This is a genomic window from Labrys sp. 22185, from assembly GCF_052045555.1.
GTDB lineage: Bacteria > Pseudomonadota > Alphaproteobacteria > Rhizobiales > Labraceae > Labrys > Labrys neptuniae.
In genome coordinates this window covers 1-115,343 of the sequence record NZ_JBQEPH010000012.1, presented here as the reverse complement: position 1 = coordinate 115,343, position 115,343 = coordinate 1, and the positions used below count along the sequence as shown (strand labels likewise).

General features: G+C 63.9%; 88 protein-coding genes and 1 pseudogene. 57 read left to right on the top strand and 32 right to left on the bottom strand.

Features of this window, described 5'->3' with window-relative positions; genetic code table 11:
• Positions 1-126: 126 nt before the first annotated feature.
• Positions 127-1,494, bottom strand: a complete 1,368-nt coding sequence (locus tag ACTJKX_RS22290; protein WP_394312841.1) for a sensor histidine kinase — start codon at positions 1,492-1,494, stop codon at positions 127-129.
• 308 nt (positions 1,495-1,802) lie between these two features.
• Between ACTJKX_RS22290 and ACTJKX_RS22285 the strand changes: the two genes are divergently transcribed.
• From ACTJKX_RS22285 to tagH, 3 genes are all read left to right on the top strand, one after another.
• Entirely contained in the window at positions 1,803-3,560 is a 1,758-nt protein-coding gene (locus ACTJKX_RS22285; protein ID WP_440726549.1) for a type VI secretion system Vgr family protein, read from the top strand.
• Positions 3,561-4,037: 477 nt separating this feature from the next.
• Positions 4,038-4,592, top strand: coding sequence for a DUF6931 family protein (locus ACTJKX_RS22280; RefSeq protein WP_440726548.1), 555 nt, complete (start codon positions 4,038-4,040; stop codon positions 4,590-4,592).
• 146 nt (positions 4,593-4,738) lie between these two features.
• Complete coding sequence (gene tagH / locus ACTJKX_RS22275; protein WP_440726547.1) at positions 4,739-6,067, top strand: type VI secretion system-associated FHA domain protein TagH; 1,329 nt, start codon at positions 4,739-4,741, stop codon at positions 6,065-6,067.
• 117 nt (positions 6,068-6,184) lie between these two features.
• Here the strand turns inward: tagH and ACTJKX_RS22270 are convergent, their stop codons facing one another.
• Positions 6,185-8,647 carry a M23 family metallopeptidase gene (locus tag ACTJKX_RS22270; protein ID WP_311943579.1) on the bottom strand — a complete coding sequence of 821 codons (2,463 nt, stop codon included), beginning with the start codon at positions 8,645-8,647 and terminating at the stop codon, positions 6,185-6,187.
• 17 nt (positions 8,648-8,664) lie between these two features.
• The gene (locus tag ACTJKX_RS22265) at positions 8,665-9,213 is read right to left on the bottom strand and encodes a DUF1036 domain-containing protein (protein WP_311943577.1); all 549 of its coding nucleotides are present in this window, start codon (positions 9,211-9,213) and stop codon (positions 8,665-8,667) included.
• Positions 9,214-9,514: 301 nt separating this feature from the next.
• On the opposite strand from ACTJKX_RS22265, the gene tssK reads away from it, so the two are divergent.
• The 7 genes from tssK to ACTJKX_RS22230 all read left to right on the top strand — a co-directional run bounded on the left by tssK (position 9,515) and on the right by ACTJKX_RS22230 (position 21,881).
• Positions 9,515-10,849, top strand: a complete 1,335-nt coding sequence (tssK, locus tag ACTJKX_RS22260; protein WP_367624583.1) for a type VI secretion system baseplate subunit TssK — start codon at positions 9,515-9,517, stop codon at positions 10,847-10,849.
• An 11-nt stretch (positions 10,850-10,860) separates the two neighbouring features.
• Positions 10,861-12,336 (top strand): type IVB secretion system protein IcmH/DotU, encoded by a 1,476-nt coding sequence (icmH, locus tag ACTJKX_RS22255; protein ID WP_394312830.1) that lies wholly within the window; start codon positions 10,861-10,863, stop codon positions 12,334-12,336.
• Positions 12,336-15,902 carry a type VI secretion system membrane subunit TssM gene (gene tssM / locus ACTJKX_RS22250; protein WP_440726546.1) on the top strand — a complete coding sequence of 1,189 codons (3,567 nt, stop codon included), beginning with the start codon at positions 12,336-12,338 and terminating at the stop codon, positions 15,900-15,902. The genes icmH and tssM overlap by 1 nt, the downstream gene beginning before the upstream one ends.
• Positions 15,903-15,912: 10 nt before the next feature.
• On the top strand, positions 15,913-16,596 hold the full coding sequence (gene tagF, locus ACTJKX_RS22245) for a type VI secretion system-associated protein TagF (RefSeq protein ID WP_440726545.1): 684 nt from the start codon (positions 15,913-15,915) through the stop codon (positions 16,594-16,596).
• A complete protein-coding gene (locus tag ACTJKX_RS22240; protein ID WP_440726544.1) occupies positions 16,596-17,363 on the top strand; it encodes a PP2C family protein-serine/threonine phosphatase in 768 nt (255 codons plus the stop codon). Before tagF ends, ACTJKX_RS22240 begins: the two co-directional genes overlap by 1 nt.
• Positions 17,363-19,945, top strand: coding sequence for a protein kinase domain-containing protein (locus ACTJKX_RS22235; RefSeq protein WP_440726543.1), 2,583 nt, complete (start codon positions 17,363-17,365; stop codon positions 19,943-19,945). The genes ACTJKX_RS22240 and ACTJKX_RS22235 overlap by 1 nt, the downstream gene beginning before the upstream one ends.
• Positions 19,946-20,405: 460 nt before the next feature.
• Positions 20,406-21,881: a PIN domain-containing protein gene (locus ACTJKX_RS22230; protein WP_440726542.1), complete on the top strand. Its 1,476-nt coding sequence runs from the start codon at positions 20,406-20,408 to the stop codon at positions 21,879-21,881.
• Between the two features lie 155 nt (positions 21,882-22,036).
• On the opposite strand, the gene ACTJKX_RS22225 is transcribed toward ACTJKX_RS22230, so the two are convergent.
• Entirely contained in the window at positions 22,037-23,269 is a 1,233-nt protein-coding gene (locus ACTJKX_RS22225; RefSeq protein WP_440726541.1) for a hypothetical protein, read from the bottom strand.
• Between the two features lie 196 nt (positions 23,270-23,465).
• Positions 23,466-23,756 (bottom strand): PAAR domain-containing protein, encoded by a 291-nt coding sequence (locus tag ACTJKX_RS22220; RefSeq protein WP_311943561.1) that lies wholly within the window; start codon positions 23,754-23,756, stop codon positions 23,466-23,468.
• A gap of 430 nt (positions 23,757-24,186) precedes the next feature.
• Between ACTJKX_RS22220 and ACTJKX_RS22215 the strand changes: the two genes are divergently transcribed.
• The 10 genes from ACTJKX_RS22215 to ACTJKX_RS22170 all read left to right on the top strand — a co-directional run bounded on the left by ACTJKX_RS22215 (position 24,187) and on the right by ACTJKX_RS22170 (position 37,245).
• Entirely contained in the window at positions 24,187-24,873 is a 687-nt protein-coding gene (locus ACTJKX_RS22215) for a response regulator (RefSeq protein WP_440726540.1), read from the top strand.
• A 746-nt stretch (positions 24,874-25,619) separates the two neighbouring features.
• Positions 25,620-26,138, top strand: coding sequence for a type VI secretion system contractile sheath small subunit (gene tssB, locus ACTJKX_RS22210; protein WP_394312821.1), 519 nt, complete (start codon positions 25,620-25,622; stop codon positions 26,136-26,138).
• 54 nt (positions 26,139-26,192) lie between these two features.
• Entirely contained in the window at positions 26,193-27,686 is a 1,494-nt protein-coding gene (tssC, locus tag ACTJKX_RS22205) for a type VI secretion system contractile sheath large subunit (protein WP_440726539.1), read from the top strand.
• 120 nt (positions 27,687-27,806) lie between these two features.
• Complete coding sequence (locus ACTJKX_RS22200) at positions 27,807-28,295, top strand: Hcp family type VI secretion system effector (RefSeq protein WP_394312818.1); 489 nt, start codon at positions 27,807-27,809, stop codon at positions 28,293-28,295.
• 235 nt (positions 28,296-28,530) lie between these two features.
• Positions 28,531-29,085, top strand: a complete 555-nt coding sequence (locus ACTJKX_RS22195) for a type VI secretion system baseplate subunit TssE (RefSeq protein WP_394312817.1) — start codon at positions 28,531-28,533, stop codon at positions 29,083-29,085.
• A 4-nt stretch (positions 29,086-29,089) separates the two neighbouring features.
• A complete protein-coding gene (gene tssF / locus ACTJKX_RS22190) occupies positions 29,090-31,054 on the top strand; it encodes a type VI secretion system baseplate subunit TssF (RefSeq protein ID WP_440726538.1) in 1,965 nt (654 codons plus the stop codon).
• Entirely contained in the window at positions 31,051-32,184 is a 1,134-nt protein-coding gene (gene tssG / locus ACTJKX_RS22185) for a type VI secretion system baseplate subunit TssG (protein ID WP_440726537.1), read from the top strand. Before tssF ends, tssG begins: the two co-directional genes overlap by 4 nt.
• 2 nt (positions 32,185-32,186) lie before the next feature.
• On the top strand, positions 32,187-34,820 hold the full coding sequence (gene tssH / locus ACTJKX_RS22180; protein WP_440726536.1) for a type VI secretion system ATPase TssH: 2,634 nt from the start codon (positions 32,187-32,189) through the stop codon (positions 34,818-34,820).
• A 40-nt stretch (positions 34,821-34,860) separates the two neighbouring features.
• Positions 34,861-36,285: a peptidoglycan-binding domain-containing protein gene (locus ACTJKX_RS22175; RefSeq protein WP_440726535.1), complete on the top strand. Its 1,425-nt coding sequence runs from the start codon at positions 34,861-34,863 to the stop codon at positions 36,283-36,285.
• A 123-nt stretch (positions 36,286-36,408) separates the two neighbouring features.
• On the top strand, positions 36,409-37,245 hold the full coding sequence (locus ACTJKX_RS22170; protein WP_440726534.1) for a peptidoglycan-binding domain-containing protein: 837 nt from the start codon (positions 36,409-36,411) through the stop codon (positions 37,243-37,245).
• Positions 37,246-37,300: 55 nt separating this feature from the next.
• On the opposite strand, the gene ACTJKX_RS22165 is transcribed toward ACTJKX_RS22170, so the two are convergent.
• The gene (locus ACTJKX_RS22165; protein WP_440726533.1) at positions 37,301-40,537 is read right to left on the bottom strand and encodes a cyclic nucleotide-binding domain-containing protein; all 3,237 of its coding nucleotides are present in this window, start codon (positions 40,535-40,537) and stop codon (positions 37,301-37,303) included.
• Positions 40,538-40,947: 410 nt separating this feature from the next.
• On the opposite strand from ACTJKX_RS22165, the gene ACTJKX_RS22160 reads away from it, so the two are divergent.
• Positions 40,948-44,262, top strand: coding sequence for an AAA family ATPase (locus tag ACTJKX_RS22160; RefSeq protein WP_440726606.1), 3,315 nt, complete (start codon positions 40,948-40,950; stop codon positions 44,260-44,262).
• Positions 44,263-44,450: 188 nt separating this feature from the next.
• A complete protein-coding gene (locus ACTJKX_RS22155; protein WP_367624571.1) occupies positions 44,451-45,125 on the top strand; it encodes a redoxin domain-containing protein in 675 nt (224 codons plus the stop codon).
• 46 nt (positions 45,126-45,171) lie between these two features.
• Here the strand turns inward: ACTJKX_RS22155 and ACTJKX_RS22150 are convergent, their stop codons facing one another.
• The 5 genes from ACTJKX_RS22150 to ACTJKX_RS22130 all read right to left on the bottom strand — a co-directional run bounded on the left by ACTJKX_RS22150 (position 45,172) and on the right by ACTJKX_RS22130 (position 54,760).
• The gene (locus ACTJKX_RS22150) at positions 45,172-46,677 is read right to left on the bottom strand and encodes an efflux transporter outer membrane subunit (protein ID WP_440726532.1); all 1,506 of its coding nucleotides are present in this window, start codon (positions 46,675-46,677) and stop codon (positions 45,172-45,174) included.
• Positions 46,678-46,731: 54 nt separating this feature from the next.
• The gene (locus ACTJKX_RS22145) at positions 46,732-49,878 is read right to left on the bottom strand and encodes an efflux RND transporter permease subunit (RefSeq protein WP_440726531.1); all 3,147 of its coding nucleotides are present in this window, start codon (positions 49,876-49,878) and stop codon (positions 46,732-46,734) included.
• A 12-nt stretch (positions 49,879-49,890) separates the two neighbouring features.
• Positions 49,891-51,111 carry an efflux RND transporter periplasmic adaptor subunit gene (locus ACTJKX_RS22140; RefSeq protein WP_440726530.1) on the bottom strand — a complete coding sequence of 407 codons (1,221 nt, stop codon included), beginning with the start codon at positions 51,109-51,111 and terminating at the stop codon, positions 49,891-49,893.
• Positions 51,112-51,437: 326 nt separating this feature from the next.
• Complete coding sequence (locus ACTJKX_RS22135; RefSeq protein WP_440726529.1) at positions 51,438-53,408, bottom strand: MacB family efflux pump subunit; 1,971 nt, start codon at positions 53,406-53,408, stop codon at positions 51,438-51,440.
• Between the two features lie 2 nt (positions 53,409-53,410).
• Complete coding sequence (locus tag ACTJKX_RS22130; protein ID WP_440726528.1) at positions 53,411-54,760, bottom strand: efflux RND transporter periplasmic adaptor subunit; 1,350 nt, start codon at positions 54,758-54,760, stop codon at positions 53,411-53,413.
• A 305-nt stretch (positions 54,761-55,065) separates the two neighbouring features.
• On the opposite strand from ACTJKX_RS22130, the gene ACTJKX_RS22125 reads away from it, so the two are divergent.
• From ACTJKX_RS22125 to ACTJKX_RS22060, 14 genes and pseudogenes are all read left to right on the top strand, one after another.
• Entirely contained in the window at positions 55,066-55,827 is a 762-nt protein-coding gene (locus ACTJKX_RS22125; protein WP_440726527.1) for a response regulator, read from the top strand.
• A 20-nt stretch (positions 55,828-55,847) separates the two neighbouring features.
• Positions 55,848-57,173, top strand: a complete 1,326-nt coding sequence (locus ACTJKX_RS22120; RefSeq protein WP_394312799.1) for an ATP-binding protein — start codon at positions 55,848-55,850, stop codon at positions 57,171-57,173.
• A gap of 58 nt (positions 57,174-57,231) precedes the next feature.
• The gene (locus tag ACTJKX_RS22115; protein ID WP_440726526.1) at positions 57,232-58,140 is read left to right on the top strand and encodes a hypothetical protein; all 909 of its coding nucleotides are present in this window, start codon (positions 57,232-57,234) and stop codon (positions 58,138-58,140) included.
• A 352-nt stretch (positions 58,141-58,492) separates the two neighbouring features.
• Positions 58,493-58,709 (top strand): annotated as a pseudogene (locus ACTJKX_RS22110) (transposase); the annotation flags it as partial.
• A 273-nt stretch (positions 58,710-58,982) separates the two neighbouring features.
• Positions 58,983-60,062 (top strand): YkvA family protein, encoded by a 1,080-nt coding sequence (locus tag ACTJKX_RS22105; RefSeq protein WP_440726525.1) that lies wholly within the window; start codon positions 58,983-58,985, stop codon positions 60,060-60,062.
• A gap of 279 nt (positions 60,063-60,341) precedes the next feature.
• Positions 60,342-61,223: a glycosyltransferase family 2 protein gene (locus tag ACTJKX_RS22100; protein WP_440726524.1), complete on the top strand. Its 882-nt coding sequence runs from the start codon at positions 60,342-60,344 to the stop codon at positions 61,221-61,223.
• Between the two features lie 22 nt (positions 61,224-61,245).
• The gene (locus tag ACTJKX_RS22095) at positions 61,246-62,148 is read left to right on the top strand and encodes an NAD-dependent epimerase/dehydratase family protein (protein WP_440726523.1); all 903 of its coding nucleotides are present in this window, start codon (positions 61,246-61,248) and stop codon (positions 62,146-62,148) included.
• 343 nt (positions 62,149-62,491) lie between these two features.
• Positions 62,492-63,319, top strand: coding sequence for a phosphogluconate dehydrogenase C-terminal domain-containing protein (locus ACTJKX_RS22090; protein WP_367624560.1), 828 nt, complete (start codon positions 62,492-62,494; stop codon positions 63,317-63,319).
• A gap of 144 nt (positions 63,320-63,463) precedes the next feature.
• The gene (locus tag ACTJKX_RS22085) at positions 63,464-64,813 is read left to right on the top strand and encodes an MFS transporter (protein WP_440726522.1); all 1,350 of its coding nucleotides are present in this window, start codon (positions 63,464-63,466) and stop codon (positions 64,811-64,813) included.
• A 90-nt stretch (positions 64,814-64,903) separates the two neighbouring features.
• The gene (locus ACTJKX_RS22080; RefSeq protein WP_440726521.1) at positions 64,904-65,845 is read left to right on the top strand and encodes a D-ribose ABC transporter substrate-binding protein; all 942 of its coding nucleotides are present in this window, start codon (positions 64,904-64,906) and stop codon (positions 65,843-65,845) included.
• A gap of 343 nt (positions 65,846-66,188) precedes the next feature.
• A complete protein-coding gene (locus tag ACTJKX_RS22075) occupies positions 66,189-66,848 on the top strand; it encodes a DUF2291 family protein (RefSeq protein WP_440726520.1) in 660 nt (219 codons plus the stop codon).
• A 20-nt stretch (positions 66,849-66,868) separates the two neighbouring features.
• Positions 66,869-68,425, top strand: a complete 1,557-nt coding sequence (locus tag ACTJKX_RS22070; protein ID WP_440726519.1) for a sugar ABC transporter ATP-binding protein — start codon at positions 66,869-66,871, stop codon at positions 68,423-68,425.
• Positions 68,422-69,486 carry an ABC transporter permease gene (locus tag ACTJKX_RS22065; RefSeq protein ID WP_440726518.1) on the top strand — a complete coding sequence of 355 codons (1,065 nt, stop codon included), beginning with the start codon at positions 68,422-68,424 and terminating at the stop codon, positions 69,484-69,486. The genes ACTJKX_RS22070 and ACTJKX_RS22065 overlap by 4 nt, the downstream gene beginning before the upstream one ends.
• The gene (locus ACTJKX_RS22060) at positions 69,486-70,514 is read left to right on the top strand and encodes a Gfo/Idh/MocA family protein (protein WP_394312789.1); all 1,029 of its coding nucleotides are present in this window, start codon (positions 69,486-69,488) and stop codon (positions 70,512-70,514) included. Before ACTJKX_RS22065 ends, ACTJKX_RS22060 begins: the two co-directional genes overlap by 1 nt.
• 236 nt (positions 70,515-70,750) lie before the next feature.
• Here ACTJKX_RS22060 and ACTJKX_RS22055 read toward each other — a convergent pair whose 3' ends face one another.
• Complete coding sequence (locus tag ACTJKX_RS22055; RefSeq protein WP_311943496.1) at positions 70,751-71,473, bottom strand: transcriptional regulator NanR; 723 nt, start codon at positions 71,471-71,473, stop codon at positions 70,751-70,753.
• Positions 71,474-71,669: 196 nt separating this feature from the next.
• Between ACTJKX_RS22055 and oiaX the strand changes: the two genes are divergently transcribed.
• Both oiaX and ACTJKX_RS22045 read left to right on the top strand, forming a co-directional pair.
• Entirely contained in the window at positions 71,670-72,947 is a 1,278-nt protein-coding gene (oiaX, locus tag ACTJKX_RS22050; protein WP_394312785.1) for a 3-oxo-isoapionate-4-phosphate decarboxylase OiaX, read from the top strand.
• A 19-nt stretch (positions 72,948-72,966) separates the two neighbouring features.
• Entirely contained in the window at positions 72,967-74,298 is a 1,332-nt protein-coding gene (locus ACTJKX_RS22045) for a four-carbon acid sugar kinase family protein (protein ID WP_440726517.1), read from the top strand.
• Positions 74,299-74,348: 50 nt separating this feature from the next.
• Here ACTJKX_RS22045 and ACTJKX_RS22040 read toward each other — a convergent pair whose 3' ends face one another.
• The 6 genes from ACTJKX_RS22040 to fixL all read right to left on the bottom strand — a co-directional run bounded on the left by ACTJKX_RS22040 (position 74,349) and on the right by fixL (position 81,142).
• Positions 74,349-75,077, bottom strand: a complete 729-nt coding sequence (locus ACTJKX_RS22040; RefSeq protein ID WP_440726516.1) for a CBS domain-containing protein — start codon at positions 75,075-75,077, stop codon at positions 74,349-74,351.
• A gap of 131 nt (positions 75,078-75,208) precedes the next feature.
• A complete protein-coding gene (locus ACTJKX_RS22035) occupies positions 75,209-77,575 on the bottom strand; it encodes a phosphoketolase family protein (RefSeq protein WP_440726515.1) in 2,367 nt (788 codons plus the stop codon).
• 60 nt (positions 77,576-77,635) lie between these two features.
• The gene (locus tag ACTJKX_RS22030; protein ID WP_311943485.1) at positions 77,636-78,331 is read right to left on the bottom strand and encodes a helix-turn-helix domain-containing protein; all 696 of its coding nucleotides are present in this window, start codon (positions 78,329-78,331) and stop codon (positions 77,636-77,638) included.
• A 99-nt stretch (positions 78,332-78,430) separates the two neighbouring features.
• Positions 78,431-78,832: a response regulator gene (locus ACTJKX_RS22025; RefSeq protein ID WP_440726514.1), complete on the bottom strand. Its 402-nt coding sequence runs from the start codon at positions 78,830-78,832 to the stop codon at positions 78,431-78,433.
• Positions 78,833-78,978: 146 nt separating this feature from the next.
• The gene (gene fixJ, locus ACTJKX_RS22020; RefSeq protein WP_440726513.1) at positions 78,979-79,596 is read right to left on the bottom strand and encodes a response regulator FixJ; all 618 of its coding nucleotides are present in this window, start codon (positions 79,594-79,596) and stop codon (positions 78,979-78,981) included.
• Positions 79,589-81,142, bottom strand: coding sequence for a sensor protein FixL (gene fixL / locus ACTJKX_RS22015; protein WP_440726512.1), 1,554 nt, complete (start codon positions 81,140-81,142; stop codon positions 79,589-79,591). Before fixL ends, fixJ begins: the two co-directional genes overlap by 8 nt.
• Before the next feature lie 270 nt (positions 81,143-81,412).
• Here fixL and ACTJKX_RS22010 point away from each other — a divergent pair, with 270 nt between their 5' ends.
• Together ACTJKX_RS22010 and ACTJKX_RS22005 are read left to right on the top strand one after the other, a co-directional pair.
• Positions 81,413-83,020: an AAA family ATPase gene (locus tag ACTJKX_RS22010; RefSeq protein WP_440726511.1), complete on the top strand. Its 1,608-nt coding sequence runs from the start codon at positions 81,413-81,415 to the stop codon at positions 83,018-83,020.
• A 36-nt stretch (positions 83,021-83,056) separates the two neighbouring features.
• The gene (locus ACTJKX_RS22005; protein ID WP_394312771.1) at positions 83,057-84,316 is read left to right on the top strand and encodes an MgtC/SapB family protein; all 1,260 of its coding nucleotides are present in this window, start codon (positions 83,057-83,059) and stop codon (positions 84,314-84,316) included.
• 9 nt (positions 84,317-84,325) lie between these two features.
• On the opposite strand, the gene ACTJKX_RS22000 is transcribed toward ACTJKX_RS22005, so the two are convergent.
• On the bottom strand, positions 84,326-85,513 hold the full coding sequence (locus ACTJKX_RS22000) for an acetate/propionate family kinase (RefSeq protein WP_440726510.1): 1,188 nt from the start codon (positions 85,511-85,513) through the stop codon (positions 84,326-84,328).
• Between the two features lie 317 nt (positions 85,514-85,830).
• On the opposite strand from ACTJKX_RS22000, the gene ACTJKX_RS21995 reads away from it, so the two are divergent.
• From ACTJKX_RS21995 to ACTJKX_RS21985, 3 genes are all read left to right on the top strand, one after another.
• Positions 85,831-86,688, top strand: coding sequence for a universal stress protein (locus tag ACTJKX_RS21995; RefSeq protein ID WP_440726509.1), 858 nt, complete (start codon positions 85,831-85,833; stop codon positions 86,686-86,688).
• Positions 86,689-86,784: 96 nt separating this feature from the next.
• A complete protein-coding gene (locus tag ACTJKX_RS21990) occupies positions 86,785-87,243 on the top strand; it encodes a YeeE/YedE family protein (protein WP_394312766.1) in 459 nt (152 codons plus the stop codon).
• Positions 87,240-87,680, top strand: a complete 441-nt coding sequence (locus tag ACTJKX_RS21985) for a DUF6691 family protein (RefSeq protein WP_440726508.1) — start codon at positions 87,240-87,242, stop codon at positions 87,678-87,680. Before ACTJKX_RS21990 ends, ACTJKX_RS21985 begins: the two co-directional genes overlap by 4 nt.
• A gap of 25 nt (positions 87,681-87,705) precedes the next feature.
• Here ACTJKX_RS21985 and ACTJKX_RS21980 read toward each other — a convergent pair whose 3' ends face one another.
• The 4 genes from ACTJKX_RS21980 to ACTJKX_RS21965 form a co-directional block, all read right to left on the bottom strand.
• Positions 87,706-88,815, bottom strand: a complete 1,110-nt coding sequence (locus tag ACTJKX_RS21980; protein WP_440726507.1) for a calcium:proton antiporter — start codon at positions 88,813-88,815, stop codon at positions 87,706-87,708.
• Positions 88,816-88,988: 173 nt separating this feature from the next.
• Positions 88,989-90,095, bottom strand: coding sequence for an ABC transporter substrate-binding protein (locus tag ACTJKX_RS21975; protein ID WP_440726506.1), 1,107 nt, complete (start codon positions 90,093-90,095; stop codon positions 88,989-88,991).
• Positions 90,096-90,383: 288 nt separating this feature from the next.
• Positions 90,384-90,671 carry a hypothetical protein gene (locus tag ACTJKX_RS21970; RefSeq protein WP_068284402.1) on the bottom strand — a complete coding sequence of 96 codons (288 nt, stop codon included), beginning with the start codon at positions 90,669-90,671 and terminating at the stop codon, positions 90,384-90,386.
• A 174-nt stretch (positions 90,672-90,845) separates the two neighbouring features.
• Positions 90,846-91,739: a LysR family transcriptional regulator gene (locus tag ACTJKX_RS21965; RefSeq protein ID WP_440726505.1), complete on the bottom strand. Its 894-nt coding sequence runs from the start codon at positions 91,737-91,739 to the stop codon at positions 90,846-90,848.
• A gap of 162 nt (positions 91,740-91,901) precedes the next feature.
• Between ACTJKX_RS21965 and ACTJKX_RS21960 the strand changes: the two genes are divergently transcribed.
• Together ACTJKX_RS21960 and ACTJKX_RS21955 are read left to right on the top strand one after the other, a co-directional pair.
• Positions 91,902-92,678 (top strand): class I SAM-dependent methyltransferase, encoded by a 777-nt coding sequence (locus ACTJKX_RS21960; protein ID WP_440726504.1) that lies wholly within the window; start codon positions 91,902-91,904, stop codon positions 92,676-92,678.
• Positions 92,679-92,684: 6 nt separating this feature from the next.
• Positions 92,685-93,332 (top strand): pyridoxine/pyridoxamine 5'-phosphate oxidase, encoded by a 648-nt coding sequence (locus tag ACTJKX_RS21955; protein ID WP_440726503.1) that lies wholly within the window; start codon positions 92,685-92,687, stop codon positions 93,330-93,332.
• Positions 93,333-93,384: 52 nt separating this feature from the next.
• Here the strand turns inward: ACTJKX_RS21955 and tsaA are convergent, their stop codons facing one another.
• Positions 93,385-93,879: a tRNA (N6-threonylcarbamoyladenosine(37)-N6)-methyltransferase TrmO gene (gene tsaA, locus ACTJKX_RS21950; RefSeq protein WP_311943453.1), complete on the bottom strand. Its 495-nt coding sequence runs from the start codon at positions 93,877-93,879 to the stop codon at positions 93,385-93,387.
• 388 nt (positions 93,880-94,267) lie between these two features.
• Between tsaA and ACTJKX_RS21945 the strand changes: the two genes are divergently transcribed.
• A complete protein-coding gene (locus tag ACTJKX_RS21945) occupies positions 94,268-95,029 on the top strand; it encodes an FkbM family methyltransferase (RefSeq protein WP_367624541.1) in 762 nt (253 codons plus the stop codon).
• 241 nt (positions 95,030-95,270) lie between these two features.
• On the opposite strand, the gene ACTJKX_RS21940 is transcribed toward ACTJKX_RS21945, so the two are convergent.
• Genes ACTJKX_RS21940 through ACTJKX_RS21925 form a run of 4 tightly spaced genes read right to left on the bottom strand, consistent with a single transcriptional unit; the run spans position 95,271 to position 98,266 of the window.
• Complete coding sequence (locus ACTJKX_RS21940; RefSeq protein WP_440726502.1) at positions 95,271-96,056, bottom strand: alpha/beta fold hydrolase; 786 nt, start codon at positions 96,054-96,056, stop codon at positions 95,271-95,273.
• 60 nt (positions 96,057-96,116) lie between these two features.
• Positions 96,117-96,644, bottom strand: coding sequence for an isoprenylcysteine carboxylmethyltransferase family protein (locus ACTJKX_RS21935; RefSeq protein ID WP_440726501.1), 528 nt, complete (start codon positions 96,642-96,644; stop codon positions 96,117-96,119).
• A 32-nt stretch (positions 96,645-96,676) separates the two neighbouring features.
• Positions 96,677-97,186 (bottom strand): cytochrome P460 family protein, encoded by a 510-nt coding sequence (locus ACTJKX_RS21930; RefSeq protein ID WP_440726605.1) that lies wholly within the window; start codon positions 97,184-97,186, stop codon positions 96,677-96,679.
• Positions 97,187-97,225: 39 nt separating this feature from the next.
• A complete protein-coding gene (locus ACTJKX_RS21925; RefSeq protein WP_440726500.1) occupies positions 97,226-98,266 on the bottom strand; it encodes an alpha/beta fold hydrolase in 1,041 nt (346 codons plus the stop codon).
• A gap of 327 nt (positions 98,267-98,593) precedes the next feature.
• On the opposite strand from ACTJKX_RS21925, the gene ACTJKX_RS21920 reads away from it, so the two are divergent.
• The 6 genes from ACTJKX_RS21920 (at position 98,594) to ACTJKX_RS21895 (ending at position 104,913) form a co-directional block, all read left to right on the top strand.
• Positions 98,594-99,898 (top strand): epoxide hydrolase family protein, encoded by a 1,305-nt coding sequence (locus ACTJKX_RS21920; protein ID WP_440726604.1) that lies wholly within the window; start codon positions 98,594-98,596, stop codon positions 99,896-99,898.
• A gap of 343 nt (positions 99,899-100,241) precedes the next feature.
• Positions 100,242-101,456 (top strand): ABC transporter substrate-binding protein, encoded by a 1,215-nt coding sequence (locus tag ACTJKX_RS21915; protein WP_149249900.1) that lies wholly within the window; start codon positions 100,242-100,244, stop codon positions 101,454-101,456.
• A 69-nt stretch (positions 101,457-101,525) separates the two neighbouring features.
• Positions 101,526-102,425: a branched-chain amino acid ABC transporter permease gene (locus ACTJKX_RS21910; protein ID WP_149249899.1), complete on the top strand. Its 900-nt coding sequence runs from the start codon at positions 101,526-101,528 to the stop codon at positions 102,423-102,425.
• An 11-nt stretch (positions 102,426-102,436) separates the two neighbouring features.
• Entirely contained in the window at positions 102,437-103,402 is a 966-nt protein-coding gene (locus ACTJKX_RS21905) for a branched-chain amino acid ABC transporter permease (protein WP_440726499.1), read from the top strand.
• Positions 103,392-104,135: an ABC transporter ATP-binding protein gene (locus ACTJKX_RS21900; protein WP_394312749.1), complete on the top strand. Its 744-nt coding sequence runs from the start codon at positions 103,392-103,394 to the stop codon at positions 104,133-104,135. Before ACTJKX_RS21905 ends, ACTJKX_RS21900 begins: the two co-directional genes overlap by 11 nt.
• 1 nt (position 104,136) lies before the next feature.
• Positions 104,137-104,913 (top strand): branched-chain amino acid ABC transporter ATP-binding protein, encoded by a 777-nt coding sequence (locus tag ACTJKX_RS21895; protein ID WP_367624534.1) that lies wholly within the window; start codon positions 104,137-104,139, stop codon positions 104,911-104,913.
• A 32-nt stretch (positions 104,914-104,945) separates the two neighbouring features.
• Here the strand turns inward: ACTJKX_RS21895 and ACTJKX_RS21890 are convergent, their stop codons facing one another.
• From ACTJKX_RS21890 to ACTJKX_RS21875, 4 genes are all read right to left on the bottom strand, one after another.
• Positions 104,946-106,358 (bottom strand): amidase, encoded by a 1,413-nt coding sequence (locus tag ACTJKX_RS21890; RefSeq protein ID WP_394312747.1) that lies wholly within the window; start codon positions 106,356-106,358, stop codon positions 104,946-104,948.
• Between the two features lie 138 nt (positions 106,359-106,496).
• Positions 106,497-107,465, bottom strand: a complete 969-nt coding sequence (locus tag ACTJKX_RS21885; RefSeq protein ID WP_394312745.1) for a quinone oxidoreductase family protein — start codon at positions 107,463-107,465, stop codon at positions 106,497-106,499.
• Positions 107,466-107,513: 48 nt separating this feature from the next.
• Positions 107,514-108,080, bottom strand: a complete 567-nt coding sequence (locus tag ACTJKX_RS21880) for a TetR/AcrR family transcriptional regulator (RefSeq protein ID WP_311943616.1) — start codon at positions 108,078-108,080, stop codon at positions 107,514-107,516.
• Positions 108,081-108,204: 124 nt separating this feature from the next.
• The gene (locus ACTJKX_RS21875) at positions 108,205-109,977 is read right to left on the bottom strand and encodes a cytochrome c biogenesis protein DipZ (RefSeq protein WP_440726603.1); all 1,773 of its coding nucleotides are present in this window, start codon (positions 109,975-109,977) and stop codon (positions 108,205-108,207) included.
• A 419-nt stretch (positions 109,978-110,396) separates the two neighbouring features.
• Here ACTJKX_RS21875 and ACTJKX_RS21870 point away from each other — a divergent pair, with 419 nt between their 5' ends.
• The 5 genes from ACTJKX_RS21870 (at position 110,397) to ACTJKX_RS21850 (ending at position 115,343) form a co-directional block, all read left to right on the top strand.
• Positions 110,397-111,137: a response regulator gene (locus ACTJKX_RS21870; protein ID WP_068287811.1), complete on the top strand. Its 741-nt coding sequence runs from the start codon at positions 110,397-110,399 to the stop codon at positions 111,135-111,137.
• Entirely contained in the window at positions 111,134-112,453 is a 1,320-nt protein-coding gene (locus ACTJKX_RS21865) for a sensor histidine kinase (protein ID WP_394312743.1), read from the top strand. Before ACTJKX_RS21870 ends, ACTJKX_RS21865 begins: the two co-directional genes overlap by 4 nt.
• 189 nt (positions 112,454-112,642) lie before the next feature.
• The gene (locus ACTJKX_RS21860) at positions 112,643-113,059 is read left to right on the top strand and encodes an organic hydroperoxide resistance protein (protein ID WP_394312742.1); all 417 of its coding nucleotides are present in this window, start codon (positions 112,643-112,645) and stop codon (positions 113,057-113,059) included.
• 417 nt (positions 113,060-113,476) lie between these two features.
• Positions 113,477-114,544, top strand: coding sequence for a Dyp-type peroxidase (locus ACTJKX_RS21855; RefSeq protein WP_440726498.1), 1,068 nt, complete (start codon positions 113,477-113,479; stop codon positions 114,542-114,544).
• Positions 114,537-115,343, top strand: coding sequence for a family 1 encapsulin nanocompartment shell protein (locus ACTJKX_RS21850; protein WP_440726497.1), 807 nt, complete (start codon positions 114,537-114,539; stop codon positions 115,341-115,343). Before ACTJKX_RS21855 ends, ACTJKX_RS21850 begins: the two co-directional genes overlap by 8 nt.

Below are 115,343 nucleotides of genomic sequence, written 5' to 3'. Positions count from 1 at the left end.
ACCCGCAACCCCCCATATAGGGGAGGCTGCGGAAATGCTGCGCCGATCGTTGCCGATGACCATGGCCGCCGGCGATAGTATTTTTTGATCGATCGATCCTTTACTTTCGGCGTATGAGCGTCTGGTCTACCGCTCTGCCGCCTGACCCTCCTCCAGATTCAATCCCTGCCTGCGGACCAGCGGCAGCCAAAGGATGGTGGCGGTGCCTTCGCCCCGTTTGCTGAGCACCTCCAGCGTGGCACCGAGGGCTTCCGCGCGTTGAAGCATGTTCCGGCGGCCGCGGCCTGTGGCCGGAGCCTCCATATTGAAGCCGCTGCCATTATCGGCAATCTCGACGCGGAGGCCGGGCCGTCCCTGCAGCAGCGCCATCTTGCATTTGAAGGTAAGCTGAGTGGCCTTGCTGTGGCCCATGGTGTTGCTGACCGATTCCTGCAGGATCCTGAGCACATGCAGGGCGCTCGGCGCGTCGAGCCAGTCGAGTTCGGGCACATCCTCGACCATCCATTTGACGCCGATGCCCGATTTTCGCAGTTCGGGCTCGTAGCGATAGCGCAGGCTGGCGAGGAGGGTGGCGACATTGCCTTCCACCGGCTCGAGCGAGTCGACCGCGACGCGAAGATCGGTCAGGGCACCCTTGAGGGCAACCACGGCCGTCGTACTCTCCTTGCCCTGGCGTTCGGCCGAAGCCAGGGCCGCCACGAGGCTCGAGCCGATGCCGTCATGGATTTCCCGCATCAGGCGTTCCCGCTCCAGCTTCACCGCATGGGCGATTTCGAGGGCGTGCCTCGCGCTTTCGCTTGCCAGCAGATTGGCCTTGGTGGTCTCGATACGTTGGCCGAGCGCCTGGTTGAGCCTCTCGCGTGCCTCGGCATTGGCCAGGATGTGCCGCAGGATGACGAAGCCACTGAAGCCGAGCAGGATCACGCCGGCATAGGGTGCGAACGGCACGCCTTTGCCGGGCCAGACCGTTCCGGCATAAAGATCGATGCCAACCGCCGCGAGACCGAGCGCGTAGAGGATCACCAGCGCCAGTTTTTCAGGCGTAGCGATCTGCGTTTCCGCCCTCGTTGCAAAAAAAACCAGCAGGAGCAGCGCTGCGCCGAGGCTTGCAAGACCGGCGATCCGCGTGGCTGCCAGGTCGTGAAACGGGATCGCCGCGACGCCGAGGCCGAAACAGGCCAGCGCCATCGCGACCACGAGGCCGCGAGGAAGCCTCGCACCGACCAGGCTTGCTGCCAGGCCGAGCGTGGTGAAGAGCAGGGGGTAGAGCAAGGCGATCCGGCCGACCGAAAAGCCGAAGGGCCGGGTTTCGATCTGGGGCAGGCCCGCAAGGTTGAACGCGCACCAGGCGGCACCCGCGCAGCAGAGCCAGGCCAGGACGCCTTCCCGCCGGCGCAGCAGCCAGCTCATCAGGGCAATTGCCGCGATGACGGCCAAAGTGTCGGTGGCGAGCAGATGCCCCAACTGCCTCAAATCTTGCGCAACCGGGCTCATCGCACCGTCCTCAAACCATAACCGACGATACGCCCAAAGCGTTTGCTCCAGGGTCGGCCGGCTGAACCGCTCGTCACCTGCGCGAGAGGCGTCTCATTCAGGAAAGCGACCGACCCTCGAACAAGAATAGCAAGAATGTCGAAACCCGCCAGTCCCAGATGAGTGGACTATGACTGGGACCCCCTAAATGTGGGAGGCGACAAAGCGCCTATGGCATGGACGTTGAACTTGAACAGAGCTAGCCTTGATTGGCCGACGTGGTAAAGCGAGGGCAGACTGTGGCACAAATATTCGGTCAAGACACACGAATGGGTTCTTTCACGAGCAGCCTTGGCAAGGACAAGCTCGTCGTCACCCGTTTTGAAGGATCGGAAGGCCTCAGCGAGCTTTTCGAATATCGCCTCGAAGTGGTCAGCGACGACAGCGAGGTCGATTTCGACAAGATCCTCGGCACCAAATGCCGTCTGGAGATCCAGTCCCATCACGAGGGTGTCAAGCGCAGCTTCAACGGCGTGCTGGTGGAGACGCAATGGATCGGCAGGGACCAGGATCTGCGCTATTACCGCCTGGTGCTCCGCCCCTGGCTGTGGCTGCTGACCAGGACCACCAATTGCAAGATCTACAGCCACATGACCGTGCCCGAGATCATCAGCCAGGTCCTGAACAATCGCGGCTTCATCCAGTTCGAGCAACGTTTGTCGGAAAGCTATCCGCAGCTCGAATATTGCGTGCAATATCGCGAAAGCGACTTTGCCTTCATCTCAAGGCTGATGGAAGAATACGGAATTTACTATTATTTCGAACACAGCGAGTCCGACCACAAGCTCGTCATGGCGGATGCGAGTGCGGCGCATCAGCCCAAGCTCGGCGGTGCGGCACTCGAATTTGCAGCTGTCGGTCTCGACAACATCATGACCAAGGACAGGCTGAACGAATGGGCCGAGGGCCGGCGCCTGCGCTCCGGCAAGGTCACGCTGGACGATTACGACTACCACAAGCCCAGCACCGACCTGATGGCGGAAAAGGCGGCCAGCGCCCGGTACCAGCATGGCGACCTCGAACTCTACGACTACCCTGGCCGCTATACGGAAAAGGGCGATGGCACCACGCTGGCCAATGTGAGGCTCGAGGCCGAGCAGGCCATCGACAAGCGCGTGCTGGCCGGCGGCGATGCCGTCACCTGTTGCCCGGGCTTCACCATGACGCTCGATGGCAATCCCCCGGCCAGCAAGGGCACCAAATATCTGATCGTTCGGGCCCATCATCTCTTCCGCGCCCAGGCCTATCGCTCGACGGGCGCGTCCGGCGAGGAAGGCTATTCCGGCAGCTACGAGTTCCAGCCGCTCGACATTGCGTTCCGGGCGCCCGCCGTGACGGCCAAGCCTGTCATTCACGGCCCGCAGACCGCCTTGGTGGTCAGCGACGTGGACGACCAGTGCCGCATCGAGGTGCAGTTCTTCTGGGACCGCGACAAGAGCCAGTCCCGCTATGTACGGATCGCCCAGAACTGGGCCGGAAACGGCTGGGGCGACGTCAAGATCCCGCGCATCGGCATGGAGGTCGTGGTCAATTACATCGAGGGTGACCCGGACCAGCCCTTGGTGACGGGCAGCGTCTACAATGCCGAGAATGTCGCCCCTTATGTCAAGGACAAGCTCAACGCCGTCTCGGGCACCAAATCGCAGACGCTCAACGGATCGGGCTATAACGAGCTGATCATGGACGATACGGCCGGTAACGAGCTGATCCGCTTTCACGCCCAGCACGACCTCGAAGGCAAGGTCGAGAACGACGAGCGGCGCGAGATCGGCCAGAATGTCGAAGTGAAGATCGGCAACAGCCGGGACGAGACCATCATGTCGACCTGGACGGTGAAGGCCAATCAGAAGATCGAGTTCACCGTGGGGAACAGCACCCTCACCATGACCCCGGTCGGCATCAAGCTCAAATCGACCATGATCACCCTGGAGGCCGACGCCTTGATGAATCTGAAGTCGAACGCAATCGGCCAGGTTTCGGCTGCAGCCCCCTTAATGGTCCAGGGGGCGCTGGTTCTGATCAATTAGAGCAAAACGCGTTCGAGTTTAAACGCTTCTTTGCTCCAACTCCCTGTTTCCAAGCCAATCCAAAGAATTGGCTGAAGCGTCTGTAACTGCTCACCGGGGTTACGCGACCTTGGTGGTGGAGGGAGTAACTGCAAGTCTTTGCGCTTCTTATCGACTCCGGAAAAACGCGATAGGGCGTATCGCCGCCGTCCAACCGGCACGCGACGCCAGAGATCCGCAGGATCGCGATGGATTTTCAGAATCGATTGCGACCCGGCGGAGCATTTTTGGTTGGACGAAAGCGCTGGAAATTGCAAAAATACGTTTAAACAATGAGTTAGCGCTGAGAATGGTGCCGTCTTGTTGGCTCACTCGTGTCATCCCGGCCACAACTTGTTCGCAAGGTGCGGCTGAGCACGCATCGCAGCACGAAGTGATGCGATACCGAGGCGTGACCGCAAGCCAAGAGTCTGTATTCGAACGGTCGCAGGAGACGAGATGAAGCATCTTCGGTTCTCGACGGCCAGGCAGGTGATCGACGCCTTCCCGAACCTCGATGGCGAGTTTTCCGGATATAATCTCGACCTTGAGCCTTTCGCGTTCATCGACGCCTTGCTGGCGCAGGGCGGCGCGCGCAAGGCCATGATGTTCTGTGCCTTCGTGCTGCCGCGCCGCGAAGCCGTGCAATGGCTCAGCCTGGCGTTGCGCCAGCGGCCGCAGCCGCCGAGCGGCGCGGAGGCCAACCTGCTCGGCCTGGTCGATGACTGGCTGAAGAAACCCATTGAGTTTACCCGCCGTGCGGCCCTCGATGCAGGCATGGACGATCCCGATAAGGGCGCCTTCGCCTGGGCCGCCCTGGCGGCGGGCTGGAGCGGGGGGAGTCTCTCGCCCAATCCCGAACATCCGGTCCCGCCGCCCCCGCATCTGACCGGCCACGCCGTGAATGTCGGCTTGACGTTGCTGGTCGCCGGCCTGCCCATGGCCAGGCAGGTCGGTGGCATGGAAGACCTGGTCGGCGATGCCGTGGCGCTGCTGCGACGCGGCGGTTCCTGACCGTGGCAAGGCGCGATTTCCCGGAAACCTATTGAGCTCTAAGCCTCTGATTTGGCGCGTTTTCTTGATCGAAGGGCCTATCAATTCTTCCACAAAACGCTCTATTTATCGTTTGCCTCATGACGTGACAGGACTTTGCAACCGCCATGCTGACACTCAGGATCGAGAACTTTGATCGCCTGCCCGATGGCGGGCCGTTGGAGTTTGCGATCGACAAGCGCGGTTTCGATTTCGGGCGCGACCAGCATCTCGACTGGACCTTGCCCGATCGCAACCGGGTGATCTCCGGCAAGCATTGCGAAGTGCGCTTCTACGACGGCGCCTATTGGCTGACCGATACCTCGACCAACGGTACCTTTCTCAACGGCGCCAGCAAGCGCCTGCAAAGCCCCTACCGTCTCGCTGATGGCGACAGGCTGGCTGTGGGCGACTATGTGCTGGCGGTATCGATCAAGCTGCCACAGGCACCGGTGCAGCCGGCTCCGCCACCTCCGAGTTCGAGCCCGGGCCCGTCCCTGGCAAGCGCGGATATCTGGGACAGCCCGCACGAGGCACCACCGCCCATCGATGCGAGCCAATTATTGCCGCCGCTGAGCGAGGCTGATCGTGGGCCGGATTTCCTGCACCAGGCCGCCTATGTGCCGCCGCCCCTCGAGGAGTCGGAGCCGATCCGCAAGCCCAGACCTTCCCTTCCGATGCCGGCCATTCCGACGCCGGCGCCGGCCGCCGCGTTGTGGGAAAGCGAGGATCCCGGCCCGGTCGAGCCCGCCAAGGCCGAACCGGCTACGGAAGAGGCGGCGCCGGTTGTGGTCAAGCCCAGGGATGCCGTGGAGGCCCCGAAGCCTGTTGCAGAGCGGAACGTTCCGGCGCCATCTTCGGGCAATGTCGGTGCGGCCGAATTCATTCGCCGCTTTGCGGCCGGTGCGGGCATTCCCGAGAACATCTTCGGCGGGGTCGATGCCGGCGATCTGGCAGAGGATGCCGGGCGGCTCCTCAATATCGCCTGCCTGCATGTGATGGCCTTGCTGCGGGCACGGGCCGAGGCCAAGGCGCTGTCGCGCGCCGGCAACCGCACGATGATCAGCGCCGAGGACAACAACCCGCTGAAGTTCATGCCCACCCCGGAGGAGGCCCTGCGGGTCATGCTCGGGCCGCGGACGCGGGGCTATCTCGACGGCAAGGCCGCACTGGAGAACGCCTTCGGCGACCTCAAGATGCATCAGGTCGCGTTCCTGGCCTCGATGCAGGCGGCCCTGACCGAACTCTTCGACGAATTGTCCCCTGAGGCCATCAAGACCGCAGCAGATGCCAAGAAATCCCTATTTTCTGGCAAGGGCAACTATTGGGAACTCTATGCCGAGCGCTGGGCGGCCAGGGTCGGCCGCCGCGAACATGGCATGCTTGGCGCCTTCCTGGAGCTCTATGCCGAGCAATACGACAAGCTGAGCGCCTCGAACCGCAACCGGCATTCGTGAGGCAGGCCAGCATCGGGATCGACGTTCCAGGGGTCGCAGGCGTCTCGCCTGCTTCTGGAAGCGCTCCCGCAGGCTGATGGCGAGAGCTGCGAGCCTGGGGCGAGTCGGCACCTCGCATCATTGCAGCAGCGCCAGCACGGATGTCTTGAGCGCGGCGAAGGCGGGATCGCTGGCGAATTTCGCCAAAGGCTCGTTACTGACCGTCGTGGTGCCCGTATCCTGCGAGGGCGTCGAAGTGCCCGAGATCGCCGCACCCATCTTCTTGGCGGCCCAAGCGATCAGGAAGCTCAGCGTCTTGCCCTGCTCGAAGGGGTTGGCCCGCACATGGGCGGCGCCGAACACGTCGGAGATCAGGCTGTTCTGCGGGCCTCGGAGTGCCTTCACCGCTCCGCCCGATCCGAGGAAATGCGCCAGATAGAGATTGCCGGGCGTGACGGCATGGCCGGCCTGCCGGATCACCGCGGCATTGTCGCGGGTGTGAGCCGTCGTCATCGCCCGCGCGAGGTCGCAATTGGTGCGCATCGCCAGCACTTCCTGGCGGCTGCGGCCGACCAGAAGATCGGGTCGATGCAGGCGGATGGTGGTCATCCAGGTCGATTCGATGAATTGGCCGAGCCCGACAGCGGTGGAGAGCGGATTGGCGGCATTGCACTTGTTGCCGCTTTCAATGGTGATGATACGGCCGACGAACTGGTCGACGGCACCGTTGGCGCCACCGGCGGTGCTGGTGGCAGTGGCGGCGCTAGCACTGGCGGTGGTGGCGCTCACCTGGCTGTCGGCGACCGGATCGACCGGCACGCCATTGTTGCGAACCTCGAAATGCAGGCGCGGTTCGCGGCTGGAGGCCGGCGTGCCGACATAGCCGATGGCCTCGCCGGCCTGGACGCTGCTGCCGACGGCAAGCCCGGTCGCCGCCCGCGCGAGATAGCCATACATCGAGGTCTTGCCGTCGTCATGGGAGAGCCGCACCACCGTGCCGAAATTGCTTTCCTCGCCGATGGCGGTGACCTTGCCCGGATAGGCGGCAACCACGGGCGAACCCACCGGGGCCGTCCAGTCGATGCCGTAATTCATGGACGCGGCCGAAGTGTCCGAGCCCTGCGGGCCGAACCTGGCGACGATCACGCCGTTGACGGGCGTGACCATGCCGCCGCCATCGGGCAGGCTGCCCTGGCCCGCCGACGACACGCATTCGAAGGGGGCGCCGGCCTGGGGCTGCATCACATAGCAATCGAGATTGCCGGTGGTGCGCCCGATGCTGACGAAGACGATGCGGCCAAGACCCTGCTTCGAATCGCGCGGGGCCGGCGAGTAGATCAGCGAAATCGTGTCGCCCGGCTGCACTTTCTGCTCCAGGTCCTGGGCCCGCGACAGCAGCATGATCGCCTCGCCGATCACCGGGGCCGGCAGCCGGTTGCGCAGCGCCGTGACATAGATTGCATCGAGCAGGCGCGGCTGGTTCTCCGGATCGACCTGCACCGGCGCCAGCGGCGCCGCGAAGGGATCACGCCGATACCAGGGATCTTCGGAACGCACATAGGTGCCGACATCGTTGAGGGCGATGGAGCCGACGAGCTCGGTCTTGGCATAGACCGACACCTGCACCGGCTGCATGTGGTTGGGATCGCCGTTCAAGGCGACCGCGCGCACCACATAGCGATCATCGGCCTCGAGCATCGGGCGGTTGTAGAAGGCATTGAAGGCATCGCCGGCCGCACCGGCCTGCTGGGTATCCAGGCCGAGATTGTTGAGCGCGTCGGCGAGGCGGATCCGAGCCTTGGCCTTTTGAGCAAAATCCGCGACGCGGTCGCCCGTGCTCGTGCTCGAAGCCGCGATCGAGGAGGAACCGGTGCTGGCATCGGCACCGCCTTCGCCGTCTGTCGTGCCACCGGCAGCGGGCGCCTCCTGGGCGATGGCGATATCCTCCTGCGAACCCAGCACCGCGACCTGCGATTGCGGCGTGGGCAGGTCCAGCACGTCCTTCAGGCGGAACACCTCGTTCTTGATGCCAAGGCTGCCCGCCGCCTTGCGCTGCGTATCGCTCGCCAGCTTGATCAACTGGCGCGGAGCGTCGGCGAGCTGCGGCACGATCACCGGGTCGCCGCTGAGATCGATGATGCGGGGCTTGATCGCCGCCCGGATCAGGGCTTCGTCTTCGGCTTCATTGTCCTCGCCCTGCACCGGAACCAGGCTGGCCTGAAGGTCGCTGTCCGTCACCGTGACCTGCTGGCGGGTCCGATCGGGAGCAAGCAGATAGATGGTGGTCACGGCCGAGCCAAGGCCGAGAAAAAGGAGGGCCGCGGCCATGGTGAGATAGACCAGCGCACCCGCGGGGCGGGCGCCCGATGGCCCAGGCCTGGCGGTATCCGCGCCCTTTGGCGCGCTCCCGGCAGGGCCGGCTTTGTCGGCTACTGGCTTGGCAGCCTTCTTCGCGCTCCGCGCGGGAGGCTTGGCCGGCACGATGATGGTGGCATTGGTGTCTTCCCCGGCCGGTCCGGTCTGCGGCTCAGTCGCGGTCGGCCGGGACGGGTCCGCGGGATCGGAGGATTTTTGCCCGGCTATGACTGTCTTGTCGTCCATGGCGGGGGCGTGCCAGGTCAGGGTTTGTCGTCAGGGCGGATGAAGACCGTCCACGAGCCGGTATCGCCGGTATCGACCTCCTTGAACTTGGCCTGGACGAAACCGCGCACCCAGCAGTCCCAGGGCTGGTCCTGCACCTTTTCGATCTTGAAGCGTTTGGTGTCGACGCACATGTCCCAGTTTCCCTCGAATGCGCTGTCGCCTGTCGCGGTCGTCGCGTAGATATAGACATATCTCAGCTTGAGATCGGCCAGATCTTCCTTGATCGGCGTGACACAAGTATTGCCCGGCAATGTCCACCAGCCTTCGGTGGCGAATTTCTTGTCGATTTCGGCGCCGATGGCGACATTGTATAGAGTGACCGACTGGTTGCACACTCGAAAGGCTGCTTCGGCACGATCGACATGGCCCCAAACCAAGCCGAACGGCACCATGGCAAAGCCTAAGGCAAGGCGCGTTCTGGCCAAAACGCCCTTTTTCTCTGATTTCTTGTTTCGACGCGTCTTTGCGATGCTTGGCATGTCCAATACATCGCAAAACGCCACAGCCTTCGCATCCGCAGACATTGAGGGAACAGCTTCGAGAGCACTGAACGATTGTAGCACGCGAATACAAATTTCGTATCTGCCGCACCACTTTCTGTCTACCTCACAATGGGGGAGGCGAGAGCCGGGCGCTTGTTCTAAGCTACAGTGGTAGGGTCGATGTAAGCCGGTGGATCGCTTGACTTCCTCAGGTCATATGGCACAGTTCGCAAGAAGCCGAGAGAATTTGCTCGCGCAACGGCCGAACGTTTTTTGGCGAGGCCTTGCGACAGCATTGCCGAGCCTGACAATCACACAACCAAATCCTTCGGGCGGCTGATCGATGTCCTGGTATAGCAAAGTCGCTTGGTCGGAAGGTCTGTTCCTCCGGCCACATCATTTGCAGCAGGGCGATCGCTATCTCGAACATCTGCTCGAGGGCCGTACCAGCCAGATCACGCCCTATCCCTGGGGCTTCAACGAGATCGAGATCGATCGCGACCTGGCGCAGCAAAGCAAGTTCGGCCTGCGCCGCGCCGCGGGTATCCTGTCGGACGGCACGCCGTTTCGCTTCCCCGGCGATTGCCCGCCGCCGCCGCCCGCAATGGTGCCCGAAAATGCCGCCGGGCTGTTCGTCTGGCTGTGCATGCCCATGGCCCAGCCCAACAGCCGCGAGATCGACGAGCCGGAGAGCGAAAGCGGCAGCCGCTATGTGGTGCAATCGGAGACGCTGATCGATGCATCCTCCGCCCTGCAGATCGAGGAAGAGATCGACGTTGCGGTGCCGCGCTTCAGCTACGAGATCCGCCGGACGCCGAAGCCGGGCTTCGTCTGCATGCTTTGTGCCCGGATTATCGAGGTCAACGACAAGACCATCGTCTTCGACGAGCGCTTTGCCCCGCCCGTGCTGGTGGTCGCCGCCCATGCTGCCGTTACCGGCTGGCTCGACCGTGTGATCGGCTGGGTGGAGACCAAGCTCGATGAACTGGCGCGCTTCGCCTCGGACCCGCGCTCCAGCGGCGGCATGCAGAGCGTCGACTATTTTGTGCTGCAGATGCTCAACCGCGAAATTCCGGCGCTTCGGCACATGCGCCGTTCGAAATACACCCATCCTGAGCGGCTCTATGTGGAGTTGCTGCGTCTGGCCGGGGAGCTGGCGACCTATTCCACGCGGGAGCGGCGCGCCAACGACTATCCGGCCTATGACCATGACAATCCCGGCACCACCTTCGCCCCGGTGCTGGCCGACATTCAGCGCTTCCTCAGCGTCGACATCAGCCGCGCCATCCGGCTGGAGATCGTGGAGAAGGCCACCAACGCCTTCCTGGCGACCGTGACCGACCGCAATCTGTTCCGGGCGTCGACCTTCGTGCTCGAAGTGGCGGCGCAGCGTTCGCTCACCGAGTTGCAGACGCAGTTCCCGGCTCTGTTTAAGGTCGGCCCCAATACGCGGATGAACGAGATCGTGCATGCCCACCTTCCCGGCATCGGGCTGATTCATCTGCCGACGCCACCGGCGCAGATCCGGGCGATCACCAGCCACGTCTATTTCGCGCTCGACCGCATGTCGCCGCTCTGGCCCGAATTCAGTACCGCGAGCGGTATCGGCATGCATTTTTCCGGCGACTGGCCCGGGCTTGAGCTCAATCTGTGGGTCGTCAAGGAAGACGTGAAATAGGATGTGGGCACATGACGAACGGCAAGGGCCCGTTCGGGTCTAACCCCGACTCCGAAAAGACGGTGATCAAGCCCAATCCGGGCGGCCGGCGTGACGGCCAGGGTGTGCCTTATCCCGGCGCAACCCCCGCGCCTGCCCAGGACATCTGGGGCGGCCCCCGCGTGGCGGCAGGTGCTGCAGCGCCGCAGCCTCCTCAGGGCCACCCCTATCAATCCCTGGCCGAGACGCCGCGCGCCCAGCCTCCCCTGCCGATCGGGCCCGCCACGGTGGATCTCGAAGCGCTCGGCGTCAGCGACAAGACCGGCGGGCCCAATCCCATCCTCGAAGCGGCGATGCCCCTGCTGCTGGTGCTGGCCAATATCCGGATCGCCAGGCAGGTTCCCCAGGTTGCGCCGATGATGAGCACGGTGGCGCAGGGCATCGAGACCTTCGAGGCCGAACTCAATGCGCGTGGCATTCCCGAACCCCAGGTGCGCACCGCCAAATATGCTGTCTGCGCCACCGCCGACGACATCGTGCAGAACCTGCCGAGCTCGGACCGCAATCTGTGGACGCAATACAGCATGCTGAGCCGCTATTTCCAGGTGCGCGACAGCGGTGTCGGCTTTTTCGACGAGTTGGCCAAGCTGCGGCAGCACCCGCAGATCAACCACAATCTGCTCGGCCTGATGCATGCCTGCATGTCGCTCGGCTTCGAAGGCAAATACCGGGTGGCCGGCGGCGACGTCCCGCATCAGCAGATCCGCCGCGATCTCTACGAAACCCTGCGCGCACGGGAGGCGCGGGTGACGGATCATATCTCGCCGCATTGGCGCGGGCAGGACATCGCTGCGGCCTATGTGCGCCGGACCGTGCCTTTGTGGGCGATCACCTCCGTCGCCGCCGGCCTGCTCCTCCTCAGCTTCCTGGTGTTCCGCTGGCTGCTCGGTGGCATGTCCGATACGGCGAGCGCCGGCCTGCTGGCGCTGCATCCGAATGGCGACATCCATATCTATCGCACCGTGCCGGCGCCTCCGCCGCCACCCCCGCCGATCAAGGTCACCACCCAGCTCGAGCGCATCCGCGAGCGCCTGAAGGACGACATCGCCGCCAAGAAGGCTTCGGCCGACTATTCCGGCAAGGACATCGTGGTGCGCCTCCTCAACGATTCCCTGTTCGACAAGGGCAGCACCACCCTGCGCCCGGATGCCGTGCCCGTCATTGGCCATATCGCAGCGGCGCTCGACAAGGAGCCCGGCCAGATCCGCATCGTCGGGCATACGGATAACACGCCGGTGCGCGCCACCCTGCGCTACAAGGACAACCAGCAGCTTTCCGAGCAGCGGGCGCAGGCGGTCGAGAAGATCCTGGTCGGCGGCATTGCCGATCCCAAGCGCCTGACGACGTCGGGGCAAGCTGATACAGCGCCGATCGATCTCAGCAACACGGCCGAGGGCCGGGCCAAGAACCGGCGCGTCGAAGTGTTCATCCCGCGCGAGGATATGTGATGAAGCGCTGGATCATCTTCATCGTCAGCTTTTTGGCCGTGGTGGCGCTGTGCGCAGTGATCTGGCTGGTGCTGCCGCTTGTCACCGTCGCCGGCATCGAGCCCTTCGACAGTCCCTGGCTGCGGCTGGCGCTGATCGGCCTGCTGCTGGCGATCTATTTCTGCTGGCTGGCCTATCGCATCTACAAGCATGGGCAATCGGCCAGGGCGCTCGCCGAGAACATCGCGGTGCAGGAGCCCGAGGATGACGGCTCGGATGCCTCCGTGCTGGCCGAGAAGATGCGCGACGCCCTGCTCACGCTCAAAGGCTCGCGCCGCACCAAGGGCGACTTCCTCTACGAACTGCCTTGGTATCTCATCGTCGGGCCGCCCGGTGCCGGCAAGACCACGGCCCTGATGAATTGCGGCCTGAAATTCCCGCTGGCTGCCCATACCGGCCCGATCGCGGGCAGCGGCGGCACGCGTTACTGCGATTGGTGGTTCACCGAGGACGCCGTCTTCATCGACACCGCCGGCCGCTATACCACGCAGGATTCCGACACCGAATCCGACCGCAAGAGCTGGCTTTCCTTCCTCGACCTCCTCAAGCGCCACCGTGAGCGCCAGCCCATCAATGGCGTGCTGGTGGCCATCTCGATCGGCGACCTGCTGTCGATGAAGGAGGCCGAACTCGGCGCTCACGCCGTCGCCATCCGCAAGCGCCTGGCCGAGCTCAACAATCGCCTGCAGGTCGATTTCCCGGTCTATGTCATCTTCACCAAGGCCGACCTCATTGCCGGCTTCATGGAGTATTTCGGCAATCTCGACCCGGAGGAGCGCAAGGCGGTCTGGGGGGCGACCTTCCAGACCAGGAACAAGAAGGAAAACCGGGTCAGCGACGTCGGACCGGAGATCGACCTTCTGGTCTCGCGGCTGAGCGCCGAATTGTCCGATCGCCTGCAGGAGGAGCCTGATCCGATTTCGCGCGTGAGGCTCACCGGCCTGCCGTCCCAGCTTGCGGCGCTGAAGCCCACCATAACCCGCTTCCTCAACCAGATCTTCGAGCCGACGCGCTATCAGACCAGCGCCGCCTTGCGCGGCTTCTACTTCACCTCCGGCACCCAGGAAGGCACGCCGATCGATCAGTTGCTGGGTTCGCTGTCGCGCGATCTCGGTCTGCAGGCGGGCGCCAGCCTTGCTTATTCAGGAAAAGCCAAGAGCTTCTTTCTGGAGCACCTGCTCACCAAGGTCGTGTTCGGCGAGGCGGGCTGGGTCTCCACCAATGCCGCCGCAGTGCGTCGCAAGATCCTCTTGCAGACCTCGGGCTATGTGCTCGTCGCCGGTGTGACGCTGGCTGCGCTTGGCGGCTGGTTGACCAGCTATTACGGTAACAAGACACTGATCGACCGCACCGATGCCGCCACCGCCGCCTATGCCAACGACACGGCGGGCCTGCTCAAGGAGGATCCGGTCAACGATGCCGATTTCCTCAAGATCGTCGGGCCGCTCGACAAGCTGCGCGACTTTCCCTGGGGCTATGACCGGCTCGACAGCGAACCGCAGATCAAGGACACACTGGGGCTGGGCCAGCACAAGCGCATCGGCACGGCAAGCGTGGCCGCCTATCGTGATGGACTGGACCGGCTGTTGCGGCCCCGCATCCTCTTCCATCTCGAAAAACGGCTCGCCGACCTGCAGGATCAGCCGGAGCAGCTCTACGAGCCGCTCAAGGTCTATATGATGCTGGGCGGCGATCCCGTCATTCCGGTGGACACCGCGCTGATCGAGGGCTGGATGCGGGGAGATTGGGAAAGCCTCTATCCGGGCGAGCCCAACAAGGCGACACGCGACAGCCTGGACCGGCATCTCGACGCCATGCTCGGTATCGAGGGCACGCCGCGCCCGATCGCCCTCAATGGCGATCTCGTCAAGGCGAGCCAGGTGGCCTTGACGCGGCTGTCGCTGGCCGAACGCGCCTTTGCCATCATCAAGTCGACCGCCCACGACCAGAGCGTCAGGGACTGGACCGTGGCGGGCAATGCCGGCCCCGATGCCGCCGTCGTCTTCGGCACCAATGACGGTTCACCCATCGAGAGCGTCGGCGTCCAGTCGCTGTTCACTTATGACGGCTTCTACGCCCTGTTCCTCGACAAGATGAAGTCGGTCATCACGCTTTTGCAGAATGAGCGCTGGGTCCTGGGCGAATCCGGCAGCACGCAGGCCATCGACGAGCAATATGCCAATCTCGGCCCCGATCTCTACCGCATCTACGACCAGGAATTCATCAAGGCGTGGACGGCGGCGCTGGCGAAGTTGAAACTCAACAGCTTCGCTGCCGACAAGCCCGGCTATGCCACGCTGCGGGCTGCCACCGGCGCCGCTTCGCCGATCAAGCTCTTGTTTGAGTCCATCTCGGCGCAAACCAGGCTGACGGAAGCACGGCAGGGCGCCGATAGCGACGTCGGCGGCAAGCTCAAGGATGCGGCGGTTAAGGCCGCCACCAAGGCTGTCACCAGAGCGGCCGGCAGCAAGCTCGATGACATGGCAGCGATCGGCCTCGACGCCGCCAAGAAAGCCGCCGGCCGTGGCGGCAATGTCGAGGCGCCTTTCGTGCCCGGTGCTATCATCCAGGAACATTTCCGGCGCTATCACGACCTCGTTCGCAAGAACGGCGACAAGAGCCAGATCGACCTCCTGGTCGAGCAGCTGAAGGGTCTCTACCAGAGCCTGATCGACGAGCAGGATTTCGAGCGCGCCGTGCAGGCCCGGCAGAACATGCAGACTTTCCTCGGCTCCATCGCCACCAGCTCGTCGCGCCTGGAAGCTCCCTTCGACGTCGTGTTCCGCGATGCCATGGCGGAGTTCGAGCAGAAAATCGTCGGCGACAAGGTCGATGACCTCAAGGGCGCGCTGAAAGGTTCCGTGACGCGCGAATGCCTCAACATCGTCGGCAACAAATATCCCTTCTCGCCCGGCAGCAAGCAGGAGGTGCCGATCGGCGAGTTCGGCCGCCTGTTCGGGCCGAACGGCATCTTCGATACCTTCTTCCGCGAAAAGCTGGCGGGCCTGGTGGATACCTCCGGCGCGGCCTGGGGCTGGAAGCAGAATTCGAAGTTCAGCCAGGCGCTGTCGCCCGAGACGCTGCGCCAGTTCCAGAACGCGGCGCGCATCAAGGAGGCGTTCTTCAGCGGACGCGGCACCTCGCCCAATGTGAAATTCGCACTGGTGACGCAGTCGATGAGCCAGAAGACGGCCTCGGTGAGCTTCGAGGTCAACGGCACCAAGCTCGACAGCCCGTTCGGCGTGAGCTCGCGCGGTGATTTCGAATGGCCGGGCCGTTCTCCCGACGGCACCGCCTCGATCACCATGCCCGAAAGCGACGGCACATCACCCAGCTTGCGCTTCACCGGCGGCTGGGCGCTCTATCGCCTGCTGCAGAAGGGCGACATGCGCCAATCCGGCAACAAGGCGACGGCCCGTTTCGTCGTCGGCGGCCGGGAAGTCACTTATCAATTGACCTTCGATACACTCGACAATCCCTTCACCATCCTGTCGCAACTCAAATTCGCCTGTCCGTCGGATCTCTAGAGCGGCCCTCATGATGACAATGTGCGGCATGTTCGGAAAGCTGCCCTCCAAGCGCGACTTCGTGTCCTACAACATGCCGCGGCCCTTCCTCGACCAATGGGAGGAGTGGCTCCAGAGTGCCGTCGCCGCCAGCCGGCACGCGCTCGCCGAGCGCTGGCAGGAGATCTATCTGAGCTTTCCGATCTGGCGCTTCTGGTGCGGCAGGCGGGTCTTCGGCACGCCGGTGACCGGTGCACTGATGGCCTCGGTCGACGGGGTCGGGCGTTATTTTCCGCTGACGATATGCGCCTGCGAGCCGCCCGATGCCTATCTGGAGCCGCCGCCTTCGCGGGGGCTCGACCAGTGGCACGAAGGGTGCGAGCAGTTCCTGCTCCATATGCTCGATGACCAGTTCGAGCGCGAGCCGTCGCATCTGCTGGCGCAGATCCCGTTCCCGCCCCTGGCATCGCGCCTGCCGCCGCCGCAGCGCGATGGTGGTCTGCTGCTCTGGCCTGGCGAAGACCTGCCGATTGCCGATGCTTTCCGCTCGCTCGACATGGCGGATGGGGATGCGCGCAACGGCGCCCGCAGCTATTGGTGGACGCATGGCGGCCAAGGGGCGCATCCTGGCGGGCACACCGCCAGGCTCGTGGTGACTGAGGGCAAGCCCGGCGCCCAGTTCTTTTCGTTCCTGATGACAGGGGAGGCTGTTTGATGGACCCTTGGGCATCCAGCGAGCATCTGAAATTCGAAACCGCGGCGCTGACCCATCCGGGCCATGTGCGTCGCTTCAACGAGGATTGCATCTTTACCGATGGCGCGCGTGGCATCTGGATGGTGGCAGACGGGATGGGCGGCCACCGCGACGGCAATCTCGCCAGCGCGATGATCGGCGATGCCGCGCGAGGCCTCGGCAAGACCGCATCCTTGATGGAATTCGCGGAGGCGTTCCGGCGCGAGATCGCCACCGTCAACACCGAACTGCTGGCCCGCTCCCAGGGCCGGCCCGAGCTCATCGTCGGCTCGACGGTCGTGGCGCTGCTGACCGTTGATGGCAATTATTGCTGCTTGTGGGCCGGCGATTCCCGCTGTTACCTGATGCGTGGGGAGCGTATCGAGCAGCTCTCGCATGACCATACCGAAGTGCAGGAACTGGTGGATCGCGGCATCATCAGCCAGGAAGAGGCGGTAAGCTGGCCACGCCGCAACGTGGTGACCCGCGCCGTCGGCGCCATCGATGATTTCGAGCTCGAACAGGCCACCGGTGTGATAAAGTCGGGGGATCGTTTCGTCCTGTGCAGCGATGGCCTGACCGGGCATGTCAAGGATGAGGAAATCCTCGCCGTGAGCACCGGGCTGAGCGCCAACCAGGCGAGCCACGAACTTCTCGAACTTGCCTTGGCGCGCGGTGGCAAGGACAATATCTCCGTTGTCGTCGTCAATGTCGTCGACAGGGGCGCGACAACGCTTGTGATGCGATAATGGCGCCGATGGAACCGTCCTCGAACGATGAGCGAACGCGGATCGCGATCCGCGGTTCGGCTGTGAGCATCGGCGCCGAACTCAATCAGACCTATCGCATCGACGCACTTCTCGGCGTCGGCGGCATGGGAGAAGTCTATAAGGGCCACAACATCCAGACCGGCGACCCGGTGGCGATCAAGATCGTTCTGCCGGAATTTGCCGAGGACGAGACCATTCTCGGCCTGTTCCGCAAGGAAGCGCGGATCCTCAACCATCTCTATCACGAGGCGATCGTCCGCTATTACGTATTTTCGATCGATCCGGCGCTGTCGCGACCCTATCTGGCGATGGAGTATGTGGACGGCCCGTCGCTCGCGGCCCATGTGAAGAATGCACCCCTCACTGCCGCCGAATTCATGCCCTTGCTGCGCCGGCTGGCCGACGGCCTGCATCGGGCGCATCTTGCCGGCGTCATTCACCGCGACATGTCGCCCGACAATGTCATCCTGCCGGGCGGCCTGGTCCAGAATGCCAAGATCATCGATTTCGGCATTGCGCGTTCAGCCAATGTCGGTGGCGAAACGTTGCTGGGCGGCAGTTTTGCCGGAAAATATAATTTCGTCTCGCCCGAGCAGCTCGGCCTCTTCGGCGGCGAAGTCACGCCCAAATCAGACATTTACAGCCTCGCTTTGGTGATGGCGGCCGCGATGCGCGGCCGCGCGCTGGACATGACCGGCTCGCAACTCGACATCATCGAAAAACGCCGCAACGTGCCCGATCTCGATGGCGTTCCCAGGCAGTTCCATGCCGTGCTGGCGGCGATGCTGGCGCCCGATCCGGCGGGGCGGCCGGAGGACATGGCCGCCATCCGCGACTGGCCGGACGGGCCGGCGACACCCAAGGCGAAGGCCGAGAAGCCGAAAGCCGAAAAGCCCAAGACTGTTGCGGCCAGATCGTCGGAAGCTTCCTCGACAAGGCCTTCGCACGTCCTGCGCAACACGGCTTTTGCCGTCACTGCCGTCGCAGTCATCGGCCTTGGTGTGGCGGGAGGCTGGATCTACACGGAGGGGGGGCTGTTCTCTGGCAACACCCCGCCCATTGGCGGTCAACCCGACAACAAGCAGCCGGATGGCAACAGCCAGGAAACCCTGGCCAGACAGGAGTCTGAGCGCCGTGAGCGCTTGGGTAAGCAACTTGCGAGCGCCGGCCAGGACGTGGCGGCGCTGAAGAGCTTCCTCGATCAGTGCGGCGCGGACTGCCCCGACGATCTCGCCCGCCAGGCGAGAGACAGCATCAGCACCCAGGAGGCGCAGGCCAAGCGCCGTGCGGACCTGGCAAACCGGCTTGCGAGCGCCGGCCAGGACGTGGCGGCGCTGAAGAGCTTCCTCGATCAGTGCGGCGCGGATTGCCCCGACGATCTCGCCCGCCAGGCGAGAGAGAGCATCAACACCCAGGAGGCGCAGGCCAAGCGCCGTGCGGACCTGGCAAACCGGCTTGCGAGCGCCGGCCAGGACGTGGCGGCGCTGAAGAGCTTCCTCGATCAGTGCGGCGCGGATTGCCCCGACGATCTCGCCCGCCAGGCGAGAGACAGCATCAACACCCAGGAGGCGCAGGCCAAGCGCCGTGCGGACCTGGCAAACCAGCTTGCGAGCGCTGGTCAGGACGTGGCGGCGCTGAAGAGCTTCCTCGAGCAGTGCGGCGCGGACTGCCCCGGCGATCTCGCCCAGCAAGCCCGGACCCGTATCGATGCCGCAAAAGAACTGGCCGTGCAGCATGATCGCCTCGCGGCCCAGCTCACGGCTGCCGGCAAGAATGCCGCAGCACTCAGGCGGTTCCTTGATCAATGCGGTGCCGATTGTCCCGATGATCTGGCTGCAAAGGCGAAAGCCGCGCTGGAAGGCACCAAATTGGCGGCGGTTACATCACCGACGCCGGCCGCGCTCAGGGATTTCGTCGCCGGTTTTGGAGCGGATAGCTGCTTTTCTGCGACGGCGGACGATGTAACGGCGAGTTCTGCAAGCGTCACCGCGCTCGGCACGGCGGCGACGGACCAGAGCTTCGCCGATGCCTTCAAGCTGAAGGCGGGTTTTGCGCCGACGGTGAAACTCGATGCGGTCTCCGACCAGCAGTGCGGCTTCGTCGGGGCGTTGCGCCGGATGTCGGTTGTTGGCGCGCCGCCGTTGAAGATGGTGTTGAGCAAAGCGGAAATTCGAGGCGGCGACGCGGACAAGGGGACGCCGGGCGACCCGCTTACTGTTTCCGTGACCGGGGCGGGCGAACGTAACATCTATCTGTTCGTGATGGACCATAAGGGCGGAATCCAGAACATCAATCGGCTCTGTGCCTCCTGCATCACCATGAAGACGGGAGAAATCGAGGCCGGACTCAGCCTGTCGGCGCCGGCCAAGATCGAGGGCGAAGCTCGGCCAGCCTTTTTCCCCATGCTGGTGTTCGCGGTGGCCTCGTCGCGGCCGCTGATCAGCATCAATGCGCAGGATGCCTTCGAGGCGGATGATTTCATCGCGCCTTTCCTCAAGGAGATCGCCAATGCCCGCGACGTTACCACGGCGGTGGGCTATCTCAAGCTGCGCGACCAGTGACGGCGCACAGAAAGACAGACTGAGGGGCATGTCCTGGGGGAGGGACGCAACCCTTCTTCCTCCAAGAGGTTACAGGCGCTGAGAATCTCTACAGCATCTCCTGAGAATGCCGTGCTGTTTCTTCATGTAAAAGACCGGCATGATTTGCTTTGCTAAAGAGAATACTGATCTTTTTTCAGCATCGTGTTTGCTCACTGTATCGAGCGTGACATTGTAAAATATTGTTGCTGCGTCGTTTTTTCAGAAATCCGACGTCCGATTTTCAGCACTGTTTTCTGGAGTGTGCTTTTGAGCACTTACCAATTCTCCTTGAATCGATAAAGCTCGATAAGAGAATTACCGATAGCATTTGTTCATAATGTTTTTCTCAGTAAATATTTAAGTCAATTACGTTATGGTACTGAAGTATTAATAATAAAAAAAACACAAAAACTTCCGGTTAAAATCAATTGGAGTCCCTATGGCTGACCCCATCATGCTGGATAAGAACGTAATTACATCGATCGCGAGAAATAATCAGCCGGCTGCTGAGAGTTTGAAGAAATACTTAAACGCCGGTACGCCAGTTTATATTTCACGCGCTGCTTACGACGAGTTGGTGACGCGGGCGCAAACGCAAAAACAAGGCGGCGAGTATGATTGGCTGCTCAAGGATGCGCGGATCACGATCGCCCCGGCAGGCAGCATCAAGGACCGGGGCGACGTCTATGCCGACAACATCCAATATGCTCCTGCTCCCAATCGGCCGCAGTTGAAGGATTTCTCGCGCAAGGACGATACCACGAAGCCCGGCGACGTGTTTGTCGTGGCACAGGCCAAGGCCATCAACGCGCGTTTGTGGACCTTCGACAGGAAGGTGCAGAATGCGGCACCCGCGCTCGGTGTCAGACTGGCGCCGGAATGCAGCATTGGCGACCGCAGCGGCGTCGAGGACGTGGCGGTAGGCCGGAAATTACTCGGACTGAATCCACGCACCATCGGCGCCGACGGCAAGCCGGTGCCGCCATCGGGAGGATCGGGGGGCGGCTCCGGCGGCAGCTATTCGATCGGGATAGCGGACAACAGCGTGCCGGAATTCGTGGGACCGTCCCCGAAGGGCATGGCGACGATAGCCGGGATCCAGCTGGCCTTCGAAGGGGTCAATTTCGTCCTCAACCTGGTCAACGACTACATCCAGAAGGAAAAGGTCACGCAGGCACTGGACCAGGTCAGGCAAACCATAGCCGGCGAACGCGCCTCCAATCCGCGAATGGGTATCCTGCTGTTGTTTTACTATAGCCAGTATCTGGCGGCCGATGAGAGCCTCATCAAGCCGGGCGCTGTGTTCGATCACCTGGCCTGGGGAAAAGGAACCACCCGAGACGAGGCGCTGCGCGATGCCTTGAGCGTGCCGACACTATCGCGGGGCGTCGGGCCAAATGAAAGGGCCTTTTCGCAGGAAGTCTGGATCACGCCGCTTCAGAAATCCGCCATCACGACCGCCAAATGTCCCTTTAAACCTGTTGCGGTAGGGCGATTCTTCCTTGGCGACTCCAACAGGGCGAAATTTCAACAGGTGGATTTCAGTATTCTTGGTGGCTTTGACGATGTGGTCGAGACGAGCGTCGAATTACCGGCCAATACCAATGTCGATTTTGTCGTCCTTGATCCACCAAGCCAAGTCTACTGGTACAATATGAATGGCCGGCAAGCCGTCCACGTGCCGCTTCTGGAGGATAAAACGGCGAACGAGAACACCATCAAGGTGGTAGATCTCGATCCATGGAGTCCCTTCCATGCGAAAGCGGCCATGGTTTTTCCCGTGGACGACTGGACGGAAAAAATATTTGGGCAAGTTTCACCCACGGGCAATTATTTCAGTCTCGGGACCTATGTGAATTTCAGCATGATCCGTTGGGTGCGCACCAAAAATATTCATCTGCTGCGCTTCTTGTAACCATCCATGACGGGTGATCGGGGCCGGGGCGGCCTTCGTACGGGCCGGTGTCGGTAATTCATCCCGTCCGACGGCCGACCCGTGCCGCAGGGCGTTGCAACCATTGCGCGGATCCGGCCCGCAAGCCTTCCAGGCAATCTATTTGGGACCCTTGGCTATTTGGGACCTTTGGCGGCGCTACGCGGTTTGAGTGGCTCCCAGACATAGTCCCAATTGACGATGTTGCCGGTCAGCCCCGGCGTGCATTGGCATTTCGGGCGATTGCCGGGCAGGCCGGGCGTCGCCGTCGGGCCGCCTTCGAATGTGGCCTTGGTCCACGCAACCGGGACGATCGCGCCTTCGGGGTTGTTGCCGAACCTTTTATAGGCCTTGATCAAGGTGGTTGCCCAGAGCAGCGAATAGATGGCCCGGATGACCGGATTGAGCTTGAGCGGCTGGTCGAAAGGATCCTTGCTCAGGGGATTGGGCATGACCAGGTCCGAGGCGGCAAACTCGCTGCACAGCTTGACCATGATGCCGTAGGTTCCATAGTTGACGCTGCCGTTCAGCCAGCATTTGCCAGCCACCTGGACGGTGTTGGAACAGGTGGCTTCGTCCTCGTGCCCGGCCGCGAAAGGGTCCGTGTTGGCATAGTCGGAGGATGACGGCGTGGCCATCGGACCGTTGAGGGCCGGATCGAAAACCGGAGGTGTTCGTAGCCATTCGGACGCGCCCTGATAGAGCGGGAGCACGTCCCACCCATCGATGTCGGCATGCGCACGCACCTTCTTGAGCAACTCACCGAGGTCTGGTGGGGCACCGCTCAGCAGTGAACCTGCCACTTCCCTTACCAGGCCGGCGGGATCATTCACGGGGAGCAGGATCTTGTTGCAAAGCGTGATCTTGTCGCGGCGCGGCCGGGCCCTGAACTCGATTTGGATCCGGCTCCAGATCTCCCGGAGCTGGGTCGTCACGTTCGGGCCGCAAACGAAGTTGGGCGCGGGTGGCGGCGTCGGAGCAGGCGCTGGCGGACGGCCTGTTGCATAAACGTAAAGCTCCACGGCTCGCCAATAGCCGTCATTGTCATTGTCGCGGCCGCCGCTCTGGCTTTCGCCATAGCCGAATTGCTGCGGGAACGAGACGCCCGGTACGGCAGCCTTGATGTGATCGACGACGGCCTGGCAGCGTTGATCCGAAAGCCGCTTGTTGAATTGAGCATCGCCGCTCCGGCTGGCATATCCGAACACGTCGACCCAGGGATTGGGTGCGTTGCGCAGAAGCGGGATCACCGTCGCATCGAGCCAGGCGATGTGGCTCGATAGCAGCCTGGATTGCCCGGTGGTAAAATTGCAAAGGCGCCCCGCAGCGGATGCCTGTCCTGGATTGATCGGTTCGACGTCGCTTGCCATGTCAACCTCAAGCAAATTTCAGAGTTGAATTGGTAAGATGAGAAGGTGTCGGTAATGGTATTGCCGCCGTGAACGAGGTATTTGGCGCGAGTTCTCTGTTGTTTATTGTCTTCGTGTCCGTCTCATTTGCGGGCGGACCAATTGTCCTGGCAAACAGCCGGGAAGTGGATGCGGGGAACGGCCGGCGTCGAGATGACTACCCGCCAATAAGTACGGTCGGCCACATGCCCACGATCGTGCCGCCATGGGCGGTGAGGTCGCCGATGCGCGCCGCCAACTGGCCATTGACCAGGACGGTGGTCGAGCCCAGCGCGATCACGTCGGGCGGCCCGACGCAGATGCAGAGATCCCCGACCCGCGCTTGCGGCTGACCGCCGGTGAAGACATTCACCGACGCCATCACGATCGGGCCACCGACATGGGGCACCAGCACATTCACCAGCGGGCAGACATGCATGTCGCCTAGACGTGAAGCCGGTTGTCCCATCAGCCACTTCCTGTTCTGCGTCTGTGAGGAGCGAACGCGCGAGCTGGTTGCATACTCTGTCCGACTGCAGCGGTTTTGTCATGCCACGGCAATCGTGCAGGCCGATGATAGGCCAAGGCGACCCATGATGCATATCCTTCAGATAGGGGGAAGCTAGCGAAAACCCGCCGCGCTTCCAGGTGCGTTCGGGACTATCGCTCGGCGAGCTCGGGTCCTGCCTGGGGCCTGCCAGATCGGTTCGTGTCCCCGGAATTTGCCGGCTATGCGGCCCCATATCGAGATTGACGCCACACATAGGGCTTGGCAATCTGGCACAAACAGCGCACGTAGATAGATGCTGGCCATGCCGGGCGATCAGCCAGGACCCCGCCCTTGCGCGGTCGATCGCCGTTCGCCGTGAAAACAACGCTGAACAGGACGATCTCCCACCATGACAGAAGCCACCTCCACGCAAGCACCCCAACCTCTCATTCGCGTCGCGGTCGTCGAGGACGATCCAGCGGCCCTCGAACGCATCACCGTGGCGCTGGAAGCGGCGCCGGATATCTCGGTCACGGCGAGTGCGCCGAACACCGCCACCGGAAAAACCCTGATCGACAAGGGCGGGTTCGACGTGCTGCTGTGCGACCTTGGGCTGCCGGATGGTTCCGGAATCGGCCTCATCCGCTATGCGGCCCAGAAATATGTCGATGTCGACATCATGGTCATCACGATCTTTGCCGACCAGGACAAGGTATTGGAGAGTATCAAAGCCGGCGCTCGGGGTTATCTTTTGAAGGATGAGCGCTTCGACAGCTTTGCCGAGAGTATCCGCGAGGTACGGCGCGGTGGTTCGCCGATCAGTCCGGTCATCGCCCGCCAATTGCTCAAGGAGTTCCAGCCGCGCGAGCAGGAAGCGGACAAGAAGGGCCTCGAATTGCTATCGAAGCGCGAGCTCGAAGTGCTCAAGCTCTTGGCGCGCGGTTTCACCTTCGTGGAGATCGGCGACATACTCAAGATCGGCCGAAGCACCGTGGCAACCTATGTCAAGAACATCTACCAGAAGCTCGAAGTGAATTCGCGTGCCGAGGCCGTCTTTGAAGCCTCGAGCATGGGCGTCATCAACATGCCGCGCTAAGAGGCTGTCATGGCCTGCGACAGCCTCCAAGGCGCACCGGTAATCCGACGGAACGGACCGAAGCTCGAAAATATCCGAGCCCTCCTCGCGCGGCGGGGTGAACGCCTGGCGCAGTTCGAGCCTTTGCCTGGGTCGACCCGCTTTTGTCGGACTTTCTCTCCATATACCGGCTCGATTGCCTACTCCTTTTTAGGCCTCATCTTGGGCTTGGAATCAATCTTGCGTTCTATACTGAGTTAAGAGAAGATACTCCCCCAACAGGCTCAGTCATCGCCGCACGCTTCTCTGATCGTCGTAACATTCACAAGGAGGCGAGCAGGGGGAAGTCTTCGTCACAAGAATGCCGGCTCGTAATTGCATCGGGCCGGTGCCGGGTCGACCGAGGCCTCTTGCAGGTGCGCTCCCTGCACGGTGTCACGCCGGAATCACTTGGCCTGTCTAGACTGACAATTGGGCCAGTCTCGTTTCCCGAAATTCCCTTAGTACGGCCGGTTTCACCTTGAGAGAGCCGGTATGTGCCATCTGCCACAATACGCGACAAAGGGGGCTCGGAGCCGGCCCCCCAAATAGGGGATTACGGGGGAGGGGGTTTGGCGCAAGATTGGTTTCGCAAGGGGGATGACACCGCCCGCTGGGCCGGCGCTCACCAACCTCAATGAATTCAAGTGCGAGGGTGGGATCTTTTCCGCCGGTCTCCTTCGGTGGGCAGGAACTCCCGTCGCAGTGTCGAGGAAAGAGGCAAAGTCATGGCTGACAGCGGACAGAAGTTCATCAAGCGCAACCGCCCGCCGCGCGTCCAGATTCAGTATGAAGATCCCTACAATGCGGAAAAGCTCGTCGAGATTCCCTTTGTGATGGCGGTGATGTCGGACCTATCCGGCAATGCGTCCGAGGTCGAGAAGCCGCCGATCGCCGAGCGCAAATATCTCGACATTGACATGGACAATTTCGACGACCGCATGAAGGCCATCAAGCCCGGCACCAGCTTCAAGGTGACCAATCGGCTCGGTGACGCCAAGGGCGATGAGAAGATGTCGGTCAAGCTCAGTTTCGAAAAGATGAGCGACTTCAACCCCGCTCAGGTCGTCCGCAACATACCGGCGCTGGCCAAGCTGCTGAAGGCGCGCGAGCAGCTCGCCAATCTGCAGCGCTACATGGACGGCAAGGTCGCGGCCGAAGATCAGATCAAGGCCCTGTTGAAGGACCCCGAACTCATGCGGCTGCTCAAGGACAACAGCGAGCAGGCCAAGCCTGAAGAGAACTGACGACGGCTCCCGCCAGTAGATCAAGCCAGAAGATCAAGTCAGGAGTTCAGCCAGATGGCCGAAACAGCCGCTACCCCCCAGACCGTTCCCGCGACCGAAACCCGTGACCTGGAGAGTTTTTCCAGCCTGCTGCGCAAGAGCTTCAAGCCGCGCAACGACAGTGCTGCTAGCGAGGTCGAGAATGCCGTCAACACCCTGGTCCGCCAGGCGCTCGAAGATACCTCACTTGTCAAGGAAGATGTTCTCGATACCATCGACTCGATGATCGCCAAGCTCGACGAGCAGCTGTCGATCCAGCTCAACGAAGTCATCCACGCGCCCGAATTCCAGAAATTGGAGAGTGCGTGGCGCGGTCTCAATTATCTCGTCTTCAACTCCGAAACCGACACCACGCTGAAGATCCGCTTCATGAATGTGTCGAAGGAGGAGCTCTTCCGCGAGTTCAAGGTCTATCCCGGCGCGCGCTGGGACCAGAGTCCGATCTTCAAGAAGCTCTACGAAGCCGAGTATGGGCAGCTGGGCGGCGATCCCTACGGCGCCTTGGTGGGCGACTATTACTTCGACCACTCGCCGCCCGACGTGCAGCTGCTGCGCGATATCAGCAAGGTCGCGGCTGCGGCGCATGCCCCTTTCTTCGCGGCGGCCAATCCGGCCTTGTTCGGCATGGACAGTTGGAACGAGCTCACCAATCCGCGCGACATCGGCAAGATCTTCGACACGCCCGATTATGCCGCTTTCCGCTCGCTGCGCGACCAGCCCGACTCACGCTATGTCGGCCTGTGCATGCCGCGCGTCCTCTCGCGCCAGCCCTACGGCGCCAAGTCGGAACCGGTGGAGGAATTCGCCTTCGAGGAGGACACGGACGGCCATCAGGGCAGGAAATATGCCTGGATGAACGCAGCCTACGCCATGGCGGTCAATGTCAACCGCGCCTTCAAGGAATATGGTTGGACGGTGCGTATCCGTGGCGTTCAGTCGGGCGGCGAAGTCGTCAACCTGCCAACCCATACCTTCCCCACCGACGATGGCGGCATCGACCTCAAATGCCCCACCGAAATCGCCATCAGCGATCGGCGCGAGGCGGAACTGTCGAAATCGGGCGTGCTGCCGCTGATCCATCGCAAGAACACCGACAAGGCGGCCTTCATCGGTGCCCAGTCGCTGTACAAGCCCCGGAAAATGGATACGGACGACGCGACCGCTTCCGAAAACCTATCGGCCCGGCTGCCTTACATGTTCGCGGTGTCGCGCTTCGCGCATTATCTCAAATGCATGGTGCGGGACAAGATCGGCGCCACGATGGAGCAGGACCAACTGCAGAAATGGCTGCAGACCTGGATCAATCGTTATGTCGACGGCGATCCCAAGAACTCGACCGAGGCAATCAAGGCCAAGAAACCGCTGGCCGCGGCTAAGGTCGAAGTGTTCCCCGACGAGGAAAACCCCGGCTATTACGCCGCCAGGTTCTATCTGAGGCCACACTACCAGTTGGAAGGAATGGATATCGGCATCAGTCTCGTCTCGAGACTGCCCAATAGCCAGAAGTAACACGACAATCCAAGCGGGCCTGCCTGAACGCTCCGGCGAGCGAACGATCCCGCTTGGCCAATTCAATCCGACGGAAGCCTTCGGAAAAAGGCACATCCGCTCACATCACAGGAGAGTAAAATGGCCCAATCAGACGCACTACTTCAGATCAATGGTATCGAGGGTGAAACCCAGCAGGACAGCCTCGATGGCTATATGGAGCTGTTGAGCTGGAGCATCGGCGGCTCGAATTCCTCGACCTTCGGCAGCGGCACCGGCGGCGGCAAGGGCAAGTCCGTCCTGCAGGACCTGCATTGCACCAAGGCGGCGGACAAGGCTTCCGCCAACATCTTCAAATATTGCGCCTTCGGCAATCACATCGACGAGGTCAAGCTCGTCGTGCGCAAGGCGGCGGGCGAAGACAAGCTCACCTATATCACCATCACCCTGACCAACTGCTTCATCACCAGCTATCAGACGAGTGGCGGCTCCGATGGCGGCGCGATGGAGAGCTTCTCGATCACCTATGAGAAGATCAACCACGAATACCAGCCGCAGGACAAGACCGGCGCCGCCGACGGTGGCTCGATCGAGTTCACTTACAACGTTGCTACCGGCAAGGATCAGTAATTCCTCGCCTTTCGGAGACGGGCGGCTGCACGAGCGTGATGGTCGCCCGGTCCCGGCAGAGACTGATACCTCGGCCGCTCGGACTTGGCACCACAGTTGCAAGTAGGACCTGATGGCGGTTTTCAGGGACGGCCGGGCGGTTCATCGACGCTGAAAACACGACTGCGGTACCAATTCCTAGTTTCGATGCGTCTTCGAGGTTCAGCTCAAGACGCTCCAGCATGTGGAAGATCCATTGAGCCGTTTCCGTGCCGTCAAGAGCGATCGTTTCGTACCTCCCATCATGCATGCCTTTCGGGAGGCCTTCCGCATGCGCGATGCCGCCAAGCCTATCGACAATCGCAACGATGCCGGCGAGCGCGTCATTGCCGGGCGGCGCACCTCGCCGCGTTCGGCGGTGGGCGAGACAGTGCTGCGTTCGGAACTCGGCGAGGACCTTGCCTCCTTGCTCAACACCGTCGAATTGGCGGCGATCGAGGATCTCGACGGCTTCGACGCCGTGGCGGCCTCGATCCTCAATTTCGGCGTACCGGATCTGACCGCGATCGTCGCCAGTCCCGAGGCGGCGCGACGGGTCGCCCATCTGCTCAAGCAGAGGCTGGAGCTTTATGACTGCCGGCTGGTACCCGGCACGGTCACCATATCCGGCGAGCCGCTCGACGATAGCGCTTCCGGCCAACTGAGGTTCCACATCAGCGCCGAAATGGTGTCGACGCCCACCGATATCCCGATAGAGTTCGTGGCGGACGTCGAGGTGGAGAGCGGCAAGATCAGAGTCTTCAAATTGTGATGCCATGAACCGTGAATTTCTCGAGCTCTACAATCGTGAACTTGGCATTCTCAAGGAGGAAGCCAGGCAGTTCGCGGCTGAATTTCCCGGTGTTGCCGAGCGCCTGGGTGGGCTTTTGGAGAACAACACCGACCCGATGATTGCGGGGTTGCTCGAAGGCACCGCCTATCTGGCCTCCCGCGTGCAGCTCAAGCTCAAGCATGAATATGCCGAGTTCACCGACAATCTGCTCGACCAGCTCGTGCCCGATTATCTGGCGCCGGTGCCATCGGCAGCGCTGCTGCGGGTGGAGCCGCCCTATGGCGACCCCAATCTCAAGGATGGCATGAAGATCGCCGCCGGCTCCTATGCCGATGCGCGCTTCGTCGAGCGTGAACGCCGGATTGCCTGCAAATATCGCCTCGCCAGCGAGATCACCTTGTGGCCGTTCGAACTCGGCCAGGCCGAATTCCTGAGCGGGCCGGCGACGCTGCAGGCTCTCGGCATCGAGGCCGGCCCCGCCAGCCAGGCGGGCCTCAGGCTGTCCCTGTTGCGGCGCTCCGCCGCCGACCGCCTCACCGAGCCGGCCGACAAGCAGGTGGCACAGCGGCCCGATTGCTGGTTTGCCAACTGCCGGACCGATGAGCTTACGTTCCATATCATCGGCCAGGAGGGCGATGCCGTCAGGCTCTACGAGCAGCTCTTCGGCGCCACCACCGGCATCTATGTTCGCTATCTCGACGAGGCCGGCGATCCCGTCATCCTGCCGCTGCCCAGGAGCTGCCTGGCCCAGATCGGCTTTGCGCCCGACGAACCATTGTTTCCGTCCGACCGGCGGGTGTTCAGGGGCTTCGATCTCCTGCGCGAATATTTCGTACTGCCGGCGAAATTCCTCGGTTTCAAGCTCACCAATCTCAAGCCTGTCCTCTCGGCGATCCGCACCAATCGCTGCGATATCGTCATCGCCTTCAGCCAGGGTGACAGCCGGCTGCAATCCGTGGTGAGGGCCGACAGCTTCGCCCTCTACGCCGCCGCTGCCTCCAACCTCTTCGAGATGCAGCTGGCGCGCGTGCCCGTGAAGGACAACGAGCACGAGTACCATGTCGTCACCGATCGCTCGCGTCATCTCGATTTCGAGGCCCACCGCCTGATCCGGATGCATGCCCATGTCACCGGCAGCGGTGACAAGATGGAGGTCTATCCGCTCTACGCCGCTCCGCCGCTCGGGGTCTCCGCCACCCAGACGATGTTCTATACCGTGCGGCGCCTGCCCCGCCGCCGCTCGCAGGAGGAACGGCGCAATGCGCAGCCGACGCAATATGTCGGCAGCGACATGTTCGTTACGCTCACCAATCACCGCGACAGGCCTGATGGCCTCCACGTCGCTGAACTCAGCCTGCGGGCGCTGTGCTCCAACCGCCACCTCACCGAACATCTGCCGGTCGGGCAGGGAGGGGCCGATTTCATTCTCGAAGACAAGACCACGCTGAGGGTGGACTGCGTGGTCGGACCGACCCTGCCGCGCGATTCCATCGCCACCGATCCGGAGGCACGCGGCCAGCATGGCGCGGGCGGCACCTCGGCCTGGCGGCTGATCAGCATGCTCAGCCTCAATCATCTCGGGCTCTCCGGCTATGGCACGCGGGATTCGGCCGCATCGTTGCGCGAGATCCTCTCGCTCTTCGCTACGCGCGGCAGCGCGGCCATCGAACGACGCATCCAGGGCGTCATTGCCGTCGACAGCAGGCCGATCACCCGGCGCATCCGTCAACGCACAGGCGCGGGCGTGGTGCGCGGGCTGGAAGTCACGGTGACACTCGACGAAAAGCATTTCGAAGGCAGCGGCATTTTTCTGCTCGGCGCCATCCTCGATCGCTTCCTCACTGAATTTGTCGGTCTCAACAATGTGGTCGAGACCGTGATCCGCTCGACCGAACGCGGCGAGATCATGCGCTGGCCGGCGCAGCTCGGGCGGCGGCAGCAGCTATGAGCACGCCTCCCGACCTGCCGCAGGAGCGTTTTCCGGAAGAGCCGATAGACTTTTCGGCTGAGAAAGCGCGCTACAACAACGAGTTAGAGAGAAAGGGCGATTCGGATAAATCGCCCTTTGCTCAGGAGCCGGGCGGTCGAGACTTCCTCGACCTTCTGCGCCGCCTCGAGCACCTGGCAGGTGCCAAGCCGCGCATCGGCGAGAGTGCGTCCTCGGCCGAAGCCGTAGCGAAGCTAGGCCAGCAGCCCCACATCGATTTTTCCGACGACAACGTCAGCCACGTTGCCCCACCCGAGGGAGGTCCTGCCACGGTCGAGAGTCGCTTCCTCGGCATGCTGGGGCCGCAGGGCGCCCTGCCGCTGCACACCAGCTATGAAGCGACCCATTGGGCCAATATGCGTGACGTGGCTTTCGCGCGTTTCCTCGACATCTTCAACAACCGCTTCCAGCAATTGTTCTTCCGGGCCTGGGCCAATGCCCGGCCGGCCGTACAGGCGGACCGGCCGGAGGAAAACCAGTTCCTCACCTATCTCGGGGCCATGATCGGCATCGGCACGCCGGCCATGCGCGGGCGCGGCCAACTGCATGATTTCTCAAAGCTGGCACTGGCCGGCCTGATGGCGCCGGCGATCAAGAGCGCCTCGCGCATCGAGGGCATGCTCGGCTGGCTGTTCGATGCCAAGGTCGAGGTGCAGGAATTCGTTGGGGTGTGGTTGCCGCTCGAGGCGCGCGAGCAGGCCGTGCTGGCAGCAGGCAGCTGTGCGCTCGGCGTCGACAGTATCATCGGCCGCTCGGCCTACAGCCTCAAGGACAAGTTCCGCATCAGGCTGGAAGTCGCCAACCTCGACGAGCTGGAGACCTTCCTGCCCGATGGCCTTCATTTCGAGCCCCTGGCCGACATCATCCGCTTCTATCTCGGTGAGACCTTCATCTACGACGTCGAATTCGGCCTGGCGGAAAGCAAGACCAAACCCGCTCAGCTCGGCGGTTTCGGCCGTCTTGGATGGACCTGCTGGATGGGCAGGAAGGGGGCCGCCGATCCTGAATCCGATCGCATGCGCTGGGACTGCCATTTCCATCCCGCCGAGATCCGCGCCGAGCGGCGTCGCAAACCGAAAAAAGGGTCGTAGCCATGGCCGATGTCAGCCTCGAAGTCCTCACCGGCAAGCTCAATCCGCTCGGCTATGACAGCTTCATGCAGGCCTTCCGCCTGGCACAGGGGGCGGGCAACCGCAATCTGGAGCTGGCGCATTGGCTGCAGGCGGTGCTGCAGGCCGACCGCAGCGACCTGGCCCTGACGATCACTCATTTCAAGCTCGATGCCGGCCGGCTCTCGGCCGATCTCAGTGCCGTCACCGCCGGCTTTGCCATGAACAAGACCGAGTTGCCGGGCTTTTCCGACGATATTTTCGACGCGCTCAGCCAGGGCTGGAACTATGCCACCCTGATGTTCGGAGAAACCCAGGTGCGCACCGGGCATGTGCTCACCGCCATCCTGAAGGAGCCGCGCCTGGCGCGCACGCTCAACGGCCTGTCCAAGCAGTTCCGTCTGATCGATGTCGAGCAACTCACCAACGAACATCGCAAGATCTGGCAGCAATCTGCCGAAGAAAACATGCGTCCGATGGACGGCTCGGGACCGGTCGCCAAGGGAGCGGGCGGGGAGGCAGGGCCTGCCGCCAAGGGTACCAGCGCTCTCGACCGCTACGCCGTCGACCTCACCGAGCGTGCCGCCGGCGGCACGATGGATCCCATCGTCGGCCGCGACGAGGAGATCCGCCAGGTCATCGATGTCCTGATGCGCCGGAGGCAGAACAATCCCATCCTCACCGGCGAGGCCGGCGTCGGCAAAACCGCGGTGGTCGAGGGCTTTGCCCAGCGCATCGCGGCCGGCGACGTGCCGCCGCCGCTCAAGGGCAACAAGCTCTACGCGCTCGACATCGGCCTGATGCAGGCCGGCGCCTCGATGAAGGGCGAGTTCGAGCAGCGCCTGCGCTCGGTGATCGACCAGGTCCACGCTTCGGCGATACCGATCATCCTGTTCATCGATGAGGCCCATACCTTGATTGGCGCTGGCGGCGCGGCCGGCACGGGGGACGCCGCCAACCTGCTCAAGCCCGCTTTGGCCCGGGGCACGCTCAGGACGATCGCGGCGACGACCTGGTCCGAATATCGCCAGCACATCGAGAAGGATCCGGCACTGACCCGCCGCTTCCAGCCGATCAATGTCGGCGAGCCCGGCATCGAGCAGTGCTGCAACATGATGCGCGGCCTGCTGGCGCCGATGGAAAAGCACCACAACGTCCATATCTCGGAAGCCGCGGTGGTCGCCGCCGTCAAGCTGTCGAGCCGCTACATTCCTTCGCGCCAGCTGCCGGACAAGGCTGTCAGCCTGCTCGACACCGCTGCCGCGCGCGTGGCGGTCTCGCAGAATGCGACGCCGGCGGCGGTCGAGGATGTGCGCGTCGCCATCGAGGCAGGCGAGCGCGAGTTGAAGGCCCTGGAGCGTGAACGCGATGTCGGCAATGCCGACGAGAAACGCATCGGCGAGGTGACGGAGACCATCACTGCCGCCAGGGAGAAGCTGGCGTCGCTGGAGAAGGCCTGGGGCGAGGAGAAGGCTGTTGTCGCCGAGCTGATGGCGGCCCGCCGCGCCATCGCCGAAGGCGGGGAGGGCGCCGATGCGGCTCGCGGCAAGCTCACCGGCATCATGGCCGACCTTGCCGCCATCGATCCCGAAAAACGTATGGTTTATCCCTATGTCGACGAGCAGCCCGTGGCCTCGGTGGTCTCGGACTGGACCGGTATTCCCGTCGGCCGCATGGTCAAGGACGAGGTCGAGACCATCCTCAATCTCGGCGACATCCTGGCCAGGCGCGTGGTCGGCCAGGATCATGGCCTGAAGATGATCGCCCGGCGCATCCAGACCAACCGCGCCAAGCTCGACAATCCCGACAAGCCCATCGGCGTCTTCATGCTTGCCGGCCCGTCCGGAGTCGGCAAGACCGAGACGGCGCTGGCGCTGGCCGAGGCGCTCTATGGCGGTGAGCAGAACATGATCACCATCAACATGTCGGAGTTCCAGGAGGCGCATACGGTCTCGACCCTGAAGGGGGCACCGCCCGGCTATGTCGGCTATGGCGAAGGCGGCCGGCTCACCGAGGCCGTGCGTCGCCGGCCCTACAGCGTGGTGCTGCTCGACGAGGTGGAGAAGGCCCACCCCGACGTGCACGAAATCTTCTTCCAGGTCTTCGACAAGGGCGTGATGGAGGACGGCTCGGGCCGGCGCATCGATTTCAGGAATACGCTGATCATCCTCACCACCAATGCCGGCACCGACATGATCATGGATGCCGCGGCGAACGGCGCGCAAAAGCCCGATCCGGAGGCGCTGGCGGTCGAGCTCAAGCCGCATCTCCTGCAGGTCTTCCCGCCGGCGCTGTTGGGGCGCATCGTCACCATTCCCTATTACCCGCTGTCCGGTGACATGCTGGGCGCCATCGTGCGCCTGCAGCTCGATCGCATCGGCAAGCGCATCCGCGACAATCACAGCGCCAGGTTCAGCTATGACGATGCCGTGGTCGAGAAGATCGTTTCCCAGTGCAACGACCCCGACTCGGGCGGGCGCATGGTCGACAACATCGTCACCAACACACTGCTGCCGGCGCTGTCACGAGAGATCCTCGGCAAGGCGATTGCGGGCCAGGCGATCGAGGAGGCGAAGGTGAGCGTGAAGAACAGCGAGTTTAGCTATGCGGTAAGCTAGGACGTGCGGATTCACGGCACCAATATGAGGACGATCTCCGGTGGCGCTTCAATCACAACTCTTTCGCGGTGATCCAAAACTCGAAGCCGCGGCGATTTCCGATCCCGCTCATATCGCGCCCGGCGCAGTCGGAGACCATGTCAAGAAAATCCAGCAAGCGCTGATCCTGCTGGATGGCGCCACAATCGTGGCAGACGGGCACTATGGCCCGATGACCGCAGCGGCCGTCCTCGCCTACAAGCAGAAACGCAAGATCATCAACCCGGCCTATCAGACCCAGGCCGACAACATCGTCGGCAAGATGACGATGGCAAGCCTCGATGCCGAGATGCTGAAACTGGAAGCGGTTGCGCCAGGGCCCGTGCAAATCAAGCCGACGTCGCGCTATTCGGTTCGCCCTGCTCAGTCGAAGGTGGCGTTCGTGCAGAGGTTCGACGCCACTGGTGGCCCAAGCGAGATCCCCTTTGAGCCGGTGTCAAGGTTGGAGGTCCCGCCCTACGGGGTCGGCACCTTCGAGGTCCTCAATGCGGTTGGCGGCCGGGTGATGATCGACAGCGAGGTCGCCAGCATCCGCGATTCGGATGGCACCTTCGCCCCGCCGATCGGCGGGCTGGAAGTGCGCCGCAGCCCGCATCAGTTCGAGCTCCTCGGCAGGGTCGAGGATGGCACGGCCACCGTCCTTGCCGTGGCATCCGGTGCGAACCTGGTCGCTTCCCTCGGCGGCACCGGCGGACACGCTTTTCTCCAGGTCAAGGTCGGTGCGCCCCCGCCCACCACCACCAAGGAACTCAATCTCGTCGGCCAGTTCGACTGGGACACGGTGATGAGCGACGACGATCTCCTACAAGAACTAGCGGGTGGCCGCTGGGAGCCCGGCACGCTCGATTTCTCGGCCATTCCCGGCGGCACCGTGGCCGTCACGCCTACTTTCGGCAACATGCTGGGCGCCATCTTCATCGAGAAACCCGGCAGCATCAGCCGCCTCAATCTCTTCACCCACGCCAATAAGGACCTGATCGGTTTTGGCGGCCAGATCCAGAGGCGCTCGGTCGGGCGAGCCGAAGTCATGATCAATACCAATGGGTCGGGCGACAACCTGACGGCCATGGACCCGACGAGCATGAACAATCTCAACCAGCCCGGCGTGTTCTTCGAGATCGGCTCTGGCGCCAACAAGAAGAAAGTCACGGTGGCGGACATTCGCACCCGTTTTGCCGAGAACGCGATGATTGTTCTCTATGCCTGCCATACCGGCCAGCTCAGGAGTTTCGTCAAGTCCATCGCCACCTTCTTCAACGTCAAGGTCATCGGCTTTACGGTGGACGTTGCCTATTTTGTGCCGACGCAGACCGTACCCCACAAATTCGTCCGCACGGGCATGAAGCTCGGCCTCAAGGGCGGAAGTGCTGTTCCCGATTTTCGCACACTGATCACCGACCCAAAGGCAGTTACCGAGACTCCGTGAGGCCGAACGGAGGCCAATCTCCCGCATTTGAAGGATATCACAACAATAGATTGAGTATAGAATGGACGGAGCAAAATATTATTCGCCGCCATCATCATACAGCCAGCCAGAAGGAAGCCCGCCATGGCGTTGACATCCGTCCGTTTCAAGAATGAAGCCGCCCTGCAGCGTATCGAGGCCGGCAATGACGTCCTGATGCGCGGCATGTCCGGCCGGCATGTCCATCTCCTGCAGATGGCCCTGATCGATCTCGGCTTTGCCATGCCGGTGTCCACCGCCAGCCAGGACTACAGCCCGGACGGCGTCTATGGCATCGAAACGGAGTCGGTGGTGAAGGCGTTCCAGCGCAAGAATCCGCCGCTCGCCGACGACGGCAAGCTCGGGCAGGCGACGATACGCGAGATCGACAAGCAGATCGGCGGATTCAAGCATCGCGTGCGGGTGCATTTCCGGTCGCTGGCCCTGAGCGACGTGCCGTTCGAGCGCATCCTGTCGAGCGCCCAGGCCGTCTATGCCCAATATGGCATCGAGATCTTCTTCGCCTCCGGCGAGTCGCTCGGCCTGACGCAGGACGAAGAGAACCGCTTCAACGTGGTGGGCCAGAACTGCACCTGGCAGATGGATTCGGGCGAGTTCGCAGCGCTCCACGCGCTCGGAACGCCCGTCCCCAACAATGATGTGAAGCTGTTCTTCGTCAACAGGTTCCAGGAGAACAACGTACTGGGCTGCGGCGGCCATGCTACGGGCAAGCCGGCCTGCGCCGTCACGCATGATTGCTCGCGCTGGGATCCGGCGCATGAGATCGGGCACGTGATGCTGACGAGTTCCTTCGCACCGGTGCATTCGGGCAGTACGCGCAACCTGATGTTCGCAACTTCGAGCAACGGGCCGACGCCGTTGGCGCTGACGGAAAAACAGCTGAAGCAAATCCGCAGCTCGCCGGTCTGCCGCGCGGTTTGATGGATCTGGAGCGGGTTTACGACGAAGCTATGCAGGATCGAACCCGCCATCATCGTCAGGGGCGATGGCTTCCGGAGCTTGCCGGATTTCGGGAAGACGTCGACGGGTGTTGCAGCAGGCGGGTCAGGCGTTCCTCCGCAATCACCAGCCGTCTTACCTGGTCGCGCATCACCACGAGTGCGACTGAGGGCAACTCGGCGAGGAGATTGAGAAAGATGTCCTTTGCAATCTTCAAGGCCGCGACCTCGGTGGTTGCCACCACGGTAGCCGAGCGGGGCGCGCCGCTGATCAGGCCCATTTCGCCGACGATGGAATGTCGTCCCGTGGTCGAAAGAAGGAGTCTCTCGCCCGCAAGTTCGATGAAGGCGTCGACGGTGCCGGAGAGAATGATATAGGCTGCATCGGCGAGGTCTCCCTGGCGGAACAGGATCTGGTCCTGTTCGAAGGAGATGCGCTCGCAGGTAAAGGCGATCAATTTCAGCCGCGGCGTGTCGAGAGCTGCGAACATCGGTACGTCGCGCAGGGCCTGGATCTCGGCGAGCTCCTCGATCGGCGCTTCCGGCGCTGTCTCCTGGACGGCCAAGGGCGCAGAAGGTTTCGACACGGATTCAATGCGGTTGCCGCGGGTCGTGACCACGACATCGAACGGGTCGCGCGGGGGGGCATCGCGCATGGCGACGATAAGCGTGCGGCCCTCCATGCGCCGACGCACCATCTCCAGGATGGTGGCGCGCTGACCCTCCGGGAACATCAGGTCGAGCTGATCGAGGATGAGAATTCTGGGACGCTTGACGAGGCAGCGAGCCAGGGCAAGGGCACATCGATGGGCCGCAAGCAGCAGGCGCCCGCCGGGGCCGGCCTCCTGGTTGAGACCGAGCTGATAGATGATCCGATCAAGGCCGCAATCGTGCACGACCTTGTGCAATGTCACCATGACCCGTTCCTCGGCATGCGCCATGGCATGATCGATACGCCCGAACAGGAGATTGTCGCGCAGCGGCGCGGCGGGGCAGAGCCGATCGGGAGCATGGAATTCGAGCATCCCGGCGAACCGGGCCGGATCGAGGGCCATGATCCGTCCGCGGGTTCGCACGATCTCTTCGGCGAGGGGGGCGGTGAGCAGCCCAAGCCGATGGCGGGTCTCGATATAGTGGAGCGCCAGAAGGAGCAGGGAGCGGCGTTCCGGATAAGCGAGTGCGCCCGCGCCGCGTGTGCCGGCGCGAGAAGCGATCTCGGCAAAGCGCGGCAGCTCACTCGACGAGATGAAGGAGAAGCGCTCGAACACGGCGTGATCGCTGGAGATCTGCGAGAAGATTTCCACCATGGTCGCGGCGACTTTCAGCCCCAGGGCAACGAGGCTGTCGTCAAGCCCTCCTTCTGCGAGCAGCGCGGCAATTTCCGGGTCCTCGATCAGTATCTCGATGGCGCCTTCGGCAACCGGAACGCCGAAGAACAGATTCTCGCCGATGGTGGCATAGCGATTGAAGCGGGTCGGATCGAAAGGCTCGATCAGGTCTGCCAGATGGGTTTCCTCGAGTTCCCGGACGAGGCGTCGGCGGCAGTCGATGAGGCGTTGGGCGAGATCGCGATCGGGTTCGGTGCCGAATTTCCGCGAGAGCCCGAAGCCATAGATGGCATCCGCCAGGCCGATTTCGCGCAGCAGAGCGATGATCATGTCGTCGAGCTCGCCGGCATCGGCTGCGCCAGCTCTGCGCAGATCGATGGAAGGGGCTGCGGCTTCCCCCTCGCTGTGGGGGCCAGGCCCATGGCCGGGTTGACGGTCGCCTTGATCGGCTGGAAGCGGCAGGTCTTGCCCGATGGGCGCCCCGCGCAGGCCGTAGACGATGTTCTCGCGGATGGAGCGCCCGAAAATTACGAAATCAGGGCCGAGATAGCCGAGATTTTGCCCGATCCAGCCCGGGGAAAAGGCAGCGAGATCCTGTCCGGCAAGGCGCACATTGCCGTCGAATTCCGTCAGGCGGCGTGCGAGAAGCTGGGCCAGGGTGACGAAGCCTTCGCCTCGGGATCCGGTCAGCAGGACATGCGCACCTAGGGGCAGGACCAGGTTGGCATTGTCGAGCAGGACGTCGCCGCTCGGCGCCCGCACTCTCAGCGCCTCGATCGCGATGGCGCCGCCGGCGGCCAGGTCCGGTGTCTCACCAGCGAGTTCGGGCAGTTCGGCCAGGGAGAACTGTTCCAGGATCTGCTCATATTTGACCTCGACATCCTGGCGCTGCTGGTCCCAGTCGATCAGTTCCTTTATGGGCGGCGGCAGGTCGCGATATGCGGCGATCACCGCCACGAGCTGGCCGATGTCGAGCGAACCACGCAGGGCGAAATACCCTCCCAGCGCGTAGAACAGGAAAGGCGTTACCTGCGCCAGCACGGAGTTGATGAATTTCACCATGAACTTCCGGCCGTAGAGCCGATAGCGGATCCAGAACAGCTCATCGAGCAGGCCGGTAACCTTCTGCCGTTCATAGGCGGCCGTGCCGTGATTGCTAACCTCGCCTATGCCGTCGACGATCTCGCCGATATGGCCGGCAAGCGAGCGCGAGCGCGCCTGGCGCTGGCGCCCGAGCCTGAGCTGCTCGCGCCGCAGCCGCGGGATGACCGCACCCTGCACCAGTACCATCGCCGCGGCCAGCAGGCCGAGAAGAGGGCTTTGCAGCAGGATGAAGCCAAGCGCGGTAAGCGCCTGGCTGCCGAGGAAGGCGGGCTGGATATAGGCATCGCCGACGAAGCCGCCGATGGGCTCGACCTCGTCGCGGATGATGGTGGCGACTTCGGCAGATCGGACATTGCGGACCGCCTCCGGCCGGAAACGCAGCAGCAGGTTGAAGAGATCCAGGCGCAGGCGGCGCAGCAGGTCCTCGCCGAGCTTGCCCTTCTGCATATTGATGACATAGCGAAAGGCGCCGTTGATCAGCACCAGCAGCATGAACACCGAGCTCAGCACCATCAGATAGGCGATGCGGGAGAACGTCATGCCGGGATAGTGCAGGCTGCCGCCTCCCAGGCAGGCCGGCAAGGCCAGGTTGAAGGCGAAAAGCGGAGCCTCGGTGATGCCATGCTGGAAAGCGCGTCCCTGGATGGCGTCGTTGACGATGCTGCGTGGCAGGTCGAGCGATAGAAAATAGAAAGGCAGGGACGCGAGTACGACAAGGAGAATGACGACCTGTTGCCGGCGGCTGTTCTGCCAGATGTAGGAAAACAGGGGTGGCAACCCTTTGCCGGCCGCTGCCGGCTCGGCAGGTTTCCGGGCCGGCCCGCCGGGCGATGTGGTCGCCATGAATGCTCGCTTCACCGGGAACCTCGTACCGACAGTCCACGCAACTCGATCGACGCCTTTTCAACCGTCGTCCGAAGTCGAAAGTCCAAGTAAACGAATGATTATATTGAATTTATCTTATGGATTGAGGCATTTCAAATTTATAGCGAGCCCGTCGGCAATTGTATCTACCTCTTCCGAACAAAGGAGGATTCCATGCCCTGAACTTGCCGCGCAGTCCCGTCCGCTCCCCAGTTCGAACTCCCCATGGCATGTCCGGATATCCGCCGGACGGGCTGGCGCCCGGCGACCGCAGGCCCTGACAAAGACGAAGCCTGTTGTGCAGGTATGGGCTGCCCAAGATCGGGAAAAGTGAGTAAAATCCTGCCTTTGGAGCAGGAAGATAGGTTGTCTTCCGCTGACGACGTCCGATCCATCGGATCCGAGGCCGGGCTTGTGGCCGAAGGCAGGGTAGGACGCTCGTTTCACCCGCGGCGGATCGTTCCATGGCGTGTAGGGGTTGCGGTCTGGAACTGGCATCGGATTTCGCGTTCTGTCCGCATTGCGGGCGATCGCAGTCAACACCCTGTGCGAATTGCGGTTTTGTCTGCGAGCCGGGTTTCGCCTTCTGCCCGCGCTGCGGAACGGCACGTACCCCAGGCATGCCTGCCGCCGACAGTGCGCCCGTGCCCCCTGTCGATGCGGTCGCCTCAACCGGGACACTCGATCGTCCCGAGGCCAATCGGCGGCAGGTGACGGTGCTTTTCGCCGATGTCTCCAGTTTTACCGCCCTTGCGGAGCGGCTCGACCCGGAGGACGTCCGGGCCTTCCAGAACGCCCTGTTCGAAACGCTGGCGAATGTGGTGGCGCATTATCAGGGTTTCGTGGAGAAGTTCGTCGGCGACGCCGTGCTGGCAGTGTTCGGAGCGCCCCTGGCCCATGAGGACGACCCGGAGCGGGCTCTCGACGCAGCACTGGACATGACCGTCGAGGCAGCCCGCCTCGATGCGTGCTGGGCGGGGCGCCTCGGCCAGCCGGTGAGCCTCCATATCGGCGTCCACACCGGTCTGGTCGTGGCCGGGCATCTCGGCCAGGCCGCCGGCGCGACCTATGCGGTGACCGGCGACACCGTCAATACGACGGCCCGCCTGCTGGCGGCGGCCTCGGGGGCCATCCTGGTCTCCGAAGCGACCCAAGCGCTGACCCGGCATCGTTTCGGCTTCGAGCCCTTGCCCGACCTGACCTTGCGCGGCAAGGCGGCCCCCGTGGCAGCCTATCGATTGACAGGGCGCTTGGCCATGCCGGCGTCCGGACGAGGGCTGGCCGTGCACGGGCTGGAAAGCCGGATGGTCGGCCGCGAGGCGGAACTGGCACGGCTCGTCGCGCTCTTCGAGCGGGTGCAGGCCGGATCGGCCCAGGTCGTCACTCTGGTTGGGGAGGCCGGCTCGGGCAAATCGCGGCTGATCGCCGAATTCCTTGCCACGCTCGAAGCGCAGGGAAAGCTTGCCGGCGGCGCTGTCCGCCGTGCCGCCTGCTCGTCCCTGGGCGAGCCCGCCTATGGCGTCTTCGCTGCCCTGTTCCGCGAAGCCTATCAGGTGCATCGTGACGACACGCTCGAAGTGGCGAGCCGGAAACTGGCCGCGGGCCTCGTCGCGCTCGGTGCCCAGGCCGACATGACGGAGGCCTTCGCACCGGTCCTGAACTACATGCTGGGCGTGGAGGGCGAGTCGCCGGGCGACCTTGCGCCGGAACAGCTGAAACGCCAGATTGCGCTAGCCGCACGGATGCTGATCGACCGGCGCCTCGATCAGGGGCATTTGCTCATCGTCGTCGAAGACCTCCATTGGGCTGACACGGCCTCGGTGGATCTCCTGTGCGACGTGGCCGACCATCTTGCCGATCGGCGCCTGATGATCGTGCTGTCGCATCGCCCCGGCAGGCCGCCCTTGCATCTCGCCCGGGCCCTGCAGTCGAGCCTTCACCTCGACCCGCTCTCGGCGGATGAGACGCGGGCCTTCGTCGGCGCGCTTTTCGGTGAGGCTGATGGCGGTGCGCTCGAGGATATCCGGACTTTCGTCGCCCGGCGGGCGGGTGGCAACCCTCTCTTCGTGGAGGAGATCGTTCGAAGCCTCGTGGCCAGGGGGGTCCTCAAAAGGGAAGGCGATCGCTGGATCCGCGCGGCTCCGTTCGACGCCGAGGAGGTACCGCCAACCCTGCAGGGGCTGCTGCTCTCGCGTGTCGACGGCCTGGCCCCCGAGGAGCGGCGCGTGCTGTACGCCGCCGCCGTGCTCGGCATGGTGTTCGAGCAGGCCCTTCTCGGCGATGTCGCTGCGGAACCGGCTGCCGTCGGCGCCGTGCTCCGGCGCCTCGCCGAAGCTGGTCTTGTCTGCCGGGTCGAGGGCGATGGCGGGAGCCATCGCTTTACCCATGCGCTTATCCACGAAGCCGCCTATCACAATCTGCTCCTCTCCCGCCGGACGGAACTGCATGAACGGGCGGGCCTCGCGCTCGAACGTGCCGTGGGCAGCCAGCCCGAGCGATTGGGCGATCTCGAAGCGCTGGGGCATCACTGGAGCCTGAGTTTCGACAGGGCCAAGGGCGCGCGCTATCTCATGGCGGCCGGCGATCGGGCCCGTGCGGTCTACGCCAATGAAGACGCCATCCGGCACTATGAGCGGGCCCTGCGTACGCTGGCCGATTGCCGGGACTGCGAGAATGACATCCTGGCCACGCGGGAACGGCTGGCGGATCTCCTGGCATTGGCGGAGCGGCGAACCGAGGCGGCGGATCACTACGAGACAGTGCGCCAGGCGCTCGAGGCCGCAGGCGATCGGGTGGGAGCAGCCCGGCTCCAGCGCAAGATCGGCGGCCTGCATTGGGAGGCGGGTGACCGAGAAGGTGCCAGGGCCTGTTTCATGCAGGGCCTCGCTTTGCTCGGCGACGAAGGCTATTTGCCAGAGCGCGCGCAACTGTTCCAGGAGGTCGGGCGGCTCGCCTTCCGTGCGGGCGACAATGAGGGAGCGATTGGCTGGGCGGAACGGGCGCTGGCCGAGGCGGATCGGAATGCCGGCGTCGATCCCGAACCGGACCGCATGCGTGAACTGGCGGCGATACGCGTCCAGGCCTACAATACGATGGGCGTGGCACTGGCACGGACCGGCCGGCCGGCGGTCGCCGTGGAGCAGATCGAGCGCAGCGTCCGGCTGGCCGAGGATCACCATCTGCTGCAGTCGGCTTGCCGCGGCTACACCAATCTCGGCGTGCTCTACAGCACCTTCGATCCCGAGCGCAGCATCGCGACCTGCCTGCGCGGATTGGAAACCGCCAAGAAGGTGGGAGATCTCGGTTTCCAATCCCGCATCTATGCCAATCTCGCTGTCGCCTATTGTGCCCTGACGGATCGGTGCGAGGCTGAAGGCGTCAAGGCGGCGCAAATGGCGGTCGATCTCGACCGTCGGCTGGGTCTGCTCGACCATCTGGCGGCGCCGCTGATCATTCTCGGCCAGATCTATCAGTGCCGGGGTGAGCACGCGCTTGCCTTCGCATCCTATGAGGAGGCCTTGCGCCTGGCCGAGCAGATGGGTGAGCCGCAATTCCTGTTTCCCTGCTATGACGGTCTGGGCACGCTCCATCTGGATGCTGGGAACCAGGACCAAGCCGCGCTATACTTGGCCAAGTCGGAAGAGGTCTGTCAGCGTGCCGGCCTCGAACCGGATGCCCTGATGGTTCTGCCGTTTCTGTGCTAGCTCGATTGCGTGTCGTCGCCGCGTTTCTGCCGAAAGCCGGCATCTCATTTTTCAACGCGATATTTTGGCTTGAGCGTTCAGTGACTTGATCGAGACGCCCTGAATCCGAAGTGCCTCGAAGCGAAGAGCGAAAAGCCGAAAACCGTTTCAAGACAACGCGTTCCGCCTTGAGATGAAAGGGGTTTTGCATGAACATGCAGCCGATACAGGTGCCGGTTGCCCCGGGCGAACCTGCGCCGGATTTCTCGCTGCCCGCCCTCGACGGATCGGGCACCGTGTCGCTGGCCGACTATCGCGGCAAGAGCTCGCTGTTCCTTGCCTTGTTCGTCGGACTCTGGTGTCCATTCTGCCGCAGATCGATCGCGCAGATGGCGGCTGCGGGCCCTCAATTGCAGGCATTGGGGGTCGAGACGCTTGGCATCGTTGCAACCGAGCTTGAAAATGCACGTCTCTATTTCAAGTTTCGCCCGAGCCGTCTGCGCATCGCCACCGATCCGGGGCTCTCGACGCATCGGGCCTATGGCGTCCCCAAGCCGGTGCCGACACCCGACCTGATGGCGGCCCTGGCGGAGCTCCGAGTCAATCCCACCGGCGATCTGCCCGAACCTTTGCCTGTGCGGCAGGCTGCCGATGCACTGGCCAAGCTCGACGGCTATGTCGAGAACCCGACCGACCATGCCGACATGGAGCGGCAATGGCCTCAACTGAAGGCCCAGTTTCTCATCGACAGCGACGGGCTGGTGCGCTGGACCCATATCGAATGCAGCGAGGGACTGGCGGGGCTGGGGAAATTCCCGTCCACCCAGGAGATCGTCGCGGCGGCCGAGACCTTGCTCGGGCAGGGGGCCGGCCGGCTGCACTGACGTGCCGGGGAGAAGCCTCGCTTTGGCGCGCCTCCGGCGCCGGCATTCATTCCCGGCCCGCCAGGTGGGGGCCGGTGTTGGCGTCCACCACCGCCGGCTTCGAGCTGTCGATCGCTCCGTCCCAGCCGCCGCCCAGCGCCTTGGCCAGGGCGACATAATATTTGGTGATCGCCACCTGGCTCTGGATTTGCGAATCCTGCGCCGAGTAGAGCGAGCGGTCGGCCGTGAGCACGTCGAGGAAGCTCTGCGAGCCGACCTGGTAGAGCGTGTGGGAGAGCTTTGCCGCCTGCTGGTAGCCTTTCACCGCCTGGCCGAGTTGCCGGGCGTTTCGGCGCTGGGTCGCGAGGTTGACGAGCGCATCCTCGACGTCCTGCAGAGCGGTGAGCACGGTGGAACGCAGGGCGATGAAATACTGGTCGCGCTGGGCCTGCGCGACCTCGACCGCCGCGCGCAACTGGCCGCCCTGGAAGATCGGCACGGTCAGGGTGGGGCCGAACGACCAGCTGATCGAGGAATTCTTGGCAAGGTCGCCGATCTTGGTGCCGGAGGTCGAGAGCGAACCCGTCAAACTGACACTGGGATAGAGAGCGGCCTCGGCTTGGCCGACCTTGGCCGTATATTGGGCGAGTTGGCGCTCGGCGGCGCGGATGTCGGGCCGAGCCGAGAGGATGTCGGCCGGTATGCCGGTTGGCAGGGGGCGTCCCGGCATGGGGATGGGCCTGGCCCGCTTGAGGCGTTCCGCCAGGGCCGACGGCTCACGGCCGAGCAGGATGCTGAGCTGATGCACATCCTGCGCGAAGGATTGTTCGTAGAGGGGGATGTCGGCGGCGGTCGAAGCCGCCTCCGCCTCGGCATTGGCCGCATCGACTGCCGAGGCGGAGCCGGCCTGGAGCTTGGTGCGGGTCAGCGAGACGGTCTCGCGCCGGGAGGCGACGGTGCGCCGCGCCAGCGCGATACGGGCCTGGTAGCCGCGCGCATCGACATAGGCGGTCGCGACATCGCCGACGAGTGTGACCAGCGTGGCCCGCAGATCGGCTTCCGCCGCGTCGACGCCGTAGCTTGCTGCCTCGACATTGCGATGGTTGGCACCGAATAAATCGAGTTCCCAGCTGGCGTCGAGACCCGCACTGAAGGCGTTGGAGGTACTCGTCCTGCCCGCGCCGCTTGTGGAAGTCCCGCCAACCCGGCTGCGTGACGCATCGCCCGAGCCGCTGAGCGAGGGATAGAGACCGCCGATCGCTTCGCGCCGGCTGGCCCGAGCTTCGCGGATCTTGGCCTTGGCGGTGGCCACGTCGAGATTGCCGGCGATCGCCTCCTGGATCAGTCCGTCGAGGACAGGGTCATTGAGGCGTCGCCACCATTGCGAGAGCTCGGGTTTGCGCCGCTGCTGGCTCGCGTCGGCGCCGCTCCAGCGTGACGGCGTGGCCAGGCTGGGGGTCTTGTAGTCGGGGCCGACCACGGCACAGCCGGAGAGCATGACAGTGGCAGTAAGAAGTGCCGCGACCTGCAGGAGCGACCGGAGAGGCCGTTTGGGCTCGCTCCGCGATGCCATGGAGGACTGACCCGCGGGCGACATATCCGACGCCGATCGATCAAGGGACTGCATTCACATCGCTCCTGCGGCTGAATTGGAGTCGAGACTTTCCTGTGTCTGCGAGGGGCGGCGCGAGAAGAGGCGCCGAACCGCGACGAACAGGAGCGGTATGAAGAGGATGCCGAGCACCGTGGCGGCAAGCATGCCGCCCATCACGCCGATGCCGATCGAATTCTGGCTGCCGGAGCCGGCACCCGAGGCCACCGCCAGAGGTGTCACGCCCAGGATGAAGGCGAGGGACGTCATCAGGATGGGGCGCAGTCGCTGGCGAGATGCGTCGAGCGTCGCTTCGATCAGGCTCTTGCCGGCCTGTTGCTGCTCCATCGCGAATTCGACGATCAGGATGGCGTTCTTGGCCGCGAGGCCGATCGTGGTCAGCAGGCCGACCTTGAAATAGACGTCGTTGGACTGGCCGAACACCGTGGCCGCCAGGACGGCGCCGAAGATGCCGAGCGGCACGGAGAGCAGCACGGCAAAGGGGATCGACCAGCTCTCATAGAGAGCGGCGAGGGCAAGAAACACCACCAGCGCGGAGATGAGGTAGAGCTGCGTCGCCTGGCTGCCCGACAGGCGTTCCTGCGCGGACAGGCCGGTCCATTGGTGACGATAGCCCGGCGGCAATTGCGCCACCATGGCATCGATCGCGTTCATGGCGTCACCCGAGCTGACGCCGGGGGCGGCCGCTCCCTGGATCTCGACGGCGGAGGCACCGTTATAGCGTTCGAGGCGCGGTGAACCGTAGCTCCATTTGCCGCTGGCAAAGGCCGAGAAGGGCACCATCGCGCTGTCGGTGTTGCGGACGAACCAGCGGCCGAGATCCTCCGGCTGCATGCGAAAATCCGCGGCTGACTGCATGTAGACCTTCTTGACCCGGCCGCGATCGATGAAGTCGTTGACATAGGTGCCGCCCCAGGCGGTGGACAGCGTGGCGGTGATGTCGGACAGGCCGAGGTCGAGGGCGCTGGCCTTCTCCTGGTCGATGGCAACCGAATATTGCGGCGTGTCCTCCTGCCCGTTGGGGCGGGTGCCGACCATGAGGGGGCTCTTGGCCGCCATGCCGAGCAATTGGTCGCGGGTCTGCATGAGCTTGTCGTGCCCGGCGCCGTTGAGGTCCTGGAGGAAGAAGTCGAAGCCGCCGGTGTTGCCGAAGCCGGTAACCGCCGGCGGCGTGAGGGCGAAGACATTGCCGTCGCGGATCTGCGAGAAGGCCTTCATGGCGCGACCGACGATCGCCTGCGCCTTGCCATTGGGATCTGTCCGCTCGCTGAAATCCTTCAGCGGAATGAAGGCGAGGCCGACATTCTGACCCGAACCACCGAAGCCGAAACCGACCACGGAAAAGACGCCTTCGACATAGGCCTTCTCGTCCTTCAGATAGTGGTTGGTAACCTCAGCCAGCACCTTTTCAGTGCGGTCCTGCGTCGCGCCCGGCGGCAGCGTCACGCTGGTGATCACCACGCCGGTGTCCTCCTCCGGCAGGAAGGAGCTGGGCAAGCGATCGAGCAGGAAGAGCATGCCGCCGGAGATGGCGACAAAGACCACGAGGAAGCGCCAGGGCCGGGCGAGAACGCCGCCAACGCCTTTGCGATAGGCCTGCGCGCTGCGGTCGAAGCCTCGGTTGAAAAGACCGAAGAAGCCCTTCTGGGTAGTGTGGTTCTTGGGAGGCCTGAGGATGGTGGCGCAGAGCGCCGGGGTGAAAACGAGAGCCACCAGTACCGAGAGCACCATGGCCGAGACGATGGTCACCGAGAACTGGCGATAGATCACACCCACCGAACCCGAATAGAAGGCCATCGGCACGAAGACGGCCGAGAGCACCGTGGCGACGCCGATCAGGGCGCCCGTGATCTCGTCCATCGAGCGCAACGTCGCCTCGCGTGGCCCCAGGCCTTCCTCCTGCATGACGCGCTCGACATTCTCGACCACGACGATGGCGTCGTCGACGAGAAGGCCGATGGCGAGCACCATGGCGAACATCGTCAGCGTGTTGATGGAATAGCCGAACAAGGCGAGGATGCCGAAGGTACCGAGCAGCACGATCGGGACCGCAAGCGTCGGGATGAGGGTGGCCCGGATGTTCTGCAGGAACAGCAGCATCACCAGAAAGACCAGGACGATGGCTTCCGCCAGCGTCTTGACCACGTCCTCGATCGACAGCAGCACGAAGGGCGTCGTGTCGTAGGGATAGTAGACCTTGAGGCCCTCCGGGAAGGTCTGGGCCAGGCTGTTGATCGTCGTCTTGACCGCATTCGAGGCGCTGATGGCATTCGCGCCCGTCGCCAGGCTGATTGCCAGGCCGGCCGAGGGCTTGCCGCTATATTTGGAGTTGCTGGTATAGCTCTCGGCCCCCAGCTCTACCGTCGCAACGTCGTTCAGGCGGACGATCGAGCCCGAACTTGCGCTCTTGAGGATGATGTTCTCGAACTGCCTGGGGGTCTGCAGCCGGCTCAGGGCCGTTACGGTGACGTTGAGCTGCTGGCCCTTGCGCTGGGGATTGTCGCCGAGCTGGCCGGCGGCGACCTGGGTGTTCTGCGCTTCGATTGCCGAGGAGACGTCGCTCGGCATCAGCGCATATTTGGCGAGCTTGTCCGGATCGAGCCAGATCCGCATGGCATAGCCGGCTCCGAACAAAGTGGTGGTGCCGACCCCCTCCACGCGCGACAGCGTGTCGTTGAGGTTGCTCTTGACGTAATCGGCGACGTCCGTGGCCGTCATCTTGCCGTCGGTGGAGACGAAGGCGACGACCATGAGGAAGCCGGTGGAGGCCTTGGCGACGGTGATGCCGGTGTTCTGCACGGTCTGCGGCAGCTGGGCCTCTACCAGTTGCAGCTTGTTCTGCACCTGCATCTGCGCCACATCGGGATCGGCCGCGCTGGTAAAGGTCACGGTGATCGAGGCGCTGCCCGAGGAGGTCGAGGTCGAGGTGATGTAATCGAGATTGTCGATACCCGTGAGACCCTGCTCGATGACCTTGGTCACCGAGTTCTCGACGGTCTGGGCATCGGCGCCCGAATAGGTGGCGCTGATGGAGACCGAGGGGGGCGCGATCTGCGGATATTGCTCGATCGGCAGGGTGGTAATGGCCAGGATGCCCGCGAGCATCACCGAAATGACGATGACCCAGGCAAAAATCGGACGGTTGATGAAAAAGCGCGACATGTCGATGCAGCCCTATTCGGCCCGGACCGGTGCCGAAGCGACCGGTGGCTTGTCGAGGGTCGAACTCTGGGTGAGCGGGCGGACATCGCCGGTGGCATCGTCCACGCTCACCTCGGTGGCAGTTACGTCCTGGCCGGCCCGCACGAGTTGGATGCCCTCGACGATGATCCTGTCGCCATCCGAGACACCGGCATCGACCAGCCAGTTGTTGCCGACACTGCGTTGAATCGAGAGCACGCGCTGGACGACCTTGCCGTCGCCGCCGACGAAGCTTGCTGTCGCCTCGCCCTTGGTGTTGTGGCTGACAGCCCGCTGCGGCACCAGGAAACTATCCTGGGCCAGACCGACCTCGAGGATGGCGCGGGCATACATGCCCGGCAGGAGCAGGCGATCGGGATTAGGGAATTCGGCCCGGACGGTGAAGGTCCCGGTGGTGGTACTGACATTGGCCTCCACGAAACGAAGCGTGCCGGCATGCGCGTAGGTCGTGCCGTTTTCCAGCTTGAGCTTGACGGAGATGTCCGGGCCTGCGGTCTTGATCCGGCCCGACTTCACTGCCTCCAGGAAGTTCAGCAGGTTGGTGCTGGATTCCGTCACGTCGACATTGATCGGATCGAGTTGGCGGATCGTCGTCAGCGCAGTCGACTGGCCCGAACTGACCAGGGCGCCCTCGGTGATGGTGGAGGCATCGACCCGGCCGCCGATCGGTGCCTTCATCGTGGTGTAGTCGAGGTTGATGCGGGCCGTCTCCAACGCGGCCTTGGCGGCAGCGACATCGGCCTTGGCCTGGGCCAGCGTGGCGCGGGCATCGTCGAGGTCCTGGCTGCTGACGGCGTTCTGCTTGATGAGGTTCTGATAGCGGTCGACCTTGGCCTGGGCGCTGGGAATGGCGGCCTGGTCCTTCTGCAAGGTTGCCTCGGCGCTGTCATAGCTTGCCTGGTAGCTGGCAGGGTCGATTTGATAGAGCGGATCGCCGGCCTTGACCTCGGTACCCTCCTTGAACAGGCGCGTTTTGATGATGCCGGTCACCTGCGGGACGACGTCTGCCGTCAACGACGCGCCGACACGCCCCGGCAGTTCCGCCGTGATGGCGACGGCGCGCGGATGGAGCGTGACCACGCTGACCTGCGGCCGGACGGCGCCGGCGGGCGGCTGGTTCCCCTGCTGCTCCTGGTTGCAGCCAGCGGCCAGGATGCAAATGGACAGGAGGCTGGCTCGACGGAGCATGCGCATGGTGCGGAAGGCACCCGAGGCATGGCGAGGGTATCGGATGAGGGATGAAGTTGCCGACATCAGGATCGGACCCAATCTGTTGTGCTACAAGGCATTGCAGTTAAGCGCTTGCCCGATCGACAGTCTTGCCAATGGACTCGAAACGGGTAGGCGCAATTTTAGTAAATGTGTTTGAATATAAATTAAAGTATATATGAAATGTACTCCATGTATTGGTATAAATTGTTGAATATATATGCGATAATTTTCTAAAACTATATGGAATGGTGCGTGAAGAGACGATTTTAAGCGCCAAGGTAGTGTGCTTTTGAAGGATCGGCACCAGACTATTCCCGGGCCAGGGCTGTTGCGGGATCGAGGCGGGAGGCGTTGCGTGCCGGCATGTAGCCGAAGACGATGCCGATCAGCATCGAGGACAGGAAGGCAATGATGATCGAGGTGGTGGAGTAGCGCAGGCTGAAGGCCGTGCTGACGATATTGAAGATGGCGCCGAGGCCGAGTGCCAGGCCGATGCCGATCATGCCGCCGATCAGGCAAACCAGCACCGCCTCGATCAGGAACTGTTGCAGGATATCGCTACGGCGGGCTCCGACGGCCATGCGCACGCCGATTTCAGCGATGCGCTCAGACACCGATACCAGCATGATGTTGGTGACGCCGACGCCGCCGACCACCAGCGAGATGCCGGCAATGGCTGCCACCAGCAGCGTCAGGACCTCTGTGGTGCTGGTGATGGTGCGGCGGATGTCGTCCGTGTTGAGAATGAAGAAATCCTTCGCATTGTGCCTGGCGGCGAGGAGGGCGGTGACCGCCTGCTCGGCGCGATCGGTCGGCGCGTCGTCGACGACGCGCACGGTGATGCTGCGCAGGGACGTCGTGCCCAGGAAGCGGGCCTGAACCGTGGTGTAGGGCAGGTAGACCGATGGGTTGGCGCTCGAGCCGAACCCGCCTTGCTGCGGACGGGTCAGGCCGACGATGCGGCAGGGCACCTGCCCGACCAGGATGATGCGCCCGATCGGGCTGGCCGAGGCTCCGGCGAACAGTGCCTTGCGGGTGTTGTCGTCGATCACCACGTCCTGGGCGATCCGGCGGACGCTATCGGCATCGAAAAAGGCGCCGGCGGCGAGCTGGGTCCCCTTCACGGCGAAATAGTCCTCGCCGACGCCGTTGACCTGCGCGGTGGCCTCGATCGATCCCAAGCGCAGGGTCTTGCTGGTCGAGACCGTGGGGGAGGCGGCGGCAATATAGGGTTGGCCGGCGAGCGCCTGGGCATCGGCGAGCACGAGGGTGGTGATCTTGCCTGAGCGGACGTCGCCGAAGTCCTTGCCGGGAAACACTTCCAATGTGTTGGTGCCGAGGCTGTTGATGTCGGCCAGGACCTTTTGTTGCGTGCCCGCCCCGAGCGCGACGACGCCGATGACGGAAGCCACACCGATGATGATGCCGAGCATGGTCAGGATCGTCCGCAGGCGATGGGCATTCATCGACCGCAAGGCCATCCGGAAGGCCTCCCGAAACTGGTCGATCCGTACCCGCCACGGCGATGCGGGCGCCTGCGCCCTTTCGCCGAAGCCGATATCGGCCCCCGTCGGTTCGGCTTGCTGCGCCCCCCGATTGGGCCTGTCGGAGATCACGGCACCGTCGCGAAGTTCGATGATGCGTTCCGCGCGCCGGGCGACTGCCATGTCATGCGTGACGATAACGATGGTCTGGCCGCTGGCGTGGAGCTCGTCCAGGATGCGCAGCACTTCCGTGCCGCTGGCGCTATCGAGGGCACCGGTCGGCTCGTCGGCGAAGATTACACCGGCACCGTTCATCAGGGCCCGAGCGATCGAGACACGCTGTTGCTGACCGCCGGAGAGCTGGGTGGGGCGGTGGTCGAGGCGATCGGCCATGCCGAGGCGGTCCAGCAGCGCTTGCGCGCGGATCTGTCGTCTCGACGGCGGCAGGCCGGTATAGATCGCCGGCATCTCGACATTGCCGATGGCCGTCATTTCGGCCAGCAGGTGGTAGCGCTGGAAGATGAAGCCGAAATGTTCGCGCCTGAGCGCCGCAAGCTCGTCCGCCGAGAGCGAGCCCGTATCGCGCCCGGCGACGCAGTAGCTGCCACCGGTCGGCCGGTCGAGGCAGCCGAGAATGTTGAGGAGCGTCGACTTGCCGGAGCCGGAAGTACCGACAATGGCAACCATCTCGCCGGCCTCGATCGACAGGTCGATATCGTCCAGTGCGACGACCGATCCCTCACCGGAGGGATAGTCGCGGCGCACGCCTTCAAGGAGGATCAGGGGCAAGGCCATGGTCACATGCCCCCCGGCGGAGGCCCCGCCATCGTCTTGGTCGGCGCTGCTTCCGTCTCGCCGATCACCACGCGCTCGCCGGGCTGCAGACCGTCCCGGATCTCGGCATTGATCTTGTTGTCGAGCCCGACCTTCACGGGCCGGCTTGCAACGGCGCCATCCGACCGGATGACCCGTACCTTGAAGGCACCGTCCGCCTCGGGCCCGCTGAGGGCCGCTGCCGGGACGGTAAGGACGTTTCGGGCCTCTCGAAGGAGGATGTGCACTTCGGCCGTCATATAGGTTCGAAGATGCCCGTCAGCATTGGGTACGTCGAAGACGCCATTGTAGTAGATCGCCTCCGATGAGGTGGAAGAGGAGGAGGACGAACTGCTCGTCGAAGCGCTGTCGGTCGAAAAGCTGCTGTCGGTCTTGACCGATTCCGGCGCGGGCTCGATGGAGCGCAGGCTGGCATGCAGGCGCCGTTCCGGCTCACCCAGAATGGTGAAATAGACCTGCTGGCCCGGCCTGACCTTGACGACATCGGCCTCGGAGATTTGCGCCCGGATCGTCATGGTGTCGAGATCGCCGAGCACCACGAGCGTCGGGGCCGACTGGGTGGCATTGACCGTCTGGCCTTCCTGCACGCTGACCGCGAGCACGGTGGCATCGATGGGTGCCGTGATCCTCGTATAGCCGAGATTGACCTTGGCGGTGGACACCGAGACCTCGGCTTCGACGATCTGGGCGTCGAGCTGGGCAATCTGGGCCTGTGTCGCCTTCACGTCCGCCTCGGCGGAGTCATAGTCGGCGCGCGAAGAGGCATTCTGGGCGAAGGTCAGCTTCTGCCTGGCAAGCGTGGCTTGGTTCCTGGCCAGGTTCGCCACCTTCTCGTCGCGCTGAGCGCGGACATTGTCGAGCGTGGCCTGGGCGGAACGCAGGTCGTTCTCCTTGGTCAAGGCGTCGATCTCGGCAATGAGATCGCCGGCCCGGACCTTCTGGCCGACGGCGACCTTGAGGGCGGTGATCCGGCCGGAGACCTGGGCACCGACGGCGATGAGCTTGACCGGTTTGAGCGTGCCGGTTGCCACGACGCTTTCTTCGATGTTGCCGAGCATGGCGGGTGCGGTGATCAGGTTGGCGGCAGGGACGGCCGACAATTGCGTCTTGGCGAGCCAGCCGAGCAGCACGGCTGCGGCTGATATCAGCACCAACCGCAAGATCCGGCGCCGCCAGTGCCCGTGGCGCGGCGCAGAAGGACTTGGCGATCGGGCATGTGGCGTCGCGGTGCCAGGCCGGATGGCGTCGGAACCATGCTCATGCTCGCCCGGAAGGGTCTCGCGCAGGGTTGCGGTGCTCTTAGTCCTGGGCATGACCATGGCTTTCACGTGAAGACATGGCCCTGGTCGCCAGACGCTTCGCGTGACAATTGCCATACGGTCCGGGACGCTGGGCTGCTCGTGCAGATGAAGTCATCTGGAAAAAAGTGGCTCCTGCCGAGGCGACGCCGACGTCATGCCGCCTTCTGATCGAATGACAGGATAGTCCCTGCCTCGCCGGGCTGGGATTAAGTCATGTTACGAATTGTTGCCTCGTCCGGAAGCGGAGCGTGATTTGTGCAACAAAAAATTATAATCGGGGCGCTGCCTCTCGGGCATCGCGCCGCTAAGATGTTGCCATGGCAGCCGAACAGACCCTCTTTCCTTCCGCTTCTCACACCACGCCGATGGCGAGGCCGCATATTCTCTGCGTCGAGGACGACGTCGAGATTGCGCGCCTGCTCGCAGACGTGCTGGAGGAGAACGGTTTTGCCGCCTCCTGCGTCGGTTCCGCGGCGGAGATGGACAAGGTGCTCGAACGCGGCGGTGTCGAGCTCGTGGTGCTCGACCTGATGCTGCCGGGCGAGGATGGCCTCAGCGTCTGCCGGCGGCTGCGGGCCTTATCCGCCATCCCGATCATCATGGTCACGGCGCGCAGCGACCAGATCGATCGTATCGTCGGCCTGGAGATCGGCGCAGACGACTATGTCTCCAAGCCCTTCAATTCGCGCGAGCTGGTCGCCCGCATCCGGGCCCTCCTGCGCCGTGCGGCGACCTCGACGCAAGCAGGACCTTCGCGCGAGCGCGGCCTGGGCTTTGCGGGCTGGCGCATCGATCCGGCCGCCCGGGAACTCCATGATCCGGCAGGCGTACGGATCTCCTTGACCAGTGTCGAGTTCGACCTGCTTCTCGCTTTCTGTCGCAATCCCGGCCAGGTCCTGTCGCGCGAGCATCTTCTCGAGCTCGTCCATGGCGGGTCGGTCGGGCCGATCGAACGCAGCATCGACGTGCATATCAGTCGCATTCGGCAAAAGATCGAGGCGGATCCACGTGACCCCCTGATGATCAAGACCGTCCGGCTGGGCGGCTACGTCTTCACGCCGGCCGTCGAGCTGGATTGATGCAAGCGTGGAAACGTCTGGTGCCGCGCAGTATCACGACGCAGGTCACCGGTCTCGTCGTGGTCTCGGTATTGCTGGGCACGATCATCAATATCGTCCTCGCAGTCCTGCTGTTCGGAGCGCCCCCGCCGGATGATTCTCCGCCGGCCGTGGCCTCGCGCATCGTGCGCGTCACCCAGTTCATCAAGGCAGCAAGGACGCCTGCGGAAGCGGACATCGTCCTCACGGCCATCCGCAACGCCGGCGTGCAGGTGGAGCGGGTCGCCGTCTCGGATCTGACATCCGCACCGGATGACACCCACTGGTCCCTCTGGCGCAGCCGCGAGTTGCGGCATGTCTGGTCGGGGAGCGGCATCGAGGTTCTCGAAGGACGGCGCTATGGGCCCGGGCCGCAGGAGCAGATGGTCGTGCGGCTCGACGCTGCCCATGCCCTGGTCTTCGATGCCGCGATCGGTGCCGCACCTTGGCCCCTCTTCATCACGCCGACCGCCCTGGTTCTTTCGATCGTGCTGATCTTCGTGATGCTGCTGTCCGTCTATGCGGTCCGCTCGATCACCGCCCCCCTGGCGGCCGTTGCCGCGGCTGCCCAGTCCTTCGGACGCTCTCCGCAGGAGGTTCAGCCCATTCCCGGCAGCGGGCCGCGCGAGATCGTGCAGGTCACCGAAGCCCTCAACGAGATGCGGACCCGTATCAAGACCCTGCTGGACGATCGCACGCGCATGCTGGCCGCCATCAGCCACGATTTGAGAACGCCGCTCACCCGGCTGCGGCTGCGCGCCGAGCGCGTGCCCGAGGACAGGCTGCGCGAGGGGATGCTGACCGATCTTGCCAATGTAGAGCACATGCTCAACGAGACGCTGGATTATCTGCGAGAGGACGGCCGGTTCGAGCCGATGTCGCGGATCGACCTGCCGAGCCTGCTGCAGACGATCTGTTCCCAGTTCGTCGACGTCGGCCATGCCGTGATCTATCGGGGACCCGCGAAGCTCACCTGGAGCGCGCGGCAGAGGGAACTGACCCGCGCTATCACCAATATCGTCGAGAATGGGGTGAAGCATGGCGGCGCGGTGACGATTGCGCTCATCGATCGTCTGCCGCACGCCCAGATCGAGATCGACGACGATGGGCCGGGCATTCCCGCGGATCTGCGCGAGCGGGTGTTCGAGCCTTTCTTCAAGGCCGATGCTGCCCGTACCCAGGATGGCGGGGGCTTCGGGCTGGGATTGTCGATCGCCAGGGATATCGTGCGGCGGCACGGCGGCAACATCGTCCTCTCAGACCGTGTTCCGCATGGGCTCAAAGTCAAGATCTCGCTGTCCGCCGGTGAACTCGACCATCCGCGCTGAACTGTCATGCGCTCGCGCGAGGGGCTCCGGGAGCTTCGCATCTCACAATGAGGACTTCGTGCCCCGCATTACCGTCCTGTATCTTTGGCGACGTGTGAACGATCTTCGTTACGCCCACGCCTTCTTTCGCAGCATCAGGCGCTTTCCGGCCGGCGCCGAGTATGATTTCGTCTTTGCCGTCAAGGGGTATGCCATCGGCGATCGGCTTCCGCACCAGCTCGACCTCGCGGCTTTGCCATGCATGTCCGCCAAGGTGATGCACTTTGCCTACGATCATACGCCAATCTCGATCTATCGGGCGGTTTCTCGAGCCTGCGACACCGAGTTCATCCTGGTGTTCAATTCGTGGAGCCGGGTTCTCGCCGCCAATTGGCTCGCGCATTATGTCGGCGTGTTCGATCGCAATGCCGATTGCGGCCTGGTCGGTGCCACCGGTTCCCATGAAGCGGCCTGGGACCAGCCCTTCCCCAATCCGGCGATCCGCAGCAATGCCTTCCTGGTGCGGACCTCGCTGTTCAGCGCATTCGAATTCTGCGATCCGAGGACAATCCTGGACGATCACCTCTTCGAGGCGGGTCCGAACGGGATGACCAGGCAGGTCATGGCGCGGGGCCTCGTGCCTTTCGTCGTCGATCGCTTCGGCACGGCCTGGCCTCCGGGGGGCTGGATGCAGAGCCGGACATTTCGCGCCGGGGAGCAGGGAGGGCTCCTCGTCGCAGACAATCGAACGAGCCAGTATGCCTGCGGCAGCCCGCGCAAGAGGGCTCGCCTGATCATGCGGGCCTGGGGGAACGACGGGGTGGCCAGCAAAAGCTCGTTCCCCAGGCGGGCCGCAGCCTGGCTGTGGTGGCATTATCCAAGAGGACCGCTCGACATGGTCGGAGACGGCCTTGCCGCTCTCGACCAACTGCTGCGCAGAATGACCGGGCGGCCGGCCAATCCTGGGCGCAGGGTGTTCCCCAACTGAAGGCCTGCCGGAAAACCGAGCATCGATTGCCGGGCAGTAATGGCCGTCTTCCCCAGACGTGGAAGGCCGATCGACATAGGAGTCGGATCGTCCTCGCCATTTCGTAATATTTCTTAATATCTTGAATTATAAGTCAAAAATTTCGAATATTTATTATCACAAATATATATCAATATATGCAATTGTAATTCGGCGTTACTATTCGATTTTTATTAGTAAATATCTGAACCTAAAAGTAATTAATTACTTAGAGGGGATTTTCAGAAGATAATCCGTGCATTCTGCGAAGGCGGCTCCGCCTTGTGCGCGTATTCGTATGCCTGGGCCGGCGTGGATTTCGAGAGGACGTGATATGGCGGAGAGCCTCTATTGGCTGTCGGATGAAGCATGGGGCGCTCTTGAGCCGCATCTTCCGCGCGGGGAAGCCGGAAAACCCCGTGTCGATGACCGTAGGGTGATTTCGGGCATACTCCATGTCCTGAGGACGGGCTGTCGATGGTGCGACGTACCGTCTGTCTATGGCCGGCCCAGCACGATCTACAACCGTTTCCATCGTTGGTCGCAACGGCTTGTCTGGCACCGGATTTTTGCCGGGCTGGCCGCGGCGGGGTCCGTGCCGGATGACCTTTGCGTCGATGGCGAGCATATCAGGGCACGGCTGTTTGCGCCGGTCTCCAGATGGCGCCGGCAATCGGCATCCCCCTTTGCCGGCGAGTCCTGGGAATTTTCGGTCGGGTCAAAGGTGGTCGTGAGCAAGCCGGATGCCGGCTGAGTCCGGCCGGGTGCCAGCATTCGCACCTCATTCCCCTTCAAACGACCGCGTATGCCACCTGCGAGAGACGATGACCGAAAACGGAAAACGGCGCACACACATCCTTCTGGCCTGCATGCCGAAGTCCGGATCGACCTTCCTTTCAGACATCATCAGCGAAATCGGAGACTTCCAGCGAGCCGTTCCGCTCCCTGCCGCCGGACGCAGGGAGCAGGAGCTCGACGAATTCTATCTGCAACAGATCGATGATCAGGACTATGTCGCCCAATTGCACATCCGAAACCATCGCTGGACCGAGGAAATGTGCCAGGATTATGGCATCACCCCGATCGTCCTGGTGCGGAGCCTCTTCGATTGCGTCGTCAGCCTGCGCGATCACATCCGGCGCGAGGGAAACCTGTGGCCGATGATCTGGCTGAGGCCGGAACATGCGCATCTGGACGACGCGACCCTGGATCGCATGATCGCTCGCCTCGCCATTCCCTGGTACCTGAATTTCTATGTCAGCTGGCGCAATGCCTCGAACAGATTGCTGATTACCTATGAAGAACTGATCGAGGGCCCTGTTGAGATCACCAAGGAGGTGCTGAATTTCGCGCAGGCCGCCGTCTCCGATGACCAGATCTGGCAGGCGGTCCAAGCCGTACAGGGCAAGGCGGCCAGCCGTCTCAATGTCGGGGTTCGCGGCCGCGGCAATTGTCTCGACCACGAGACGGTGAGAGGTATTCTCGAACTGCTGGATTTCTACCCCGAGTCCGCCGACGATCCCTATTTCCAGATGCTCAGGGAGCAGGGGCGCAGCATCCTGTCCGGCGATGCGCCGGCACGGCCGAAGAATCCGGCTGGGAGCCGGTCATCCCGGATGCGGATCGCCAGGAAGCGCAGGCGATGGTGGAAGAACTACCATCTCGTCCGCTTTGCGGCACCGGTGCTGCTCGGTATCGCAGCCGCTTCCTACAGCCTGATGCCCAAAGACCTGATCCCCGATTCCGCCATCTACGGATATGTCGACGATGCGGTCATCATCGCACTGTTCGCATTCCTGGCAGGCCGGCTGACCAAATATAAACGGGGCAGCAGCCCGGGCGCACGCCGAAGGCCCGATAGCGCCTCCGTACAGCGAATGCTGCGACGGATCGAATATCAGTAGATCAGCAGTAAAAACTTCGCGTCGACGAGAGATATTCCTGCGGCATAACAACTCGTAACAAATCTTAATCGAAGCGCCAAGTTTCAGTCACCGTCCATGTCCTTAGTGCTGATGTTCCGGTCACCCAAGGCCAGGAATACGGAGCATGGAAAGTCCGCAAGACTTTCGGGGTCCGGCCGGTGCCTTCCGTTGAATCCCGCAACGTTCACATGGGGCGCTGCGCGGCGCCCGGGTTGCTGGGTCGCCTTTCTGTCCATCGGGTGCAGGTAGATAAATGCAATGACTGCGAAAGTGATAGTAGGTGTTCCAGTCTATAATGGCGCGGAGCAGCTGCGAGACTGTCTTGAGTGCCTGATATCTCAGACATTTCGAGATATCGAGATACGCATATACGACAACGCTTCTCAGGACTCCACGCCGGAGATTGCGCAGGATTTCGCAGCCAGGGACAGCCGCGTCAAATATATCAGGCATCCGACAAATATTCGGGCGATGCCCAATTTCCTCAGTGTCCTGAGAGATTGTGAAGCCGAGTTCGTCATGTGGCGTGCCCATGATGATCTGTGTGCGCCGGACTATATCGAAAGGCTCTATGTTTCTCTCGTGGCTGAGCCGAGCGCAAACGTGGCCGTGCCGACCACCCGCACGCAAACCCTCAGCAAGACGGTGCGCGTCAGCCGCCCAAAGCCCTTTGTCGGTCAATCAAACCTGATCTCGATCATCCAGCTGATGTTCAATTCGCATGCCGGATGGTTCTACGGCCTGTGGCGCCGGGACCGGCTGCTTGCGGATTTTGAGGAATGCTGGCGCGCATTCTCCCATCCCTGGGCCCTCGATCATTTGATCCTGTTCCCGTCGCTGCTCGAAAAGGCGGTCGTCGTCGTGCCCGAGGCGCTCTTCGTTCAGCGCCTCGTCGTCAAGGGGTATTCGCCTCAGAAGGGGACCTCTCCCCCGCTTGCATTGATGACCGGGCTTCGCAAGAAATTTTCCGCACAGTGCCGCCTATATATCAAACGATCTCAGTATTCAAAGGTTGAAAAGCTAATCCTTCAGTCAATATTGCCGATCTATGTTGATCGGCGTGTCTACAAGATTCGCAAGGTTATCAAGAGAAAGCTGCTCATGGATCTTGGCGGCGCCAGCTACAATACAGATTTCTGAGTAATATCATGGGCAGGCAATAATGCGTGTACTCGTTACAGGCGGGACGGGGTTTATTGGCAGATGGGCTGCCGCGTCGCTCGCGGCGGCGGGGCACGAAGTCTTCGTCGTCTCGCGTAAACTCGCGACCATGCAGGGATGCAAGATCATCGTCGCCGACCTGCTTGATCCTTCGATGGCGGAGGTCGCCCTTGCCGTATCCAAGCCGGAAGTCGTGCTTCACCTGGCCTGGGATGTGGAGCATGGAAAGTTCTGGGACGCGGAGGCAAATCTGCGATGGACGGTGGCGACGATCCAGCTCGTTTCCGCTGCCCATCAGGCGGGGGTGCGGCGCATCGTGTGTGCAGGCACCTGCATGGAATACGACCTCTCGTCAGGTCATGCCTGCAGCGAAGTGGAAACCAATATTCGACCAAGCACGCTCTATGCTGTTTCCAAGGACGCCGCGCGCCGGATCATCGAGGAATTGGCTGCAACGCGCGGTATCGAGTTCGCCTGGGGCAGGTTGTTCTTTCTGTTCGGGCCGAATGAACACCCTAACAGGCTGGTCTCCTCGATCGTCATGAATCTTCTGGCCCGGCGTCCCGTGCTGATGTCCTCGGGCGTGCAGGTCAGGGATTTCTCCAATGTGCGCGACGCCGGCGAAGCCCTGGCGAGGCTTGCCGTGTCGAGGGTCAACGGCGCGGTCAACATCGCTTCGGGAGAAGCTTTGTGCATCAAGGAATTGGCTGAAGAGATCCGCGCGGTTGCGGGCGGTGTCGGAGAGCTCCGCTTCGGCGCCCTGCCGGATCGCCCCAACGAACCGCCGGTCATCGTTGCCGATGTGACGAGGCTGCGCAACGAGGTCGGATATCGACCGATGGGGACCATGCGCGACCGGCTGTCGGAGACGATACAATGGTGGCAGGCGCGCCTGGAAGCGTAGCGCCACGCCGTGGTCGATGATGGTGCCCGCGCCAGGGATGTAAGCCACCCTCCGCGGGTAACACAGCAATCTGCCTAGGGCACGTCACCGCCATAGGCGAGGCATAAGCGTTGCCTATGCTTCCTGATAATTGAATTACAAAATTCTCCATAATATGTTGATATATTTATAATAATCTATCCGCTGCGTGGGCCATCTCACGCGGCATGTGGCCGTTCGCCGGTATGGCGGCATCGGCACTCGTGAGCGGAGGAAGGGGCGAGAGAATGTCATTATCTTAAGTGATGATTGACTCATCATACCAGTAGATCTATAAGCCTCTCGAATTCGAGAGGAGATCTGCATGACGACGATCGCGCTCTTTGGCGCCGGCGGAAAGATGGGCTACCGGCTGGCCAGCAACCTCAAGGCGTCGAGCTTCGAGGTGCGGCATGTCGAGGTGAGCGCAGCTGGCCAGGAACGTCTCAAGACCGGCCTTGGCCTCGACAGCGTCGCGCCGGATGCGGCTCTGGAAGGGGTCGACGTGGTCATCCTCGCCGTGCCGGATACGCTGATCGGCAAGGTTGCCGCCGGCATCACCGACAAGCTCGAGCCTGGCACCATGGTGGTCGTGCTCGACGCCGCCGCGCCTTTCGCCGGCCATCTGCCGGATCGCCCGGACCTGACCTATTTCGTCACCCATCCCTGCCACCCGCCGATCTTCAACGACGAGACGGAGATGGCCGCCAAGCAGGACCATTTCGGCGGCATCGCTGCCAAGCAGCACATCGTCAGCGCGCTGATGCAGGGCCCCGAGAGTGCCTATGCGCTTGGCGAGGAGATCGCCAAGGTGATCTGGGCACCGGTCATGCGCTCCCATCGCGTCACCGTCGAGCAGATGGCGCTGCTGGAGCCGGGTCTGTCAGAGACCGTCTGCGCGACCCTTCTGGTGGTGATGCGCGAGGCCATGGACGAGGTCGTGGCCCGGGGCGTTCCCCACGAGGCGGCTCGCGACTTCCTGCTCGGCCACATGAACGTGCTCGGCGCCGTGATCTTCGACGAGGTCAAGGGCGTATTCTCCGACGCCTGCAACAAGGCCATCGCCTTCGGCAAGCCGGCCCTCATGCGGGACGATTGGAAGCGTGTCTTCGAGCCGAACGAGATCGCCGACAGCATCCGCCGCATCACCTGAACGGGACCTTGCGACAGCCGTCACCCCTTGGTGGCGGCTGCCCGCATTTGACCGGGCTTGCCGACGATCCGTCGAGCAGCCTACCGCCGGCGCCCTCCATAAAAGAACACACAGGAGGCGACGCTTTGCTCATTGGGAGGAAAAATGAGCTCGAATACCCTCGCGATCGCCCCCGTCGAACGGTCGGCCATTCGTAAGGCGACCTGGCGCCTCGCGCCGTTCCTGGGCCTGATGTTCTTCATCAACTTCCTGGACCGGACCGCAATTTCCTTCGCCGGCCCGCACGGCCTGACCAAGGATCTCGGGCTTACCGCCACGCAATTCGGGTTTGCCGCCGGCATCTTCTTCATCGGCTACATCCTGCTGGAAATTCCCAGCAATCTGGCCCTGCATAAATTCGGCGGCCGCCGCTGGCTTGCCCGCATCATGGTGACCTGGGGCATCGTTTCGCTGCTGTTCACCTGGGTCAGCGGCGTTGCCGAGCTCTATGTCCTGCGTTTCCTGTTGGGCATCGCCGAGGCGGGCTTCTTCCCCGGCGCGATCCTCTATCTCAGCACCTGGGTGCCGGCCCGCCACAGGGCCAACATTCTCGCCCTCTTCTACATCGCCCAGCCGATGACGACGGTGATCGGCGCGCCGCTGGCTTCTTCCCTGATCCAGGCCCATGGCTTTTTCGGCCTCGAAGGCTGGCGGATCATGTTCTTCGGCGTCTCGATCCCGGCCGTCCTGGTCGGCATCGTCACCTGGTTCTACCTGCCGGATTCACCCAAGGACGCGAAGTGGCTGAGCGCCGAGGAGAAGGCCTGGCTCATCGGCGAACTTGCCCGCGAGGACAGTACCAAGCGCGAGCCGCACAATGGTTCGATCGGCGCGGCCCTGTCGAGCGGCCGGGTCTGGATGCTGGCGCTGATCTATTTCGGCATGATCTATGGCCTCTACGCACTGGCCTTCTTCCTGCCCACCATCGTTTCCGGCTTCGAGGCGAAGTTCGCCACCAAGTTCACCGTGTTCCAGGCCGGGCTGGTCATCGCCATTCCCTATCTTCCCGCGGCCATCGCGCTCTATTTGTGGAGCCGCGACGCGACGAAGCGCGGGGTGCGGGCCTGGCATATCGGCATTCCGGCGCTGGTCGGCGCGGCCAGCATCCCGCTGGCGCTCTATATGCCGTCGCCTGAAACCACGGTCGCCTGCATCACCGTCACGGCCTGCGCCATCTTCTCGGCCCTGCCGAATTTCTGGGCCTTGCCGGGGCGTTTCCTGTCGGGTGCGGCGGCTGCTGCCGGCATCGCCCTCATCAACACCATCGGCAATGTGGCCGGCTTCGCCGCGCCCTATGTCACCGGCGCCGTCAAGGACTACACCGGCCTCTACCAGGCTCCGATGATCATCGTGGGGGCTTTCATGCTGCTTTCGGCCGTCCTCGCCTTCCTTGTCGGGCGGGAGATCAGGAAAAGCGGGGAGGGCACGCAGGCCTATGCGCCCCTCAGGCCCTGAGGGCGAATTGGCGGGCCTCGCCAAGCAAGATCCGCCGGACACAACCGGCGGCCATCCGGACTGAACCGTCGACACAAATGGGAGGACGACATGAGCTTGAAACGACTTCTGCTGGGAGCCGCGCTCGCCGGCGTCATGGCATCGGCGACAATGGGCACGGCCCTGGCCGCCGATCTCATCGCCATCATCACGCCGTCGCACGACAACCCCTTCTTCAAGGCGGAGGCGCAGGGCGCCGAGGTCAAGGCCAAGGCGTTGGGCTACGACACGCTGGTGCTGGTGCATGACGATGACGCCAACAAGCAGTCTCAGCTGATCGACACCGCCATTGCCCGCGGGGCCAAGGCCATCATCCTCGACAATGCCGGTGCCGCCGCCACGGTCGCCGCCGTGCAGAAGGCCAAGGATGCCGGCGTGCCCTCCTTCCTGATCGATCGCGAGATCAATGTCGCCGGCATCGCCGCCGCCCAGATCGTTTCCAACAACTACCAGGGCGCCCAGGCCGGCGCGCAGGAATTCGTCAAGCTGATGGGCGAGAAGGGCAATTATGTCGAACTGGTCGGCCGGGAGGCCGACACCAATGCCGGCATTCGCTCCAAGGGCTACCACGACGTCATCGACGACTATCCGGACCTCAAGATGGTCGCGCGCCAATCGGCCAATTGGAGCCAGACCGAGGCCTACAGCAAGATGGAGACCATCCTGCAGGCCAATCCCGACATCAAGGGCGTGATCTCCGGCAACGACACCATGGCGATGGGGGCGATCGCCGCGCTGCAGGCCGCCGGTCGCAAGGACGTGATCGTGGTCGGCTTCGACGGTTCCAACGATGTGCGCGATTCCATCAAGCAGGGCGGCATCAAGGCGACGGTCCTGCAGCCCGCCTATCTCCAGGCCCAGACCGCCGTCGAGCAGGCCGACACCTACATCAAGACCAAGAAGGGCCCCGCGCAGGAAAAGCAGCTGATGGATTGCGTGCTCATCACGCCCGACAATGCCGGCAAGCTCGAAACCTTCGCACTGGCGAATTGACGCTGCGATGAAAGTCGCTCGGGACCCGCCTCGCGATCTATCGACTTCGACTTCACACATCTCGACCAAAACGAGTAAGGCGCCGCAATCCCTCCCTGACTTCGGGGAGGGTGGGCCGGCAAAGCCGGCTCGGGTGGGGTCGAGCGGCGCGATCTCACCAGGTTCGGACCTGCAGGCGTCACTCTCCCCCTTCCGTCATTTCTACGAAATGACACCTTCCCCGAAACCGGGGAAGGATCGTCGCGCTCTTTCTTGCGAAGTTGAGATGTGTGACTGCGATAGGCCTCGCGGGAGGCGTCCCGGGCTCGTTCCAGATCCCGACAATCGAGGCCGGAGCCAATCCATGCCCAGGCTTGCAAACAGGCTGATGATCGCCGCCATGGCGCTCACCCTTGCTGCATGCAAGATCGTGCCGACTGCCGAAGTACAGGCTGCCCGACAGGTCGGCGCTTCGGGCGTTGGCCCCGTCTTCGACCCGGACAAGGCCGTCGACGCGATCTGGGCAGCCAAGGTCCTGCCCTATCTCAAGGCGAAGGCAGGCGATTTCGTCATCGTGCGCGGCCTCGCCGCAAAGAGTGCGGACGAGGCCGGGCAGAAATATGGGTATCGCGCCAAGGAAGGCACCGTGCCCTGGACCTATGTCGTTAAGGCCGAGGGCCGCGTCGTGGCGGCGAATACCGGCTCGCGCGCCGCCACCATCGACGTCGATGTCGACGGGGACGGCAAGGCCGACATGGTGGTGCAGATCGGCCCGGCCCTCCGTGGCACGGCGCTGCGCGACAGCCTTGATTTCGTGTCCTTCAACGCCTTCACGAACCAGATCGAATATGCCCAGTTCGGCAAGGCCTTCAACGCCCGGGTCAATGCCGACGTGCTGCAGGCTTTGCCGCGCGAAAAGCTGATCGGCCGTTCCGTGACGGTGCTCGGCGCCTATGTGTTCGAGCCGGGCGGCAAGCCGCCGCTGGTGACACCCGCCGAACTGAGCCTTGGGGCCGGGTCATGACGGAGGAGGGCCACTCTGTCATGCCCGACCATGACGTCGTCCTGCGCCTGGAAGGCGTGTCGAAGGTCTATTCGGGCACGGTCGCCGTCAGGCATGCCGATTTCGACGTGCGGCGCGGTGCCGTGAACGTGCTGGTCGGCGAGAACGGCGCCGGCAAGTCCACGCTGATGAAGATCATTGCCGGGGTCGTGCAGCCCACGGACGGACGCATCCTGCTCGACGGCAAGCCCGTCACCTTCCGCGATGCCGGGGAGGCGGTCGCCCATGGCATCGGCATGGTGTTCCAGGAGCTCAACCTGTTCGGCAATCTCTCGGTTGCCGAGAACATCTTCGCGGCCCGCGAAATCGTGCGGCTGCCCCTTGGCATCGACCATCGCGAGCAGGAGCGCCGTGCCGCCGAATTCCTGGAACGGCTCGAGGCCGGCATCGATGCCCGCACGCTGGTGGAGGATCTGCGCATTGGCCAGCAGCAACTGGTCGAGATCGCGAAGGCGGTGGCGCAGGATGCCCGCATCCTGATCATGGACGAGCCGACCTCCGCCCTCAGTGCCGCCGAGGTCGAGATCCTGTTCCGCGTCATCGCCGATCTCAAGGCGCGGGGCGTCGCCATCGTCTACATTTCCCACCGGCTCGAAGAGCTCATCCGCATCGGTGACTACATCACGGTGCTGCGCGATGGCCGTGTCACCGGGCAGGAGCGCATCGCCAATGTCGACGTGCCCTGGATCGTGCACCAGATGATCGGCTCCGACGCCAAGGACTTCGCCAAGACGCAGGATCATCCGCTCGGACCGGAAGTCTTCCGCGCGGAGGACGTCTGCCTGCCGCGGGTGAGCGGAGGGCTCGCTGTCGACCATGTCTCCCTGTCGGTCAGGCGGGGCGAAATCGTCGGCATCTATGGATTGATGGGAGCCGGACGCAGCGAATTCTTCGAATGCGTGATGGGACACCACCGCCACGCCACCGGCCGCCTCTTCGTCGACGGCAAGCCGGTGGCGGAAAAGGACGTGACGGGGCGCATCCGCCGGGGCCTGGCCCTGATCCCGGAAGACCGGCAGAGGGAGGGGCTGGTCAGCATCCTCTCGATCGCCGCCAATCTGTCGATGGCCGCCTTCGGTCGCTTCCTCGTCGGCTTCCATATCCGGCGGGCCCGCGAGCAGGCCGCCATTCGCGCCGCCGTCAAGGATTTGTCGATCAAGGTGGCCGATCCCGAGCTGGAGGTGAGTTCCCTGTCCGGCGGCAACCAGCAGAAGGTGGTGATCGGCAAGGCGCTGATGACCGGCCCGAAAGTGCTGCTGATGGACGAGCCCAGCCGCGGCATCGATGTCGGCGCCAAGGCCGATGTCTTCCGCACCATGCGGCGGCTCGCCGCCGACGGCCTCGGCATCCTGTTCGTCACCTCCGATCTCGACGAGGTGATGGCACTGTCGGATCGCATCGCCGTGATGAGCAACGGCAAGCTCACCGCCCTGTTCGAGCGGGCCGAGGCGACGGCCGCCAAGGTGGTGGCTGCCTCCGCGCTCGGCCATGGCCCCGTTCCTTCCCCATCTTCTGCAAATCACGGAGCGCCGGCATGACAGTCGCGCAGGACACCTTGAACCATCCGTCCGCCGGAAGCGGCTCGCTTGCGCTGAACCTGATGAAGCTGCGCACCTTCATCGCCCTGTTCGCCGTGCTGATCTTCTTCTCGCTGGCGGCGCCGAACTTCCTCAGCACGGCCAATCTCATCCTGATGTCGAAGCACGTGGCGCTGAATGCGTTCCTGGCGATGGGCATGACCTTCGTCATCGTCACCGGCGGCATCGACCTGTCGGTCGGATCGATCGTGGGCCTGTGCGGCATGGTCGCCGGCTGGCTGATTCTCAATGGCCTGGACCTTCGCATCGGCTACACCATCTTCTTCAACATCTACGAGGTGATGGCGATCACCCTGCTGGTGGGCATCCTGATCGGCGCCGTCAACGGATTGCTGATCACCAAGCTCAATGTCGCGCCCTTCATCGCGACGCTTGGCACGCTTTATATCGCCCGCGGCCTGGCGCTTCTCTCATCCGATGGCGCGACCTTCCCCAATCTGGTCGGACGCCCCGATTTCGGTACGCAGGGCTATGCCGTCCTGGGAGCCGGACGCCTCCTCGGCCTGCCGGCCTCGGTCTGGATCCTTGCCGTGCTGGCGCTGGCTGCCGCCTATATGGCGCGCTGCACGCCACTCGGCCGCCACATCTTCGCCGTGGGCGGCAATGAGCGCGCCGCGGGGCTATCGGGTATCCGGGTCAACCGGGTGAAGCTCTTCGTCTACATGTTCTCGGGCTTTTGCGCCGCCGTCGTCGGCCTGGTGGTTTCTTCCGAATTGATGGCTTCGCATCCGGCCACCGGCGAGAGCTTCGAACTCAACGCCATCGCCGCGGCCGTGCTCGGCGGCACCTCGATGTCGGGCGGGCGCGGTACCATCGGCGGTACCATCATCGGTGCCTTCGTCATCGGCCTCCTCTCCGACGGGCTGGTGATGATGGGGGTCAGCGAGTTCTGGCAGATGGTGATCAAGGGCCTTGTGATCGTCATCGCCGTGGTGGTGGACCAGGCCCAGCGCCGGCTGCAGCAGCGTGTTGCCTTGCGCCAGATGGCGAGGCTGGCCTGATGGCGTCCTATCGCGGTGCCCTGATCGGTTGCGGCTTCTTCGCCATCAACCAGCTCCATGCCTGGCGAGACGCCGAGGGCGTCGACATCGTTGCCCTCTGCGACCGCGATCCGGAACGTCTCGCTCAGGCGGGCGACCTTTTCGGCATCGACAGGCGCTATGGCGATGCCGAGCAGATGCTCGAGGCGGAGAAGCCGGATTTCGTCGATATCGCCACCACCGTGGCGAGCCACGGCCCGCTCGTCGAGCTCGCGGCGAAGATGGGAATTCCCGTCATCTGCCAGAAGCCCTTCGCGCTTTCGATGGCGGATGCGCGCGCGATGGTCGAGGCCTGCCGCCTCGCCGGCGTGCCGCTGATGGTGCACGAGAATTTCCGCTGGCAGAGTGCGATCCAGGCTGTGAAGACGCGTCTCGACGCCAATGCCATCGGCCGGCCTTTCTGGGCGCGCGTGTCCTTCCGTTCCGGCTTCGACGTCTTCAGCGGCCAGCCCTATCTCGCCGAAGGCAAGCGTTTTATCATCGAGGACCTGGGCATCCATATCCTCGACATCGCCCGCTTCCTGTTTGGCGAAGTGACTCAGCTGAGCGCGCGCACCCAGCGGGTCAACCCTGCCATCAAGGGCGAGGACGTCGCCACGATGCTGCTCGATCACGAGGGCGGCCTGTCCTCGGTGGTCGACTGCAGCTATGCCACAAGGCTGCCGGTCGATCCTTTCCCCGAGACGCTCGTCGAGATCGACGGTTCGGCGGGCACGCTGCTGCTCGGCACGGGCTATCGGCTCGTCGTGAACGGGCCCGGCGGGCGCGAGGAGGTCGATCTGTCGCCGCCTCTGCTGCCCTGGGCCTCGCGTCCTTGGCACAATATCCAGGAGAGCGTGCTCGCCATCCAGCGCCATTGGTTGCATTGCCTGCGCAACGGCAAGGAACCCTCTACCAGCGGGCGGGACAACATCGCCACGATGGCCCTGGTCGAGGCGGCCTATGCCAGCGCCGCCAGTGGCCAGACGATCGAGATGGCCTCGATCTGATGCCGCCCGCCCCATGAGCCACGAGGCGTCGGCATCCCTGGCGCTTCGTTCCTCCCGCTGGGGCGTTTAGGAATTGTCTGGAAATAACTGAAACGCCGCCTTTGTCATGCCCGGGCTTGACCCGGGCATCCAGCGGCCCCGTCTTCAAAAGACTGGATGGGGAGCTGGATTGCCAGGTCAAGCCCGGCAATGACAAAGGTCAAACCAATTCAATTCGTTTATTCTTCGACGCTTTCTCAGGCCGACGCTACGGTCTGGTGAACGTAGAGCGAGGCGGAACGATCGAGGTGTCGGACCATCGCCTGTTCGGCCCCGTCCGGATCATGCGCGATGATGCGGTTGAGGATGTCCTCATGCTCGGAGAGGGTATAGTTCTCCTTGCCGGTCCAGATCAGCAAGTCGGTGTGGTACTGCTTCAGCCAGCCGAGCATGGCTTCGCTCATCGCCTCGAACAGCGGGTTGCCGGAGATGGCGGCGATGCGCGTGTGGAACAGCATGTCCGCATTGATGAAGGCATCGGCGTCGCCAAGGCTTGCGCGCTGGCGCGCCAGGGCTTCCTGCAACCCGGTGACCGCCTGTGCGTCGGCCTTCTGCGCCGCCTGGCGCACCATGCCCAGCTCGAAGAAACGGCGCGCCTCCTTCAGATGCTCCAGCGAGGCCGGGGAGCTCGACAGGAGCACGCTGGCGGCATCGTCGACCTGCTGGAAGATCGATTTGGCGGTCGGCTGGCGAACGCGCGCGCGCTCGCCATGGGAAATGGTGAGCAGGCCGAAAATGCTCAGCTGCTGCATGGCTTCGCGGATGGCGGGACGGCCGACACCAAGGCGGTCCATCAATTCGCGTTCGGAAGGGAAGGGGTCTCCCGGCTGCAGTTCCCCGCCGGTGATCAGCGCCTTGAGGCGGTCGAAAACCTCATCGGAGAGCTTGCGACGGACAATGCGTTGATCGGTGAGGGGCATGGGGCATTCCGGTTGAGGCCGTGGGTTCGGCAGTCTTTGCCGCCTGTTCTTCCGCGAGGCAAGTCCGCTCCTGCAACAGTGCCACCGCTGTCCGGAAACAGACAAGGCGAATTTCCATTGCTTCAACTTAAGTCATGATATACTCATCATACCTGTTAAGCAATTCCAGACCGGGCGCTGCGAGTGCCCAGACTGAATGGGTACCATGTCCGTCATCCGCATGACCTATCGCATCGAGACGGCCGGCGATGTCGAGAAGCTGGCCGCCAAGATTGCCAGTGATCAGTCGACCGGTACCTTCGTCAGCCTGCCGGGCGAGACGCCGGAGCTCAAGGCGCGTGTCGCCGCACGGGTCGCGGCAATCCGCCCCCTGGAGGCCTTGGATGTTCCCTCGATTCCCGACCCGTCGGCACCGGTCGGCGCAATCTATCGGCGTGCCGATGTCGACATCGATTTTCCGATCGAGGCGATCGGCACCGACCTGGCGGCGCTGATGACGATCACTATAGGCGGCGTCTATTCGATCAAGGGGTTCAGCGGTATTCGCGTCGCCGGCATGCAATTGCCAGAGGCCTTCACGGCTGCCTATCCCGGCCCGCAATTCGGGATGGCGGGTACCCGGCGGCTGACCGGTGTCGCCGACCGGCCGGTGATCGGCTCCATCGTCAAGCCTGCCCTGGGCCTGCGCCCGCCCGAATCGGCCGAGCAGGTGCGCGAACTCGTCGAAGCAGAGGTCGACTTCATCAAGGACGACGAGAAGCTGGCGAGCCCGGCCTATTCCAGCCTCGAGGATCGTGTGAAGGCGATCATGCCCGTCATCCTCGATCATGAGCAGAAAACCGGTAAGAAGGTGATGTATGCCTTCGGCATCTCGCATTGCGATCCCGAAGAGATGATGCGCAACCACGACATCGTCGTGCGGGCCGGCGGCAATGCTGCGGTGATCAACATCAATTCGGTGGGCCTTGGCGGTCTGTCTTTCCTGCGCAAGCGCTCGCATCTGGCGTTGCACGCCCATCGCAATGGCTGGGATATCCTCACGCGGCATCCCGGCCTCGGCATGGATTTCGAGGTCTACCAGCAGTTCTGGCGGCTGCTCGGCATCGATCAGTTCCAGATCAACGGTATCCGCGCCAAATACTGGGAGTCGGACGAATCTTTCGTGCGCTCCTTCCAGGCGGTGACGACGCCCCTGTTCGAGGGCGATGTCTGTCCCGTGCCGGTCGTCTGTTCGGGCCAATGGGGCGGCCAGGCGCCGGATACCTATGCCCGTACCGGCAAGACCGTGGACCTGCTCTATCTGTGCGGTGGCGGGGTGGTCAGCCATCCCGGCGGCCCGGCGGCGGGCGTGCGCGCTGTCAGGCAAGCCTGGGAGGCCGCGGTCGAGGGCGTGCCGCTCGAAGCCTATGCGCGCGAGCATCGCGAACTCGCTCAATCCCTGCAGAAATTCGGCGCCGACGCCGCTGCATCCTGAGCCCTACAAGGAAAGAACGATGTCGGGCTTGCTGCTCTCCTATTATGGCGACGACTTCACCGGCTCCACCGATGTGATGGAGGCACTGGCCTCCCATGGCGTGCGTACCGCCCTGTTCCTCCAGCCGCCCACCGCGGCGCAGCGCGAACGCCTGGGCGAGTGCGACGCCATCGGCCTCGCCGGCACCAGCCGCAGCCAAAGTCCGGCGTGGATGGATGCCGAGCTCACCCCGGCCCTCGAATGGCTGAAGCAGCTCGGAGCAGGCGTCTGCCACTACAAGGTTTGCTCCACCTTCGACTCCAGTCCGGCGGTCGGCAATATCGGCCGGGCCATCGAGATCGGCAGCAACGTCTTCGGACAGCGGCAGGTCCCGCTGGTGGTCGGTGCGCCCCAGCTCCGGCGCTACACCAGCTTCGGTACCCTGTTCGCCGGCTATCAGGGCCAGGTCTATCGCATCGACCGCCATCCGGTGATGAGCCGCCATCCGGTGACGCCGATGGACGAGGCGGACCTTCGCCTGCACCTTGCCCGGCAGACGCGGGGCAGCATCGGCCTCGTCGACATCGCGGCGCTGGCAGCGGCCGATGCCGACGACATCGTCGATGCCGTGCTGGCGAGAGGCGAGGACATCGTCCTCCTCGATGTCAACGACGATGCCACGCAACTGCAGGCAGGGCGCCAGCTCCTGCGCCTGCAGCCAAGGCTCGGGCCCTTCGTGGCCGGGTCTTCGGGGGTCGAATATGCGCTGCTGCGCGCCTGGCGGGAAACCGGCCTTGTCGGCGGGAAAAGCTCCTTTGCCGCGCCCGGCATTGCCGATCGCATCGCCGTGGTGTCGGGGAGCTGCTCCCCCACCACGGAGCGGCAGATCCGCCATGCCACCGCCAACGGGTTTGACGGCGTTGCGCTGGACCCGCGTGCGCTCATCAGCCATGGCGAGGCGGCCATTGCCGAAGCCGTCACCACCGGCCTTGAAAGGCTGGAGCAGGGACGCAGCGTCGTCCTCTACACCGCGCTCGGACCAGGCACCGACATCGGTGACGGGTTCGAGGACGACGGGGACCGCAACCGCATCGGCGTGGCGCTGGGCCGGATCCAGAAGGCCCTCGTCGAACGGGCGGGCCTGCGCCGGGCGGTCATCGCCGGCGGCGACACGTCCAGCCACGCCTTGCGCGAGCTTGGAATCTTCGCGCTGACGACGAGGCTGCCCTTGCCGTCATGCCCCGGCTCCCCCCTGTGCACGGCCTATGCGGACGCGCCGGCCTTCGATGGCCTGGAGATCGCGCTCAAAGGCGGTCAGGTCGGCGGCGACGACTATTTTTCGATGATACGCGACGGCCGTGGCTCGGCTTGATCGCGACGGCCGGTCGCGTTTCTCCCATCCGGTGCAAAGCAGAGAAGGGCTCAGTTCGTCTTGTCCTGGCTTTCCGGGGCAGACAGGACAATACCGGTCATCGGTTCGACCCAGCTGATATTGTCGCGTACCGATTGCACGCCGGGCGTGTTCTCGGCGATGATCCGGATGGCGCTGCGCTGGTTTTCATCGGTGATCACACCGCTCAGTTCCACCCGGCCGTTCTGGACCTCGACCCGGATGGCGCCGGCCGGCGCCCATGGCTGGGCCTGGAACTCGGCCTCGATCGTGGCCTTGATGCCTTCGTCGCTGACCGGCTGTTCCTCATAGGGCTGGCGCAGGAACTCGGCTAGGGTCCGCACCAGATCTGCGCGGGACAGCAGGCCGACGACCCTGTCGTTTTCGACGACAGGCAAGCGCTTGATGCCGTGCTGTTCCATGAGGAGCACGGCTTCCTCGAGCCGCTGGTTCGGAGCGACGACGACGACGTCCCTGGTCATCACCTCATCGACCCGCCGCCCATGGGTCTGTGCATAGGCCTGCGCCAGATGCCCTGCCTTGAACAGGGAACTGAACCAGCTTGCCCCGATCTTTTCCGTGCCGAGTTCGGGGCGGCGCAGCAGGTCCCCTTCGCTGAGGATTCCGGCCAGCCGGCCGTCCTCGGTGACAACGGGCAGGCCGCTTATGTGCGAGCGGACCATGAGGTCGATCGCCTGGGATAAAGTGGCTTGGGGCGTCACGCTGACGATGTTGCGTGTCATCACGTCTACGACCCGCATGGTGGCCTCCTTACTGATGGGTGGGCGGCCGGGATATGGCGCGACCCCTGGTTGCTGTCGGATAGCGGCTGAAGCGCAGGCTGCATTGATCTCACGCAAGGCCGCGCGGTTGGCGCCGGACTGGGCGAACCTCAATTCGTCCCATGCGGCCAGACCCAGTTCTTGATCTCCGGCATGTCGTCGCCATGGCGGCGCACATAGTCCTCGTGCTCGATCAGCTTGTTGCGCAAGGCCTGCTTCACATGGGCAGCGGCCGGCAGCAGGCCGGGAATGCGATCGATGGCGGCAATGGCGAGATGGAACCGATCGAGACCGTTCATCACCGTCATGTCGAAAGGCGTCGTGGTCGTGCCCTCTTCCTTGAAGCCATGCACGTGGAAATTGTCGTGATTGGTCCGCCTGTAGGTCAGGCGATGGATGAGATAGGGATAGCCGTGATAGGCGAAGATCACCGGCTTGTCGGTGGTGAACAGCCCGTCGAATTCGCGCTGCTCGAGCCCGTGCGGATGCTGGCTGGGATCCTGCAGGGCCATGAGGTCGACCACATTGACGACACGGATCTTCAGCGAGGGGCAGTGCTGGCGCAGCAGGTCGACGGCAGCCAGCGTTTCCAGCGTCGGCACGTCGCCGGCGCAGGCCATCACCACGTCGGGTTCGCTGCCCTGATCGTTGCAGGCGAAATCCCACAGGCCGATGCCGGCACGGCAATGGCGCACAGCCGCTTCCATGTCCAGCCATTGGGGAGAAGGCTGCTTGCCCGCGACGATGACATTGATGCGGTCGTAGGTGTGCAGGCAGTGGTCGGCGACATAAAGCAGCGTGTTGGCGTCCGGCGGCAGGTAGACCCGGACGATGTCCGCCTTCTTGTTGGCGACAAGATCGATGAAGCCCGGATCCTGGTGGCTGAAGCCATTATGGTCCTGGCGCCAGACATGGGAGCTGAGCAGATAGTTGAACGAGGCGATCGGCTGGCGCCAGGCGAGCTCGCGCGACACCTTCAACCATTTGGCATGCTGGTTGAACATGGAATCGACGATGTGGATGAAGGCTTCGTAGCAATTGAACAGCCCATGGCGGCCGGTCAGCAGATAGCCTTCCAGCCATCCCTGGCATAGATGCTCGCTCAAGACCTCCATCACGCGCCCGTCCGGCGATAGATGGACGTCTTCGGGCAGGCGAGGCTCCATCCAGGTGCGATCCGTTACCTCCAGCACGGCATCGAGCCGGTTGGACGTGGTCTCGTCCGGTCCCATGATGCGGAAATTGCGGGCCTCGGCGTTGAGGCGCATCACCTCGCCCAGATAGCGCCCGAGGACCCGGGTCGCCTCCGCACTGGTCCTGCCGGGGGATGTCACCGCAACCGCAAAGGCGCGCGGGTCGGGGCAGTGCAGGTGATATTTCCGGCCGCCATTGGTGTGAGGATTGGCGCCCATGCGCCGGTCTCCCTTCGGAGCGAGCGCCTTCAGGTCCGGCAGGAGGTGGCCTTCGGCATCGAAGAGCTGGTCGGGCTGGTAGCTTCGCATCCAGGATTCGAGCAAAGCCAGATGACCGGGCTTTTCCGCAAGGCCGCTGAGCGGCACCTGATGGGAGCGCCAGAAGCCCTCGGTCTTGAGGCCGTCGACCTCCTTGGGGCCCGTCCAGCCTTTGGGGCTGCGCAGCACGATCATCGGCCAGCGCGGACGCCCCGTCTCGCCTTTGGTACGGGCCGCATTCTGGATGGCGCGGATGCGGCCAAAGGCCTGATCGAAGGCCGCAGCCATGGCCTGGTGCATCAAGGCGGGCTCCGACCCCTCGACGAAGAGGACATCGTGACCGAGGCCCTCGAAGAGCTTGCGGATTTCCTCGTCCCCGAGCCGGCCCAAAATGGTGGGGCCGGCGATCTTGTAGCCGTTGAGATGCAGGATCGGCAGCACCGCGCCGTCATGGACGGGATTGACGAACTTGTTGGAATGCCAGGATGCGGCGAGGGGGCCGGTCTCGGCCTCGCCGTCGCCGACGACGCAGGCGACGATCAGGTCCGGATTGTCGAAAGCCGCGCCATAGGCGTGAACCAGGGCATAGCCCAGCTCACCGCCTTCGTGGATCGAGCCGGGCGTGTCCGCGGAAGCGTGGCTGGGGATGCCGCCCGGAAAGGAGAATTGCCGGAACAGGCGGCGCAGCCCATCCTCGTCCTCGGCGATCTCCGGATAGATCTCGCTATAGCTGCCTTCCAGATAGGTGTTGGCCACCATGGCCGGCCCGCCATGGCCAGGCCCGCAGATGAAGACGACATCGAGGTCGTCGCGCTTGATGACGCGATTGAGATGCGCATAGAGGAAGTTCAGGCCCGGCGTGGTGCCCCAATGGCCGAGCAGCCGCGGCTTGACATGGTCGAGCGTGAGGGGATCGCGCAGGAGCGGATTGTCGAGGAGGTAGATCTGCCCGACCGACAGATAGTTGGCAGCACGCCAATAGCGGTCGATGAGGGCGAGTTCTTCGGGCTTCAAGGCTGTGGTCATGGCAAGGTCTTCGAGATTTCCAGGAGGGCGGGATGGGGTGCTGGTCGAAGGTGCTTCCAGTTAAACGGCCATGGCGCCGAGAAGTTGCCGATTGCGCAAAACGATCCGGCGGGCATTGGACAGGCCGAGCACGCCCTTGCCGTGAAGCTGGGAGATCACGCGCGAGACGGTTTCGAGCGTCAGGCCGAGATAGTCGCCGATGTCGCGGCGACACATCGGCAGCTCGAACATGCCGGCCACGGCAAGCCGCCGATCCATTTCGAGCAGGAAGGTGACGACACGCTCGAGGGCCGTCTTGCGGCCGAGCAGGATCATATGGTCTTCGGCATGCCTGAGGTCGCGCAAGGCCAGCGCGCGCAAGGCGTTGGCGACACCGATATCCTTGAGGGCGGCTTCTTCCAGGCTCTTGCGCCGCACCAGCCGCACCGTGGTATCGACCACGGCGTCTGCGGTCATGCGATGCACCGAACCCATCTCCAGGCCGAAGATGTCGCCGGGCAGATGGAAGGCGCCGATCTGCCGGCGTCCGTCGTCCAGGAGCTTGCAGGTGCGAACGGCGCCGCTGATGACTTCGTAGGCATAGTCCGCCGGTTCGTCGTCGCCATAGATCTCCTCGCCCTTGTCATAGCCGTGTATCGTCCCGAGCAGCGCAGGCAGGAGCGTAAAGCTGGAGGAACCGAAATTGGCGGTGCCAATGGCGACAGGTGGTGGCGCATCGACCTTTGATCGGGCGGACATTTCGTGGCGAGAGAACATCGTGGCCATCTCCTGGATGCGGCGGATGGCCAAGTCGTAGGCCCGAACGAGGCTCGCGAATATTTCGGTCGAATCCCTAGGGAAGGACCCCTAAGGGCTTTACCGGATGTCGTCGGGGAAGCTCCTGTCGGCGATGGCCGCGCGGACATTGGCGACCAGGCTTTCGGCGATATGAGGCTTGAGCACGACGTGCTGGATGCCGGCACGGTGCGCCTTGTGCTCGATCGTCTCATCGGGATAGCCGGTGATCAGCACCACGGGCCCGCTTTGTCCTCTCTCGCGCAGATGCAGGGCGAGCTCGAGACCGTCCATCTCCGCCATCTTGTAGTCGATGACGAAGCAGTCGGGCGCAAAGGAGGCCATTTGCGACAGGCAGTCGACGCCGCTCGAATAGGTTCGCACCGTGAAGTCCTCTGCTTCCAGGAGGAAGCGGAGCGAGCCGAGCACGTCGCGGTCGTCATCGATGACGGCAATTACGAAGAGAGGCTGAGAGGACGTCATGGCGGTTCCCGGCACCGCAGGGGCCCGGACGGGACGGTGCAAAGAGGGAGCATATGCCGGTGTTCCCGGTGCGGAATTGATGCAGCTCAAGGTCCGGCCATGGCGCCGGTCTGATGCGCGGCGGAGCTATTGCGATACGCAGGCGATCAATCGATCAGGGCACCGCTGCGTATCGCCTGCCTGACCAGTTCCGAGATGCTGCCGGCATGCATCTTCATCATGACATTGGCGCGGTAGACCTCCACCGTGCGCGGGCTGATATCATACTCTTTGGCGATCGCCTTGTTGGAGAGGCCCGCAACCAGGCCGTTCATGACCTGTCGCTCGCGCGGACTGAGAGAGGCGAGGCGGGCTGCCAGTTCGCTTGCATCCGCAGCGACCTTGGTCGCCTTGCTGCTTTGTTCGAACGCCGCCTGCAGGACATTGATGAGACGTTCGTCCTCGAAAGGCTTTTCCATGAAATCCAGTGCGCCGAGTTTCATGGCCTCGACCGCGAGGGGAACATCGCCATGGCCGGTCATGACGATCACCGGCAGATCGGCAGCTGTTGCCTTCAAACGCTTGAGCAGCTCGATGCCGTCGATCTGGGGCATGCGAATATCGGTGACGACGCAGCCGAAGCCGAGCCGGGGCAGGGCCTCGAGAAAGTGCTCGGCTGTCTCGAAAGCGGTGACGGCAAAGCCGGAGGTCGACAGGAGGAACGCCAGCGAATCCCGTACAGCCGCGTCATCGTCGATGATAAAGACCCTGGCATTGTTAGGCATCGGAAGAAGTCTCGGACAAGTTCTGGGAGTCGGCAAGGGTGCCGAGCGGCAAGGTGAACTGGAAGGTGGCGCCGCCGGCCTGATTGGTCTCGGCCCACATCTTTCCGCCATGGGCTTCGATGATGGAGCGGCTGATGGAAAGGCCGACGCCCATTCCGGTCTGCTTGGTGGTGAAGAAGGGCTGGAACAGGCTCGAGCGGACGTCCTCGGCAAAACCATGGCCGGTATCTTCGACGCGAATGCGTATCATGTCGTCGCCGAACGGGGCATTGGCAACGGTCAGTTCACGCCGCGGGGAGCCCTGCATGGCTTCGAGCGCATTGCGGAAGAGGTTCACCAGGACCTGCTGGATCTGGACGCGGTCCGCCAGGACGAGGTCGCAGGCGGGATCCAGGTCGAAACGCAGGACAATTCCCTGTTCGCGGGCGCCGACCAGGCCGAGCGCGCCTGCCTCCTCGACGAGCTTGGCGATACTCTCGATGCGTTTCTCGCTCTCGCTTCTCGTCACGAAGCTGCGCAGGCGCCGGATGATCTGCCCAGCCCGCAAGGCCTGCTCCGCTGCCTGATCGAGCGCGGTTTCGACCCTGTCGAGACCTTCGAGGTTGGAGGCGCTCAGCAGGCGCCGCGAACCCTTCAGGTAATTGCTGATCGCCGCCAGGGGCTGGTTGAGTTCATGCGCCAGGGCGGAGGCCATCTCACCCATGGCGCTCAGCCGTGACATATGCACGAGTTCCGATTGCAGTTCGGACAGGCGGGCCTGCGTCTGCTGATATTCCGTCAGGTCCCGTACGAACCCGGTGAAGTAGCGGCGCCCGCCCGACTGCATTTCGCCCACCGACAAGTGCATCGGGAAGGTGGAGCCGTCCTCGCGCTTGCCGGTGACGATGCGGCCGATGCCGATGATGTGGCGGTTCCCGGTATGCTGATAACGATGCAGGTAGTCGTCGTGGCGCGAGCGGTCCGGCTCCGGCATCAGGATGCTGACATTCTGGCCGATCGCCGTCGATCCGGCATATCCGAACAGCCTCTCCGCGGCACGGCTGAAATACTGCATGATCCCGGCCTCGTCGATGACCACCATCGCATCGGGAACCGTCTCCAGGATGGAGCGCAGATGCTCCTCGCGCGTACGCAAGGCCTCTTCGAGACGCTTTTCCTCGTCGATGTCGATGAGGATGCCGCCCAGGCAAATTGCCCTGCCGTCTTCGCCCTGCTGGACACCGCCCCGAAGGCGCAGCCAGCGACCGGGACTGTCCTGGGCGCGGACGCGGCAGGAAATGTCGAAGGCCGTGCCCGAAGCAATCGACGCGTCCAGAGCCGCCGTCGCCGCATCGATGTCGGCCGGGTCCAGCAAGGCGAGGAAAGTGCGATAGTCGAGGGTCTGCCCGGTGCGATATCCGAAAAGGGCCCGCGCCGTGTCCGATATGTTCACCGTCCGGGAGGCGATGTCGAAGATCCAGGTGCCGATGCCCGTGCAGTCGAGGCCGGTCCGGATCGCGCGATCCTCCTGGCCTGGAACAGACCCATCCTGCAATGGTGCGACCACATCCGGCCTCCGCGAGAGATTTCCTCTATAGAGGGAGGCGGAGGCGATCTTTCAAGAAGAATTGTTCAAAATGGGGAGCAGTTACGGGCCCATTTCGGGTGGCGATCGGTTGGTTTTCGACAAAGGCCCGGCCGGCGATTTCCTTTTGGGTGAATCGGCTGCCTTCCCAGACGCCAAATTGGACAATCTTGCGCTGGATCAATTCGCTCGCACCGTGAAGCCCTTCAATGGAGCCATGTATCGACCCGGCATCGTTGAAGGGGGGTAACCATGGCAACGTCCACAACCTTGAGAAAACCTTCTCCCGCGACCTCTCATGCCGTTGCCGACCAAGGTGAGGTGATCGGTTTTCTGCTTTCACCCAGCACGCATGGCAGAACCGAGCCGGTAGAACGCATCGACACCCACGGTGCGATCGTCTTCCTGGCGGGAGACCGTGTCTACAAGCTCAAGCGAGCCGTTCGCTTTCCGTTCATGGATCTGTCGACGGTGGAACGCCGGGAATGGGCCTGCCAGCGGGAGGTCGAGGTCAACAGCGCCTATGCGCCGCAGATCTATCTCGACGCCGTCCCGATCACCAGGTCCGGCGACGGGCTGCAGTTGCACGGCGAAGGGGAGGCCGTCGACTGGGTCGTGCGGATGAGACGCTTCGACGAAACCGGCACGCTCGACCGGCTCGCCGACCGAAACGCAATCAGCGAGAGCCTCCTGGCCGAGATCGTCGCGGCCGTGCTTGCTTCCCATGAACAGGCCCCGATCCGAGATGGCCTGGAGGCTGCCCGGAGCCTGGAACGCTACATCCGGCAGAATGACGAGGCATTTCGCGAAAGCCCGACCTTGTTTCCGCTGCAGGAAATCGAGGTCCTGACCGAGGCGGCCAGCCGGGCTTATCGCGATTGCTTCGATCTCCTGATCGAACGCAGCAAGGCTGGTTTCGTCAGGCGCTGCCATGGGGATCTGCATCTGCGCAACATCGCCGTCATCGACGGGCGGGCCACCTTGTTCGACGCCATCGAATTCGATGAGGCGATCGCGACCTGCGACGTGCTGTACGACCTGGCGTTCCTGCTGATGGACCTCTGGGATCGCGGGCTGCATCGCCATGCCAATGTGGTGCTCAACCGTTATTTGTGGGAAGCGTCCGAAGCTCATCTGGCCGGCCTTGCAGCCTTGCCTCTCTTCCTGTCCATCAGGGCAGCCTTGCGGGCCAAGATCGCAGCTGCAGCGGCAATGGTCCAGGCACCGTCGGAGGCCGAGGCAAGCCGGCTGGAAGCCCGGCGCTACTTCGAGCTCGCGCGTCGTTTCCTGGTCAAGCTGCCGCCACGGCTGGTGGCGATCGGCGGCCTGTCGGGCACGGGCAAGACCACATTGGCGCTGGCATTGGCCCCGTTCCTGGGCAGAGCGCCCGGTGCCGTCGTCCTGCGCAGCGACATCGAGCGCAAGCGCCTTGCCGGCATCGAGCAGACACAGAAGCTGCCATCCTCGACCTATACGCCGTCTTCCAGCACCGCCGTCTATGACACGCTCAGCCGCAAGGCGGATGTTGTCCTGGCTGCGGACTGCAGCGTCATCCTGGATGCCGTCTATGCGAATTTGCCCCAGAGGCACGTCGCGGAGGGCATAGCGCTGCGTGCCGGCGTCGGCTTCACCGGTTTCTGGCTGCACGCGCCGCTGCCCGTCATGGAGCAGCGCGTAGCCAGCCGGGCGAACGACGCCTCCGATGCCGATGTCAACGTGGTGCGCAAACAGGCGGACTATGATCTGGGGCGTATTTCGTGGCATCGTCTCGATGCCACGTTGCCGCGCAAGGATGTCGAAGATGAAGCCCTGTCGTGCCTGGCGCTCAGATGCGCGAATGGCAAGTCCCGCACAGACTGATCCGGGCGGAAAGCTGCCCGGCAGGGCAAGATCGGCATGAGCCAGACCGAGATCCTTGCCCGCCTTGCGGTCGCCCTCGGCATTGGCCTGCTCGTGGGCCTGGAAAGGGGCTGGCGGACCCGCGAGGAGGAGGATCACCAACGGGTCGCCGGGCTTCGTACATTCGCGCTTGCCGGACTCACCGGAGGCGTCGCCGGCGCCCTGTCCCATGCGGTCGGTCCGGTGATCCTCGGCTTCGTGTTCCTGGGGTTCGCGGGTGCCCTGACGACGTTTCATTGGCTGGAGGCGAAGGCCGAGGGCAATTTTTCGGCGACCTCGCTGGTGGCGGGATTGCTCACCTTCCTCCTCGGCGCCTATGCGCTGACCGGTGAGATCCAGATTGCTGCCGCCGGCGGGGTGGCAATGACGATCCTGCTCGCCTTGCGGGAACAGTTGCACGGGTGGGTGCGCGGACTGACCTGGCCGGAGATCAAGGCCGTGCTGGTGCTGCTCGCCATGTCCTGCGTGCTGTTGCCCATCCTGCCGGATCGAACCGTCGACCCGTGGCAGACCCTCAATCCGTGGCAGCTCTGGTTGTTTGCGATCCTGATCGCCGGGATTTCCTTCGGCGGATATGTCGCCATCCGCCTGTTCGGCGACAGGCTCGGCGTCATTCTGGCCTCCCTGGCCGGGGGCCTGTCGTCCTCCACCGCGACCACGATGGCTCTGGCCCGTATGGCCGGAACCCATCCGCAATCCTGGTCGATCCTGGTTGCGGGCATGCTGTCGGCGGGCGCCATCATGGTGCTGCGTGTCGGCCTCATCGCTGCCCTTCTCAATCCGGGCCTGCTCGCCAGCCTGGCCTTTCCGGCCCTGGCTGCGGCGGTGACGCAGGCGATCGGCGCCTGCGTTCTGGCCATCAGGCGTGTGGACCACGAGGCCCCGAAGCTGGAGCTTTCCAATCCGCTCGAACTCGGTTCGGCACTCAAGCTGGCAGCCTTCATGGCTGTCGTCCTGGTGGCAGGCAAATTGCTGCAGCAGGCCTATGGAGGAGCGGGCGTCATGATGCTCGCGGCGGTGTCGGGTTTGGCGGATGTCGATGCGGTCACCGTTTCGATCGCCCGCATGAGCCTTGCCGATCTTGGCCTCGGTTCCGCCGCCTTGGCCATCGGCCTGGCTGTCGCCGTGAATGCCTTGGCAAAGGTGGGCATGGCCGCCTATGCAGGGGGATGGCGTTGCGCCCTGCCTTTCGGCGCGATCAGCCTGCTTGCCGTGGCGGCGGGAGGAGCCGCCGGTTATCTGGCGAGCATGCGTTAGCGCGAACGCCTATTCACCGTCGAGTTTGGCGAGAAGCCCGAGCGCCTCCTCGGCTATGACCTGTTCCTCGTTGGTCGCCATCACCAGGGCGCATATCTCGCTGGTATCGGCGCTGATCCGGCGTGCATTCTCGCTATTGGCCTCGAAGTCGAGATCGAGGCCGAGCCAGGCGAGGTGGCCGCAGACCTTCTCTCGGATGAGGGGCTGGTTCTCGCCGATGCCGGCCGTGAAGACCAGTGCATCCAACCCGCCGACGGTTGTCGCCAGTGCCGCGATTTCCCGGGCGATCCGCAGGCAGAACAGGTCGATGGCTTCGGCCGCCTCGGCTGCATCGCTGGCCAGGAGGTCGCGGGTATCGGCGCTCAACCCCGAGATCCCGAGCAGGCCGGAGCGGTGATAGAGCAGATCTTCGAGAGCCTCGGGCGAATAGCCGCGCTGCTTCATGAGATGGAGCGGGACGCCGGGATCCAGGGCGCCGCAGCGCGTGGCCATGGGAATGCCGTCCAGGGTCGAGAACCCCATCGAGGTATCGCGGCTGACCCCGTTGGCGAGTGCGCACAGGCTTGCGCCGCTGCCCAGATGGGCGACCACCACCCGTCCAGTGGCCAGGCGTGGTGCGATTTCTCTCAGCCTGCCGGCGATGAATTGATAGGACAGGCCGTGGAAGCCGTAGCGCTTGATGCCCTGGTCGAAGAGATCGCGAGGCAGCGCGAAGCGACGGACGATATCGGCCTGGGCATGATGGAAGGCGGTATCGAAGGAGGCGGTCTGCACCAGGTGGGGGCGGAGGTGCCGGACGGCCCGGATCAGCCGCACACTTTGGGGCTGGTGCAGCGGAGCGAGGGGAACCAGGTCCTCGATGGCGCTCAAGGTCGCATCGTCGATCAGGGCGGCCCGCGAGAAGACGTCGCCGCCATGGACGACGCGGTGGCAGACGGCCACCAATTCGTCGAGAGAAAAATGTCTGCTCAACAGGTCGAGGGTCTCGTCGATGACGTCGTGGAAGTCCTCGGTGGCTGAGGCCTTCAAGGGAATGTCGACGACCTCGGGACCCTCCGCGATGTGGAGACCGAGCGGCTTGCGGCGAAGGTCGATGATGCCCATGCCCAGGCGTTCGAGCTTCCTGTCCTCGCGCTTGAACAGCCCGAGCTTGATGGTGGAGGAGCCGGGATTGCAGGTGAGAAGGATGCCGTTCATCGAAAGACTTTCCTTTGGCCGCCACTCTGGCGAGTGCGATCGAGATGGAAGCAACGTCGACCGAGTATGATCTGCCGGTGAGGACGCCTGGTGTCAGAGCGCAGAAGGCGGGACCCGCCGCATCTGACTCTTTTGGTAAATCAATTGCCGGCCCGGGATGTTCCCGGCTTGGAGCCCCGGCACGACCAGAGTGTCCATCGGTCCTGCGCGGGCGGCAGGCCAACCTATTCGAGAGCGCATTTGACTGGCCTTGATGCAGCTCAATGTCGGGGGAAACGCCGAGCCTAGAACAAGAGTGTCATCCAAGGAGATCCGCCGTGCCACTTCGCTGCATTCTGGTTCCCACCGGCCCGGGCATCCGGCCCGAGCGTCGTCTGGCGGCCGCATTGGGGCTCGCCAGGCGCACGCATGCCCATATCAACGCACTCTATGTCAGGCCGGACCTGGAGATCGTGGCTCCGCCCGTTCTTCTGGTCGGCGCAGGCGGTGTCCCGCCCCAATGCAATGCTTCCTGCGAGGCCAAGGCTCTGGCCGCGGCTGGCAGGCAGGCATTCGAACGCTGGTGTTCCAGCAGTCGGGTCGAGCTGCAGCCCAATCGCCGGCTCGATGCCACCTTCGCCTCCTGGACCGAAAGGGGGGGCGACGTCGAGACGCTCGTGGCGCTCAACGGCCGCGTCAATGACCTCATCATCGTCGACAACCCGACCAAAGGCGGGCCCTTCGATGCAGCGGCGTTCGACGCGGCGGTGTTCTCTTCGGGGCGACCGACCCTGATGCTGGGGGAGCGCCTGCCGGACAATCTGCTCCGGCATGTCGTGATCGCCTGGAACGGCAGCCTGGAAGGGGCGCGTGCCGTCGGCCAGTCCGTCTCATTGCTGCATGAGGCGGAACGCATCTCGATCATCACCATTCCCTCCGAAGCGGACCGGCAGACCGGCATCGCGGATCTGGCCGACTATCTGCACTGGCACGGCGTGATCGTGGAGAAGGCGGGGTTGGTGCCGGATCTCGCCGGAAGCGATGGCGAAAAGATCCTGGCAGCCTGCGACCGGGCTGGCGCGACGCTGCTGGTCATGGGCGCCTATACCCATAGCCGCCTGCGCCAGGCCTTCCTCGGCGGCTTGACCCAGCATGTGCTCGACACAGCGGAACTCCCCGTTCTGATGGCGCATTGATCGGGCCGGCTGGCCGTGGCGGCGTCTCCGGCCCGCGAAGGCGAATGTTAGGATCTGCGAACCTATGCTCGCCGAATTGACGAGGAGCGGGGCGAGGTGGCCTGGACCGGAAGGCTGCGCCATGCCCGATCAGGCCGGAAGGACGCCATGGCGGCTTATTGGAATGCATTGTTCGGCGGAATGCTGATCGGAGCGGCCGCCGTGCTCCTTCTGCTTGCCAATGGCAGGGTGGCAGGCATCAGCGGCATTGCCGGTCGCCTTCTGGCAGGCCAGCGCGTTGTCGACAATGGCGCCTTTGTCGTCGGGCTGGTGCTCGGCCCGATCGTCCTTGCCGTCTCCAGTGGATCTCTGCCTGCCATGACCGTATCCACGCCCTGGCCGCTGGTCGTGCTGGCAGGCCTGTTGGTCGGCTTTGGCACGCGGATGGGATCGGGCTGCACGTCCGGGCACGGCATTATCGGCCTCGCCCGTTTTTCACGGCGCTCGATTGCGGCAACCGCCATGTTCCTGGGCGGCGGCTTGCTCACGGCATCCTTGCTGGAGCTGGTGCGATGACGGACGGCAACCTGTTCCGGCCGGCCGTATCGCTGCTGGCCGGCATGATTTTCGGACTGGGGCTTGCGATATCGGGCATGATCGATCCCGCCCGCGTGCTCGGCTTCCTGGACGTTGCCAGTGGCCATTGGGATCCGAGCCTGGTCTTCGTCCTTGCAGGCGCGGTGCTGGTCGCCATTCCCGGTGTTTTCCTGCAGCGTCGCCTGTCTCGTCCCTGGCTCGACGAGCGCTTCCATCTTCCTGCCAAGACCAGGATCGATCGGCCGCTTCTCCTCGGCGCCTTGCTCTTCGGCGTAGGCTGGGGCCTTGCCGGATTTTGCCCGGGACCAGCGATCGCGGCGCTGTCGACGGCGAGGCCGGTCGTGTTGCTGTTCGTCGCCGCAATGATCCTGGGAATGCTGGCCTGGTCCCGCCTTGTCGCGAGAGCGGGAGATTGACCTGCGACATCGAGCGGCATGTTTCTCACGGGCTGAAGACCAGGACCAGGAAGACGAAGAACACGCCCAGATGCACGGCGCCTTCCAGCATCGTCGTCCTGGTGCCCGTGAAGGTGAGCGTCGACAATACGAGCGTCATCGCCAGCAAGATCATGTTGGTCGCCGAGAGCCCGAGTACCACATTCTGCCCGGTCAGGAGGCCGATCAGGAGAATGGCCGGCACGGTGAGACCCAGCGTCGAGGCGGCTGCACCGAGACACAGATTGATGGCCCGCTGCAACTGATTGGCGGTGATGGCCCGCAAAGCCGTGATGCATTCCGGTGTGAACACGATCATGGCGATCAGAATGCCGCCGAGCGCCGTCGGCGCGCCGAGCCGGGCGATGCCGAAGTCGAGCACCTTGGCCAGGCTCTTCGCCAGGAGGACGATGGGCAGGATGTTCAGCAGGAGCAGGAGGAGAGGCATTGCGATCGGGCCGCCCGCCGCTGCCTCCTCGATTTCCGCGTCCTCCTCCTGTGCCGGAGGCGCGTCGCTGGACGGCTCACGATAGAACTCGGCATGGCGGCCGGTCTGGAGTACCAGGAAGGCACCGTAGAGCAGGAGCGTGAAGATCGAGAAGCTGATCGCCTGAAAGCGCGTCAGCGAGCCGTCGCTGACGGAGGTGGTGAAATTCGGCAGGATCAGCGGGATGACGGCCAGTGGAATGATGATGGCGAGATAGGACGAGGCACCCTTCAGATTGTAGCGCTGGGCGAAGTGCTTCATGCCGCCGAGCAGAAGGCCCAATCCGACCACCCCGTTGAGGACGATCATCAGCACGGCGAACATGGTGTCGCGCCCGAGCGTCGGTGCTCCCTTGGCGCCCAGCATCACGGCTGAGATCAGTGCCACCTCGATGATGACGATCGCGAGCGTGAGGATCAGCGTGCCGTAGGGCTCGCCGAGGCGGTGCGCGAGCACCTCCGCCTCATGTACGACGCCGAACGCCGTCCACATGATCACGGCCAGGAGCCACGCGAAGACCGCCACCGCGACCAGTGGCATGTCGAGCTGTCCCAGCAGGGGATCTGCCAGGAACTGGAAGGCGGCGACGCTGGCCCATGCGGTGGCGAGACGGAGGATCAGGATCGGCATGAAGGGGATGACCTCGGATGTCGAACAGAATGCCGCAGAATGGCTTGACGACCGCTCCACGGCAAATCCGATCTGAGGAGGCCGCTATCCGCGCGGCGGCGTCGAATCGCAAAGGCACTTCGAAACAAAAGAGATTGGAAAGAAAAGGCCTCGATCGGGCCTTTCTGGCTTTCTCACCGAAGGTTGAGGGCCCGAAACCGATCCGGCTCGGCCGGATCTCGATCGACGACCTGGACGGGTGGCCAGGCCCATTGCCAGACACCGATGCCCGGCATGCGGGAGAACCGGATCTCGCCACGGGTGCCTGTAACGGCCAGTTGGGGCCAGGATTCGGCAATGCGCGCCCGATCCGTGCCGTGAGCGTGCAGGGCGGCAGCGACGACGGCGATGGTGTCGTAGCCTTCGAAGGCGACGAAGGAGGGAAGTTCGGCCAGACGTTCGCGCAGGAGCATCTCGATGCGGGTGCCGAGAGGCCCGAGACGCCCGGGCAGATAGCGCAGGAACGGGATGGCCGTGCCATCGGCGCCGAGCAACCTCGCCCATTCAGCGAACTCCGGCTGCCCGGCCGGGGCACCGATCATCATCCCGGCGAGCCGGTGATCGCGGCGGACGGCCTCGATGATCGCCAGGGCCGGCTCGGGGTACCCGACCAGCAGAAGCAGGGCCGTTATGCCAAGGCCGACGAGTTCGTCGCACATCGCCACGGGGGTGAGCGAGGTCATGTCGAGTTCGATGACGGTGCCGCCGTGTGAGGCAAGGTAATCCCGCAGCAGGCGGACGCCGGATGCCCAGTAGACGCTCGGCTGGGTCGCTGCGGCAATATGGCCATGGCCCGCATCAAGGAGGAAGTCGGCGTAGGCTTGCCAGCCATGGGACTGAGCCGGGGCGAGGCGCGCGACCCAGTTTGTCGGCTGTTCGGCAAGCGCGTCGAGAACTGCCGAAGAGCAGAGGAACGGCAGGCCAAGGGCATCGGCTCTGCCGGCCACCGCGCGGGCAACGACGCTGTGATATTCCCCCACCAGGGCGGCCACGCCCAAGTGATTCAATTCATCGACCGCTGCCACGGCTCTTCGTGGGTCGGCGGCCGTGTCCCGGACCAGCAGTTCGAGCACTCTTCCGCCGATGCCGCCGGCGTCATTGACCTCGCCAACGGCCAATTCGAGCCCGGCGAGCAGATGTCGGCCTGCCTCGACCCAGCCAGGCCGGGTGAGCGGAGCCAGGGCACCGATCCGAATGGTCGGCCCGTTGGTCGGCTCTTGGCGAGGGGACGACGTCTTCATGAGGTGGCGTCTCCCGGGATTGGACCGCCATGGGTCGGGATCGTGGGCAGGCGTCAGGGGCGCGAGGCTTGGCGCCCGTGGGAGCAACCCGTTCGTGCCGCTCGAAGACAGCCTCATACAGACGCACCATTGGGGTGCACAGGAACGGTCCCATGCAAATTGCGCCAATCTGTATGGCCGAGGCGGGCCATACAGTTTCTGGACCCGACCAGAGACGCATGCGGCATGTATCGGCAAGGCGCATGGTTCTCGCATGGCCTGTTGCCGGATCTGCAAGGTTGCTGCGGCCTAGTCTGGCGCCGCGCCGATCGGCGGTCCGCCGGGCGGGCGGTGCAAGAAGGTGATCGAGGCGTAGGCACCGAGCCACGACCCCAACGCTGCAAAGGCGACATAGACCCAGTTCTCGGTGTAGCTGATGACGGCATAGGACGACAGCAGATACCAGACGCTGCTCCAGGTCGCGGCGGGAACGCGCTTGCGTGCCACCACCGCAGCGGTGAACATGACATAGACCGCATCCGTGGCGGCGGTTGCCAGCAGGACGGCGCCGGCGGTCACGGGATCGATGGCAGCCATTGCAACTTCTCCGAAGTCGGACAGGGGAGAAGCGAATTAAGCCATAGTTGCGGGCTGCTGGCGTCATCTTATCGAGGCTCTTTCGTCCCGGACGCCGTTCCGTTCCGTGGGCGGCTCGATGCCTTGCCGTCTTGGCGGTTTGCGCCGCCGCACGGGGCTCGCGACTGCGGCTGTTCAGCCGGCCAGCGCCGGCGGGTCGGATTTCAGAAAGTCGACGGCTTCGGCGCGAAGCCAGTCGCAAAACAGGCTGGACTTGCGATTGCGCCTCGCCCGGCGAAGGGCGACATAGTCGTGGCCACTGTCGAGGAACCCCATCGGTGCCTGCAGGCGGCCGGAATGGATGTCTTCGCTGACATAGGGCCATGGCGCGACGCAGACGCCGAGGCCGGCCCTGGCAGCCTCCAGCATGAAATAGAAATGCTCGTACTCGACACGCGGCCCCGCATCGATCGACTGTACGGAGCGCGCATGCCAGTCGTCCCACGCCCGCAGGCGGGTTCGCGTGTGGAGCTGGGGTACGCCGCCAAGATCGCCGGACGACGCGGCTGCCAAGGATGGAGAGAGCACCGGGCCGGTCTGCTCGGGAAACAGGCCGATGACGTCAGCTCGCTCAGGCCATGGCGGTGCGCCCACACGTATGGCGACGTCGAAGCCGTCCCTGCTGAAATCGACGGGACGGGACGAGGCGGTCAGGCGCACTTCGATCTCGGGAAACTCGGCCTGGAAGCGGTAGAGCCGCGGAATGAGCCAGCGCATGGTGAAGGTGCCGGGGCAGGATACGTCCAGCGCCCCTTGCTCGATATCGGCCACCGAGCGAACCGAGATGTCGATCTGGTCGAACGCCTTCACCAGCCCGGCCAGCAGGGTCGAACCCGCATCGGTCAGGCGCAGCCTGTTCTTCGGGCCCTCGAAAAGCGCTACGCCGAGAACCTGCTCCAGATGCTGGATCTGGCGGCTGACGGCGCTGTGCGTGACGTTGAGTTCCTCGGCCGCGCGCGTCATCAGGCCGTGTCGGCCTGCCGCCTCGAAGGCTCGCAACGCGTTCAGCGAGGGGATATGCCTTGCCATGTGCAATTTCCGAACAATGAATGTTCGATCATATCGATTTTCATTCTGTAAATCATAGGGTTTTCTATCTCCCGGTCGATATAATTTTCCATTTTAGAACAAAGAAGGACGGTCGGCAAGCAGATGCCCCGCCTTGTTCCAAGCCAGCGCAGGAGACAGGACATGCACGGCAGACACGGGGACGGCAGCGCCGGTGACGCGGATTACGGCGTGATCGGCAGCGGCTACAGGACCTACCGCCAGCCGGATCCCTACATGGCGCAATTCATCCTGGAGGCCTTGGGCGATGCGGCAACCGTGCTCAATGTCGGCGCTGGCGCCGGGTCCTATGAACCGGTCGATCGCAAGGTGACGGCGGTCGAGCCCTCCGTCTCGATGCGGGCACAGCGGCCGGTTCATCTGTCGCCTGCAATCGACGCGACGGCCGAACGCCTGCCGTTCCCCGACCGCAGCTTCGATGCCGGTATGGCGACATTCACGGTGCATCAATGGGCGAATCTCGGGCAGGGGCTGAGGGAGATGCGCCGGGTTACGCGTGGGCCGGTGGTGGTTCTCAGTTGCGATCCCGATGCGCTGGAACGCTGCTGGCTGCATGCCTATGCCCCGGAGATGATCGCCGTCGAGGCACGCCGCTATCCGGCCATGGCGGCCATTGCCGATGCGCTCGCAGGGCATGTCGAGATCCGGCCCGTACCCATCCCGCTCAACTGCATCGACGGGTTCGGCGAAGCCTATTACGGCAGGCCGGAGCGTCTGCTCGAGTCCGGTGCGCGGCTTGCCAACTCGGCCTGGAGTTTCGTCGATCCTGCCGTCGGGGCGCGCTTCGTGGCCGATCTCAGCCGCGATCTCGAGGATGGCACCTGGGACGATCGTTACGGTGGACTGCGCCACCAACCCTTCTTCGAGGGATCCTTGCGATTGATCGTATCGAGACCGTGAGGTGCGATGATGAAGGACGAATTACGCGCCCTGAAGTCGCTGGCCGGTCCTCTACCGACCTTCGACATGGAGGAGGTGCCGGACGATCCGCAGCTTTTGTTTTCCTCCTGGTTCCGCGACGCGGTGCAGGCCGGGGTGGAAGAACCGCATGCCATGGTGCTCTCGACCGTCGACGAGCAGGGGGCGCCGGATGCGCGGATCCTCATCCTCAAGCATCTCGATCATCGCGGTTGGCATTTCGCATCAACCGACCAGGGCCCGAAGGGGCGCCAGATGGCGCTCAACCCCCAGGTGGCCCTGACCTTCTATTGGACGCGGCTCGGACGCCAGGTGCGCATTCGCGGCATGGTCCGGCGAGCGGACATGCATGAGCGCGACGCCGACTTTCTCGCCCGTCCGCCGGGCGCGCGGGCGATTGCGCTCACGGCCAGGCAAAGCGAGAGGCTGGCATCCCCACGGGAGCTGGAGGAGGCGCTCGAACTGCAGCGGGAGCGCCTGCGACAAGGGCCGGATCTGGTTGCGCCGCATTGGAGCCTGTTCATCGTAGCCCCGCGCGAAGTGGAGTTCTGGCAAGGCGATACTGAACGTCGGCATCGACGCCTGCACTACCGGCACGGAGCGACGGGATGGGTACGCGAAAAGCTATGGCCCTGACGGCATGCTTCCCGCTTGCAGTGCTGCGGGACAGGAAGATGAGGGGACCATGTCAGGCCTGCGTCTCCCGATCGCCGGGCTGCTCCGGTGCGATCGGTTTGAACAGGGTGCGGTCGGGCTTGAGGTCCAGCAACGGGGTGCCGTCGAGACAATCGAGCCCGCGGACCAGCAGGGTCGATCCTTCGAGAGCCACCAGCGTCGCGATCGAGGTGCCGATCGGGTTCGGGCGGACCGGCGAGCGGAGTGCGAAGGTGCCATAGGTGGTGCCGTTGTCGGCCGGGCTCTGACGGACGAGGTCGCGCCGCGACAGATGCAGCCAGTACAACACCTCCAGGCGCTCGAAACGCTCGATGCCATCCAATGCTGCCTGCCAGGGCTCGAAGATCTCGATACGGCAGACCGGTCCGTCGGATCGCCCCTGCCGCGGCGCCATCAGTCTGGACGTCCATGGCGTCCGTATCAGGCCAATGAAGACCAGCCCCGCATCCGTCGGCTCGGGAGGGGTAACCGCTACCTCATTCTGCCTGATTTCGCTTTCACGAACCATGCTCAGCTCCTTTTGTATGGCTTGCTGTGGCGTGCATGTCCCGAGCCTCTCAAGCGCGGCAATCCTGTTGCAATGTGAAATTCCCGGGGCCAGCCTCGGTTTCACGATAGCAAAGAGCCGCCGTTGCAGGGGGCACGACCTTCGCCGTCAAGCCAAGGATCGGCTAAGGCAAGGATCGGCCGAGCCAAGGATCGGCGCTACCCTGGCAATCTCTGCCTCGATTTCCTATGGTGCCCCACCACCCGGGCGATCGTGGGGTGGCGGAGGCATGGTCTTCGTCCAGCCTCGCATCGGCCGCCGGCATCCGACAAGCCGTCGCACCCGAAGGGCCATGTCCTTGCGGAGTGGCATGCCGCCTCACCACGATGAAAGAAAGTGACGAATTGCGATGAACCGACCTGTCTATCCCGGCGTTGCCGGCCTTTCGAGTTCGGTGTTCTGCAAGAAGGAGCCGCGCAACACGAAGTACATCTTCGCCGAGATCGTCGACTACGTGCTCTCCAGGATCAAGCCCGATGCGGCGCCGGTCACCTTCGTGCAGGTCGGTGCCAATGACGGCGTGCGCGGCGATCCCATCAGCCGGCATGTCATCCAGGGAGGCTGGCGCGGATTGCTGGTCGAGCCCGTACCGGCTGCGATGGAAAGGCTGCGTGCCCATTACGACGCATGCCCCGGGCTGGTCTTTCGCGGCGAGGCAATCTGGTCCGAGGAGGGCAGGCGAGACTTCCACATCGTTCGCGGTGAGGACGTGCTGAGCAGCTTCTCATTGCCGACGATCATGATGCACGAGCTCAAATACGATGATCTGCCCGGCATGATCGAGACCGTGCCGGTCGCCACGCGCCGGCTCGATTCGCTTTGCCGGGAAACCGGATTCGAGACGGCGGATTTGCTGGTGGTCGATGTCGAAGGCTGCGACGACATCGTCTTGCGCACCTTCGATTTCGACCGTCACCGCCCTTCCGCGATCCTGTTCGAGCACGTGGCGCTCTCGGCCGACGCCTCGCAGGCGATCGGCGCGTTTCTCGAAGAGCGCGGCTATGCGATCATCTACGACCGCCATGACTGCCTGTGTCTTCTCGGCGAACGGTTCGAACCGCAGCTGGTCGAGTTCCTCGAACGGGTCGTCACGGCCGCGCGGGACAATTGAGGAGCAGGCAGAGGGGGCGAACAGCTCGTCTCTCATTCATTTGCTGCCGGCATCGATATTCGGCGGGGGGCGCTCCCTCCGCGCGGCGCGCGGCGGGTTTTCCGTAAAAATCGACGAATCCTGTCTTGGATGAAGCCGCCCGGCTTCGAAGTCCGGACGGCTTCCTTCTGTCGAGAGTCCTGGCATCGGGCCAAGCTCCGGGACCGCCTTGGTGCCCGAAGCCTTGGCCGGCATCAGCCATTTATTTGGCCGGCGAAGCCTGGGCCGCCGTCTCGATCAGCTTGGCGACGACTGCCGGGTTCGAGACCATCACCACATGCGAGGCACCCTTGACCACCACGGTCTGCTTGGAATGGGCCCGTTCCGCCATGAAGGCCAGGGCCTGCGGCGGGATGTTGCGGTCCTTGTCGCCATAGACGAACCAGGAGGGGACCGTCTTCCAGGCCGGCTCGGTCGAGGCCTCGCCGAGGGCGGCTTCGGCGATCGGGCGCTGCGTGGCGGCCATCAGCCTGGCCTCGGGCTTGGGGACATCGGCGGCGAACTGATCGGGGAATTTGGCCTGCTGGATATAGAGATCCTTGTCGCCACCGGACAGTGGCACTGGCGGGGCCAATGTTGGCCCGAGTGTCGAGCCGGGGAACTTGCCGGTGAGGCCGATGGCGGTCTCGCCGGCATCGGGCGCAAAGGCCGCGACATAGACGAGGGCCTGGACATTGGCTTTTCCGGTGGCAGCCTCGCTGATGACCGAACCGCCATAGGAGTGGCCGACCAGGACCACCGGCGTCTTGATGCTGTCGATCACGCTGGCCACGGAATCCGCATCCCCGCGCACGCTGCGCAGCGGATTGGCCGCGGCGACGACGGGGTAGCCGTCCTTTTCGAGGCGCTGGATCACGCCGTTCCAGCTCGAGGCATCGGCAAAGGCGCCATGCACGAGCACCACCGTCGGCTTGCCGCTCCCGGCCAGTGCGGGCGCGCTCAGCAGCAAGGCGCCGGCGACGGCCAGCCCCTTCACGAAGTTCTTCATCGGATTTTCCTTCGGGTTGTCACCCGCAGCCTGTGTCGGGTGGAGGATGAAAACGCCTGGCTACAGCTCGGGGGCGAAGGTTGCGCGCATGGCGGCCTCCTCCTGCCGGATGCGGGTCACCAGGGGAACGAGATAGAGGGGAATGCCGATCATCAGCGTCCAATAGGCATTGAGAGCAAGAGCGAAACCAATGAGTTCCGGCAGGATGTTCAGAAAGTAGTTAGGGTGCCGCACGAACGAGAACAGGCCGCTCTGTACCCGCCGATGCTGCGGGCTGATGATGATTTTGATCGTCCATAGCCCGCCGAGCGAGCGGATCACCGAGACGAGGACGAGGGCGGAGGCGAGATAGATCACGATGCCCGCGGCAGACACCAGCGTGTTCGGCTCATGTAGGCCGGCCGCCGCCTCGACGACCGCGCAGATGTAGTAGAGCACGTGAGAGGCAGCGAGGAAGATGCTGTTCTTCGCGCCATATTCGGTCGCGCCGTCCCTCTTCAAGGCCTTTTCGTGCCATGCCGAAATCGCGAGCGTGATGAGGCGCCAGGCAAAGGCGGCGACGGCGAACAGGATGAGATGAAGCGGCATGTGAATTCCCGGATCGTCAGGAGCAGGGCGCTTTAGGGCGCCAGCTTGGTAAAGACATAGTCACGCGCCTTCACGCGCGCCTCATGGCAGGCAAAGCAGGTCTCATGCTGGGCCTGGTCCACCGGCTTGCCGTCGATGAAGCGTCCGAACCCCCAGCCGCCCGTCGCGGCATATTTCTTCGAATCCTTGACCATCACCTGCACCGTGGTCGCCGGCCCCGGCACCAAGGCGGATTCGAATTCGGGCGACTGGACATGCTTCCAGGCTAGCTTGACCAGCACTGTCCCGTCGGGGAAGGGCAGGGTCCCGGCGCGATAGGCGTCGAGTGCGGTCTTGTTGCCGAGCACGGTGCGCAGTTCGTTGAGGGGCTCGTGTTCCAGGGCCGGGGCGACCAGTTCCCATTGCCGGTAGCCGTCCGGAATGGTGACGCCATAGATCGGCGAGGCCGGCTTGGGTTTGCTCTTGGTGACGTCCGTGTCCTGGGCGAGCGCCCCGGCCGCAGCGACGACTGCGGCCGCGAGGCAGGCCCCGGCCAAGGGCATGATCACTGAGGTCTTCATCAGGAAGCTCCTTCGCCTGGTTCAGAAACGGGCAACGTCGAGCATCGCCTGGGCGAAGGCTTGCGGCGCCTCCTGCGGCAAATTGTGGCCGATGCCGCCCTTGATCAGGCGATGCTCGTAGCGGCCGGAGAACCGCTTGGCATAGGCCGCCGGTTCCGGATGAGGCGCACCATTGGCATCGCCCTCCATGGTGATCGTCGGCATGGTGATGGTCGGCAAGGCGGCGAGCTTCTTTTCCAGCGCGTCATATTTGGCTTCGCCCTGTGCCAGGCCGAGCCGCCAGCGGTAATTATGGATCGAGACGGCGACATGGTCGGGATTGTCGAAGGCCTGCGCCGAACGGTCGAAGATCGCATCATCGAACTTCCATTGCGGCGAGGCGAGCTCCCAGATCAGCCGGGCGAAATCATGGGTATATTTCGCATAGCCGGCCGCGCCCCGATCGGTGGCGAAATAATACTGGTACCACCACTGCAGCTCCGCCTTCGGGGGCAGGGGCGCCTTGTTCAGTTCCTGGCTGCCGATGAGATAGCCGCTGACCGAGACCAGCGCCTTGCAGCGCTCGGGCCAGAGGGCAGCGACGATATTGGCGGTGCGGGCGCCCCAGTCATAGCCGCCGATGACGGCCTTCTCGATCTTCAGCGCATCCATGAACGCGATGATGTCGCTGCCCAGCGCCGCCTGCTGGCCGTTGCGGGGTGTATCCGCGGAGAGGAAGCGCGTGCTGCCATAGCCGCGCAGATAGGGCACGATCACGCGGTAGCCGGCGGCCGCCAGGATCGGCGCGACATCGACATAGCTGTGGATGTCATAGGGCCAACCATGCAGCAGCAGCATGGGCGCGCCATCGGCCGGCCCGGCCTCGGCATAGCCGACATCGAGCACACCGGCCCTGACCTGCTTGAGCGCGGCGAAGGACGTGTGGGTGCCGCGGCCGGCGGTGGGCGCGGAGGAATTGGCTTGCGCACTGGCGGTACCGATTGCGCCGAGCTGCGCCAGAACGGCACCGAACGCCAGGGTGCCGAGCAGGCCGCGGCGCGATTGATCGATCTGTTCCGACATCGACATGATTCCCGATTGCTGAAGTTGTGACCGTAAAAAGCCGCAACACTGTATCGGCCTTATGTCGCCATCGCCTGGATTTGAAAGGCTGTGTAAGCCCCTTCCCCTTCGATACACAGTGATACAATCGGCCATCGCAGCCACCGGCATGGGTGGCCTTTGGGAACGGCGCCTGTATGGCAATGTATCGGCACGCCAGCCGGATACAGCAGGATGCGGATCGGGGGCCGCGGGGACATATCGGGCAAACATGGCATCGCCAAAGACAGGGCACCGGCGGCCGGGCTGCCGTGAAATGAATGGAGTTGCCCCATGTCTTCAAACAAGATGTCTTCGACCAATTCGTCTTCCTCGAGCAATTTGCCTTCACATGATTTCGGTACGTCCCGACGCAGTTTGCTCAAATCGGCCGCCGCCGCCGCGCTCGTCGGCCTGATCCCCACCGCGCTCTACGCGGCGGAAGCCGGGAGCGATATCAGGCCCTTCAAGATTGCCATTGCCGAGGAGGATATCGTCGATCTGCGCCGGCGCTTGAGCGCCACGCGCTGGCCTGAAGAGACGGTGTCCGACTTCTCGCAAGGGGTGACGCTGGCAAGGCTGAAGCCGCTGGTGGCCTATTGGGCGCAATCTTATGACTGGCGCAAGGTCGAGGCCCGGCTCAACACCCTGCCGATGTTCGTCACCGAGATCGACGGCCTCGACATCCATTTCATCCATATCCGCTCACCGCATGCCAAGGCCATGCCGATGATCATGACCCATGGCTGGCCGGGCTCGATCCTCGAATTCATGAAGGTGATGGATCCGCTGGTCGACCCCACCAAATATGGCGGCAAGGCCGAGGATGCCTTCCATTTGGTGGTGCCCTCGATCCCCGGCTTCGGCTTCTCGGGCAAGCCGACGGCCAGGGGCTGGGGCTCCGACCATATCGGCCGGGCCTGGTCCGTGCTGATGCGGCGCCTCGGCTATGAGCGCTATGTGTCGCAGGGCGGCGACTGTGGTTCGGTGATCTCCCACCGCATGGCCCTGCAGAAGGTGCCCGGCCTGATCGGCATCCACGTCAACATGCCGGGAACGGTGCCCAAGGAAATCGCTGCAATCCTGACGGCCGGTGGCCCGGCGCCGGCAAATCTCACGCCGGACGAACGGCGGGCCTTCGACGCTCTCGATGTCTTCTACAAGGACAGTTCAGGCTACGCGACCATGATGGTCACGCGCCCGCAGACCATCGGCTATTCCCTGGTGGATACTCCCGTGGGCATGGCCGCCTGGATGTACGAGAAATTTGCGACCTGGACCTATAGTGGCGGCGATCCGGAGAAGGTGCTGACCAAGGACGAGATGCTCGACGACATCTCCCTCTATTGGCTGACCCAGACGGGCGCTTCGGCGGCCCGCATCTATTGGGAAGACCATTCCAACAATTTCAACGCCGTCGACATTCCCGAACTGCCGGTCGCCGTCACGGTCTTCCCCGGTGAGATCTATCGCGCCCCCCGGAGCTGGGCAGAGCGCTGCTATCACAACCTCGTCTATTTCAGCGAGGCGAAGAATGGCGGCCACTTTGCAGCCTGGGAGCAGCCGGAGCTGTTCGTGCAGGAAGTCCGCGCCGCCTTCCGGTCGCTGCGCTGAGGTAATCACCACCGGCGCCCGTCCATCCAGGCGGGCGCCATCGAAACCTTGACGTTGTTGTTTGCCCGCTTTGGCAGCTTTCGTGGAGGGACCTGCAAGGGTTGTGTCGGTCATACGGTTCTTCGTCGAGAAATACGGCAGGCAGTGGCGAGCTTCCCGGCGAGAACTGTCCTGTGTTCGCGGCTTTCGCCGCGCGCGATGAGCCCAAGGTGACCAAGAAATTGTAATGATATTATTGATCTCAACAGCACCCGTCGCTTCGGCGGGTGACTTTTTATTTGCAATTCACCAACGGGTGTAATTGTCTGAAAAAAAGCACCAGAACGAGAAGGGGGACATCGGTATGAACAACTCGACCCGCAGCCGTCTCGGGGCGCTCGCCATGCTCGCCATGTCGCTGGCCGTGACGCCGGCCCTGGCGGAGGAGCCCATCGCGCTCGGCTGGGTGGGCCCCCTTTCCCCGCCCGGCAATTACTCCGGCGGGCAGGAGATGCAGTGGGCCGTGCAGCTCGGCGTCGACGAGATCAACAAGGCCGGCGGCGTGCTCGGCCGCCAGCTCCAGGTCACCTATGAAGACACCAAGGGCCAGCCCGCGGAAGGCAGCGCGGCGGCGGTCCGGCTGATCACCAAGAACAATGTTTCGGCGATCTTCGGCGAGTTCCATTCTTCCGTGGCCCTGGCCGAGATCGAAGAGGCGCACAAATATGGCGTGCCCTGGGTCGGCACCGATGTCTGGGCCGACGACGTCACCGCCAAGCAATATCCTGAGGTCTTCCGGGTCTCTCCCGCCAACTCGCTGGTCTACGTCAAGGCCGCCGACTGGACGGTCGAGCAGGGCTTCAAGAACGTCGCCATCATCGCCGAGAATACCGATTTCGGTCAGGGCGGCGCCAAGATCATCGCCAGCGAACTCCAGGCCAAGAACGTTGCCAACACCCTGGTCACCATCGACCTGAACCAGCAGGATTTCACCCCGGCCCTGCTGCGCCTGATGAGCCAGAGCCCGCGCCCCGACGCCATCCAGATGGTGATCGCCGGCCAGGCCCAGTACCAGCTGGTGAAGCAGGCCTGCCAGCTCGGCCTTGCCCCGACCGCCGAGACCAAGCTGATCGGCTCGTCCGGCCTGCTGCAGAAGGAGGTCTGGGAGGTCACGGGTGCCTGTGCCAAGAACCTCCTGATCGTCAATGTCGCCCAGCCGAAGTCGCAATGGAACGACAAGGCCAAGGCGTTCGTGGCCGCTTTCACCGAGCGCTACAAGCGGGCGCCCACCGGCGTTGCCCTGGAAGCCTATGATACGCTGGGCGTGGTGGTCGAAGGCATCCGCAAGGCCGGGTCCGCCGACCGCGCCGCGATCGTCAAGGCCCTGGAGGCGGTCAAGTATGAAGGCGCCAACGCCACCTACAATTTCCCGGCGACCAAAACCCCGGCCTGGGCCTTCCACCAGTTCATGGATGTGCCCTTCACCATCATCCAGTACACGGCGGAGAACCAGAGCCCGGAGGAGGCGGCCATCGTCTATCCCAAGAACTGGGCGACCACGGACAAGATCCTGCCTTGATGGCGCGTACCGACGGATGCCGGCTTTTTCCGCCGGTCCTCGCCCGTCGCAGCCGATGGTGAGGGGATCATGAGCTATTTTCTTCTTCTCGCCGTCAACGGGCTGGTGATCGGCCTGATCTACGCGCTCATCGCCTCCGGCCTGACGCTGGTCTTCTCCGTGCTGAAGGTGGTCAATTTCGGCCATGGCTCGCTCTATATGCTGGGCGGCTATGCCTCCTACTATTTGATCACCGGCCTCGGCCTGCATCCGCTGCTCGGCGTCGCCGGCGCGATGATCGGCCTGTTCGTCTTCGGCGTCGCCTTCGAGCGGCTGGTGATCGCACCGATGTATACCGACAAGGTCGAGCGCAAGGACGAATATGCCATCATCGTCACCTTCGGCCTTACCATCCTGCTCACCAATCTCGGCCTCGTCGTCTTCGGGCCGTTCGCCAAATCGCCGCCCTCCTTCATGGCGGGGGTCTTGATCGCCGGCCCGCTGATCCTGCCCTATGACCGGCTGATTGCGGCCGTCGTCGCGGTGATCCTGCTGGCGGGGCTCGCTTTCTTTCTCAAGCGCACAACGCTCGGCCAGGCGCTCGACGCCGTCAGCCAGAGCCGTGAATCGGCGGCCGTCATCGGCATCGATCCACATCGCATGTATACGGTTGCCTTCGGGCTCGGCTCGGCCCTGGCCGGCGGGGCCGGCGCGCTGATCGCACCGGTCTTTGCGCTGTCGCCCTCGATGGGCGACCTGCCGGGCGTGCAGGCCTTCATCATCATCGTGCTCGGCGGCATGGGCTCGGTCGGCGGTTCGATCGTCGGCGGTATCCTGCTCGGCCTCGTCCAGAGCCTCGGCGTCGGCTATTTGCCCGATCCCAACCGGGCGCTGGCCTATACCCAGGCCTTCGGTGCCTTGCTGCTCGTCATCACCCTGCTCGTGCGGCCGACCGGCCTTTTCGGCCGCTCGCATCTGCGCCTCGAATAGGCCGGGAGACCATGGCGCGATTCTCCCTGTCCCAGGTCGTCCAGGCCATCCTGCTGATCGCGGCGCTGCTCGCGCCACTGGGCGCCGGAACCTATTGGATCCATGTCGGCGCCATCGCCTGGTACTACGCCTTGCTGGCGGCGAGCTGGGCCATGCTTGCCGGTTTCGCCGGGCAGTTCTCCTTCGCCCATGTCGCCTTCGCCGCCCTTGGCGGCTATGCCTCGGCGCTCGGCACCAGCCTGCTCGGCTTGCCGCTCGCCCTTTCCATGCTGCTGGCAATCATCCTCGCCGCGATCGCCGGCGCGCTGATCGGCGCCCTGGTGTTGCGGTTGTCCGGTCCCTATCTCGCATTGTTCACGCTCGCCCTCGCGGAGATCTTCCGCATGGTGCTGGTGGCCGAGGAGGGCATCACCCGCGGCATGCTCGGCCTGCCGGTGCCGACCCTGTTCGCGGGCCGGTCGGACCTGCCCTATTACTATCTCGGCCTCGGCCTCGTCGTTGCGGCCATGCTGGCGATGAACGGCTTGTTGGCGACGCGTGTCGGGTTGTTCCTGCGCGCCATTCGTGAGGATGAGGGCGCGGCGCGGGCCAGCGGCATCGACACGACGCGCTACAAGATCCTGGTCTTCGTCGTCACCAGCATGATCGCCGCAGTGGCCGGCATCTATTACGGGCATTTCATCGGCATTCTGACGCCGAACATCGCCATCCTGCCCGAGATGGGACTGGTGATCGCCATGGCGGTGATCGGCGGCATCGAGAGCCTGCCCGGCGCGGTCATCGGTGCCGTCGTGGTCTTCGTGCTGTCGGAATTCCTCAGGGCTTATGGCGAATGGCGCTTCGTCCTGATGGGCCTGGTGCTGATCCTGGTTCAGCGCTTTGCCCAGAACGGCCTTTTTCCGCTGATCGAACGCTGGAGCCGTGTGGACCGGACCAGGCAGGCAGGCCAACCAGCCGGGAAACGCCATGCCGAGTGAGAGCGCAGCCTTCTTTTCCGTCAACGGTCTCGCCAAGCATTTCGGCGGCATTCATGCCGTCGAGGACCTGTCCTTTACCCTGCAGCGCGGCGAGATCCTCGGCCTGATCGGCCCCAATGGTTCGGGCAAGACCACCACCATCAACATGGTCACGGGGGCGCTGAAGCCCGATGGCGGCAGCATTGAGGTCGAGGGCGCCGACATGGCGGGCCAGCCGGCCCATCTCTATGCCCGCCGCGGCATCGCGCGCACCTTCCAGGTGCCGCGGCTGTTCCGGCGCATGACGGTGATGGAGAACCTGATCGTTCCCGCGCTGTCGGACGCCTCGGAACGTCGTCGAGCCGCCGAGGAGCGGGCTCGCGGCGTGCTCGCCTTCCTCAGGCTCGAGCACCTTGCCGATCATTATGCGCGCGCGCTCTCCGGCGGCCAGCAGAAGCTGCTGGAACTCGGCCGTGCGCTGATGCTGCGGCCGCGCCTGCTCCTGCTCGACGAACCCTTTGCCGGCGTGCATCCGCGCCTGCTCGACGAGATCGTCGGGCATATCCGCAGCCTGAACCGGGATGGCCACACCATCGTGCTGGTCGACCACAATCTCGATGCGGTGCGCTCGGTCGTCACCCGCGTGCTGGTGATGGCGCGGGGCCGCAAGATCGCCGATGGCGCCGTGTCGGAGGTGCTCCGCAATGCCGACGTGGTACGCGCCTATACCGGCACGCGCATGGGAGGGCCTTGAGATGAGTCCGGCCCCGGCCCCCGCCGAGCCCCGCTGGAGCGACCGGCCGGGCTTGCTGGCCTGCGAAGATCTCGTCGCCGGCTATACCGGCGACATCGACATTCTGCGCGGCCTGTCCGTGAAGGCCTGGCCCGGCCGCATCTCCTGCGTGGTCGGGCCGAACGGTACCGGCAAGTCGACCCTCCTGAAATCCCTGTTCGGATTCCTGCGCCCCAGTGCCGGCCGCGTGCTGCTGGGCACGGATGACATTACCGGCAGCCCGCCGTTCCGGATGCTCGGCCTCGGCGTCGCCTATCTGCCGCAGCGGCCGAGCCTGTTTCCCCATCTGTCGGTGGAGGCCAATCTCAAGCTCGGCCTGTGGCATGCGAGGCCGAAGAAGCCGGTGCTGGCCGAGCGTCTCGATAGCGCCTATCAGCGCTTTCCCGTCATCCGGGAGAAACGCAGCCAGCCGGCAGGCCAGCTTTCCGGCGGCCAGCAGAGGCAGGTCGAGATCGCCCGCAGCCTGATGGCCGACCCCTCCGTCTACCTGATCGACGAGCCGACCGCGGGGGTGGACCCGCAGACCAGCGAGACCATTTACGACATCGTGCAGGGGTTGGCGCGCGATCTGTCGAAGGCGGTGCTGCTGGTCGACCAGGACATCCGCGCCGCACTGGCCATCACCGATTACGTCTATGTGGTGAAGAACGGCACCGTCTTCTCGGAAGGCGAACGCGACGATTTCGGCACGGACACCGATGCGCTGGTGGCGCGCTGGCTTTATGCGAGCGGGGAATAGGAACCCGCGCTACGTCGCCGGAACGGCATGGCTCAGGGCGTCTCATAGGCGGGCGGCGGCTCGAACAGCCCGCCGCGGCGGATTTCCAGGGCGCGGCCGATGCGCAGGGCCAGGGCTTCCTCGAAGCGTGGTACCGCGATCTGCAGGGCGGTCGGCAGGCCGGTCCCGACGAGGCCGGTGGGGACGCTGAGCGCGGCCATGTCCATCAGGTTGACGAAGCGCGTGAAGGTGCCGAGCGGCGTCTTCGTCTCATCGATCTCGGCGAGCGGTGGCGGCAGGATCGGAGCCGTGGGCGTCAGCAGCGCATCCGCGCCCTCCAGATAAGCGGCGAACTCGATCTGCGCGGCACGCCGCTGCTCCAGGAGGTGCTGGTAGCGGGCACCGTCGATCTCCCTGCCCTTGAGGATGCGCGACCGTACGTCCGGATGCACCGGGCTATCGTCAGGCCCGGCATAGCGGCCGAGATGGTGCCAGGATTCGGCCGACATCAATTCGCCGGTCAGCGCCATATAGGCTTCCGGCGCGCGCGGCATCGCCTTTTCCCGGATGTCTGCGCCGAGCGCCTCGAGGTCGGCGAGCGCTGCGCGGAACCGCTCGAGCACGTGGGGATCGACCCCGGCAAGGTCGCGTGGGGCAGGGATGGTGAGGCGGAGGCCGGCAAGGTCATGCTCCGGCGCGCTCGACAGCGCGACCGGCGGCACGCCGAATGTCGCCGGATCGAGCGGATCCCGTCCGGCCATGGCGGCGAAGAGGAGGGCGGCATCCTCGACCGAACGCGTGAGAGGACCGACGCTGTCGAACGAGGTGGCAAGGGTCAGCAGGCCCCCGCGTCCGATCCGGCCGACGGTGGTCTTCAGGCCGACGATGCCGCACATCGCGGCCGGATTGCGGATGGAGCCGCCTGTGTCGGTGCCGAGCGCTGCCGGGACCAGGCCGGCGGCAACCGCTACGCCCGATCCGCTGGAGGAGCCGCCGGGTGCCCGGGGCACATCCGGGTCCCGCGGATTGAGCGGCGTGCCGGTGATATGGTTGGTGCCCCAACCGCCGAAAGCGAATTCGACGGTCTGGGCCTTGCCGACGAGCACCATGCCGGCTTCGGTCAGGCGCGCTACGGCATTGGCCGTCACGGCCTGGGGCTCGGAACCGAGCGCCCTGGAACCGGCCCTTGTCGGCCAGCCCTTGACGTGGAACAGGTCCTTGGCGGCATAGGGCACGCCGTCGAGAAAGCCCCGGCTCTCGCCGCGGCATCGGCGCCGGTCGGAGGCGATGGCCGCCTGGAGCGCTTCCTCCGCAAAGACGCCGACAAAGGCATGAAGGGCGCCGTCATGGGCGGCGATGCGCTCCAGGGCACGGCCCGTGATGGCTTCGGAGGTGGTGCGTCCCTCCGCCAGCAGGCGGCCGAGCTCAGCGGCTGTTGCGAATGCGGAAATATCGTCTGCGCCCACGCCGGTCTCCCTCATCGGATTCGGCCAAGCAAAGCATGGCGGGGCCCGACAAGGGAAGACCAAGATGGGAATGCCCATCGGGCCAGCACCGTCAGGGCCGGTCCGATCCGGGCTTCGGCGAGAGGGAGGCCCCGACCGTCACGGAACGAGCAGCAGCTTGCCGGTGGTCTTGCGGCTTTCCATGTCCGCATGGGCCTTGGCCGCGTCGGCCAATCGATATTCGCCGCCGATCCGAACCTCGAGCATGCCCTCCGCCAGCCAGTCGAACAATTGGGCCGAGCGCCCGCGCAGCAGTTCGGGCGTGTGGATGTGATCGAAAAAGGTTGCGTAGCCGATCTTGATGCTCCGCGGCAGGCTCATGATATCGAGCGGGCCGGGGCCGCCAAGGACCGGGCCATACCAGCAGAACGTGCCGGACCGGCGCAAGATGTCGAGCGAGCCCTGGAACGTGGTAGGGCCCGAACCATCATAGACGACGTGGACGCCTTCCCCGTCGGTCAGGCGCAGGACATCCTCGGCAAATCGCCCCTCGGTGTCGACGATCACATGGTCGGCGCCGGCTGCCTTGGCCATGGCCACCTTGTCCGGTGTCGAAACCCGCCCGATGACCTGGCCGCCCCGCAGCTTGATGATCTGCGTCAGCAGCAGCCCTACGCCACCGGCTGCCGCATGGACGAAGGCGATGTCGCCGGGCTGAACCGGATAGAAATCGGTAGCGAAGTGACTGGCCGTGAGCCCCTGCATCATGATCGAAGCGGCAGTCCGGTCGTCGATCGCGTCGGGCACGGGCACCAGCGCGGTGGCCGGCATTGCGATCCGTTCCGCATAGCTGCCTGGCGCATAGACCCAGGCGACGCGCTGGCCCGGCTCGAAGTCCGCGACGCCATCGCCTCGTGCCAGGACGCGGCCGGCACCTTCCACGCCGAGGATCTTGGGATTGGGCATTTCGGTCCAGGCCATGCCCTGCCTGACGCCGATATCCATGAAGTTGACGCCGGCAAAGGCGATCTCGACCAGGACCTCGCCGGGGCCAGGCGCCGGTTCGGCGCTCTCGACATGGCTCAGCCTGTCGCTTCCGCCGATTCCATTCATCACGATGGCTTTCATTGATTAACTCCAATATTGAACGTTCGTTCCTGAATTATGCAAAAAAACCTAGCGCAGGGCCCTCAAGGCCATGTCGGCCAGGCTGGTTAGCATCCGGCGGTCGGCGCCGCTACGCCCGGCAATGCGGATGCCGGCGATGCTGGCCATCAGAAATTCGGCCATCCTTTCCGGATCGAGATCGGCGGCGACGTCGCCTTCGCGCTGCGCGTCCCGGACCCGGCCGGCAAGGACGCCGCCCAGGCTTCTGGCCAATGACGCATTGATCTCTGCGAGATCGGCACGAGACGCACCGAACTCGCAGACCGAACCGGTGCCGAGGCAAGGCTGATTGGCCGTGTCGGCCACCCGGCGCAGCATCGCCTTGATGCCGTCCATGCCGCGCGCACCGCTTCGCAAGGCCTCGAAATGGGCGGAGCATTCGCCCAACCCATAGCGGCGCACTGCGGCGCAATAGAGCTGCCACTTGTCGCCGAAGGCGGCATAGAGGCTTTGCCGGCCGATACCCATGGCATCGACGAGCATCTGGGCCGAACTGCCTTCGAAGCCATGTTCCCTGAACACGCCGATCGCGGCATCGAGCGCGGCGTCGGTGTCGAATTCCCGTAATCTTGCCATGTTGATCATCTAGATATTAGGGAACGAATGTTCAAGAAAAAATTTTGCAAGGGCACGCTGCTTTCGCCCGTTGTATCGAAGCTATTCCATATCGAGACATGGAACTGTGTGCTCCAGAAAGCCGTCATCCGAAGGTAAAGGCATAGGCTTCGACGCCGGGGTCGAGAAAGCGGACCTCGAAAGTCCGGGCCGCCACCCCGCCGGACTGGCGCATGAGCTGGTAGAGCCGCGTTTCGGTGGCCAGGCCGTTTCCTTGCGCATCGATATCGGCCCCATGGTCGGGACCGGGAGCCTTGCCGTCGACGCTGACCTGGAAGCGCACGGGCTTGCCGGCAGCGCCGGGACCGAGCACGAGATGCAGGTCACGGGCGCTGAAGCGATAGGTGATGCCGCCGCCTGCCTTGTCGAGAACCGCCCGTTCGGCGCCGATGGTCCAGGTACCTGACAGGCCCCATTGGTTGAGCCCGGGATCAGCGACGGAATAGTCGCGGGCCGCGTCGGGCGACACCCGTTCCGCCGAGGCGAAATTGTCGGCGCGGCCATAGCCGAGATAGGTTTCCTGCGAACCGAGATTGCTTAGATCGGGACTGGCCTCGGCGCCCTTCGCCGTGGGTGCGACCGCTTCTTTCGCCAGCTTGTCGCTGCCGGCTTCGCGCAGCAGATCCTGGATCGCCTGCTCGGTCTGGCGGTAATTGCCCTCGCCGAAATGGTGGTAGCGGATCTGGCCACGCGCATCGATCAGATAGAAGGCCGGCCAATAGCTGTTCCCGAAGGCGCGCCAGATGCGATAGTCGTTGTCGACGGCCACCGGATAGGCGATGCCGAAATCCTTGACCGCCTGCCTGACATTGTCGAGCTTCTTCTCGAAGGCGAATTCGGGCGCGTGCACGCCAACGACCACCAGTCCCTCGTCCTTGTATCTCTCAGCCCAGGCGCGGACATAGGGCGTGGTACGGATGCAGTTGATGCAGGAATAGGTCCAGAAATCGACGAGCACCACCTTGCCGCGCAATTGCTCCGTGTCGAGGGCCGGCGAGTTCAGCCAGGCGACGGCGCCGTCGAGCGACGGGGCCTTGCTCTCGATGGGAAGCGTGCTGCGGAAGGGCGTCTGCGCCTTGGCGCTCGCGATCAGCATGCCGCTGCCGGCGAGACCGGATGCCATGGCGGTCCGCGGATCCACATGCAGCCTGTCGAGGATGGCCTGCTCGATGCTCACGGTACCGGCATAGGAGAGGCGCGCCAGCAGGCCGGTGTCGAGGCCGAGGGCGATCACGCCGACGCCGGCCAGGACCGCGATGCCCAGGCCCTGCCGAATGCGCGCGCTGATGCCGAGCGAACGCTTCATGCCGGCAAGCAGCCTGCCGCCGACCAGGAGGGCACCGGCCAGCGAGGTGGCGGCGCCGCCGGCATAGGCAAGCAGCAGCAGCGTCGTCTCGGCATTGGCCCCCTGAATCGCTGCGCCCGTCAGCACCAGGCCGAGGATCGGGCCGGCACAGGGCGCCCAGAGCAGGCCCGTTGCCACGCCGAGAACGAGCGAACGGGCGGCCGTTGACCTGCCTGAGGTCGTGGACGCGCTGTGCAGGCGATTGCCGAAGTCGACGATCGGCAAGGTGATCGCACTGGCGAGGCGTGGCGAGAGCAGGCTCAGGCCGAATATGATCAGAAGCACGATGGCGGCGAGGCGCCCGAACTCGTTGGCCTGGATGGCCCAGCTCCCGCCGACGGCCGCCAAAGTCGCTACCAGCGCGAAGGTGCAGGCCATGCCGGTGAGCATGGGCAGCGTCCCGCGCAGGAAGGGTTGCCCGGTCCGGGCAAACACGAAAGGAAGGATGGGGAGGATGCAGGGGCTGAGAATGGTCAGAACGCCCCCGAGATAGGCAATGGCAAGCAGGGCCATCATCGTCTCCTGTGCAATCGGATTGCCGTGCCCAGTCGTGTAGGGCGCCGGCAGGAAGGCCCCGATCTGGCAGGGACGAGGTATCTCGGATGTGTCGATGGCGGCAGCTTCTTGTACCCGATTGTAGAAGGAGGCCTGCCTTGCCACACAACGACACAAAGGCCTTGGAGGCCGCGGTCACGGTCGCCTCGATGTCCCGATTGTATCGCAACGTATCCGCAGCTGCTGATCCTACATGCGTATGCAATCACCCCGGGCAGGGGACATATCGGGGATACATCGCGATGTCTCTTCTGTCTGGTGCGAAAGGGGAGAGGACAGGGCAGGGTATTTCTGCGTTTCGTGCGAGCTTTCTCGCCAACGAAGAAGTAATGGTGCAGCGATGTAATCTTACCGCACGAAAAACGGAAAGTTCAGGCATGGAACATGTCGACCACATCTTGATCGTCGATGACGACAGCGAAATCCGCGATCTGGTGTCGAGCTATCTCAAGAAGAACGGCCTGCGTGCGTCGGTCGCAGCCGACGGGCGCCAGATGCGCAGCTTCCTCGATGCCAATACGGTCGACCTGATCGTGCTCGACGTGATGATGCCGGGTCAGGATGGCCTCGTGCTCTGCCGCGAATTGCGCGCCGGAAAGCATAAGGCGACACCGATCCTGATGTTGACGGCCCGCAGCGACGAGATGGACCGCATCATCGGTCTGGAAATGGGCGCCGACGACTATCTGCCCAAGCCCTTCGCCGCCCGCGAACTCCTGGCGCGCATCAATGCCGTCCTGCGACGAACCCGGATGCTGCCGCCCAACCTGCAGATCAGCGAGGCCGGCCAGCTCCTGACTTTCGGCGAATGGCGGCTCGACACCGTCGGCCGCCACCTGCTTGACAGCCAGGGGACCGAGGTGGCGCTGAGCGGGGCCGAATACCGGCTGCTGCGCGTCTTCATCGACCACCCCCAGCGTGTCCTCAACCGTGACCAGCTCCTGAACCTCACCCAGGGCCGCGATGCCGACCTGTTCGACCGCTCCATCGACCTTCTGGTCAGCCGCCTGCGCCAGCGGCTGGGCGATGACGCGCGCGAGCCGACCTACATCAAGACGGTTCGCAGCGAAGGCTATGTTCTCTCCGTTCCCGTCGAGATCTCGGAGCCCAGGTCATGATGGTCGATGGCGCGTTCCGCCCGCTGTGGTGGCCCAAGAGCCTTCGCGCCCGACTGTTCCTGATCCTGCTGGCGGGTCTGGCGATCGCCTATGGCCTGTCCTTCGGCATCCTCTATGCCGAACGCTATATGTCGGCGAAGGCGTTGATGCTGCGCACGCTGGAAAACGATGTCGCGACCTCGATCGCCGTGCTCGATCGGACGCCGGCGAGCGAAAGGCCGGAGTTGCTGGATTGGCTGAGCCGCGGCAACTACAATCTCACTCTGGGCCCGGGGCTTGCCGGCGTGCCCAATACTTCCAGCCATGGCCAGGAGATTGCCGCGAAACTGGAGAGCGCAGCCGGGTCCCGTTTCCCGCTGCGCATCGAAGCCATACCGGGCGAGGGCAACCGCCTGCAGGCCCATCTGACCTTGAGCGATGGCAGCCCGCTGACCATCGAGATCACGCCGCGCGGTGTCATGCCGATCGCGGACTGGCTGCCCTATGTCCTGGTCCTGCAGATGGCGCTTTTGCTGCTGTGCACCTGGTTTGCCGTCAGGCAGGCTATCCGCCCGCTCGGCGACCTGGCGGCCGCCGCCGATGCCCTCGACCCCACCAGGAAGAGCGCTCCGCTCAGCGAGGCCGGACCAAGCGAGGTTGCCCATGCGGCCCGGGCCTTCAATGCGATGCGCGAACGCATCGCCCATTATCTGGAGGAGCGCGTTCAGATTCTCGCCGCGATCTCGCATGACCTGCAAACGCCGATCACCCGCATGCGGCTCAGGGCCGACATGGCCGACGATTCACCGGAGAAGGACAAGCTGGTGCGGGACCTGCGCGAAATCGAACGCCTGGTCCAGGACGGCATCGCCTATGCGCGCAGCTCGCATAGCAGCGGCGAGAAGGCGGCACGCATCGATCTCGCCTCCTTCATCGACAGCATCGCCTATGATTATCAGGACACCGGCAAGGCGGTGACCGTCGTCGGCTATGTCGATGGAGTCGCTTCCACCAAGCCGCATGCGCTGCGGCGCATTCTCTCGAATTTCATCGACAATGCGTTGAAATTTGCCGGTGCCGCCGAGGTCGGCGTGGAACGCAGCGCCGACGGCAAGACCATCATCACGGTGCTGGATCGCGGCCCCGGCATCCCCGAAGACATGCTGAAGGCGGCCATGCAGCCCTTCTTCCGGCTGGAACAGTCGCGCAATCGCGAGACCGGCGGCACAGGCCTTGGCCTTGCCATCGCCCAGCAGCTGGCAGGGACCCTCGGCGGCGGCGTCCGACTCTACAATCGCGATGGCGGAGGGCTGGCGGCGGAAGTCGTCATCCGGTGAAGGCCTGGGTGTCTTCCAAGGCTTTCAGGCATTGCGGTATGCCAGCATGTCGATCTCGTCCGAAGCTACGATCTGTTACATTTCCGGCTTTTTCGGAAACATGCCGGACAAACGCTCCTTCCAAAACACGCCGGTCTTTCCGATGCCGCAGAGGGCGGTATCGACAACCCCACTGGACAGGAGTGTATCATGACCAAGATCGACAAGGTTCTCTATACCGGCCGGACCCACACCACTGGCGGTCGTGACGGGGCCGCGCGCAGTGACGATGCCCGGCTCGACATCAAGCTGTCGCCCCCCGGCAGCAGCCAGCCCGGCACCAATCCCGAGCAGTTGTTTGCAGCGGGCTGGTCTGCCTGCTTCATCGGCGCCATGGGTCTTGCCGCGGGCAAGCGCAAGCTGAAGCTCCCGACCGATGCGGCCGTGAATGCGGAAGTCGATCTCGGCACCACCGACGGTGCTTATTTCCTGCAGGCGCGCCTGAAGGTCAGCCTGCCGGGCCTCGATCATGAGCTTGCACAGGCCATTGTCGAGGAAGCCCACCAGACCTGCCCCTATTCGAAGGCGACGCGCGGCAACATCAATGTCGAGCTTTCCCTCGCTTGAGGGCAGAGCCCTTCGTCCCGCCCGCCTTTTCCATCTCCAACCGACAGGGCGCGGCGTTGCCGCGCCCGACGAGGTTTCCAATGAAACGGATCACGATTTGCATTCTGGGCCTGGCGATCCTGGCAGCTTCCTGCGTCTATGAGCCTGCCTCCAGCGAACCATCGCCCCTTGCAGGGTTGCTGGCCTTTTCAGGAGTGCCGGCCCCCGGCCTGCCGCGATGACCGGCAGGTGACGCGAGGGGTCGGCCGGTCACGCATTGGCGTCCTTGCAAGACCGAGTTTGGCAAGGATCGGAGCGCTCGTCTTTCGCACAATCCGTCAAATCATAAAACGCTCCGGATGCTTGTGCACAAGGCTCGGGATATGGTGAGTTGTCACCGTTGAGTCTTTGATCGCCTGCTCGCGCGATGGCCGCCGTATGGAGTCGAGTTTGCCCTCTATCGTTTCGCAGCCTGTCGTAGCCTCCCTGACGGGCAGTGCGATATTTCTGGTGGTGACGGTCCAGCCTGGCGCGGAGGCGGAGGCGGCGATCCGGGCGTTGTGCGCGGATCTGTCGGGTCTGTTGCGGGCTGTGGGGTTCCGGGACCTGGAGGGGCGGCTGTCCTGCGTGATGGGCCTGGGCTCTCAGATGTGGGACCGTCTGTTCGGGGCGCCCCGGCCGAAGGAACTGCACCCTTTCCGCGAGATCCGTGGCGTGCATCATGCGGTGTCGACGCCGGGGGACATCCTGTTTCACATCCGCGCCCGGCGCATGGACCTTTGCTTCGAACTGGCGGCGCAGATCATGGCGCGGATCGGGGAGGCGGCGGCCAATGTGGACGAGGTGCACGGCTTCAAATATTTCGACGACCGCGACCTGATCGGCTTTGTCGACGGCACCGAGAACCCGGTCGAGCAGGCAGCGGTGGATGCCACCCTGATCGGCGGGGAGGATGCGGCCTTTGCCGGCGGCAGCTATGTGATCGTGCAGAAATACCTGCATGACCTGGCGGGCTGGAACCGGCTGCCGGTGGAGATGCAGGAGCGGATCATCGGGCGTGCCAAGCTGTCGGACATCGAGCAGGAGGATGCGCTCAAGGCGCCCTATGCCCACAATGTCCTGACCTCGATCGAGGAGAATGGCGAGGCGCTGGAGATCCTGCGCGACAACATGCCGTTCGGGGATGCGGGCAAGGGCGAGTTCGGCACCTATTTCATCGGCTATGCGCGTTCGCCCCGCCGGATCGAGCAGATGCTGGAGAACATGTTCGTCGGGCACCCGCCTGGCAATTACGACCGGCTGCTGGATTTCAGCCGGGCGGTGACGGGTTCGCTGTTCTTCGTGCCCTCGGCGACGTTCCTGGACGATGTGGCGGCCGGCGCACCGGCAGCGGGCGAGGCGGCCCCGCCGGAGCCCGAGGCGGCGGCAAGTCCCGGCTTACGCCCGTCCGGCGGCGATGGTTCGCTCGGCATTGGATCGCTCAAGAGGAAGGCAGACCATGAATAATCTCCATCGGGAGCTGGCACCGATCTCAGAGGCAGCGTGGGGGCAGATCGAGGACGAGGCGGCGCGCACCCTCAAGCGTCATCTGGCGGCGCGGCGTGTGGTCGACCTGGAAGGCCCGCAGGGCCTGGCGGCCTCGGCGGTGGGAACCGGGCATGTGCGCCCGCTTGCCGGGCCTGGCGAGGGCATCGAGGCGGTGCAGCGGGAGGTGCAGGCGCTGGTCGAGCTGCGCGTGGGCTTCGAGCTAGCCCGCTCGGCGATCGACGATGTGGAGCGGGGGGCGCTCGACTCGGACTGGTCGCCGCTGAAGGAGGCGGCGCGCAAGCTGGCCTTTGCCGAGGATCGGGCGGTGTTCGACGGTTTTGCCGCGGCCGGGATCGGGGGCATCCGCCCGGGTCTCAGCAACCCGGCGCTGACGCTTCCGGCCCAGGTGAAGGCCTATCCGGACGTGGTGGCGCAGGCGGTGAGCCAGTTGCGGCTGGCGGGTGTGGAAGGTCCCTATGCGCTGGTGCTGGGGGGCGATGCCTATACGGCGGCGGCCGGCGGCAGCGATGACGGCTATCCGGTGTTCCACCATGTCGAGCGCCTGGTGGACGGGCCGGTGATCTGGGCCCCTGCGATCGAGGGCGGGCTGGTGCTGACGACACGGGGCGGGGATTTCGAACTCACCGTGGGCCAGGACATCTCCATCGGCTATGCCAGCCATTCGCCCGCCGCGGTGCAGCTCTACTTCCAGGAAAGCCTGACCTTCCGCCTGCTCACGGCCGAAGCCGCCGTCGCCCTCCTGCACGCCAAAAAATAG

Coding starts and splice junctions, on each gene's coding strand:
- ACTJKX_RS21900 (WP_394312749.1), top strand. CDS start 103,392: ATGCCGAGTGAGAGCGCAGCCTTCTTTTCCGTCAACGGTCTCGCCAAG.
- ACTJKX_RS21965 (WP_440726505.1), bottom strand. CDS start 91,739: ATGGCAAGGCATATCCCCTCGCTGAACGCGTTGCGAGCCTTCGAGGCG.
- ACTJKX_RS22040 (WP_440726516.1), bottom strand. CDS start 75,077: ATGCGGGTCGTAGACGTGATGACACGCAACATCGTCAGCGTGACGCCC.
- ACTJKX_RS22170 (WP_440726534.1), top strand. CDS start 36,409: ATGGCGTTGACATCCGTCCGTTTCAAGAATGAAGCCGCCCTGCAGCGT.
- tssK (WP_367624583.1), top strand. CDS start 9,515: ATGTCCTGGTATAGCAAAGTCGCTTGGTCGGAAGGTCTGTTCCTCCGG.
- tssG (WP_440726537.1), top strand. CDS start 31,051: ATGAGCACGCCTCCCGACCTGCCGCAGGAGCGTTTTCCGGAAGAGCCG.
- ACTJKX_RS22135 (WP_440726529.1), bottom strand. CDS start 53,408: ATGGCCTTGCCCCTGATCCTCCTTGAAGGCGTGCGCCGCGACTATCCC.
- ACTJKX_RS22285 (WP_440726549.1), top strand. CDS start 1,803: ATGGGTTCTTTCACGAGCAGCCTTGGCAAGGACAAGCTCGTCGTCACC.
- ACTJKX_RS22025 (WP_440726514.1), bottom strand. CDS start 78,832: ATGACGTCCTCTCAGCCTCTCTTCGTAATTGCCGTCATCGATGACGAC.
- ACTJKX_RS21960 (WP_440726504.1), top strand. CDS start 91,902: ATGCACGGCAGACACGGGGACGGCAGCGCCGGTGACGCGGATTACGGC.
- ACTJKX_RS22055 (WP_311943496.1), bottom strand. CDS start 71,473: ATGCCCCTCACCGATCAACGCATTGTCCGTCGCAAGCTCTCCGATGAG.
- ACTJKX_RS22290 (WP_394312841.1), bottom strand. CDS start 1,494: ATGAGCCCGGTTGCGCAAGATTTGAGGCAGTTGGGGCATCTGCTCGCC.
- ACTJKX_RS22280 (WP_440726548.1), top strand. CDS start 4,038: ATGAAGCATCTTCGGTTCTCGACGGCCAGGCAGGTGATCGACGCCTTC.
- ACTJKX_RS22090 (WP_367624560.1), top strand. CDS start 62,492: ATGACGACGATCGCGCTCTTTGGCGCCGGCGGAAAGATGGGCTACCGG.
- ACTJKX_RS22215 (WP_440726540.1), top strand. CDS start 24,187: ATGACAGAAGCCACCTCCACGCAAGCACCCCAACCTCTCATTCGCGTC.
- ACTJKX_RS22165 (WP_440726533.1), bottom strand. CDS start 40,537: ATGGCGACCACATCGCCCGGCGGGCCGGCCCGGAAACCTGCCGAGCCG.
- ACTJKX_RS22270 (WP_311943579.1), bottom strand. CDS start 8,647: ATGGACGACAAGACAGTCATAGCCGGGCAAAAATCCTCCGATCCCGCG.
- ACTJKX_RS21885 (WP_394312745.1), bottom strand. CDS start 107,465: ATGAAAGCCATCGTGATGAATGGAATCGGCGGAAGCGACAGGCTGAGC.
- ACTJKX_RS21910 (WP_149249899.1), top strand. CDS start 101,526: ATGAGCTATTTTCTTCTTCTCGCCGTCAACGGGCTGGTGATCGGCCTG.
- ACTJKX_RS21940 (WP_440726502.1), bottom strand. CDS start 96,056: ATGAAGAACTTCGTGAAGGGGCTGGCCGTCGCCGGCGCCTTGCTGCTG.
- ACTJKX_RS22265 (WP_311943577.1), bottom strand. CDS start 9,213: ATGTCTGCGGATGCGAAGGCTGTGGCGTTTTGCGATGTATTGGACATG.
- ACTJKX_RS21980 (WP_440726507.1), bottom strand. CDS start 88,815: ATGCCGATCCTGATCCTCCGTCTCGCCACCGCATGGGCCAGCGTCGCC.
- ACTJKX_RS22105 (WP_440726525.1), top strand. CDS start 58,983: ATGACCGAAAACGGAAAACGGCGCACACACATCCTTCTGGCCTGCATG.
- ACTJKX_RS22225 (WP_440726541.1), bottom strand. CDS start 23,269: ATGGCAAGCGACGTCGAACCGATCAATCCAGGACAGGCATCCGCTGCG.
- fixJ (WP_440726513.1), bottom strand. CDS start 79,596: ATGCCTAACAATGCCAGGGTCTTTATCATCGACGATGACGCGGCTGTA.
- tssH (WP_440726536.1), top strand. CDS start 32,187: ATGGCCGATGTCAGCCTCGAAGTCCTCACCGGCAAGCTCAATCCGCTC.
- ACTJKX_RS22000 (WP_440726510.1), bottom strand. CDS start 85,513: ATGAACGGCATCCTTCTCACCTGCAATCCCGGCTCCTCCACCATCAAG.
- icmH (WP_394312830.1), top strand. CDS start 10,861: ATGACGAACGGCAAGGGCCCGTTCGGGTCTAACCCCGACTCCGAAAAG.
- tagF (WP_440726545.1), top strand. CDS start 15,913: ATGATGACAATGTGCGGCATGTTCGGAAAGCTGCCCTCCAAGCGCGAC.
- ACTJKX_RS21855 (WP_440726498.1), top strand. CDS start 113,477: ATGGAGTCGAGTTTGCCCTCTATCGTTTCGCAGCCTGTCGTAGCCTCC.
- ACTJKX_RS21915 (WP_149249900.1), top strand. CDS start 100,242: ATGAACAACTCGACCCGCAGCCGTCTCGGGGCGCTCGCCATGCTCGCC.
- ACTJKX_RS21860 (WP_394312742.1), top strand. CDS start 112,643: ATGACCAAGATCGACAAGGTTCTCTATACCGGCCGGACCCACACCACT.
- tagH (WP_440726547.1), top strand. CDS start 4,739: ATGCTGACACTCAGGATCGAGAACTTTGATCGCCTGCCCGATGGCGGG.
- ACTJKX_RS21870 (WP_068287811.1), top strand. CDS start 110,397: ATGGAACATGTCGACCACATCTTGATCGTCGATGACGACAGCGAAATC.
- ACTJKX_RS22065 (WP_440726518.1), top strand. CDS start 68,422: ATGACAGTCGCGCAGGACACCTTGAACCATCCGTCCGCCGGAAGCGGC.
- tssC (WP_440726539.1), top strand. CDS start 26,193: ATGGCCGAAACAGCCGCTACCCCCCAGACCGTTCCCGCGACCGAAACC.
- tsaA (WP_311943453.1), bottom strand. CDS start 93,879: ATGGTTCGTGAAAGCGAAATCAGGCAGAATGAGGTAGCGGTTACCCCT.
- ACTJKX_RS21920 (WP_440726604.1), top strand. CDS start 98,594: ATGTCTTCGACCAATTCGTCTTCCTCGAGCAATTTGCCTTCACATGAT.
- ACTJKX_RS22080 (WP_440726521.1), top strand. CDS start 64,904: ATGAGCTTGAAACGACTTCTGCTGGGAGCCGCGCTCGCCGGCGTCATG.
- ACTJKX_RS21875 (WP_440726603.1), bottom strand. CDS start 109,977: ATGGCCCTGCTTGCCATTGCCTATCTCGGGGGCGTTCTGACCATTCTC.
- ACTJKX_RS22240 (WP_440726544.1), top strand. CDS start 16,596: ATGGACCCTTGGGCATCCAGCGAGCATCTGAAATTCGAAACCGCGGCG.
- ACTJKX_RS22220 (WP_311943561.1), bottom strand. CDS start 23,756: ATGGGACAACCGGCTTCACGTCTAGGCGACATGCATGTCTGCCCGCTG.
- ACTJKX_RS22145 (WP_440726531.1), bottom strand. CDS start 49,878: ATGTCGCGCTTTTTCATCAACCGTCCGATTTTTGCCTGGGTCATCGTC.
- ACTJKX_RS22150 (WP_440726532.1), bottom strand. CDS start 46,677: ATGGCATCGCGGAGCGAGCCCAAACGGCCTCTCCGGTCGCTCCTGCAG.
- ACTJKX_RS21955 (WP_440726503.1), top strand. CDS start 92,685: ATGATGAAGGACGAATTACGCGCCCTGAAGTCGCTGGCCGGTCCTCTA.
- ACTJKX_RS22060 (WP_394312789.1), top strand. CDS start 69,486: ATGGCGTCCTATCGCGGTGCCCTGATCGGTTGCGGCTTCTTCGCCATC.
- ACTJKX_RS21925 (WP_440726500.1), bottom strand. CDS start 98,266: ATGTCGGAACAGATCGATCAATCGCGCCGCGGCCTGCTCGGCACCCTG.
- tssB (WP_394312821.1), top strand. CDS start 25,620: ATGGCTGACAGCGGACAGAAGTTCATCAAGCGCAACCGCCCGCCGCGC.
- ACTJKX_RS22155 (WP_367624571.1), top strand. CDS start 44,451: ATGAACATGCAGCCGATACAGGTGCCGGTTGCCCCGGGCGAACCTGCG.
- ACTJKX_RS21895 (WP_367624534.1), top strand. CDS start 104,137: ATGAGTCCGGCCCCGGCCCCCGCCGAGCCCCGCTGGAGCGACCGGCCG.
- ACTJKX_RS21970 (WP_068284402.1), bottom strand. CDS start 90,671: ATGGCTGCCATCGATCCCGTGACCGCCGGCGCCGTCCTGCTGGCAACC.
- ACTJKX_RS21930 (WP_440726605.1), bottom strand. CDS start 97,186: ATGCCCTTGGCCGGGGCCTGCCTCGCGGCCGCAGTCGTCGCTGCGGCC.
- tssF (WP_440726538.1), top strand. CDS start 29,090: ATGAACCGTGAATTTCTCGAGCTCTACAATCGTGAACTTGGCATTCTC.
- ACTJKX_RS22085 (WP_440726522.1), top strand. CDS start 63,464: ATGAGCTCGAATACCCTCGCGATCGCCCCCGTCGAACGGTCGGCCATT.
- ACTJKX_RS22045 (WP_440726517.1), top strand. CDS start 72,967: ATGTCGGGCTTGCTGCTCTCCTATTATGGCGACGACTTCACCGGCTCC.
- ACTJKX_RS21880 (WP_311943616.1), bottom strand. CDS start 108,080: ATGGCAAGATTACGGGAATTCGACACCGACGCCGCGCTCGATGCCGCG.
- ACTJKX_RS21935 (WP_440726501.1), bottom strand. CDS start 96,644: ATGCCGCTTCATCTCATCCTGTTCGCCGTCGCCGCCTTTGCCTGGCGC.
- ACTJKX_RS22005 (WP_394312771.1), top strand. CDS start 83,057: ATGAGCCAGACCGAGATCCTTGCCCGCCTTGCGGTCGCCCTCGGCATT.
- ACTJKX_RS21905 (WP_440726499.1), top strand. CDS start 102,437: ATGGCGCGATTCTCCCTGTCCCAGGTCGTCCAGGCCATCCTGCTGATC.
- ACTJKX_RS22010 (WP_440726511.1), top strand. CDS start 81,413: ATGGCAACGTCCACAACCTTGAGAAAACCTTCTCCCGCGACCTCTCAT.
- ACTJKX_RS21985 (WP_440726508.1), top strand. CDS start 87,240: ATGACGGACGGCAACCTGTTCCGGCCGGCCGTATCGCTGCTGGCCGGC.
- ACTJKX_RS22230 (WP_440726542.1), top strand. CDS start 20,406: ATGGCTGACCCCATCATGCTGGATAAGAACGTAATTACATCGATCGCG.
- ACTJKX_RS21865 (WP_394312743.1), top strand. CDS start 111,134: ATGATGGTCGATGGCGCGTTCCGCCCGCTGTGGTGGCCCAAGAGCCTT.
- ACTJKX_RS21945 (WP_367624541.1), top strand. CDS start 94,268: ATGAACCGACCTGTCTATCCCGGCGTTGCCGGCCTTTCGAGTTCGGTG.
- oiaX (WP_394312785.1), top strand. CDS start 71,670: ATGGGTACCATGTCCGTCATCCGCATGACCTATCGCATCGAGACGGCC.
- ACTJKX_RS22095 (WP_440726523.1), top strand. CDS start 61,246: ATGCGTGTACTCGTTACAGGCGGGACGGGGTTTATTGGCAGATGGGCT.
- ACTJKX_RS22130 (WP_440726528.1), bottom strand. CDS start 54,760: ATGCCCAGGACTAAGAGCACCGCAACCCTGCGCGAGACCCTTCCGGGC.
- ACTJKX_RS21850 (WP_440726497.1), top strand. CDS start 114,537: ATGAATAATCTCCATCGGGAGCTGGCACCGATCTCAGAGGCAGCGTGG.
- ACTJKX_RS22200 (WP_394312818.1), top strand. CDS start 27,807: ATGGCCCAATCAGACGCACTACTTCAGATCAATGGTATCGAGGGTGAA.
- ACTJKX_RS21975 (WP_440726506.1), bottom strand. CDS start 90,095: ATGAAGACGTCGTCCCCTCGCCAAGAGCCGACCAACGGGCCGACCATT.
- ACTJKX_RS22030 (WP_311943485.1), bottom strand. CDS start 78,331: ATGTTCTCTCGCCACGAAATGTCCGCCCGATCAAAGGTCGATGCGCCA.
- ACTJKX_RS22035 (WP_440726515.1), bottom strand. CDS start 77,575: ATGACCACAGCCTTGAAGCCCGAAGAACTCGCCCTCATCGACCGCTAT.
- tssM (WP_440726546.1), top strand. CDS start 12,336: ATGAAGCGCTGGATCATCTTCATCGTCAGCTTTTTGGCCGTGGTGGCG.
- ACTJKX_RS22075 (WP_440726520.1), top strand. CDS start 66,189: ATGCCCAGGCTTGCAAACAGGCTGATGATCGCCGCCATGGCGCTCACC.
- ACTJKX_RS22140 (WP_440726530.1), bottom strand. CDS start 51,111: ATGCGCATGCTCCGTCGAGCCAGCCTCCTGTCCATTTGCATCCTGGCC.
- ACTJKX_RS22070 (WP_440726519.1), top strand. CDS start 66,869: ATGCCCGACCATGACGTCGTCCTGCGCCTGGAAGGCGTGTCGAAGGTC.
- ACTJKX_RS22125 (WP_440726527.1), top strand. CDS start 55,066: ATGGCAGCCGAACAGACCCTCTTTCCTTCCGCTTCTCACACCACGCCG.
- ACTJKX_RS22100 (WP_440726524.1), top strand. CDS start 60,342: ATGACTGCGAAAGTGATAGTAGGTGTTCCAGTCTATAATGGCGCGGAG.
- ACTJKX_RS22235 (WP_440726543.1), top strand. CDS start 17,363: ATGGCGCCGATGGAACCGTCCTCGAACGATGAGCGAACGCGGATCGCG.